We start from the raw sequence: 94,382 nt of genomic DNA, 5'->3' as shown, positions 1-94,382 counted from the left end.
TTCCCCATGTGAGAGTAGGTCATCGTCAAGATTAAATTCCGAAACCCCAATTGCGAAAGCAGTTGGGGTTTTGTTTTAGTAGAAACATCCGTTTTTGCTGGCCTGTTACCGTGTTGACAGGTCAGATACAGAATTTCTTGACGACCATAGAGCGTTGGAACCACCTGATCCCATCCCGAACTCAGTAGTGAAACGATGCATCGCCGATGGTAGTGTGGGGTTTCCCCATGTGAGAGTAGGTCATCGTCAAGATTAAATTCCGAAACCCCTGTCTGCTAACGCAGACAGGGGTTTTGTCATTTCAGTGCCTGCCAAAACCGAACGTCAAACTGCTTTGCGTGCCCTGCTCATGCGTCGTGCCAGCCATTTGCGCCACCAGATATAAACGCCAGTCCCCGACAACCCCGCAATCAAAAAACCTAGTACCGCGATCATCACCTGCCCGGTAACACCAATGATCCGACCTCCGTGTATGGGCAACTGCAACCGGTAAAACTGTTCCCCCAACGTTCCCTGTCCAGCGATCTCCTGCCCTAGCAATCGCCCATCCGTACCGTGAAAGAACAACCAGGATTTACCATGAGCGTCTGTGTCGTGTTGACCAAATCCTGCACCGTAAAAGTTGTATTCAAAGCTGTAGTACAACTCCCCGATCCCAGCTGTCAGTCCTAACCTTTTTCCCTCCTGTAATGCCCTCTCGTATGCCTGTTGATAACTCAACTGCGTTATCCCAAGCTCACCCACAGGCATCCGCCCTCGTGCCTCATAGACGCTCGGTTCGATCGATGAAAACAACGACACAGCAGGCTTGAACACCTGACTCGGCAAGTTCATCGCCACACTGCTGACAGCGATTGGCAGCAATAAAAGCCACAACCACAACCCACCGGCGCGATGCAGGTCGAAGTTCAGCCGATACGCATGCCCACCCTTGATCTTCCAGGCCGCCGACCACTTCTTCCAGAACGGCTTGCCACGCGGTAACGTCAGCCACAAAGCGATGAAACAATCGATCACCCAGGCGATGGCTACCAATCCCATCAGCCACAACCCCCAATTGCCTGGCAATGTCAGGTTGTAGTGGAACTCGAGGATAAACGGGACAAAGTTTTCCCGCTGAAAACAGCATTCCCCCCAGTAACGCTGCCCCTTCTGTTCAGCGTTCACCGGATCCAGATAGAACACCTGATTACGTTCATCAAACGGCTTGCCGGTCGTTGGGTCATTGCGCGGAACCGCCGCCAGCAATGCCGTATTCCCCGCCTCATGCGGATACTCCATATACCAGACCTGCAGCTTCGGATGTGCAGCTTGCAGCGCATCAACCAGCTCGCCCGGTGGCAATCGTAAGCCCTGCGCCGAGGCGCTATAAAACTCGGGATTCAACCACTCATCCAGCTCATGGTTGAACGCAAGAATGCTCCCGGTGATTCCCGCCAGCAGTAAAAATACCGCGATGGCCAAGCCGATATAGCGATGCAACAAAACCAGAAATGCGCGCATGAAAAATTTTCCTTCAAATACGACAAAGCCAGCCCCTGACATTCAGGGGCTGGCTTTTTTATGCACAGGACAAAAGGTTTAGAACTGGTAGCTGACGGTCGCCGCGACGTTGCGCTCTTCACCCAAATAGCAGAAGTTCAGACTGGCGCAGGACGCCACATAGGACTCATTGGTCAGATTGTTCGCGTTCAGCCGAACGTCGACGCCCTTCAACCCGACCTTGCCCAGGTCGTAGCCAATCGAGGCGTCGAACAGTGTGTAGGACGGCACCTTCAGGGTGTTCTCCGCATCCGCCCAGCTGTATCCGACATATCGCACGCCACCGCCGAGGCGCAGGCCATCAAGCGCCGCGCTGTCGAATTTGTAGTCAGCCCACAACGAGGCCATATGTCGCGGTGCCTGCGTCGGCGAGTTGCCCTTGTTCTCGATCACATCGGTCGGCGTGCTCAACGTGCTGACCATCGACTTCGAATACTCGATGTCGGTGAAGGTGTAGCTGCCGAGGACTTTGAGGTTGTCGGTCAACTGCATGTGCGCTTCCAGCTCCAGACCTTGCGAGCGGACAGCGCCGACAGCGCGATAGAAGTTTTCCTGCGGCAGCTTGGTCGCCAGGTTCTCCTGATCAATGCGAAACAGCGATGCAGTGAACAGATTGTCAGTGCCCAGTGGTTGATACTTCAGGCCGACTTCCCATTGCGTGCCATCGGTAGGTGCCAGCGGGTTCCCGGCGCTGTCGGCGTAGGAGTTAGGGTTGAACGACTCGGAATAACTGATGTACGGCGCCAGACCGTTATCGAACAGGTAGAGCGCGCCGGCACGGCCAGTGAGTTTGGTGCGGCGGTCGTTGATCTCTGTCCCCTCAGGGCGCCCTGCTTCGGCAATGCGGTTTTCATCGGATGTCTCGACCCAGTCCTGACGCAGGCCCAGCGAGAAGCGCCATTTGTCCATCTCGATCAGGTCTTGCAGGTAAACCCCGGTCTGCTCCAGGCGCCGCAGGTAACTGGTATCGCCATACATATCGATCGCTGAGTTGCCGTACACCGGGTTGAACGCATTGATCGGTGCGAGCCCGCCGCTGGTCCAGTCGACCACGGTTTTACGCCGCTGATAATCCGCGCCCATCAACACCGTGTGTTTGGTCGCACCCGTGAAAAATTCAGCCTGAAGCATATTGTCGACAATGAACGCATGCAGCCGCTCATCACCGCCGGTGTAGTAGCGATTCAACTCGTTGCTGGTTGGCGTGGTCCAGCCATAAGCGTAGACCTGATCCATGTTCACTTTGGAGTCGAGGTAGCGGAAGTTCTGCCGTGCAGTGAAGACATCGTTGAAGCGATGTTCGAACTGATAACCGAACGACTGCTGATCACGCGAGTAACCGTCAATCCCCGGCTCACCTTCGAAGAAATGCGGCGAGATACGGTTGCCATTTCGTTGATGAATGGTGCCGTCGGCCGGTACACCGCCGTGGTAACCGCCATCTGGATCGTGTTGCAGATAAGCCTGCAGCGTCAGCGATGTGTCTTCACTGAAATCGATACTCAACGTCGGTGCCAGGGCGAAGCGTTTTTCCTTGTTGTGGTCAAATTGGGTGTCGGACTGATCCGACAACCCGGTCAGACGATAGGCAATGCGCTTGTCGTCATCGATCGGGCCGCTGAAGTCAAAACCAACCCCGCGCTGACCCTGCGTGCCGACCGTGGCCTGCACTTGATGGTAAGCCTCATACAGCGGTTTTTTGCTGGTCAACGCCACCAGGCCGCCCGGCGAACTGCGACCGTACAGAACCGACGACGGGCCTTTGAGAATGTCCACGCGCTCAAGGAAATATGGATCGACCTGCATGGTGCTGTAAGTGCCGCTGTCGCCCATCGACTTGAGGCCGTCGAGGTAAATGTTGTCCACCGAGCCGTCGTTGAAGCCGCGCATAGCGACATAGTCATAACGGTGAGTTGCGCCATACGGATTGGTCAGCACACCGGGTGTGTAGCGCATCGCCTGCGAGACCGTCTGCGAGCCCTGGTCGTCCATTTGCTCGCGAGTAACCACGGACACACTTTGCGAAGTTTCCAGCAGCGCGGTACTGGTTTTGGTGGCGATCTGACTGTGGGTGGCGTTGTAGCCGTCCATGTTGCCCAGCGCGTTACCGAGGGCGAAGCCTTTGATGTCGGTGGTGGGCAGGGCCAGTGCATCGCTTTGCGCGACCGACCGCAAGGTGTAGCTGCTGCCATCCAGACTGATCGCTTCCAGTCCGGAGCCGCCGAGCAAATGACTCAATGCCTGATCAGTCGAATACTCACCTTGTACGCCTGGCGATTGCCGTCCCTGAGTTTGTTGCGGAGTCATCGCCAGGGTGATGCCAGCCTGACGCGCGAATTGATTCAGCGCTTCACCCAATGGACCCGCAGCGATGTTGTAACGTTGGCCGACTTCACTGTTAACAGTGCCGGCAGCCACGCTCAGGCTCGGCAACACCGCCACACCCAGCGCGGTAGAGAGCAGCGCTGCTCGAACGGCATGACGCAAAACACGCGATTCGCCGGTGAATTTCGGAGAGTTCTTACAGGTGGCGGGGACAGTCATTGTGGGTTTCCGTAGGAAGTCGCAAACGCTTGAGTTGAAGTGCTTACTGACTAAGCCGGACAGTCTGCGAAAACCCGCCAGAATAATTTCACACGACATGTTCCAGGGTCACCCACCAGCGGGTGCGATAGCGCAATTTCACCGGCAACGTCTGCGGCAGGATGGCCAACAGCTTGTCGGTGTCTTCGAGGCGGAACACGCCGGACAGACGCAAGTCGGAAACGTCCGAAGCGCAGGTCAGAAAGCCCTGACGATAACGTCCGACTTCGCTGAGGAAATCACCGAGGCGCATATTGCGTGTGACGATCAAGCCATCGACCCAAGCGCCAGCGTCCATGTCCGGCGTCGGGGCCGGGCGGACCTGATGATGGTCGATCAGATAACTCTGCCCGGCGAGTGCCTGTACCGAAGTGCTGCCGGAAAGGATCGCAACTTCACCATGGGTGACGCTGAGCCGAGTGCAGTCATGTTCCTGACGCAAAATGAAGCGGGCATCGACGGGCTCATAAGCCCCGTGACGATCTTGTACGCGCAGCGGCCGATCAGACGGCGCGCCCTCGTCGGAGCCACCACACGTGACAATGATCTCGCCGCGAGTCAGTTTGATCAGGCGCTGCTGCGCGGTGTAATCCAGATCCACGGCGCTGGCGGTGTTGAGTTCGATGCGCGTGCCGTCCGGCAGCTGGAAGCCGCGACGCTCGCCAGTCGCTGTGGCGTAATCGGCACGCCATTGCTGCCACGCAGCCGTGTCCTTGGCCAACCAAGCGGCGGAGCCCATCAGCAATGCGCCAGACAACAACTTCAAAGCCTGTCGCCGACCCAAACCCTGTGCGCCGTTTTCCAGGGTATTGAATGCCACTTGCGCACCGGGCACCGCGCGAAGGTTACTGCTCAACTCGGCTTGCAGCGACTGCACCCGTTGCCAGGCCAGTTCATGCTCGTGGTGTTCGGCACGCCACTGCTCACACTGGCGATTCAACCTCGAGTTGCCATGGTTATTGCGCAAGCGCAACAGCCAATGGATGGCTTGCTTGACCACTTGCTGCTGCGGCTCGCCGCGACGTCCGAGAGACACGTTATCCACAGGCATCAGCTTTCGTACCGCAGTACGTAGCAGTGATACAGCGCATCAGCGACATAGCGTTCCACTGAGCGCAGCGACAAACCCATCTGTTCGGCGATCTGCTTGTGGGTCAACCCTTCGCACTGCGCCAACAGAAAGGCCTGACGCACTTTCGGTTTCAGTCCTTCAAGCATGCGCGCGATGCTCTCCAGCAGTTCGATCACCAGTGCGCGGGCTTCGGCACTCGGCGTTTCGGCTTCGGGTAGATGTGCGATGGTTTCCAGATAGGCGCGTTCGATTTCCTCGCGGCGCCAGTGATCAATCACCAGGCCGCGAGCGACGGTACGCAGAAAGGCGCGGGGCGTTTTGAGTTCGAGGCGTTCGGTGCGTTGCAACAGGCGCACGAAGGTGTCCTGTGCCAGATCTGCTGCATCCGCTGCATTGCCCAACCGCACGCGCAGCCAAGCGTTGAGCCAGCCGTGATGACTACTGTAAAGCGCCTGTACTGCAAACTCAGGTGAGGACATGAACGCGAACGTCACAAATGATAATTACTCGCATTGTCATCAAGGGTTACAGAATTTGCAACTGCCGTTGATGCGACCGTCGTAAAAAACCGGTTATCAGCCGCTCTAGCGCGCCGTTCGGCGGGAATCCGCCAGAAATTCCATCCATTTCCCCCACGACCCTAAGATTTCTCCGAAACGTGCCGACAGACTGGTGAGACATGCGTGCACCAAAGTAGAGCGGCCAGAAGAACGCTGCCTGCGCTGTACATGGAATGTTGCATCCGGAACGCATCCCCACTTTTGGCATAAGAAGTCCCATGAAATGAATCTCAAGTTCAGCCATAAAATCCTGTTGGCCGCCTCGGGCGTCGTGGTCCTGGCGTTCGCGCTGTTCACCCTCTACAACGACTATCTGCAGCGAAACACCATTCGCCAGAACCTCCAGTCCTCTGTGCAGCAGGCCGGTGATCTGACCGCCAGCAGCGTGCAGAACTGGATGAGCGGGCGGATTCTGGTGCTGGAAAACCTCGCGCAGAACGTTGCCCATCAGGGCAAGGACGCCGACTTCCCGGGTCTGGTCGATCAACCGGCCTTCACCTCGAATTTCCAGTTCACCTACGTCGGTCAGGCCAACGGTGTGTTCACCCAGCGCCCTGACGCGAAGATGCCGGACGGCTACGATCCGCGTCAGCGCCCTTGGTACAAGCAAGCCGTTGTGGCTGACAAAACCATGCTGACGCCGCCGTACATGGCCGCTGTCGGTGGCCTGGTAGTGACCATCGCCATGCCGGTGAAAAAGAACGGCGAGCTGCTCGGCGTGGTTGGTGGTGACTTGAGCCTGGAAACCCTGGTGAAGATCATCAACTCGGTTGACTTCGGCGGCCTCGGCCACGCGTTCCTGGTCAGCGCCGACGGTCAAGTGATTGTCAGTCCGGACAAAGATCAGGTCATGAAAAACCTGAAAGACATCTACCCGAACACCAGCGTACGCATCGAGAAGGGCAACCAGAACGTCGTGCTCAACGGCCAGGAACGCATTCTGTCGTTCACCCCGGTCAGCGATCTGCCGAATGCGCAGTGGTACATCGGTCTGTCGATCGATCGCGACAAAGCCTACGCCGCACTCAGCCAATTCCGCACCTCGGCACTGATCGCGATGTTTGTCGCTGTCGGCGCGATTGCGCTGCTGCTCAGCCTGTTGATCAACGTGCTGATGCGTCCGCTGACCACCATGGGCCGCGCGATGCAGGACATCGCTCAGGGCGAGGGCGACCTGACCCGTCGTCTGGTGGTTGAGAGCAAAGATGAGTTCGGCGAGCTGGGCAGTGCGTTCAACCAGTTCGTCGAGCGAATTCATGCGTCGATTTCCGAAGTGTCTTCGGCGACTCGCCATGTACATGACCTGTCGCAACGGGTGATGGCGTCGTCCAACGCCTCGATCGTCGGTTCTGACGAACAAAGCGCGCGCACCAACAGCGTCGCTGCGGCGATCAACGAACTGGGCGCTGCTACTCAGGAAATCGCCCGCAACGCCGCCGATGCTTCGCAACACGCCAGCGGCGCCAGTGAGCAGGCCGATGATGGGCGTCAGGTGGTCGAGCAGACGATCCTGGCGATGACCGAGCTGTCGCAGAAGATCAGCCTGTCGTGCACGCAGATCGAAACCCTCAATGCCAGCACCGACAACATCGGCCACATCCTCGATGTGATCAAAGGCATCTCGCAACAGACCAACCTGCTGGCACTCAACGCCGCGATCGAAGCGGCGCGTGCCGGTGAAGCCGGACGTGGTTTTGCCGTGGTGGCGGACGAGGTGCGTAACCTTGCCCATCGCACCCAGGAGTCGGCGGAAGAGATCCACAAGATGATCACGTCGCTGCAAGTCGGTTCGCGTGAAGCGGTGAGCACGATGAACGCCAGCCAGGCGTCCAGCGAGCAAAGCGTTGAAGTGGCCAATCAGGCCGGTTTGCGCCTGGTCAGCGTGACCCAGCGTATCGGCGAAATCGACGGCATGAACCAGTCGGTCGCCGCCGCTACCGAAGAGCAGACCGCCGTAGTGGAAACTCTCAACGTCGACGTCAACCAGATCAACCTGCTGAACCAGCAGAGCGTGGCCAACCTCAATGAAACGTTGAAGGATTGTGATGCGTTGTCGCAGCAGGCCAACCGCCTGAAGCAACTGGTCGACAGCTTCAAGATCTGACCTCAAGTCAGACCGCGTTATCGTTCATCGCGAGCAGGCTCGCTCCTACAAATTAACCGGGTTCCATCTGAAGGAACCCGATCAACTGTAGGAGTGAGCCTGCTCGCGATAGCGGTCTACAACTCACCGCCAAACTCAAGCCTTAAACAAACAGCTTCAGCACATTCCCCATCGCATCATCGGCAAACCCCTGCACAAAATCCTTGAACCCGGGCAGCGCTTCCTCACCGCCCGAGGCCGGCTCGGCAATGATCGTCCACGTCGCCCGGGACTTGCCTGCGCCCAGCGCTTCCACATTCATCGCCGCCCACAGATTCGCCACCCCCAGCGTGTTGTAAATCGTTGTCCAGGTCATGCTGCGTGCCTGCTCATCGCGGGAGTTGAGTTGTTCGACCACCACGTTGCCGTCCTTGAAGCATTTCTTGCGTAGCGAGGACACACCCTCACCGGTCATTTCGATGTGCGACAGCGCCGGAATGAAGCGGTCGAAACCGCCGAAGTTACCGACCACTGCCCAGACCTGCACCGCGTCCGCCGGTACCTCCACCGACGACACAACGTGGCAGCCATGCGGATTTTTGATCAGGGTGTCCGGTTGCAAATTGCTCATGGTGTTGCTCCTTGTTGTTGAGTCAGATGAAGTTGATTTCTTTCAGGTAGTCGCAGCCACGACGCAGCAGCGCCGGGGATTTTTGCGGGTAGTGCGCCCCCATTTGCTGCACGCCGGCCTGGGCGTTGGCGTGGCCGATCAGCGAGATGTCACCGATGTCTTCCTCAAAGCCGTTGAGGTAGAAACCGAGTACGCCGAACAACGCGTTGTCGGCATCGACGCGCCCCAGTTGCTGCTGCCAGTCGGCGACGCTGACCAGCGCGAACTCGCTGCCGGTTTCGCGGAACGACGCGACGTAGGCATCCCAGCTCAGCGGCTCGGGGTTATGCAGGTTGAACACCGCGCGCTCGGGCGAATAACGGCTGGCGTGGAAGGCGATGAAGCGGGCGAGAAAGTCCACCGGCATCAGGTCGAAGTTCAGTGCGAAGGCCGGCACCTGACCGAGCTGGATCGAGCCTTTGAGCATCAACATCAAACGGTTTTTGTGCGGCTGACAGACGCCGCTCAAACTGTTGAAACTGATGTTGCCGGGGCGATACAAGTTGACCCGCACACCCCGTTCCCGCGCCCGTTCGAGAATGCGTTCGCCGACCCACTTCGACAGGTTGTAGCCGTTGCGAATGTAGATCGGCGGCGTTGACGCGGCAGGCAATTCCAGCACTCGCCCCGCGTCGTCGACCGTACTTGAAGCCGACAGCGTCGAGACGAAATTGAAAACCTTTTTGCTCTGCCCTTCGCACAAACGCAGCAGGGCAAAAATCGGCTCGACGTTGTCTGCCGCCAGCGACTCGTAATCGAGTACGTGGTTAACGTTGGCAGCGTTGTGCACCAGTGCGCCGAACTCACGATCGAGGCGCTGATAATCGTCGTCATCCAGGCCCAACTGCGGACGCGTTATATCCGCCGCGTAAACCCGCACACGACGCAGATCCAGATGCTCCAGGCGGTTTTCTCGCAGTGACTCGGCAAAGCGTTGCGCCGCTGTTTGCCCGCCGCCGTCGCGCACCAGACACGCCACTTCGCTGGCACCCCAACCGAGCAGCGCCTCGACGATGTGCACACCGACAAAGCTGTTGGCGCCAGTGACGATGACCTTGTGCACATCGCCCATGCGGCTGATCGGCAGCGGATCGATTTCCAGTGCACGCTCGGCGTCGGCCATGGCCTGAGCGCTAAGTACGGCGCTGTCATCGGTGCCGCGCACCAGCGTCGCAAGCTTGATGATGGTCGGCAGTTCGATGAAGCGATTGATCGAAATGCTGCGGCCGAACTCCTCACGCAAACGCAGCAACATCCGCGACAACAGAATCGAGTGGCCGCCGAGATTGAAGAAGCTTTCGTCGGTAGAGATGTCGCTGCCCGGCAGCTCCAGCAACTCGGCCCAGATCTCCAGCAGTAGCGCTTCGTCGGCATTTGCCGGCAGGCACTTCGGGCCGGTGTCCTGCACGCTCACCGGCAGTTCCAGCAGCGTTTTGCGGTCGACCTTGCCGTTGCTGGCGAACGGCATGCTCGACAGTTCGGTCCACGCCACCGGTTGCATGTAGTCCGGCAAAAACTGTCGGGCGTGGGCCTTGAGCGCTTCGCGTGCGGTGTCTGATTGCGCTTGCGCGAGGAACGCCAGAATCCGCCGCTGGCTGTCGATCACCACCGCCACTTGCCGGTACAGCCGGCTCTCGCGCAGGCAACGCTCGATCTCTTCCGGCTCGACCCGGAAACCCCGGATCTTCACCTGATTGTCGCGTCGCCCACACAGCTCGATCCCGTGCTCGCCCCACTTCGCCATGTCACCGCTGCGGTAGGCGCGCAACGTTTGGCCGTCCGGCAGATTCAAGGTCAGATAACGCTCGGCGGTCTGCTGTGGATTGTTCAGATAACCGAGGCAGACACCGGGGCCGACGATGAACAATTCGCCGACGGTTTGCTCCGGCACGGGCTGCAAATCGTCATCGAGAATCAACACCTGGCTGTTGGCGATGGGCGCGCCGAGACTGCGGTTGCTGTCGCCGGGTTGCAGTTGCCGCGCGGTGATCAGCACCGTGGCTTCGGTCGGGCCATAAAGGTTGTGCAGCGTGCCCTGGCGGGTCAGTTGCTCGATGACGAACGGCTCGCAGACATCGCCACCGGTCATCACTTGCACACCTTCCAGTTGTTCCAGCGGCAGGATGCTCAGCAGCGCCGGCGGCAGGAACGCGTGGCTCAGTTGCCGACGACGGATCAGCGCGATCAGTTGCAGCGGATCACGCCGCTGCGTGTCGTCGGGCACCACCAGTTCGGCGCCTGAAAGTAAGGTCGGGAAGATATCGATCAACGATGAATCGAAACTCAACGAAGAAAACTGCAGCACCCGACTCTTGGCGTGCAACTGCACGTACTCGGCGTACCAAGCGGTGAAGTGCGCAAGGTTGGCCTGACTGAGCAACACACCTTTGGGATGGCCGGTGGTACCCGAGGTGTAAAGCGCCATGCACGGCGCCTCAAGTTCAGGACGCTGGCGCATCAACGGTTGGCCGAGATCGGCTTCGGCGCTGTCGACGCCACTGACGTCGAGCCCAGCCATCGTTGCGCTCAGCGGATGCTCGCCATCGTGCAGCAGCAACAACGCGCCGGCGTTGTGCAGAATGTATTGCTGACGCTGCAGCGGATGGCTCGGCTCCAGCGGCAAGTACACCGCGCCGCTGCCGAGGATCGCCAGAATCGAGGCGAACAGCGCCGGACTTTTCGGCAGGCAGATACCGACCACCCATGGCTGCGGATGCTGCTCAAGTAACGGCAGCAAACGCTGTTGAATAGCCCGGCTATGGGCGTGCAATTGCTGGTAACTGAAGGAGCGTTCGCCGATGTGCAACGCCGGGCGTTTGGCGTGCTCGATCAGGCTCTGTTGCAGCCGCTCGATAACGGGAGCCTTCGCCTGTTCCAGCAACGCCGTATTCGCGGTGTCGTTGTGGTGATGGACGTACGCCAGGCTCTCGAGAAACAGCAGGTTTTCCATGCGCTCGAAATCCGGGGCTTTCAGCGATGTGGTCTGCTGAAAATAATCCGTATCGCGGGAGAAGCGGCTGACTAGCAAGGCTACTTCGTCGACGATATGCGTCAGTACCCGCTGACGCAGTGCCTGACCGTTGCCGGACGGTTCATCACCAATCGGCACACGACTGATCAGTGATGAGCCGAGAAAGCACAGCAGATCGAGTGTTGGTAAACCCGCTGCGCTGTGCGCGCAGACGCCCAGACGCAAATGCAGGTGCGGGATGGCGCAGTGATCGCCGGCGCCGAGGAAGCCATCGTCGATGATCAGATCCACCGTCGATGTACCCGCAACGCTGCGTTGCAAGGAGTGACCGTGTTGTTCAAGTTCCTGCGCCAGATCGGTCATGGCCTGACTGGTGCCAATCAGCAAAATGTCGAGACGTTTCATGTCGGCCTCCTCATCAAACCAGGTAGTCGCGCAGGGCGTGCTGCACGCACGGTGTGTCGAGCAGCGAGCTGTTGTGGAAGAACTTGACGATGTTGCCCACCAGCGGGTGATGGCGATTGATCGGGAACGCCAGTCCGGCCATTTCGTCTTTGAGCGAGCGCCGTGTGGCCTCGCTGACCGGCAGCGCATCGATCAGGCGCAGGTCGAAGGCTTTCTGGATGTCGTTGGTCAGGTAGTGGCCGATGAACACCGGCAGGATCTGCGCAATGGTTTCGCGATCCGCCGCGTTTGCGGTGTACCAATAGATGCGCACCATCCGCGCCCAGAAACTCGAATGGCGACCTTCATCAAGTAAGTGATCGGCCATCAGGCCTTTGATCGACGGTTTGACCGAGTCGTCGCGGGCGAACGCGGCGACATCGCCGGTCACGGTGTTTTCAGCAATAGCCACGCAAATCAATTCGACCGCGCTGCGCAGGTGCTCCGGTGCCAGCGCTACAGCCGCCGGAATCGCCCGGCTCAACTCGATTTCATCGGGCAACCGGATCGGCTCGATGCCGGTCATCGCCACCGTTTGTTGCATGAAATCCATCGCCACCAACGCGTGGTAATCCTCGTCGACCACCACGGTCATCGCGTCGTAACGACAGGCGAACGGGAAGGGCACGGCGAAGCGATCCTTGGCGATGCTGCGTGCGGTCTTGTCGACGATTTCCGTTTCGAAAATCACCACATCGTTGATGAACTTGTACAGCGTCTGCACCAGCGCGAAATCACGCTGTTGCGGGCATTCGCGCAGGAAGGTTTCACTGAGCACCAGGGGTTGCCGGCTGAGGGGATAGATCAGGCGCTCGTCGTCCTCCAGCACACGTCGAGGGCGGGTGCGAATGGTCGCGCGACTCTCCCAGACATCCGCGAAAGATTGATAGTCGGCGGCATTCATTGGGCCACCTCCGCCAATGGCTCACGCATGCTCAGGCGCAGGCCGTCCCACAGGGCGATGCGGCTTTCCACGGCGGCGATGGCGCTGGCGTAGACCTCGGCCTCACGCTGCGGGTCGCCATCGACCAGTCGGTCCAGCAATTGCTCCGCCGCCGGACCGTGATCCTCGGAATCGACCTCGATGTGCCGTTCCAGGTAATAACGAAAGGTCGGTGCCTGCTCGATGCCGATGCCCCAATCATCGAGGATGCGCTGGAACATGGTCGGGATCACGCTCTCGCGACCATGCAAGAACGCTGCGGCCACGCTATGTCCCGGCGCATGCAGGGCGATGCGCAAGGTGTCGCGGACGAATTGCGCGGCGGCCGGATCAACGTCGACGCTTTGCAACGCCACGTCATAACCCACGCCCTCCTGCTGCAGAGCAACAAAGCGCTCTACTGCTGTGGTGCTGGCGCCAATTTCGCGCATTGCATCCAGGTACAACTCGAAATGGCTGTAGTGCCCCTCTGCCAGACGATCGTCCGATTCTTCACCCAAGACGATCTCGTTGATCAGCCGGGCGGCATGCGGATCGCGTGGCGGTAGCCAGGGCAAGCGGGTGCAGGTCAATTCCTGTTGCAGACGCTTGGTCAGCGACATGAAGTCCCACACCGCAAATACGTGGGTCTCCATGAACCGACGTAATACCGATAACGAAGTAATCTCGGAAAAGATCGGGTGAATACTCAGTTCAGCTTTCTTCAGGGCGAGTTGGTTCTTAATGGGCATCATGATGTCCTTTATCATTGATATGAAATGGAACGGCTGTTTCAACTAAACAATCAATGCTGCCGTAACTTGCATGTGTCGTGGCTGCAGCTGATTGAAACTCTCTGCTATTGCCGAAAAGTCAGTAGTACCCGTCGGCGGCGCCATGGGTGTTTAGCCCTAAGTCCGCAGTCATTGCCGGTGATGCTTTGGGCGTGTGCCGAAATGTATGGCGAAGTTCAAACTCGGCGTGGAAAAAACTAATACAGACGGAAAGTGTTTAACAAGTATATTTTCAATTATTTCAAGTTTGCTGTTTTTCAAGTATGAAGAGTGCTGATAAAACTTTTTATTTAAGTTTTATTTGGGCGTAGTTGCTCCTTTCGGCTAATAACGGCCAAAATCGATCGACAAGAGTGAATGCCTCACTCGAAGCAACTTTCTACTGAAGAGAATTAAATGTTTTAAAGGGGCGAAAGTTGGCCGGGACCGGCGCCTGTACTTCCTTTTCCCGTGACAAGGCTCCTTCCGTAGGTTCCTGGTGCGGGGACTGCGCCGACGATGCGGTGCGTCGCCCGTTCTTTATTGGGTTGGCGGATCAAGAGTGCGGGTAAATTGCCGCCACGGCTATTACCGATTGGTGATCGCGAAGGGCGAAACCGGACTGCGCGGCGCGGGAAGGTTAGAGCAGGTGCGCCAGTCCGCCACTGGCGTTCGTGGCGGCGCGGGCGAGGGATTTGTAAGCGGGTGATTCGTCGGCAGCAACGGCCTCAGCGCGAGGTTTTGCGGCTCTGGCTGGCGGGGCTGGCAAGGTAGCGTGTGATGACATCGACACCACGATTGAGGTGATGCACCAGCAACCTCACCGAGCCTTCGACATCACGCGCGATTGCCGCTTGCAGCATCGCCCGGTGGTCGTCCTGTGACAGCTTGCCCAGGCCCATGGCTTCGAGATTGAAACGCAGGAAGCGTTCTTCTTCGTTGAGCCCGTCTTCGACCAGCCGCAGCAGGCGCCGGTTGGGTGCCATGCTGTACAGGGTCATGTGGAACAGACGATTGAGCCGGCCAATTTCACTGTAGTCGTGTTGGTGTTCGAGCTCTTCTATATAGCCGGCCGCGCGTTCGTGATCGGCGCTGGTCAGCAAAGGAATCGACTGCCGCAGGGCTTCGGTCTCGAGCAGAATCCGCAGTTGATAGGTTTCGGGGGCATCGCCCTGAATCAGGGGTGCGACCACCGCGCCTTTGTGCGCGGTGACGCTGAGCAGATCCTGCGCTTCGAGCTGGCGCAAGGCTTCGCGCACCGGCATGCGGCTGACCCCGAACAGATCGGCCAGATCCTGCTGGCGCAGCGCAGTACCGCAAGGCAGGCGCCCATCAAGGATGGCAGCGCGCAGGGTTTCCTCGATGACCGAACGGGCAAGATGCGCAGGGATCGGTCCATCGACTTTGATGCTGTGCAACGGTTTGGGCTTCTGTGTCACGACTACGCACCCTGTTTTCGGCTGAATTTGGATCCAAATGACACTAGTGATTGCTCTACAGGTTGTCAAACCGTGTAGAAGAACGCCGTTACATTTGCAGTTTAGCGCGGTCGCGATGATCTCATGGTGCCATTGTTTTTTAGCGGGCTAAGCTTCACCATCAAACGCTTTCTATCCTGCCCCCTTGGAAACCTGCTGTGGCGGTACGTTTCGCGATCCCCCGGACTCTGCGCTGGCTAGGCTGCGCACTGCTGCTGGCCGGCGTCATGCTGGGCGGTCTGCATGCCGATTGGGATTTTTCCGTGATCAGCCGCAAGGCCTCTGCGCTCTACGGGCCGCTGGGCGCCGGGCAGCAACGCATCGATGCCTGGCAGAATCTGCTGGCCACACAGAAGCAAGTCAGCGAGATGGAAAAACTCAAAGTGGTCAACCTGTTCTTCAACAAACAGGTGCGCTACGTCGAAGACATCGATCTGTGGCACGAGGTCGATTATTGGGAAACGCCCATCGAGGCGCTGTGGAAGGGCGCCGGTGACTGCGAAGACTATGCGATAGCCAAGTATTTCAGCCTGCGCCACCTCGGGGTTTCCAGTGACAAGCTGCGCATCACCTACGTCAAGGCACTGCGCCAGAACCGCGCGCACATGGTCCTGACTTACTATGCCACCCCCGATGCCATGCCGCTGGTGCTCGACAGCCTGATCGATCCGATCCAGCCGGCCTCGCAGCGAACCGATTTGCTGCCGGTCTACTCTTTCAATGCCGAAGGTCTGTATTTGCCCGGAGCCAAGGGCAACAAAAAGGTTGGTGACACCAAACGCCTGTCACGCTGGCAGGATGTCTTGAAGAAAATGCAGGCCGAAGGTTTTCCGGTCGAGACGACTAACTAGGAGCACGCGCTCAGATGTCTTTGTTCAAACAGCTGTTGATCGCTATCTGTCTGTTCCTGGTGGTCGCCTTCACCGGCAGCTTCATGGTCAGTCTGGAAAGCTCGCGTACCCAGTACGTCAACCAGTTGCGTTCCCATGCTCAGGACGCTGCAACAGCGCTGGCCCTGTCGTTGACGCCGAATATCGACGACCCGGCGATGGTCGAGTTGTTGGTCAGCTCGATTTTCGACAGCGGTTACTACGCGAGCATCCGTGTAGTCGATGTGAAGACCGATCAGACGATTGTCGAGCGCAGCGGCATTCCGGCCGTCAGCAATGTGCCGGACTGGTTCGTCAGACTGATCGGACTGGAGCCGGCCGGTGGCGATGCACTGGTCAGCCGCGGCTGGGAACAGGCGGCAAGGGTTGAGGTAGTCAGTCACCCGATGTTTGCTGTGGCCAAGCTGTGGCAGAGCGCGTTGGGCAGCCTTGGCTGGCTGCTGATCTGTGGTGCGATCAGTGCAGTGCTCGGCGCGTTGCTGCTGCGTCGGCAATTGAAGCCGCTGGATTACATGGTCAAGCAATCCCACGCCATCGCCCGGCGCGAATTCCTGAGTCTGCCGGATCTGCCGCGCACGCCTGAGTTGCGTCGCGTGGTGCAGGCGATGAACCAGATGGTCGAGAAGCTCAAGGCGCTGTTTCAGGAACAGGCCGAGCGCAGTGAAAAGCTGCGTGCCGAGTCGTATCAGGACAACCTGACCGGGTTGGCCAACCGCCGTTATTTCGAGATGCAGTTGAACAACCGCGTGAGCAACCCGGAGCAGGCCAGTTCCGGTTATCTGCTGCTGTTGCGGGTCAAGGATCTGGCCGGCCTCAACCAACGGCTCGGTGGCCAGCGCACCGATGAACTGTTGAAAGCGGTCGGCGAGCAACTGTCGCGTGAATGCGCCAAATACCCGGAAACCCAGAATCTCGTCACGCGAATTCGCGGCGGTGAATTTGCCGTGCTGGCGCCAGGCCTGGTGCGTGAAGAAGCGCTGCAACTGGCGCAGAACCTCGACAATGCCTTGAGCAGCCTGCACGCCACCGGCGCGACCGATGTGGCAGCGGTGGCGTCGATCGGCCTGGCGCCTTTCGCCCACGGCGATTCGCCGCAATCGGTGCTCAGTCTCGGTGATCAAGCACTGGCGCAAGCCGAAGGGCAGGGTGAGCAGAACTGGGCCTGCATTGATCAGAGCCTCACGGCGGACGTTGGCGACGATCATCACGCCTGGCATCGCCTGCTGGATCAGGCGTTGAGTCAGCAGCGGTTCGAGCTGTATTTCCAACCGGTGGTGGCGGCTCAGGACTCGCAACTGGTACTGCATTACAAAGTGCTCTCGCGTCTGCTCGACGAGCAGGGCCAGACCATTCCGGCCGGACGCTTCCTGCCGTGGCTGGAGCGCTTTGGCTGGACCGCCCGGCTCGATCGGCTGATGCTCGAACGTGTGCTGGAACAGATGAAAGGACACGAGGAGTCGCTGGCGCTGAACTTGTCCTCGGCGACGTTGGCCGATCCGCAGGCACTGAATAAAGTCTTCGAGATTCTGCGCGCGCATTCCAACCTCGGCGCGCGCCTGACCCTTGAGATCGGCGAGGAGCAGTTGCCGGAGCAAGCGGTGCTGGAGCAGTTGACCCGGCGCCTGCGTGAGCTGGGCTTCTCACTGAGTCTGCAGCGCTTTGGTGGGCGCTTCAGCATGATCGGCAACCTGGCGCGGTTGGGGCTGGCGTACTTGAAGATTGATGGCAGCTACATTCGCGCGATTGATCAGGAGGGCGACAAGCGCTTGTTCATCGAAGCGATCCAGCGCGCGGCGCACAGCATTGATCTGCCGCTGATTGCCGAGCGGGTCGAGACGGAAGGCGAGTTGGCGGTGATTCGCGAGATGGGCTTGTATGGGGTTCAGGGGCAGTTGTTGGGTGAACCGAAGCCTTGGCGGTAAGAGCAACCCTCACCCTAACCCTCTCCCAGAGGGAGAGGGGACTGACCGTGGGATATTGACGCAATACGCCGACGTGAGCGATTTGCGCTGAATCCATAATCGACTCGATTTTATAGCGTCAGACACTTCGGTCGGTCCCTCTCACGGAGGCAGGGGGGACTGATTGGGGGTTGTTCGGGAAGTACGCCGACATGAGCGATTTGTTTTAAATCCATAATCGACCCGGTTTCTCAGGTCGATGTATGACGCCAGACACCTCGGTCGGCGCCCTCTCCCTCAAGGGGACTGATTGGGGGATATTCGGGAAGTCCGCCGACGTGAGCGATTTGTTTTGAATCCATAATCGACCCGATCTCTCAGGTCGATGTATAGCGGCTGACACCTCGGTCGGCCCCCTCTCCTTCCGGGAAAGGGGACTGATTAGGGGATATTCGGGAGATACGCCGACGTGAACGATTTGTGCTGAATCCATAATCGACCCGGTTTTTCAGGTCGATGTATGACGCCAGACACCTCGGTCGGCTCCCTCTCCCTCCGGGAGAGGGCTGGGGTGAGGGGCTTTTGATTCTGAGCGGATCAGATCAACCCGCCCTCATCCTCATCGATCAACTGGCTCAACCCGCCCAATGCCTCACGCGCCTGAGTCCGGTCCATCAGTTTGGCCTGGGCCGCAGGTGGCAGGTCGGTGACGCGGATCACGCCTTTCTGGGTCAGCACCTGAATCAGGTCGTCGAGTACCCGAATCATTTCGAAGTCGCTCTGCTTGAGCTGTTTCAGGCTGGTTTCCACCACTTCATTGGCGAACCAGGCCTGGATTTCATGGCTGTCGGCCGGCAGCGTTTCCGTGGCCTCGGCGTAGGCCGCGGCTTCCACGCGAATCAACAGACCTTGCGCATCGCGTTGCACGTAAAACATTGAGCATCCCTCGGAAATGAACCAGCGTCATGCTGTCAGCAGCATAGCCAACTGTGCGCGAGTATGCGGGGCGGCGACGCAATCGTCACCGCTCCGGACCGCACAAACGTGACGGCCGCCCCAAATGGGGCGGCCGTTTGTTCACGTATCAGCTGTTGTTGTGGTCGACTTTGATGGTCGGGTCGCTGCCGGCAATCAGGTTATGAATGTTGGCGCTCGACCAGTTGTTGCCTTCCAGTTTGATCGTCACATCCGGAGTCGCGGCAGCGGCGTCGCCGGAGTTGAACTTGCCCGCCGAGCTGACTTGCAGCGACGACGTGCCATCGACCGTGGTGATCTTCAGGAAGTTATCGATGGTGCTGCCGGTCTCGCCCTGCAGCAGATCGCGCAGGTCAATACGGTCACCTTCGCTGGCCTTGAAGTCCTTGATCACGTCGTTGCCGGTGTCGCCCGCTTTCCAGACGAAGGTGTCGGCACCCGAACCACCGATGAGGATGTCGTTGCCCTGACCGCCGATCAGCGTGTCGTTGCCGGTGCCGCCGAGGAGGATGTCATTGCCTTTGCCGCCATCGAGCCAGTCGTTGCCGCCCGAGCCGAAGAGGATGTCATTGCCCGCGCCACCCAACAGCGTGTCGTTACCGTCATGCGCGCCGGAGACATCGAACGCCTGATAGTGCTCGGTGATGTATTGGTGCACATTGCTGGTGGTGACCTTGCTGACGTCGACCCCGGTTTCCTTGGCCACGAACGCCTGCATCGCCTGATAACCCTCGCCGGCAATGCCGTTGAAGCTGACCAGATCGCCGAACAGGATGTCGTTACCGTCGCCACCGCTGACGGTGTCGTTGCCTGGCATCGTCGCTTCGGTGTGGCCGATGATCGAGTTGGCCAGATCCTTCGGATCGATGTTGGTCTGCGGAGTTTTATCCGAATCGTAAGGTTTCAGATCGTTGAGGCTGACATCGTTGTTCAGTCCGATAGCCTCGACGTTCGACAGACCGTTGAGCAAGGCAAAACCACTGGTCGAGTTGCTGGTCGTTGCCGAGTTGGTGCTGTTACCGGTCCCCGCCAGACTAGACAACTCATACGTGCCGTCGCCCTGCGCGTGGATGGTGCCCAGATTAGAGCTGCTCCAGCCCCACCACGAATTGTAGGTTTGCAGGGTCACGGTGCCGGCGCTGTTGATCGTCAATGCGTGGGTATTGTCGATGTAGGTGCTGAAGGTGTCGCCCGGCTTGTAGTTGCTGGTTTTCACCACATCGTCGAGCTTCACGTTGCCGTACAGCGTCGGGTTGGTCTGCTCGCCGCTCTGGTAGTAGGTCGGCTGACCGTCGGTGATGAAGTACGTGAGGTTCTTCGCCCCGGTGTTGGCCACCGCGTCAGCGCTCTGGAACCAGTTGGCCGTGGTCTTGAACACATCCTCGTAGTTGGTGCCGCCGCCGGAGGCCATCGAGTCCAGTACCGCTTTGAGTTGCGTCAGTGCGTTCGGGTCGTTGAGGTTTACCGACACCGACTTGTTCACCTGGGTATCGAAGTCGACGAGGAAAATGTTCACCGTGCCCGAATTGCTGCCGCCCAGGCTCTGCTTGAGGCTGTTGAACACTGAGGTCAGCGAATCTTTGGCGGCGTTGAGCGACGACGCGCTCATGCTGCCGGAGCTGTCGACCATGAACGCGATGTTGTAATTGGTGCCCGGGACCACGGTCAGGCCACCGATGTCGGCGACGATGATGTCGTTGCCATCGGTGCCGGTGACGGTGTCGTCGCCCGAGGTCGCCACGACCGCGTTGTAGACGGCCGGCACCACGGTGACCGGAATGGTCGCGGTGCTGCTGGCCGAACCGCCGACCTGTTCGGTGGAGGTCGAGGTCACGGTCAGGTTGAACTGGCCGTTGTAGTACGGCGGTGGCGTTACGGTCAGGCTGCCGAGGTTCCAGCCGGTGACGTTGGCGTCGCCGCTGCTGGCGGTGACGGTGAAGGTATGACCCGCGCCATCGCTGAGCACCGAGCCGACCGGTGCGCCGCTGATCTTCACGCTCAGGGTTTCCGAGCCGTCGGTGTCGGTCAGGGCGGTGGTGACTGCCGACAGTTTCACCGTGGTGCCTTCGGCGCCGGTGTTGAGTTTGTAGCCGTCGTAATAGCCTTCACCGCCGCTGCCGTGCAGATCGGAGACGGTCACGCCCGAATTGATCAGATCCTGCACGCCGGTGTAAATCGGCACGCCGGCGCTGCTCAGGTCGATCGGCGTGCTGCCGTTGACCGACAGGTTGACGTCGTAGCTGCCCGGGCCGCTCTGGTTGTGGTGGTAGATGTCCAGGGTGTAGTAGCCGCTGGTGGTCGGGGTGAACGAGCCATTGATGGCGCCGCCCGCGCCCCAGGTACCCGAAGCCACACTCTTGCCGCCGATCGTGATCAACAAACTGTCATCGGCAATACCGCTGAAGGTGTAGGTCTTGCCGGCTTCCAGATAAATCAGGCCTGACGTCTTCGATGCCGTGCCCGCCGCAACGCTACCGTCGGACTGCACATTGGTGACCGAGCCACTGGAGTTCGGTTTCCCGGCGCCGTCGATGACGTTTTTCAGCGTGGTCGAATCCGCGCCATTACCGTTGGTGCCCAGGCCCGACAGACCGGTCCAGACTTCCTTGATCAGGCCGGTGGACTTCACGCTGTTGTCGGCCACGCTCACGGTCGGCGCATCCGCCACTGGCGTGATGTCGATTTTCACGGTGCCGGTGTTGCCCAGCAACTGGCCGTCGGTTGGCTGGAACTTGATCTGCGCGTAGTCCGCCTGGTTGTTGCCCAGACCGCTGCCACCGTAACCATTGACGCCCGACTCGTTGGCATCCGGCAGGAAACGCAGCTTGCCCGCGTCGATGTCAGCCTTGCTGAAGGTCTGGTTGTTGGCGACGTCTTTCCAGGTCGAGCCGTCCAGATACTGCAGTTTGCCTTCGCCGGGCAGCTGGGTGATTTTGATGCCGAGGCTGCTGGCCGGGCTGTCGACGTCGGTCACACCGAAGGTCGACCAGCCAAGTACCAGCGGGGTGTCTTCGGTGCCAGTGACATTGCTCGGTGCAGCAACCGGCGCATCGTTGATCGCCACCACATTGACCGTGGTGGTCGCGGTGTTGGAGTAGTTGCCGCCATCGGTCACCGTCACGGTGATGATCCGTGGCACGGTGCTCGGGTTCTCACTGCCGTTGGTGAAGCTGATGTTCTTGATGGCCTGCATGTAGTCGGCCAGCGTCGCGTTGCCCGACAAGGTCAGGGTCACGGTGCCGTTGGTGCTGTTGGCATTGATGGTAATGCCGTTGACGCTGTTGCCGAGGTTCAGCGCATCGCCGTCCTGCCGGTTGGTCAGGACCACGGTGGCGCCAGTCAGCATGGTGCTGTCCGGGTCAGTGATGCTGATGTCGGTGTCGGCAATCGATACGCCCGCGCCCGGGGTATTTTCGGTGAAGGTCACCTTGTAGTCGGCACCGCTGGCGCCGCTGGAGTTGTTGGCATCCAGGTCGAGCACCGGCGGCGCATCGTTGTCGATGATCGAAGTGCTGACGCTGCCGTTGGTGGCGCTGACCGCGAGGTTTTCGAAGTTGCCGCCCGTGGCCGAATCGATCTTGACCACGAAGTTCTCGGTGCCTTCGGTGATCTTGTCGTCGAGGGTGGCGACATTGAACTGCGCGCTGCTGGCACCGGCCGGGATCTTCACGGTGTACACGCCGGTGAAGTCCGAACCGTCGGCGGCGGTGCCGCTGTAGACGATTTTCAGGGTCACTTCGGTTTGCGCCGGGTGGTTCAGGCTGACGGTGTAGCTGGCGATCTGGCCTTCGGTCACCGAGCTGCTGCCGGTGATGCTGACGGTGGTCGTGTCGACGGTATCGGTGACGCTGGTCACGGCTGGTGTATTGCTGGTCACCAGGTTTTCGAAGCCGCCGCCGCTGGTGCCGGTGATGCTTGCCTGCACGTTGCCGGCGTCTTTGTAGACGTCATCAGCCGGAGCCGGGACGGTCACGGTGCCGGTGGTTTCGCCAGCCTTGATGGTGATCACCGAGCCGTTGCTCAGGGTCACGGTGACGGGCGAGCCAGCGGCGTTGGTCAGCGTCGCGGTGTAGGTGATCTGGCCACCTTCGGCCACGGTGCCGGTCGCGGACAGCGTCAGGTTGGTGGTGTCGACGGTGTCGGTCACGGTGGTGCTGACCGGGGTTTTGTCGGCCACCAGATTTTCGTAGTTACCGCCGCTCACGTTAGTGATTGAGTTGGTCAGTGGAGCATGACCAGTCAATGCGTCGTTTGGCGCAGTGGCGGTTGCGGTGCCGGTGGTCTGGCCAATACCAATGGTGATGGTCTGGCCGTTGGCCAGGGTTACGACCACTGGCGAGCCGGTCACTGGAGCGCCGACAGTCGCGGTGTAGACGACGTTGCCGCCTTCAGCTGCGGTGCCGGTTGCGGTCAGTTTCACCGTGGTGGTGTCGATGGTGTCGGTGACGCTGGTCACGGCTGGCGTTGTGCTGGTGACGAGGTTTTCGAAGCTGCCACCGGTGGCGGTCTTGATCGTTGCCTGAACGTTGCCGGCGTCTTTGTAAACGTCGTCCGCTGGCGCTGCCACGGTGACGGTGCCGGTAGTTTTGCCGGCTTCGATGGTAATCACGGCGCCGTTCGACAGCGTCACGGTGACTGGTGAGCCAGCGGCGTTGGTCAATGTCGCGGTGTAGACGATCGAGCCACCTTCTGCGACCGAGCCAGTAGCGCTCAGCGACAGATTGGTGGTGTCGACGGTGTCGGTGACCGTGGTCGAAACCGGGGTCTTGTCGGCTACGAGATTCTCGTAGTTGCCGCCGGTAACGTTGGTGATTGCGTTGGTCAGTGGAGCATGACCGGTCAGTGCGTCGTTTGGCGCAATGGCAGTTGCGGTGCCCGTGGTTTGGCCAACACCAATGGTGATGGTCTGACCGTTGGCCAGCGTTACAACCACCGGCGAACCTGTCACCGGAGCACCAACGGTCGCGGTGTAGACGACATTGCCGCCCTCTGCCGCTGTAGCTGTTGCCGTCAATTTCACGGTGGTGGTGTCGATGGTATCGGTGACGCTGGTGATTGCCGGCGTCGTACTCGGCACCAGATTTTCGAAGTTGCCACCGGTGGCGGTGCTGATGGTCGCCTGCACGGTACCCGCGTCTTTGTAGACGTCGTCGGCTGGCGCAGCGACGGTCACGGTGCCAGTGGTTTTGCCGGCTTCGATGGTAATCACGGCGCCGTTCGACAGGGTGACGGTCACTGGCGAGCCAGCAGCGTTGGTCAATGTCGCGGTGTAGGTGATCTGGCCACCTTCAGCCACGGTGCCGGTCGCGGACAGCGACAGATTGGTGGTGTCGACGGTGTCAGTGACGTTGGTCGAAACCGGCGTCTTGTCGGCCACGAGGTTTTCGTAGTTGCCGCCGCTGACGTTGGTGATCGAGTTGGTCAGTGGAGCATGGCCAGTCAACGCGTCGTTTGGTGCAGTAGTGGTCGCAGTCCCCGTAGTCTGGCCAACACCAATGGTGATGGTCTGACCGTTGGCCAGGGTCACGACAACCGGCGAGCCGGTGACTGGCGCGCCGACTGTCGCGGTGTAGACAACGTTGCCGCCCTCGGCTGCAGTTGTGGTTGCAGTGAGTTTTACGGTGGTGGTGTCGATCGTGTCGGTAACGCTTGTGATAGCCGGCGTTGTGCTCGGCACCAGGTTTTCGAAGTTGCCACCGGTGGCGTTGCTGATCGTCGCCTGCACGGTGCCGGCGTCTTTGTAAACGTCGTCAGCCGGTGCTGGAACGGTCACGGTGCCGGTGGTTTTACCGGCGTCGATGGTGATTACGGCGCCGTTTGACAAGGTTACGGTCACTGGCGAGCCAGCGGCGTTGGTCAATGTCGCGGTGTAAACGATTGAGCCGCCTTCAGCCACAGAACCGGTCGCACTGAGCGACAGGTTGGTGGTGTCGACAGTGTCGGTCACGGTAGTGCTGACCGGGGTTTTGTCAGCCACGAGATTCTCGTAGTTGCCACCGCTGACATTGGTGATCGCATTCGTCAGCGGTGCGTGACCGGCCAACACGTCGTTTGGCGCGGTAGTGGTCGCGGTGCCGGTGGTCTGGCCAACACCAATGGTGATGGTCTGACCGTTCGACAGGGTTACCACGACTGGCGAGCCAGTCACTGGCGCGCCGACGGTTGCGGTGTAGACGACATTACCGCCTTCAGCGGCAGTGGCGGTGGCAGTCAGCTTCACGATGGTGGTGTCGATGGTGTCGGTAACGCTTGTGATAGCCGGCGTTGTGCTCGGCACCAGGTTCTCGAAGTTGCCACCGGTGGCGGTGCTGATGGTCGCCTGCACGGTGCCGGCGTCTTTGTAGACGTCGTCAGCCGGTGCTGGAACGGTTACGGTGCCGGTGGTTTTGCCGGCTTCGATGGTGATCACGGCGCCGTTGGACAGGGTTACGGTGACTGGCGAGCCGGCTGCGTTGGTCAGCGTGGCGGTGTAGACGATTGAACCGCCCTCGGCCACAGAACCGGTGGCGCTCAGTGACAGGTTGGTGGTGTCGACGGTGTCGGTGACCGTGGTCGAAACCGGGGTCTTGTCGGCTACGAGACTCTCATAGTTGCCGCCAGTCACATTGGTGATGGAGTTGGTCAGCGGTGCATGACCGGTCAATGCATCGTTCGGCGCCGTGGTGGTCGCGGTGCCGGTGGTCTGGCCAACGCCAATGGTGATGGTCTGACCGTTGGCCAGCGTCACGACCACAGGCGAGCCGGTGACGGCTGCGCCAACCGTGGCGGTGTAGGTGACCGTGCCACCCTCAGTTGCCGACTCGGTCGCGCTGAGTTTGACGGTGGTGGTGTCGATGGTGTCAGTGACGCTGGTCACGGCCGGCACGGTGCTCGGTACCAGGTTCTCGAAGTTGCCACCGGTGGCGGTCGAAATGGTTGCTTCGACTTTGCCTGCATCTTTGTAAACGTCATCGGCCGGCGCTGCGACGGTGACGCTGCCCGTGGTTTTGCCAGCCTCGATGGTGATCACGGCGCCGTTCGACAGGGTCACGGTGACTGGCGAGCCAGCCGCGTTGGTCAAGGTCGCGGTGTAGATGATCGAGCCGCCTTCAGCCACGGTGCCGGTTGCAGTCAGCGACAGGTTAGTGGTGTCGACGGTATCAGTGACATTGGTCGAAACCGGCGTCTTATCCGCCACCAGATTTTCGAAGTTGCCGCCGCTTACCTCGGTGATCGCATTGGTGATCGGCGCGTGGCCGGTCACTGCATCGTTCGGCGCGGTGATGGTCGCGGTGCCGGTGGTCTGGCCAACACCAATGGTGATGGTCTGACCGTTAGCCAGGGTCACGACAACAGGCGAACCGGTCACTGGCGCGCCGACGGTTGCGGTGTAAGTCACGCTGCCACCCTCAGCCGCCGATTCGGTCGCGGTGAGTTTGACGGTGGTGGTGTCGATGGTGTCGGTGACGTTGGTCACGGCCGGCACGGTGCTCGGCACCAGATTCTCGAAGTTGCCACCCGTTGCATCCTTGATCGTCACTTCGACTTTGCCGGCGTCTTTGTAGACGTCATCCGCCGGAGCTGGAACAGACACGGTTCCAGTGGTTTTACCGGCCTCGATGGTGATCACGGCACCGTTGGACAGGGTCACGGTGACTGGCGAACCAGCGGCGTTGGTCAGGGTGGCGGTGTAAACAATCGAACCACCTTCGGCCACGGTGCCGGTTGCAGTCAACGACAGGTTAGTGGTGTCGACGGTATCAGTGACATTGGTCGAAACCGGCGTCTTATCCGCCACCAGATTTTCGAAGTTGCCGCCGCTTACCTCGGTGATCGCATTGGTGATCGGCGCGTGGCCGATCACTGCATCGTTCGGCGCGGTGGTGGTCGCGGTGCCGGTGGTCTGGCCAACACCAATGGTGATGGTTTGACCGTTTGACAGGGTCACGACCACAGGCGAACCGGCCACTGGCGCGCCGACGGTTGCGGTGTAAGTCACGCTGCCACCCTCAGCCGCCGATTCGGTCGCGGTGAGTTTGACGGTGGTGGTGTCGATGGTGTCGGTGACGTTGGTCACGGCCGGCACGGTGCTCGATACCAAGTTCTCGAAGTTGCCGCCCGTTGCATCCTTGATCGTCACTTCGACTTTGCCAGCGTCTTTGTAGACGTCATCGGCAGGTGCAGCAACGGTCACGGTGCCGGTAGTTTTGCCCGCTTCGATGGTGATCACCGAACCGTTCGACAGGGTCACGGTCACCGGGGTGCCGGCCGGGTTGGTCAGCGTCGCGGTGTAAACGATCGAACCGCCTTCAGCCACCGAGTCGGTCGCGGTCAGGTTCAGGTTGGTGGTGTCGTTGGTGTCCGAAACCGCGGTGTCGGCGGACTTGCCGTCAACCGCGAGTTTTTCGTAGTTGCCACCGGTAGCGCCGTCGATGGTCACGCTCAGCGAGCTGCCGCCGGCCAACGGGCTGTTCGGCGCAACGAAGTTTACGCTGCCGCTGGTTTCACCGACGGCGATGGTGATGGTCTGGCCGTTGGACAGAGTCACGACAACTGGCGAGCCCGTCACGGGTGCAGTCACGGTCGCGGTGTAGACCACGGTTTCGCCTTCGGCGACGTTGGCGGTGGCAGTCAGCGACACGGTTGAGGTGTCGATGGTGTCGTTGACGGTGGTGACCGCTGGTGCAGTGCTGGTGACCAGATTTTCGAAGTCGCCACCGGTTGCGCCCTTGATGGTCGCCTCAACGGTGCCGGCATCTTTGTAGACGTCATCTTTCGGTGCGTCGACGGTGACGGTGCCGGTGGTTTCGCCAGCCTTGATGGTAATCACCGAGCCGTTGCTCAGTGTCACGGTGACTGGCGAGCCAGCCGCGTTGGTCAACGTCGCGGTGTAGGTGATCTGGCCGCCTTCGTCCACGGTGCCAGTCGCGGTCAGCGACAGATTGGTGGTGTCGGTGGTGTCGGTCACGGTGGTGCTGACCGGGGTTTTATCGGCGACGAGGTTTTCGTAGTTGCCGCCGGAAACGCCGGTGATCGAGTTGGTCAGTGGTGCGTGGCCGGTCAATGCGTCGTTCGGCGCAGTGGTGGTGACGGTACCGGTGGTTTTACCGACTTCGATGGTGATGTTCTGACCGTTGGCCAGAGTCACCACGACAGGCGTGCCGGTGACTGGCGCGCCGACGGTGGCGGTGTAAGTGACGGTGCCGCCTTCAGCCACGGAGGTGTCGGCCGTCAGTTTCACGGTCGAGGTGTCGATGGTGTCGGTCACTTCGGTAACCGCAGGCGTGGCGCTCGGAACGAGGTTCTCGAAATTGCCGCCGGTGGCGTCCTTGATGGTCACTTCGACTTTGCCGGCGTCTTTGTAGACGTCATCGGCAGGCGCCGCAACGGTCACGGTGCCAGTGGTTTTGCCGGCTTCGATGGTAATCACCGAACCGTTCGACAGGGTCACGGTGACCGGGGTACCGGCCGGGTTGGTCAGGGTCGCGGTGTAAACAATCGAACCGCCTTCAGCCACGGTGCCGGTCGCGGTCAGCGTCAGATCGGTGGTGTCGACGGTGTCGGTCACGGTGGTGCTGACCGGAGTTTTATCGGCGACGAGGTTTTCGTAATTACCGCCGGAAACGCCAGTGATCGCATTGGTCAGCGGGGTGTGGCCGGTCAATGCGTCGTTCGGCGCAGTGGTGGTGACGGTACCGGTGGTTTTGCCGATTTCGATGGTGATGTTCTGACCGTTGGCCAGGGTGACGACAACTGGCGAGCCGGTGACTGGTGCGCCGACGGTGGCGGTGTAAGTGACGGTGCCACCTTCAGCCGCAGATTCGGTGGCGGTCAGTTTGACCGTCGAGGTATCGATGGTATCGGTGACGTCGGTTACGGCCGGCACGGTGCTCGGCACCAGATTTTCGAAGTTGCCGCCCGTAGCGTCCTTGATGGTTACTTCGACTTTACCGGCGTCTTTGTAGACGTCATCGGCAGGGGCCGCGACGGTCACGGTGCCAGTGGTTTTGCCGGCCTCGATGGTGATTACCGAGCCGTTGCTCAGGGTCACGGTCACCGGCGTACCGGCCGGGTTGGTCAGGGTCGCCGTGTAGATGATCGAACCGCCCTCGGCGACCGAATTGGTGGCGCTGAGCGACAGGTCAGTGGTGTCGACGGTGTCGGTGACGGTGGTGGAAACCGGGGTCTTGTCGGCTACCAGGTTTTCGAAGTTGCCGCCGCTGACACCAGTGATCGAATTACCCAGCGAAGCCTGACCGGTCAGCGCATCGTTCGGCGCAGTGAATGTCACGGTGCCAGTGGTTTTGCCGACTTCGATGGTGATGCTCTGGCCGTTGGCCAACGTCACGACGACTGGCGAACCGGTGACCGGCGCGCCAACCGTGGCGGTGTAAGTGACGGTGCCGCCTTCAGCCACAGTGGTGTCGGCCGTCAGTTTCACGGTCGAGGTGTCGATGGTGTCAGTGACGTCGGTCACGGCTGGCGTGGTGCTCGGAACGAGGTTCTCGAAGTTGCCGCCAGTGGCATCCTTGATGGTCACTTCGACTTTGCCGGCGTCCTTGTAGACGTCATCGGCAGGCGCTGCGACGGTCACGGTACCGGTAGTTTTACCAGCGTCGATGGTGATCACCGAGCCGTTGCTCAACGTCACGGTGACTGGCGTGCCAGCCGGATTGGTCAGCGTTGCGGTGTAAACAATCGAACCACCTTCCGCCACGGTGTCAGTCGCACTCAGCGACAGGTTGGTGGTGTCGACGGTGTCGGTCACCGAGGTCACGGCCGGGGTTTTATCGGCCACGAGATTTTCGTAGTTGCCGCCGCTGGTGCCGTCGATTTTCACGCTCAGCGTGTTGCCGCCGGCCAGTGCATCGTTCGGTGCGGTGAAGTTGACGCTGCCGCTGCTGGCGCCGACCGGGATGGTGATGGTCTGGCCGTTGGATAGGGTCACGACAACCGGCGCGCCGGTGACTGGAGCGGTCACGGCGGCGGTGTAAACCACCACGCCGCCTTCAGTGGTGCTGGCGGTGGCAGTAAGCGACACGGTGCTGTTGTCGATGGTATCGGTCACGTCGGTGACGGCCGGGGTCTTGTCGACCACCAGGTTCTCGAAGTTGCCGCCGGTGGTCTTGGTGATGCTCGCATCGACCTTGCCGGCGTCCTTGTAGACGTCATCGGCAGGCGCTGCGACGGTCGCGGTGCCGGTGGTCGCGCCTTTGGCGATGTTGATTACTGCACCGTTGCTCAGGGTCACGGTCATCGCCGTGCCTGCCGGGTTGGTCAGGCTCGCGGTGTAAATGATCGAGCCGCCCTCGGCGACCGAAGCGGTGGCGCTCAGGCTGATATTGGTGGTATCGACCGTATCGGTGACAGTTGTAACCACTGCCGAACGGTTGGCATCGACCTGTTCGAAGTTGCCGCCGCTATGGCTGGCAATCGCGGTTTGTACTTTGCCGCCATCGACGTACGGGGTATTGGCAGGTGCGGCGAAGTTCACCGAGCCGCTGGTGGCGCCGGCGGCGATGTTGATCACCGCGCCGTTGGCCAGGGTCACGGTCATGGCGGTGCCAGCCGGATTGCTCAGGGTCGCGGTGTAGGTGATCTGGCCACCTTCGCTGACGGTGTCGCTGGCGCTCAGGGTCAGCGTGGTTTTGTCGACGGTGTCGTTGACGGTGGTGCTGACCGGGGTCTTGCTGACGTCGAGTTTCTCGAAGTTGCCGCCAGTCGCATCGGTCATGGTCACGGTGAGCTTGCTGACATCTTTGTAGACGTCATCGCTCGGCGCGGCGATGGTCACCGAGCCGCTGGTTTTGCCAGCCTCGATGGTGATGGTCTGGCCGTTGCTCAGGTTGACGGTGACCGGCGTTTGCGCGGCGTTGGTCAGGGTCGCGGTGTAGGTGATCGACGTGCCTTCAAGCACATAGCTTTCGGCGCTGAGGGTCAGGTGCGTGGTGTTGATCGTGTCGGCAACGTTGGTCACCGCTGGCGTCGGATTGGCCACCAGGTTTTCGAAATTGCCGCCGTCGGTGCCCTTGATGGTCACTTCGACTTTGCCGGCGTCTTTGTAGACGTCATCGGCAGGCGCAGGAACGGTCACGGTGCCGGTGGTCTTGCCGGCGTCGATGGTGATGGTCGAGCCGTTGCTCAGGGTCACGGTCACTGGCGTGCCGGCCGGGTTGGTCAGCGTCGCGGTGTAGACGATCGAACCGCCTTCGTTGACGTTGCCAGTGGCGGTCAGCGAAACGGTGGTGGTGTCGACGGTGTCGGTCACGGTGGTGCTGACCGGGGTTTTGTCGGCGACCAGATTTTCGTAGTTGCCACCGGAAACGTTAGTGATCGAGTTGGTCAGCGGTGCGTGACCGGCCAGCACATCGTTCGGTGCAGTGGTGGTGACGGTGCCGGTGGTTTTACCCACTTCGATGGTGATGTTCTGGCCGTTGGCCAACGTCACGACGACAGGCGAACCGGTGACTGGCGCGCCGACGGTGGCGGTGTAAGTGACGGTGCCACCCTCAGCGGCGGTTTCGGTCGCGGTCAGTTTTACCGTCGAGGTGTCGAGGGTATCAGTGACGTCGGTCACGGCTGGAACGGTGCTTGGCACCAGGTTCTCGAAGTCGCCGCCGGTGGCGTTTTTGATAGTGACTTCGACTTTGCCGGCGTCCTTGTAGACGTCATCGGCAGGGGCAGCGACGGTCACGGTGCCGGTGGTTTTACCGGCTTCAATGGTGATTACCGAACCGTTCGACAGGGTCACGGTTACCGGGGTGCCAGCCGGGTTGGTCAGGGTTGCGGTGTAAACGATCGAGCCGCCTTCAGCCACGGTGCCGGTGGCGCTGAGCGTCAGGTTGGTGGTGTCGTTAGTGTCAGTCACGGTGGTGCTGACCGGTGTTTTGTCGGCGACGAGATTCTCGTAATTGCCGCCGGTCACATTGGTGATCGAGTTGGTCAGCGGCGCGTGGCCGTTCAGCGCGTCGTTTGGCGCGTTAGTGGTCACGGTGCCGGTGGTTTTACCCACTTCGATGGTGATGTTCTGGCCATTGGCCAAAGTCACGACAACTGGCGAACCGGTGACCGGCGCACCCACGGTAGCGGTGTAGGTGACGGTGCCACCTTCAGCGGCAGTCTCGGTGGCGGTCAGTTTGACCGTCGAGGTGTCGATGGTGTCAGTGACGTCGGTGACGGCGGGAACGGTGCTTGGCACCAGGTTCTCGAAGTTGCCGCCCGTGGCGTCCTTGATGGTGACTTCAACTTTGCCGGCGTCTTTGTAGACGTCATCGGCTGGAGCAGCGACGGTCACGGTGCCGGTGGTTTTACCGGCTTCAATGGTGATTACCGAACCGTTCGACAGGGTCACGGTAACAGGCGAGCCTGCGGCGTTGGTCAGGGTCGCGGTGTAGGTAATCTGGCCGCCTTCAGCCACGGTGCCGGTCGCACTCAGTGTCAGGTCGGTGGTGTCAGTGGTGTCAGTAACAGTGGTGCTGACCGGGGTTTTGTCGGCGACGAGATCTTCGTAATTGCCGCCGCTCACGCCCGTGATCGCGTTGGTGATCGGCGCGTGGCCGGTCAACGCATCATTCGGTGCAGTGGTGGTCACAGTGCCGGTGGTTTTACCCACTTCGATGGTGATGTTCTGACCATTGGCCAGGGTCACGACCACAGGCGAACCGGTCACCGGAGCGCCAACGGTGGCGGTGTAGGTGACGGTGCCACCTTCAGCCGCACTTTCGGTAGCCGTCAGTTTGACGGTAGTGGTGTCGACGGTATCGGTTACATCGGTGACGGCTGGAACGGTGCTCGGAACGAGGTTCTCGAAGTTACCGCCAGTGGCGTCCTTGATGGTCACTTCGACTTTGCCAGCGTCTTTGTAGACGTCATCGGCGGGTGCTGCGACGGTCACGGTGCCAGTGGTTTTGCCGGCTTCGATAGTGATCACCGAACCGTTCGACAGGGTTACGGTGACAGGCGAACCTGCGGCGTTGGTCAGGGTCGCGGTGTAAGTGATCTGGCCGCCTTCAGCCACAGAGCCGGTCGCGCTCAGCGACAGGTTGGTGGTGTCGGCGACATCGGTAACGCTGGTCGAAACCAGGGTCTTGTCGGCAACCAGATCTTCGTAATTGCCACCCGAAACGCCAGTGATCGAATTGGTCAGCGGCGCATTGCCGGTCAACGCATCGTTAGGGGCGGTAGTGGTCACGGTGCCGGTGGTTTTACCGACTTCAATGGTGATGCTCTGACCGTTGGCCAGGGTTACCACGACAGGCGAACCGGTGACCGGCGCACCGACGGTGGCGGTGTAAGTGACGGTGCCACCTTCAGCAACCGAGGTATCAGCCGTCAGTTTCACGGTCGATGTGTCGAGGGTGTCGGTCACTTCGGTCACGGCCGGGACAGTGCTCGGCAGCAGATTCTCGAAGTTGCCGCCGCTGGCGTCCTTGATCGTCACTTCAACTTTGCCGGCGTCTTTATAGACGTCATCGGCTGGCGCCGGAACGGTCACAGTGCCAGTGGTCTTGCCCGCCTCGATGGTGATCACCGAGCCATTGCTCAGGGTCACGGTCACCGGTGTACCGGCAGGATTGGTCAGGGTCGCGGTGTAAACGATCGAACCACCTTCGGCCACCGTCCCGGTTGCCGTCAGCGACAGGTTGGTATCGTCGATCGAATCGGTAATGGTGGTGGTCGCTGGCGTGGTGTTCGGCACCAGGTTTTCGAAGTTGCCGCCGGTAGCGCCGGTAATCGTGGTGCTGACCGTGCTGCCATTGTTGTAAACGTCGTTGGCCGCGGTCGGCACGTTGACGGAGCCAGTGGTTTTGCCGGCTTCAATGGTGATGGTCGAGCCGTTCGACAGGGTGATCGTCACCGGGGTCTGCGCGGCGTTGGTCAGCGTTGCGGTGTAAGTGATCTGGCCGCCTTCGACGACCGTACCGGTGGCGGTGAGGCTCACGTTAGTGGTGTCGATCGAATCGGTAACCGTGGTGGTCGCCGGCGTAGTGTTCGGCACCAGGCTTTCGAAGTTGCCGCCGGTAGCGCCGGTAATGGTGGTGCTGACGGTGCCGCCATTGTTGTAGACGTCATTGGCCGCCGTCGGCACGTTGACGGTGCCCGTGGTCTGGCCAGCCTCAATGGTGATGGTCGAACCGTTCGACAGGGTGACGGTCACCGGGGTTTGCGCCGGGTTGGTCAGGGTCGCGGTGTAAGTGATCTGGCCACCTTCGACCACTGTGCCCGTGGCAGTCAGGGTCAGGTTGGTGGTGTCGATCGAATCAGTGATGGTGGTCACCGCTGGCGTCGGGTTCGGCACCAGGTTTTCGAAGTTGCCGCCAGTCGCACCGGTAATCGTCGTGGTGACGGTGCTGCCATTGTTATAGACGTCGTTGGCCGGGGTCGGCACGTTGACGGTGCCGGTGGTTTGGCCCGCGCCGATGGTGATGGTCGAGCCGTTCGACAGGGTGACGGTGACCGGGGTTTGCGCCGGGTTGGTCAGCGTTGCGGTGTAAGTGATCTGGCCGCCTTCGGTGACACTCGACCCCGCCGTCAGGGTGACGGTGGTGGTGTCGATGGTGTCAGTGACCTGGGTCGTGGCAGGGGTGGTCGGCGGCGTCACGGTGATGCCGTTGCCGCCGGTGGTGCCGGTGACGGTCACGTCGATCTGGCTCGGGTCGTTATAAACCGTGTCGTTCGGTGCCAGCGGCACGTTGACGGTGCCGGTGGTGGAACCGGCAGGAATCACGATCACCGCGCCGTTGGACAGAGTGATGGTCAGGTCGGTCAGCGGCGCCTGGGTCAGGGTCGCGGTGTAGACCAGCACGCCACCGGCTTCAGTGATGCTCGGCGTAGCGCTAAGGCTCAGGGTCGAATCACGCAGCGCGTTGGTGGTGGTGTCGGTGGTCTGGCCGCCGGTGATGTTTTGCGCGGCTTGACCGGCAGCATTGATGCCTGCAGTCGGGAAGCCAATGGTCGGGTCAACGCGGCCAGCGGTGGCGTCTAGCATCACGAAACTGTGACCGCCACCAGCGGCCCCGCCAGTGCCTGCGGCGCTCGGGCCGGCAGCGGTGGACTCAAGCGCGGTAGTCGGGTCGACACCGGCAGCGATGGCTTGCTGCAGTTCTGCTACAGAAGGGGCGGCCTGCGCGGTGGCCTCAGCCAGGTCAGTGCTGGAGTCGGGGGCGTTGGCGCTCCACTGAGTTTCACGGCCCAGATCGAGGGTGCGGCCATCTGCCAATTCAAGCGACACGGCGCCGGAGAGGCCGGTGTCGATCTGGTCGCCGACAAACAGGCGATCGCCTTCAACGAGTACGCGACGCACGCCCTCTGGGGACACCACGAATACCTGACCGACAATGCTTTTGACGATGGCAACAACACTGCTCATTGAAGACTCTCCGGGGTGTCACGTTCAGTTGACTTCCATGGACCTGAGGGCATGGGCGCCGATTCAGTCTGGACGTACTTTAAAAATTTGCGAAACAAGTTTGACGCATGTTTTCGTCAATATTTTGGCTAGATTCTTTCGCTATTAACTTTATGCCAAACTATTGACCTTCTGGGTGCCATCCTAAACAATCGCCCCACTAATGTCACATTGATATTTCCGCGGCGACCTGTCCTTCAGCGTGTGATCCAGTTCCTGTTTTGAACTTTCCGACATACGGTCAATCTGGTTGCCATCATCCGACGCAGCGCCACGTTTTGCTGTGATTCAAGACAAGAAGTTCTGGGAAATTCCTATCATGCGTTCGCCCCTGTTTCTGGCTGTACCCTTCGCTCTCGCCGCCTCTTTTGTACAAGCACAATCCTTACCAGAAGCCATGCAGCAGGCATTGGATGTCCATCCGGAAATCCAGGCAGGGGTCAACAGTCGTTTGGCCGCGGATTATCAATTAAGAGCGGCGAAAGGTGGATACCTGCCCAAGGTCGATCTGCTGGGCGGTTATGGCCGTGAAGGCACCGACAGCGTCACCACCCGCGCCGCCGGTAACAGCAATCACTGGGAGACCCTGAACCGTAGCGAGTCAAGTTTACGTCTCTCGCAAATGGTCTTTGACGGTTTTGCGACGTCCAGCGAAGTCGGGCGTCAACAAGCCACCGTTAATTCCCGCGCTTATTCCTTGCTGGGTACGTCCGAGCGCACGGCGCTGACCGTCGCTCAGGTTTACCTGGACGTGCTGACCCGTCGCGAGTTCGTGCGTCTGGCCGAAGAAAATCTCAAGAGCCACCAGCGCATCTACGACCAGATCCAGCTGCGTACCCAACGCGGCGTCGGCAGCGGCGCCGACCTCGATCAGGCCGAAGCGCGGATGGCCCAGGCGCGCAACAACCTGATCACCGAGCAGACCAATCTGGCCGACTCGGAAACCAACTTTCTCAGCGCCGTCGGCCAGATGCCCGATCAACTCGAGCGTCCGGCGCCGTTCATGGCAATGATGCCGGCCAACCTCAATGAAGCGCGCCAGCAGATGCTGGAAAACAGCCCGATCCTGCGTTCGGCCGAGTCCGACATCGCCGCTGCCGAGAAGCAGTACGAAACCGCCAAGTCGACCTTCTACCCACGTTTCGACGCCGAACTGGGCCGTACCGCTGACAACGATCTCGATGGCCAGAACGGTCACAACAACGAATGGCAAGCCATGCTGCGCATGCGCTTCAACCTTTATTCCGGTGGCAGCAACAAGGCCGATCTGGAATCCAAGTCGTACCTGTCGAACCAGGCGCTGGACATCCGTAACAACGCCCTGCGTCAGTTGAACGAAGAACTCGGTCTGGCCTGGAACGCTTTGAACAATGCCAACGCGCAGGTGCCGATTGCACAGCAATACGTCGACCACAGCACCTCGGTGCGCACCGCCTACCAGCGTCAGTTCAGCCTCGGCGAACGCACCCTGCTCGATTTGCTCGACAGCGAAAACGAGTTGTTCACCGCCTCGCGGCGTCTGGCGGAAATCAAAAACATTCAGTTATTTACTCAGTATCGAATCAAGGCGACCATGGGCGAGTTGCTCAGAAGCCAGGGAGTGGTCGCACCGTTGGCATCCGTTGTGCAGAACGACGTGAAGCCCAAGGTCCAGCTGCCTGGGATGAATTGAGTTATCCCTTTTCAACTGTCAAAGAGTGTCGAGCGTGGAATCAGAAGTCAGTCGAGTTCAACTCAGTCATGATCCACGCGCGTTGCACGACGATCCGTTACTGGATGGCCTGCTCGCCCTTTGCATGCTCCATCAGAAACCAGCCAGCGCGGCGATGCTGACCACCGGCCTGCCGCTGCCCAAACAACGCCTGAGTGTCGAGTTGCTGCCCCGCGCGGCGGCTCGTGCCGGCCTGCAAGGTCGGGTGCTGCAGCGCAAACTGGAAGAAATTCCGGCGATCGCCATGCCGGCGTTGCTGCTGCTCAAGGATGGCCGCAGCGCTGTCCTGCTCGGCTGGCAGGGCGACAACGAAGCGCGGGTGCTGCTCAGCGAAAGCGATGGCGGCGAGTCGATTGTCAGCCGCGAACTGCTCGCCGACGATTACACCGGCAAAGTCTTCTTCGCTCAGCCGCAACACAAATTCGACGTTAACCACGGCACACTGATTCCGCGCGCACGCTCGTGGTTCCGCGACACCCTCAAGCGTTCGCGCTGGCTGTATGCCGATGCGATTGCCGCGAGTTTCCTGATCAACATCATCGCCATGGCCGCGCCACTGTTCGTGATGAACGTCTACGACCGCGTGGTGCCGAACCAGGCCGAGGCGACCCTGTGGGTGCTGGCCCTCGGTATTACCGGCGCTTACCTTTTCGACCTGATCCTCAAGAGCCTGCGCAGTTTGTGCCTGGATCTTGCCGGGAAGAAAACCGACCTGATCATCTCGGCGACGTTGTTCGAACGCATCGTCGGCATGTCGATGAAATACCGCCCGGCACGGGTCGGCAGTTTCGCGCAGAACATCCATGAGTTTCAGAGCCTGCGCGACTTCCTCGCCTCGCTGACCCTGACCAGCCTGATCGACCTGCCGTTCACTATCCTCATCTTTATAGTCATCGCCATTCTCGGCGGGCATCTGGTGTGGATTCCGGTGTTGGCGTTCCCGATTGCCCTGCTGATCGGCTATGCCTTGCAGAAGCCGCTGGTGGCCACCATGGAACGCACCATGGCCCTTGGTGCCGAGCGCCAGTCGAGCCTGATCGAAACCCTCGCCGGCCTCGACGCGGTGAAGGTCAACAACGCCGAAAGCGAACGCCAGTACCAGTGGGAACAGACCATCGGCACCCTCAGTCGCCTTGAACTGCGGGTGAAAATGCTCTCCGGCCTGGCGATGAACATCACCCTGCTGATCCAGCAACTGGCCGGGGTGATCATGATTGTCTTCGGCGTGTACCAGATCATCGCCGGCAACCTGAGTATGGGCGGTCTCATCGCTTGCTACATGCTCAGCGGCCGCGCACTCAGCCCGCTGGCGTCGCTGTCGGGTCTGCTGACGCGTTACCAGCAGGCACGGGTGACCATGACCTCGGTCGATCAGATGATGGAGCTGCCGCAAGAGCGCAATTTTGAAGAGCGCCCACTCAGCCGCAAGGTGTTGCAGGGTGCGATCGAATGCCGCCAGCTCAACTTCACCTACCCGGAACAACAGAACCCGGCGCTGAAGAACATCAATCTGGTGATCCGTCCCGGCGAGAAGATCGGCATCATCGGCCGCAGCGGCTCGGGCAAAAGCTCCCTCGCCAAACTGCTGGTCGGCCTGTATCAGCCGGACGACGGCGCGTTGCTGGTCGACGGTGTGGATATCCGCCAGATCGACGTCAGCGAGCTGCGCTACAACATCGGTTACGTGCCGCAAGACATTCAACTGCTGGCTGGCACCCTGCGTGACAACCTGGTCTCCGGCGCGCGCTATGTAGAAGACGAACTTGTTCTGCAAGCCGCCGAACTCGCGGGTGTCCACGAATTCGCCCGACTGCACCCGCAAGGCTATGAGCTGCAAGTCGGCGAGCGCGGGCAGAACCTCTCCGGCGGTCAACGACAGAACGTCGCGCTGGCCCGGGCGCTGTTGCTCAATCCGCCGATTCTGCTGATGGACGAGCCGACCAGTGCGATGGACAACACCGGCGAAGAACGCCTCAAACAACGCCTCGCGGCGGTGATTGAAAACAAGACCGTGATACTGGTCACGCACCGGGCTTCACTGTTGTCGCTGGTTGATCGCCTGTTGGTGATCGACCGTGGTCAGATTCTCGCCGATGGCCCGAAAGCCGCCGTGATGGAAGCGTTGAAGAAGGGGCAGATCAGTGTTGCTTAAGTCGGGTTTCAAGGATTCGATCCGTCGCTACTTCAAAGGCTCGGCATCGCTGCAGGGCCAGCCGCTGCCGGAAGTCAACAAGGCACTGATCGAAGACGCCCCGCGCGTCGTGCGCCTGACCATCTGGGCGATCATCGGCTTCTTCGTGTTCCTCATGCTCTGGGCCAACTTCGCCGTGATCGACGAAGTGACCAAGGGCGACGGCAAGGCGATTCCGTCGTCGAAGATTCAGAAAATCCAGAACCTTGAGGGCGGGATCATCTCCGAACTGTTCGTCAAGGAAGGCCAGATCGTTGAGGCTGGCGCACCGCTGATTCGCCTCGACGACACGCGATTTGCTTCCAACGTCGGCGAAACCGAGGCCGATCGTCTGTCGATGCTGCTGCGCGTTGAGCGTCTGAGCGCCGAAGTCGATGATCGTCCGCTGAATTTCCCCGAAGACGTGCTCAAAGCCGTGCCCGGTCAGGCGAAAAGTGAAGAATCGCTGTACATCAGCCGCCGTCAGCAATTGCACGACGAGATTGGCGGGTTGCAGGAGCAGTTGATCCAGCGTCAGCAAGAGCTGCGCGAATTCGCCTCCAAGCAAGCGCAGTATCGTCAGCAGCTCGGTTTGCAGCGCCAGGAAATCAACATGTCCGAGCCGCTGGTGGCCCAGGGCGCGGTGTCCCCGGTGGAAGTCTTGCGGTTGAAGCGTGCCGAAGTGGAAACACGCGGTCAGCTCGACGCTACTACGCTGGCCATCCCGCGTGCCGAATCGGCGATCAAGGAAGTGCAGCGCAAGATCGACGAGACACGCGGCAAATTCCGCAGCGAAGCGCTGACTCAGCTTAACGAAGCACGCACTGACCTGAACAAGGCCAGTGCTACTGGCAAGGCGCTGGAAGACCGCGTCAGCCGCACGCTGGTGACATCGCCGGTGCGCGGTATCGTCAACAAGTTGCTGGTCAACACCATCGGCGGCGTAATCCAGCCAGGCAGCGACATGGTCGAAATCGTACCGCTGGACGACACCTTGCTGGTCGAAGCGAAGATCCGCCCGCAGGACATTGCCTTCCTGCATCCGGGACAGGAAGCGATCGTGAAATTCACTGCCTACGACTACACCATCTACGGCGGGCTGAAGGCTCAGCTGGAGCAGATTGGCGCGGACACCATCACCGACGAAGACAAGAAAACCACGTATTACGTGATCAAGGTGCGCACTGAGCGCAGCCACTTGGGGACGGATGAAAAGCCGTTGCTGATCATTCCGGGGATGGTTGCGTCGGTGGACATCATTACCGGCAAGAAGTCGGTGTTGAGTTATCTGCTCAAGCCGATCATCCGCGCGCGGGCCGAGGCGTTGCACGAGCGCTAGATCTTCAGCGCTGCTAACGGCCTCTTCGCGAGCAGGCTCGCTCCTACAGTAACCGCATTTCTCCAGATGGAATGCGATCCCTGTAGGAGTGAGCCTGCTCGCGATGGCGGCAGCCGAAACACTACATCCCCGTCAGTAAGTGACAAAAACCGTCACTCACCACTCAGTCCATTCCTCACCATTCGCCATATCGTTATTCATTAACGGTATTTAATTTCCGATTCTTATAGCTATAAAGTCATCCCCCTGCGTACCTGCCGACCAATCGGCGCGCCGCACGAGCTGAACCAACACGCAATCCAGCGTGAGTGTCTGATCGACGAGCGCGCCCCTGAGCGTGCCGTGCGTGGGAGATGGAAAGATGTCCGCAGCTACTGCTTCCCCAAGCGCCGCGACCGCCGCGCCGCAATCCTTTGAAATCCGTCCTTTCAGTGGTGCCGTCGGCGCCGAGATCATTGGCCTCGACCTCACCCGGCCGATCAATGATCAAGACTTCGCGCGCATCCATCGCGCGCACCTGGATCACCACGTCGTGGTGTTCCGCGACCAGCAAATCACCCCGCAGCAACAGATCGACTTCAGCCGCCGCTTCGGCGTGTTGCAGATCCATGTGCTCAAGCAGTTCCTGCTGGCCAATCACCCGGAAATCCTCATCGTTTCCAACATCATCGAAAACGGCCAGAACATCGGCCTTGGCGACGCCGGCAAGTTCTGGCACTCCGATCTCTCCTATAAAGAGCTGCCAAGCCTCGGCTCGATGCTCCACGCACAGGAGTTGCCAGACGAGGGCGGCGACACGCTGTTCGCCGATATGCACAAAGCCTGGGAAAGCCTACCCGATGCATTGCGCAAAGCGGTTGAAGGTCGCAGTGCCGCGCATTCCTACACCGCCCGTTACAGCGAAACCAAATTCGAAGGCAACTGGCGCCCGACCCTGACCCCGGAGCAACTGGCCCAGGTCGCGGAAGTGGTGCACCCGGTGGTGCGCACGCACCCGGAAAACGGCCGCAAGGCGCTGTTCGTCAGCGAAGGTTTCACCACGCGCATCGTCGGCCTGCCGGATGACGAGAGCCAGCAATTGCTGACTGAGCTATACGCCCACAGCGTGCTGCCGCAAAACATCTACCGCCATCAGTGGCAGCCCCACGACTTGGTGTTCTGGGATAACCGTTCGCTGATCCATCTCGCCGCCGGCTGCCCGGCGCACCTGCGCCGCAAGCTGTATCGCACGACCATTCAGGGCGATGCGCCTTTCTGATTCGCCGGAGATTGACCAAATCATGAACGCTCCCTTGCCAGGCCACGCGGCCAGCAACCCGATCGCTCGCAGCGACGCGTTGCTGGCCGTCGATCACGTCAGCCTCGAATACCGCACGCCGCAACGCGTGGTGCGTGCCACCCATCAAGTCAGTTTTGAAATCGACCCGGCCGATCGCTACGTGCTGCTCGGCCCGTCCGGCTGCGGCAAATCCACCTTGCTCAAAGCGGTGGCCGGGTTCATTCAACCGTGCGAAGGCGAGATCCGTCTGCAAGGCCTGCGCGTCGATGCGCCGGGGCCGGACCGGATTGTGGTGTTTCAGGAATTCGACCAACTGCCACCGTGGAAAACCGTCAAACAGAACGTGATGTTTCCGCTGCTCGCGTCGCGCACCCTGAAGAAAAAAGAAGCCGAAGAACGTGCGCTGCACTATCTGGAAAAGGTCGGACTGGCGGCGTTCGCCGATGCCTATCCGCACACCTTGTCTGGTGGCATGAAAGCGCGCGTGGCGATTGCCCGAGCGTTGGCCATGCAGCCGAAAATCCTGCTGATGGACGAGCCATTCGCCGCCCTTGATGCACTGACCCGGCGCAAGATGCAGGAAGAATTGCTGCTGCTCTGGGAAGAGGTGCGTTTCACCCTGTTGTTCGTCACCCACTCGATTGAAGAGGCGCTGGTGGTCGGCAATCGCATCCTGCTGTTATCGCCACATCCGGGGCGGGTGCGCGCCGAAGTGCACAGCCATCAATACGATTTGCACAGCCTCGGTGGCGTGGCGTTTCAGGAATCGGCGCGGCGCATTCATCGTCTGCTGTTCGACGAAGGCCAGTCGCCGGAAACCGAGCGTGACCACGACTTCAACGACATTCGCATCGCCTATTGAGCGGCCAGGAGGATTACCCGATGAGCCATTCATCATCTGGGCGTGAAGAATTCGAAGTTGTGCTGGAGCCGCTGACTGAAGTGCCGGTCGAGCGCGAACTGTCGCTCGGCACGCGGCTGTGGCAACAGGGCTGGCTGCGTAAAGGCCTGATCCTGATTGTGCTAGCGGTGCTGTGGGAAGTGGTCGCGCGGATTCAGAACAATGATTTGATGCTGCCGAGTTTTCTGCAGACCAGCCATGCGCTGTTCGAAGGCTTGCTCAGCGGTGAACTGCTGGCCAAGGTGTGGATATCGCTGGTGGTGCTGATCAAGGGTTACCTGATCGGCATCGTGTTGGCGTTTGCCCTGACCACGCTCGCGGTGTCGACGCAGTTGGGCCGCGATCTGCTGAGCACGTTGACCTCGATGTTCAATCCGTTGCCGGCGATTGCCCTGCTGCCCTTGGCGCTGCTGTGGTTTGGCCTGGGGCAGAACAGCCTGATTTTTGTGCTGGTGCATTCGGTGTTGTGGGCCTTGGCACTGAACACTTACGCGGGGTTTCTCGGGGTCTCGGAAACCTTGCGCATGGCCGGGCGCAATTACGGTTTGAAGGGTTTGCGGCTGGTGCTGTTCATCCTGATCCCGGCGGCGCTGCCGTCGATTCTGGCCGGGCTGAAGATTGGCTGGGCGTTTGCCTGGCGCACGTTGATCGCGGCGGAACTGGTGTTTGGCGCGACCAGCGGCAAGGGTGGGCTGGGTTGGTACATCTTTCAGAATCGCAACGAGCTGTACACCGACAAGGTGTTTGCCGGGTTGGCGGTGGTGATTCTGATTGGCTTGCTGGTGGAGAATCTGGTGTTCGATACGCTGGAGCGGGTGACCGTGAAGCGGTGGGGGATGCAGCGGTAATTCTGTGGCGTTGCGACTGGCCTCATCGCGAGCAGGCTCACTCCTACACGGGATCTGTGTAGGACACAAAATCTGTAGGCACTGAAGATCTAATGTAGGAGTGAGCCTGCTCGCGATAGCGTCAGTCATGCCACCGCAATACTTGAAGGATGTTTGCTAGCATTGCGCCCAGATCAATCCTGATAAGCCAAGAGTGCTCAGCATGCAACTCCCGGACATGAATCTTCTGGTCGCCCTCGACGCCTTGCTCGACGAGGGCAGTGTGGTCGGCGCTGCGCGGCGGATGAACCTCAGTCCGGCAGCCATGAGCCGCACCCTGACGCGAATCCGCGAAGCCATCGGCGACCCGATCCTCGTGCGTGCCGGCCGAGGTCTGGTGCCAACGCCCAAAGCGCTGGAACTGCGCGAACAGGTGCGCGATGTGGTCGAGCAGGCCGCGCTGTTGTTCCGCTCCGCCGACACCGTGGAGCTGGGCACGCTGCGTCGGCGCTTCAGCATCCGCGCCAACGACTTTTTCATCGGGGTGTACGGCGGTAAGCTGTTCGACACCCTCGATCAACTCGCGCCGCACTGCGAATTGCGCTTTGTCCCGGAAGGCGATGGCGATGATGAAGCCCTGCGAGAAGGGCGCATCGATCTGAGCGTCAGCAACACCCGGCCCGTCACCCCGGAAGTCAAAGTGCAGAACCTGTTTTCTACACACTTCGTTGGCTTGGTGCGTGAAGACCATCCCTTGCTTGACGGCGAAATCACTGCCGAGCGCTACGCCGGGTTTTCCCATATCAGCATGTCGCGTCGTGGCATCGCCCGTGGCCCGATTGATACGGCGCTGAATGCCTTGGGGCTGGAGCGCCGCGTCGCGGTGATTGCGCCGAGTTTTCATGCGGCGATGTTTGCGCTGCCGGATTCCGACCTGATCCTGCCGGTGCCCAAGGAAGCGCTGCTGAGTGTGCGCCGGCTGGGTTTGAAACTGCGTTCGTTCGACCTGCCAATCCCTTTGCCGACGTTGATGCTGACCCAGGCCTGGCACCCGCGCTTCGACAAGGATCCGGCACACCGCTGGCTGCGCGAAACGCTTAAGGCCTGTTGCGACGAAACGTGGCTGGCGGCCCAGCCTTAATCCCCGAGAAAACACAAAACCCTGTGGGAGCGAGCCTGCTCGCGAAAGCGCTGGATCAGGCACAAATGATATTGACTGATCCGACGCATTCGCGAGCAGGCTCGCTCCCACAAGGGATGTTCATTGTTGTGTCTGGCGCACTTATAACCTGCCAATAAGTCAATTTTCGTCATTGCCAAGCCCGACTAAGATGCTCCGGTATTTTTCCCTCCGGAGTGAGTATTCATGACATCCCTGACGGCGGCAGCGCCCATCGCTGCGGCCAGCCCGGCGAAGGCGATCACGCCACCGGTGTTCGGGGCGCGGATCATCATCGGTCTGGTCGGCGTGTTGCTGGCAGTGCTGGTGTCGGGCCTCAACGAGATGGTCACCAAGGTGGCCCTGGCCGACATCCGTGGCGCGCTGAGCATCGGTTACGACGAAGGCACCTGGCTGGTCGCCAGTTACACCGCCACCTCGGTCGCGGCCATGGCCTTCGCGCCGTGGTGCTCGGTGACCTTCTCGCTGCGCCGCTTCACCCTCTGCGCGATCGGTCTGTTCACTCTGCTCGGCGTGCTGTGCCCGTTCGCCCCCAATTACGAAAGCCTGCTGCTGATGCGCATCCTGCAAGGCCTCGCCGGCGGTGCGTTGCCGCCGATGTTGATGACCGTGGCCCTGCGGTTTCTGCCCGCCAACATCAAGCTTTATGGTCTGGCTGGTTATGCGCTAACGGCGACATTCGGCCCGGGTCTGGGCACGCCGCTGGCCGGTTTATGGACCGAATACGTCGGCTGGCAATGGACGTTCTGGCAGATCATCGTGCCGTGTCTGATCGCCATGGCCGCTGTCGCTTACGGTTTGCCGCAGGATCCGCTGCGCCTGGAGCGCCTCAAGTCATTCAACTGGAAAGGCCTGCTGCTGGGCTTTCCGGCGATCTGCATGCTGGTGATCGGTTTGCTGCAAGGCAATCGACTGGACTGGTTCGAGTCGAGCCTGATCTGTGGATTGCTCGGCGCCGGCTCGTTGCTGCTGGTGGCGTTTTTGATCAACGAGTGGTCGCAGCCGATTCCGTTTTTCAAATTGCAGATGCTCGGTATCCGCAACCTTTCGTTCGCACTGATGACCCTGGCTGGCGTTTTGGTGGTGTTGTTGGCGGTGGTGCTGATTCCGTCGAGCTATCTGGCCCAGGTGCAAGGTTATCGCCCGGTGCAGACCGCGCCGATCATGCTCATCGCCGCATTGCCGCAACTGATTGCGCTGCCGTTGGTGGCCGCGCTGTGCAACCTGCGCTGGGTCGATTGCCGCTGGGTACTCGGCATCGGTTTGAGCATGTTGGCGCTGTCCTGCCTGGGCGGATCGCAGCTGACCTCGCAGTGGATTCGCGACGACTTCTATGTTCTGCAATGGCTGCAGATTTTTGGCCAGCCGATGGCGGTGCTGCCGCTGTTGATGCTCTCGACCGGCAGCATCACACCGCTGGACGGTCCCTTCGCATCGGCATGGTTCAACACCGTGAAAGGCCTGTCGGCCGTGGTCGCCACCGGGGTGATCGAGGCGCTTACCACGTCGCGCCTGCATTTCCACTCAAGCATGTTGGTCGACAGCCTCGGCAATTCGCCGCTGGCCGATCGTAGCGATCCGGGCCTCGCCCATCGCCTGCACGAACAGGCCGTGGTGCTGACTTCTTCCGATCTCTACGTGTGCATGGCTGGCGTCGCAGTGGCGTTGATCCTGCTGATTTTCTGGCTGCCGACGCGGATTTATCCGCCGCGCGCACCGACCTGATTGCTGCACTGAACAATGAAGGTTTTTATGACGACTCAAGCAAAGCAAAAACTCGCGGTGGCTGTAGCGGCCGCGCTGGCTGTAGGCGTGCTGGTATATCTGGCGCTGCCCGGCGTGTTTGGCAAACGTACCCAGCAAAATACCAACGACGCGTTTGTGTCCGCTGATTACACCCTGGTGGTGCCGCGCGTGGCCGGTTTCATCAAGGAGGTATTGGTAGAAGACAACCAGCAAGTGAAGACCGGGCAATTGCTGGCGTTGATCGATGATCGTGATTTGCGTGCTTCGGCAGAAGCCGCGGATGCACAAACTCTGGTGGCGCGGGCGCAACTGCAAAACGCCAAGGCAACGCTGGAGCGGCAGACCTCGGTGATCGCTCAGGCGCAAGCCTCGGTGGTGTCGGCCAAGGCTGAAATGGCCTTCGCCCAGCAAGAACTGAATCGCTACAACCATTTGGCCGGCGTCGGTGCCGGGACTGTGCAGAACGCGCAACAGGCGCGCACGCGCATCGATCAGGCCACGGCTCATCTCGACACGGCCACGGCGAAACTGGCGGCGGAGCGCAAGCAAGTCGATATCCTCAGCGCCCAGCGTGACGCTGCCGAAGGCAGTTTGAAGCACGCACAAGCGGCGCTGGAAATCGCCAGTTTCGAACTCTCCTACACCCGCATCACCGCGCCGCAGGACGGCATGATCGGCGAGCGGGCCGTGCGCGTCGGCGCCTATGTGACGCCGGGCAGCAAGCTGTTGGCCGTCGTGCCGCTGAAACAGGCTTACGTGGTGGCGAATTTTCAGGAGACGCAACTGACCGACGTGCAGCCAGGGCAAGAGGTGCAAGTACGCGTCGACAGCCTGGGTGGTGAAGCGCTGACCGGTCGTGTCGAGAGCATTGCGCCGGCCACGGGAGTGACCTTCGCAGCAGTCAAACCGGATAACGCCACCGGCAACTTCACCAAGGTGGTGCAGCGGATTCCGGTGAAGATCATGCTCGAACCGGGTCAGCCGTTGGCCGAGCGCTTGCGCGTGGGCATGTCGGTGGAGGCGAGTATTGATACCGCCAGTTCGGCGACGTCGGTGCGTGAGGTGACTCAGCGATGAGCCGTGTTGATCGAACCGACGCCTTCGCGAGCAGGCTCGCTCCCACAGGGAGAATGCATTCCAACAGGTGGGAGCGAGCCTGCTCGCGAAGAGGCCAGTGGCAGCAAATCACTCTGAGTGCCTTGCTCACAATGAGTCTCGCCGCCTGCACCGTCGGCCCGGACTTCCAGAAACCCGAAGCCACACAAATCACCGACTGGGCCAAACCCGCCAAGTCCGCCCCCAGCCAAGCGGTCAGCGAACCCCTCAACGAACGCTGGTGGGAGGTCTTCCACGACGCGCAACTCTCCGCGCTGACTCAGCGTGCGGTGCAGAGCAACCTCGACTTGCAACTGGCCAGCAGCCGTCTGCAACAAAGCCGCGCCGCCCGCCAGGTCATCACTGCTGAGCGCTATCCAAACACCGCGGCCACCGGCAGTTACTCGCGCGAACGCAACAGTGGCAAAGGCCTGAACGACCCATCCGGCCACAACGGTGATTCCGCCTTCAACCTGTGGGACGCCGGTTTCTCCGCCTCATGGGAACTGGATTTCTGGGGTCGCGTGCGCCGCGAAACCGAAGCCGCCGACGCCAACCTCGAAGTCGCTGAAAACGACCGTCGCGGTGTGTTGCTGGCGGTATTGGCAGACACCGCGCAGAACTACATCCAGTTGCGCGGCGTACAGAACACTCGCGCGGTCACCGAAGAAAACCTCGACGTCGCCCGGCACAGCCTGAAACTCTCGCAACTGCGCCTGGCCGATGGCGTTGCCACTGACCTGGACGTCGCCGAAGCCGCCGCGCAAGTCGCCGCCATCGAGTCGCGTCTGCCGGCGCTGGAACAACGCCAGTCGCAACTGATCAACGCGATCAGCCTGCTGATGGGCGAACCGCCACAGGCCCTCGCCAAAGAGTTATCCACAGACGCCGCCGTGCCGCAGTCGCCGCTGCAAGTCGCCATCGGCCTGCCGTCGCAACTGGCCGAACGCCGCCCGGACATCCGCCAGGCCGAAGCGCGCCTGCACGCCGCTACTGCCAATATCGGCGTGGCCAAAGGCGATTTCTATCCGCGCATTACCCTGTCCGGCAACCTTGGTTCGCAAGCCATGCAACTCAGCGATTTCGGTTCGTGGGGGTCGCGTGCCTTCGGCATCGGCCCGCAGTTCAGTTTGCCGCTGTTCGACGGTGGACGCCTGCGCGGCGTGCTGCAACTGCGCGAAGCCCAGCAGCAGGAAGCGGCCATCGCCTACCAGCAGACCGTGTTGCGCGCCTGGCACGAAATCGACGATCAGCTGACCGCCTACAACGCCAGCCAGCGCCGCCGCGACAGCCTCGCCGAAGCCGTCCGCCAGAACCAGATCGCCCTGCGCACCGCGCAACAGCAATACGTCGAAGGCGTGGTCGACTTCGTCAACGTTCTTACTGTGCAAGGCGCGTTGCTGGCGACGCAGGAACAGTGGGTCGAGAGTTCGACCGGGGTTTCGCTGGCGATGGTCGGTTTGTACAAGGCATTGGGCGGGGGGTGGGAGTCGGTGTATCCGCAAGAGAAAATCGTCGCCGGGTTGCCGGGTGTCGTGAAAGCGCCTGCCGCCATCGACGGTTCTGCTGTGGCTGACCTAAAGTGATTGGCAGGTTGGCGCGTCATACTCTCGTGGCGCTGCGGTGCGGCAAGAGGAAGCGATGGCGGTCAATCGAGTCACGCCGATGGGCGACACGCAAGACCCGTTTGCCGCGCCCGGCTCCTGGTTCGGTAGTCTGCGCTGGGTGCGCTGGGTAAAAAATCACTGGCTGTGGCCGATTCTCGCGCTGGCCGCGTTCGTGCGTTTTTATGACCTGACGGCGGCGGCGATCTGGGGCGATGAAGGCTCCAGCCTGCTGCTGGCGCGCTATTCGCTGAGTGAAATCTGGCGGCACGCCGCATTCGATGTGCATCCGCCGCTGTACTTCATGCTGCTGCATGGCTGGGTCGAACTGTTCGGGGACGGCATTCTCGCGGTGCGCACACTCAGTGCGCTGGCCGGCATTGCGGCGGTCGGGCTGGGTGTGTGGCTGGTGGATCGCCTGGCCACTCGACGCGCCGCGTTTATCGCCGGATTGTTGCTCGCACTGCTACCGACGGCGGTGCGCTACAGCCAGGAAGTGCGCATGTACGCGCTGCTCGGAGCGCTGCTGATTGCCGCAAGCCTGGCGCTGGTCTACTGGATCCGGCGCCCGCAACGCCATCGCTTTCTGTTGTACTACGCGCTGTTGATGAGCGCGGCGTTCTACACCCACTACTTCGCCGTGCTCGCGGCGCTGTGTCACTGGCTCTATCTGATTGCGATCCGCATACAGCGCGATTACCGCTTTCGGCATATCCAGCGCTGGAACTGGTGGCTGGCGAACGTGGCCATCGTCGTACTGTACCTGCCCTGGCTGCCCAATCTGCTCGACTTGATGCAGCACATGGAACAGCTCAAGGCCGGCGGCGATGTCGGTTGGGAACCTGCTGTTACATTGAGTTCGCTGCCGTCGATGATCTGGTCGTGGCTGATTCAGGACGATGGCGAGACGCTGCCGCTGCTGATTTTCGCCGCGTTGCCCTTGGCATTGCTGGCGCTGACGGTTGTCGCGGTGATGCGTGATCGCAGTGTGTCGCGCGGCAGTATTCTGTTGGCGTTGTACACCGGACTGCCGCTATTGCTGGTGTATCTGGTGTCTTTCATCACCCCGGTCTTCATCGAGCGCTACCTGACGGCGTACGCCCTCGGTTTGCCGATGCTGGCGGCGCTGGCCATTGATCGTTTGTACAGCCGCGCCCGACTGGTTGCACTGGCGCTGCTGGTGGCGCTGATCGGTGTGGAACTGGTGGGTGTGAACAACAATGCAACGGTCGACAGCAACGACCAACTCGACCGAGTGGTGAGTTACGTCAACCGGCATTTTCTGCCGGGTGATCGCATCGTCACCAGCGACATGCTCTGGTACTTGAGCTACGTCTACTACGACCGCAGCGGCGCGCAGGTGCGCCTTTACACGCCACCGACGACGGATGGCCAACCGACGCAGCCGAATGAGTACGGCTTCGGCACACTGGTAACGCGCGATGTCTATCTGGACAGCCTCGCTGAGTTGCCGGGAAATGGCCGGGTGTGGCTGGTCGGCAGCTTCGACGGCCCGGAAGAATTCTCACCCTTGCCCGCGACCTGGCAGGTCAGCGCCGAAGTCCATGCGGGCGGACTCAAGGCGCGCTTGTTCACCCCCACCCCTCCCGCAGGCTAACGCCAACCCCTGTAGGAGTTGCCGCAGGCTGCGATCTTTTGACCTTCAGGATTTCCCCGACAAATCCGCCATGCCCTTGAGCAATTCAATCGGCAACGGAAAGACAATCGTCGAACTCTTGTCGCCGGCGATCGAACTCAAGGTCTGCATATAGCGCAACTGCATCGCCCCGGGCTGACGTCCGAGCATTTCCGCGGCTTGCATGAGTTTTTCCGAGGCCTGCAACTCGCCCTCGGCGTGGATCACCTTGGCCCGCCGCTCGCGCTCGGCTTCAGCCTGTTTGGCGATGGCGCGCACCATCGACTCATTGAGGTCGACATGCTTGATCTCGACGTTGGCGACCTTGATGCCCCAGGCGTCTGTCTGCGCGTCGAGCACTTGCTGAATGTCGATGTTCAACTGCTCGCGTTCGGCCAGCAGTTCATCCAGTTCATGCTTGCCGAGCACCGCACGCAGGGTGGTCTGGGCTAACTGGCTGGTAGCGGAAAGATAGTCCTCGACCTGAATAATCGCCTTTTGCGGGTCGAGTACGCGGAAATACAGCACGGCATTGACCTTGACCGACACGTTGTCGCGGGTGATTACGTCCTGCGGCGGCACGTCGAGCACCACGGTGCGCAGGTCGACCCGAACCATTTGCTGCACCACTGGAATCAACAGGATCAGCCCGGGGCCTTTGACCTGCCAAAAGCGGCCGAGCTGGAACACCACGCCGCGCTCGTATTCACGCAGGATGCGAAACGTCGAGCCGGCGAGGGCAATGACCAGTAACAGCAGCGCAACAAAACCGATTTGCAGACCCATGATCACTCTCCGAGTGGCGCCGCGTCAGTCGCGGCCACTTGCAGCAACAATCCCTTGCGACCCACCACGCGCACCGATTGCCCGGTGTGCAGCGGAGTGGCGCTGAGCACTTGCCAGCGCTCACCTTGCAGTTGCACCCAGCCATTACGGGCATCGCCCGGTTGCACCGTGGTGATCGCGGTGACACTGCCGAGCAGGCCGGCATCGCCACTGACCGCGTGGCGGGGGCGGGTTTTCAGGGCGCGAATCAGCAGCGCAATCAACAACAGAGCGCTGATCAGGCCAAGGCCGATCATCATTGGCACCGGCAACTGGGCGTTGCTCAGAATCAGCGCACCGATGACGAACATGATGATGCCGCCCAGACCGATAACGCCGTAGTTGGGCAGCACGGCTTCGGCGATCAGGAAGACGATGCCCAACGTGATCAGCCACAAACCGGCCGGACTCATGGCCGGTAACGGGCTGTCGGCGGCGAGGGCTGAGCCGCTGATCAGCAGGAGCAAGGCAAACGCACAACATCGGCTGTTCACGTGACCCTCCGCGAGCGTCATGGGCTGGTTCTTTCAGTCTAGTTGAGGGTTGTCCTGTATGAATTTTGATCAATGTGCAGATATGTCCGGTGAGCGGATTTCCCTGCGCCAAACACCCGCCGAACTAGACTCAAAGACACGGCAATCACCGTTCAGCGCAACACCGAGGTGCATCATGCGTATGGCAAGAAAGGTGCAGAGCAGCCTGAACCGGGCGCACTGCGAATACGACATCGTCGCCCACCGGCACTCGTCCAGCAGCCTGGAAACCGCACGGGTCGCCGGGGTGCCCGCCGAGCGGGTAGCCAAATCGATCATCCTCGACGACCACCACGGGCACTACCTGATGGCCGTGCTGCCGGCCAGCCGTCACCTTGACCTGAGCAAAGTGCGCACCAGCGGCGAATGGCAACTGACCCGCGAAAGCAATCTGGCGCACATTTTCGATGATTGCGAACGCGGCGCGGTGCCGCCGCTGGGTGGCTCTTATGGCCTGGACATGGTCATCGACCCGTTGCTGACGCGGCAGAAGGATATTTATCTGGAGGCGGGCAACCACAATTATCTGCTGCACATGAGCATGCCCGAGTTTCTGAAAATGGTGCCGCATGCCGAGGTGCGGGAGTTGAGTGATTAGGTTTCGTGGCGCCGGCACTGACGCCTTCGCGAGCAGGCTCGCTCCCACAGGTTGATCGCATTCCCCTGTGGGAGCGAGCCTGCTCGCGAATAATCTTCCAAACACCCCATTCATCAAGGAATTGCTCAATGGAAAGCCCAACGCACAGCTTGCCATCCCTGTTCAAACAACTCGGCCTTCCGGATGATCCGGTCAACATCGACAAATTCCTCACCACCCATTCCCCGCTCAAACCAGAGCTGCACCTGGCTGATGCGTTTTTCTGGACGAAGAGCCAGTCGCAGTTCTTGCGTGACGAGATTCTGGATGACGCCGATTGGGCGGAGGTGGTGGACCAGTTGAATGTGTTGTTGCGCAAGGGGCGTGAGAGCTGACTGAAAGCCAACCTCTTGTCATTCAATTGAGTGAAACGGTTGTTGAGGATCAAAAAATAGACCAAAATCACGACCTCAATTGAGGTCTTTTATTATGCAAAACGTTCTGGCCGATATGGCTGTCAGTGTCTCAGAATTAAAGAAAAACCCTTCCGCTGTGCTGAGCGGTGCGCATGGCGGTGCCGTGGCTGTTCTTAACCACAATCGCGTTATGGGCTATATGGTGCCAGCGGATGTGTACGAAGCAATGATGGAGCGACTTGATGATTTGGAGCTTGCTGAAATCGTTCGCGCCCGCAGCCATGAGACGCCAATTTCGGTGAGCCTGGATGACCTATAAGCTCGAATTTTTGCCATCCGCTCACAAAGAGTGGAACAAGTTGGGTCATACACTACGAGAACAATTCAAAAAGAAGCTGGGTGAGAGATTGAAGCTGCCCAGAGTCTCCGCTGACGCACTTCATGGAATGCCTGATTGCTACAAAATCAAATTGAAGGCTTCAGGCTATCGTCTGGTTTATCAGGTCATTGACGAGAGGGTCGTCGTTTCAGTCGTAGCGGTCGGTAAACGTGAGCGCAGTAGCGTTTATGAGAATGCAAAAAAGCGCTGATTTATCTCTCAGCGGCGGCTCTCTTCGCCCCAGTAGGCAATTTGTTTCAAAACTTGACTGAAATTCCCCTCCAATGCGATATTGATAGTTAGCAAACTAACAGTGTGCATTTCCTCGTGCCGAACGAACTCGACGCTCTCCAGATGAACATCAGCAGTGCCATGGTGGTGGCCGCCAGGCATTGGCGGAAGATCTGCCAGACCACGCTGGTCAACTATGGAATCTCCGAAGCCTGCGCCGTGCCGTTGTTGATGATCGGCCGCTTGGGTGAGGGCGTGCGCCAGGTGCAGGTGGCGCAGGCGGCCGGGATGGAGAGTCCGTCGCTGGTGCGTCTGCTCGATCAGTTGTGTCATTCCGGCTACGTCTGCCGCACCGAAGATGTCCAGGATCGCCGCGCCAAGTGCCTGAGCCTGACTGACACCGGTCGTGAACTGGTGCAAGCGGTCGAGATCGAACTGGTGCGTCTGCGTCATGAAGTGCTTGAGGGCATCGACCAGAGCGATCTGGAGGCTACGCTTCGGGTACTCAGAGCTTTTGAGGCGGCCCATCCGCCTGTGGTGATCAATTCTTGAACGGTTTTTTCTCCGGCATTCCGCCGGCCCGCGACTGGTTCTACGGGGTCCGTACGTTTGCAGCGTCGATGATCGCGCTGTACATCGCTTTGCTTATGCAAATGCCGCGTCCGTATTGGGCGATGGCCACGGTGTATATCGTCTCCAGCCCGTTTCTCGGGCCGACCAGTTCCAAGGCCCTATACCGCGCCATCGGGACTTTTCTCGGTGCCGCGGCGGCGGTTTTTTTCGTGCCGATGTTCGTGCAGAGCCCGTATGTGCTGGTGGTGGTCATCGCGCTGTGGACGGGGATTTTGCTGTTCCTGTCCCTGCAACTGCGCACGGCCAACAACTACGCATTGATGCTCGCCGGTTACACCTTGCCGCTGATTGCCTTGCCGGTGGTGGATAACCCGCTGGCGGTGTGGGACGTGGCGGAAGCGCGGACCGAAGAGATTTTCCTCGGCATCGCCGTGGCTGCGGTGGTCGGCGCGATGTTCTGGCCACGCCGTCTGGCGCCGGTGTTCAACGACGCGGTGAGCAAGTGGTTCGCCGACGCAACGACCTACAGCCTGAAATTCCTCAGCCGCGACGTGCAGCCCGAAGAGGTCACCGCGCTGCGCATGGCCATGGTTGCCAACTTCAACAGCCTCGAATTGATGATCGGCCAGTTGCCCCACGAAGGCGCGCGACCGCAAACCGTGCGCAACACCAAAGAATTGCGCGGGCGCATGATTCATCTATTATCGGTGATCGATGCGCTGGAAGATTCGCTCTACGCCCTCGAACGACGCACGCCGGAACTGGTGGAAAAATTCGCACCGCTGCTTGCCGCGACCCGTGAATGGCTCGGTCACCCGGACGCCGACCTCGACCGCTGGCAAGCGCTGAAAGATCAGCTCGAAGCCCTGCAACCGAGCGTCGAGGCGCTTGAGGATCGCAAACAACTGCTGTTCTCCAACTCGATTTATCGCCTCGGCGAATTCATCGATTTATGGCAGGACTGCCGCAGTCTGCAGGACGCGATTCTCTGCGAGCGCCAGGACAGCTGGCGCGCGGTCTACCGTCACTGGCGCCTGGGTCGTCTGACGCCGTTCATTGATCGTGGGCTGATGCTCTATTCGGCGGCCTCGACCGTTCTGGCGATCATCACCGCCTCGGTGCTGTGGATTCTGCTCGGCTGGCCGGACGGCGGCAGTGCGGTGATTCTCGCCGCGGTGGCGTGCAGTTTCTTTGCCTCGATGGACGACCCGGCACCGCAGATTTACCGGTTCTTTTTCTGGACCGGCATGTCGGTGCTGTTCGCCAGCCTTTATCTGTTTCTGATTCTGCCCAACCTGCATGACTTCCCGATGCTGGTGCTGGCGTTCTCCATTCCGTTCATCTGCGTCGGCACGCTCACGGTGCAGCCGCGTTTTTTCCTCGGCATGCTGCTGACACTGGTCAACACTTCGTCGTTTATCAGCATTCAGGGCGCTTACGATGCGGATTTTTTCGCCTTCGTGAACTCCAACCTCGCTGGACCGATCGGCCTGCTGTTCGCTTTCATCTGGACGCTGGTGGCGCGTCCGTTCGGCGCCGAGCTGGCGGCCAAGCGCCTGACCCGTTTCAGCTGGAAAGACATTGTCCACATGACCGAACCGGCCAACCTTGCCGAACACCGCAAATTGGGCGTGCAGTTGCTCGATCGACTGATGCAGCACCTGCCGCGTCTGGCCCTGACCGGCCAGGACACCGGCATCGCCATGCGCGAAGTGCGCGTCGGCCTCAACCTGCTCGATTTGCTCGCCTACACCCCACGGGTGACCGGCGCGCCGAACGCGCTGTTGCAGCAAGTGGTCAGTGAGGTCGGCGAGTATTTCCGCGCCTGCCTTAAGGCTGGCGAACGCTTGCCGGCGCCAGCGCCGTTGCTGATGACCCTTGATCGCACCCGCCGTGCGCTCAATGGCCACGGCGATGACGAAACCCGTCTGAACCTGTTGCACGCCTTGAGCGGTTTGCGTCTGGCGTTGTTGCCCGGCGTCGAATTCGTCTCCAGTGCCGACGCCGAAGAACCGCTGCCCGATGGAGCGCCCCTATGATCGGTGATCTGGACATCAGCGGCATTTTCCTGCCGACCCTGCTGGTGTTGATGGGCATCACTTATGTGCTGTTTTTGTTGGTGCATGGCGTGCTCACGCGCGTGCACTTTTACCGTCTGGTCTGGCACCGGGCATTGTTCAACGTGGCCCTCTACGCGGTACTGCTGTACGGCGTGGACTCACTCAGTCGATACCTGATGACATGAAAAAACCGTTTTTGACCATCGGTCGCGTGGTACTGACCCTGCTGATCGTGACTTTTGCCGTTGTCCTCGTCTGGCGCATGGTGATGTATTACATGTTTGCGCCGTGGACCCGTGACGGCCACATTCGCGCCGACATCATCCAGATTGCTCCGGACGTGTCCGGACTGATCCAGCAGGTTGAAGTGAAAGACAACCAGTTGATCAAGCGCGGCCAGGTGCTGTTCAGCATCGACCAGGATCGCTTCAAACTGGCCCTGCGTCAGGCCAAAGCGGCTGTTGCCGACCGCGAAGAAACCCTCGCCCAGGCCCAGCGCGAAGCCAAGCGTAACCGTGGCCTCGGCAACCTGGTGCCGGCCGAACAGCTGGAAGAAAGCCAATCCAAGGTCGCGCGTGCGCAATCGGCACTGGCCGAAGCCATGGTCACCGTGGACAGCGCCCAGCTCAACCTCGACCGCTCGGTAATCCGTAGCCCGGTGGACGGTTACGTCAACGACCGTGCGCCGCGTCCGCAGGAGTTCGTCACCGCCGGGCGTCCGGTGTTGTCGGTGGTCGACAGCAATTCCTTCCACATCGACGGCTATTTCGAAGAGACCAAACTCGACGGCATTCATGTCGGTCAGTCGGTGGATATCCGTGTGATCGGCGACCGTGCGAAATTGCGCGGGCATGTCGAAAGCATCGTCGCCGGCATCGAAGACCGCGACCGCACCAGCGGCAGCAACCTGCTGCCGAACGTCAACCCGGCGTTCAGCTGGGTGCGGCTGGCGCAGCGGATCCCGGTGCGGATTGCCTTTGATGATGTGCCGGAAGATTTCCGCATGATCGCCGGGCGTACCGCTACGGTGTCGATCATTGAAGACTCAAAAGTCGACGATAAAAAGCAGGAGCCCGCGCAATGAGCAGGGCCCTGATGATCGCCGGGTTGGGCGTGATGTTGTCGGCGTGTCAGATGGTTGGCCCGGACTATTACGTGCCGGAAGACGCGGCAGTGCAACGCAAGGATTTTCAGGGCGAACTGGCCGTTGCCGGCAAACCTGTGGTGTCGGCGCCAGTACCGGCGGATTGGTGGCGGCTATATAAAGACCCGCGTCTGGATCAACTGGTGCAGCAAGCCATGGCTTCCAACACCGATCTGCGCGTCGCCGCTGCCAATTTGCAGCGCGCCCGTGCGCAGGTCGATGAGGCCGAAGCCGCCGGTGGCTGGAGCGGCGGGGTGAAAATGGGTGCCCAGCGTTTGCAGGAATCCGGTCAGGCATTCTTGCTGCCGGAAAAAGTCCCGGTGGCCAACATCGGTGACATCGGCATCAGCGCCTCGTATCAGTTCGACCTGTGGGGCACGTTGCAGCGCGGCATCGAAGGCGCGAAGGCCAACGCCGACGCGACCCAAGCCGCCGCCGATACCGCGCGCATCACCTTGGTCGCGGACGTGGTTCGCGCCTATACCCAAGTCTGCGCGGCCAACGAAGAACGCGAAATCGCCCAGCATTCCCTCGACCTGCAGTCCCAAGGCACTACGCTGATCCAGCGTTTGCGCGACGCCGGGCGTGGCGATGAAACCCAGGTCACCCGTTCGCAAACCCAATTCAAATCCCTGCGCGCCGAGATGCCGCGTTATGAAGCGGCGCGTCAGGCCGGGTTGTTCCGTCTGTCGATGTTGCTGGCGAAACCGGTCGACCAATTGCCGGCCGGCACCGCGACTTGCGCTGAACTGCCGAAAATCGCTCAATTGGTGCCGGTCGGTGATGGCGCCGCTTTGCTCAAACGTCGCCCGGACATTCGTCAGGCGGAACGACGTCTGGCCGCCGCGACCGCCGGCATCGGCGTGGCCACCGGCGAGTTGTACCCGGACATCAGCATCGGCGCGACCATCGGTACTGTCGGCATTCTCGATGACCTCGGTGATCCGTCGACCAACCGCTGGGGCTTCGGCCCGTCGCTGAGCTGGAAGGTGCCGACCAACGGCGCCCGCGCGCGCATTCGTGAAGCTGAGGCGACCACCCAAGGCGCCTTGGCGCACTTCGACGGCGTGGTGCTCAACGCCATTCGCGAAACCCAGACCGGCCTCGCCCAGTACAGCGCGCTGCTGCAACGCCGCGACGCACTGGCCGATGCCGAGCAGTCGGCGAAACTGGCTGCCGACCAGACCCACCGCTTCTTCCAGGCCGGTCGCGAGTCGTTTCTCGCTGACCTGCAAGCGACCCGTACCTACACCGATGTCACCGCGCAACTGGCCGCCGCCAACACCCAGGTTGCGATGAGCCAGATCGATTTGTTCCTCGCCTTGGGCGGCGGTTGGGAAAGCGGACGAACGAACGCTCCAAGCCCCGGCAAACCCTGAGGCCGTTGCTATGCTTTGAAGTGTTGAAGGGGCGCCCCGTGCAAAGCGCCCCTTCAGCGCACATTGCTAGCGCTGGTCTAGGGGAAACCAATAATGAAAAACCCTTACGCTCTCGGCTTCTGGTGCGCCCTGGTAGCACTGATGCTGCTCTCGGCCACCTATTTCTACGGCATCATGCTGGCCCATCAGATCGACAAGGCCATGGTCTTTCTCGACAGCGCTGTCGCGCTGATCGCGGTCATGGCCATCGTCGTCGTGGCGTGGGCATCGGTTCAGGTGCAGCGGGTCAAGAAACGCCAGCTTGAACAGGGCAAGACCCTGGTGTTGATCTGGGACACTAAAGTCGCCCTGCGCCGGGTCGAAACGGTCTTCGACCGGTATTTCTGGGGCAGCTACTGGCAACCGGGGCGCACCTTCGCCGAAGTCATGGGCGAACTCACCGGCACGCCGCTGGAAAAAAGCCTCGAAGCGCTGAAAAAACAGTGCCTGGAACTCGACAAGCAGATCGATAACGAGGGCTGGCATTGGTTGAATAACGCCCGCGAATTATCCGATGTCGCCACGGCCATGGCTCGTGAGCGTTATCAACTGGATTTCTGCGATCCGCGCGCTGACGGGCCGGGCGGGGCGGTGATCGATCGGGATTTTGAAGTGCTGGTCTACACCTGGACCGCGCGACTGAAAAGCTTTGATCATCAGCTGGATGAAATCGAGGTTCAGTATTCCTGATTCTCGGCTGAATCGACCGGCCTCATCGCGAGCAGGCTCACTCCTACATTTGGAATGCGTTCCCCTGTAGGAGTGAGCCTGCTCGCGATAGCGCCCTAAAAAACACCGAAACTCTTCCCGCCTGTCGACTGTCCACAATTCCCATAGACACTCTTTAACCTTTAAACATTGGGCCACCTTGCGCGCCCGGTGCTAATCTCCATCGCTAATTTCAGCGCAGTCGAGCCGCGACCCGGTCACGGGTTCAGGGAAGACGACCACACTCACAGCCACGGAAATCGATCAGGTCATCCATGAATAAATCAGCAGGCGTGCTCCTCGGAATTGTTGTTGCCATTGGCGCGATCAGCGCAGGCGGGGCCTGGTACACCGGGACCAAGATCGAAGGCGTGTTGAACAACGCCGTCAGCAATGCCAACAAAGAGCTGCAAACCGCGATGGCCGGTTCCAACGGCAGCGCGTCGCTGGAACTGGTGTCGCTCGACCGCCATACCTTCACCAGCACCGCGCACTACCGCCTCAAGGGTGAAGGCGAGATGTTTGGCGACAAGCCGGTCGAATTGCTGTTCGTCGACCACATCGAGCACGGCCCGCTACCGTTCTCGCGCCTGGTTTCGCTGAAATGGCTGCCGGTCATGGCCACCAGCAACTACGAGCTGGAAAAGAACCCGGCCACCGAGAAGTGGTTCGCCGCCACCAAGGGCGCCGCTCCGCTTAAAGGCGTGACCAGCATCGGCTACGACGAATCCACCACCAGCACCCTCGACCTGCTGCCTTTCGAAACCGCACTGGATGAGCAGTCGAGCCTGAAATTCTCCGGCCTGACCATGAATATCTCGGCCAACGCGCAGGCGCAGAAGGTCAAGGCTGACGGCTACATGGACAACCTGAAACTGGTCACGGTGGCTGAAGATCAGGCGCCGGTGCAGGTCGAACTCAACGGTCTGACCCTGGCCAGCAACCTCGCCAAAAGCAGCTACGGCTACTACACCGGCGAGAACACTCTGGAGCTGACCGACAGCAAAACCACCTTCGGGCCCAAGCAGTCGGTGCTGGGTGTGAAGAAGTTTGAAATGAAGAACCTCACCGAAGAAAACGGCAGCAATGCCTCCGGTCGCGCCGATTACAAGATTGGCGAAGTCAGCCTCAACGACAAGAAAATCGGTTCGGCCAACATGGCCATGAGCCTGAAAAACCTCGACATCCCGTCGACGATGTCGCTGATGCAGATTTACCAGACCAAACTGCAGCCTTACGAAAAAGCCGCCGCCGAGGCAGCAGCCCAAGGCCTGCCAGCGCCGGAGCTGAACCTGACCGAGGCTGAAAACGCCCAGGTCAAAGCTGACCTGCAGAAACTGCTGGCCGCCGGCCCACAGTTTGCGCTGGAAAACCTCTCCTTCAACACCGCCAACGGTGAGAGCAAGGCCAATCTGGTGATTGACCTGACCAAACCGCAATCGATGGATCTGCCGCCGGATCAACTGGGTAAACAACTGATTGCGCTGCTTGACCTGAATATCCAGGTGTCCAAGCCGATGCTGGTTGATCTGCTCAGCGTGCAAGCGCAACTCGACGGTCAGACCGATGCCAAAGCCATCGTCGATCAGTCCAAGGAAGCCGCCGACATGTTCGCCGGCATGGCGGTCGGTTCGCAGTTGGCCGTTGTCGATGGCACCAACGTCGTGACCAAGCTGCATTACGCCGCCAATCAGGTCGAATTCAACGGCCAGAAGATGACCGTCGAGCAGTTCGTCGGCTTCCTGATGAGCAAGTTCGCAGGCGTCACGCAAGTGCAGTAATTCTGCGTTCTTAATAGCAACGCCCGGCCTCTGGATGCTACAGACGCCGGGCGTTTTGCTGTCTGGCGTTCGGGTTTTGGCTGTCCCGGCGTAACCGTCGGGACGATTCTGAACAATTATTGTGTTCTGGATTCTGGTCTACGCTTGCGTGCAAGACTGCCTGACTAAGCTTGGCCGTTGCATGTGCATGGGCGGCCACCGTTACGAAAGGGCAAGGAGGGCATTGCGACCCGGCTGGCCATGTAAGGATGCTGACGAATGCCGCGTATTGATGTTCCTGTATTGCATCGTGGTTTACGCCCTTTGTTTCGAGTCGCGCTGTGCAGCCAATTGCTCTGGCCGGCGCTGGCGTTTGCCGACACACCCTACGATCAGATGGTCCGTGATGCCCGTGCCGGGCAAACCACGCCGGCGCTGACGGTGTTGCGTCAGGTACCACCCGGCCAATCGACCACCGGGCAGATCAGCGATCACCTGCAAATCGCCAGTTGGGCGGGACTAGATGGCGAAGTGGTGCAGGTCTATGAAACCCAGGGCCGTGACCGTGTCCTGCCGGTGCAGGCACTGACCGCCACCGCCCGCGCGTATCGCAACCTCAAGCGTTGGGATCAAGCCACGCAGGTCTACAACAAGGCTTTGGCGCTGGAGCCGGATAACGCCGACCTGCAACTCGGGCTAGCCCTGACCCAGGCTGATGCCGGTAAACCCGATGAAGCGGTGACCCGCGCCAAAGCGCTGGTCGTAGCCAAACCTGATGATCCTTCCCGCCGTCTGGCGCTGGGCTATGCGCTGTCCCGCGCGGGCAAGCAATACGACGCGTTGTTCGAATACGATCAAGCCTTCAAGCGCGCCGGCAGCAAGCCGGAAGTCGCCCGTGAATACGTGGTCGCGTTGCAAAAGGCGCGTCTGCCAGAGCCGGCGCTGCGTCTGGCCAATCAACGTCCGGGTCTGATCGATCCGGTGACCCTGCGCCGCCTCGAAGGCGATCTTGCTGCCGAGCGCGTACGCCTTGCCGAACTCGCCACTCGCAGTGAGAAAGAGCGCTACGTGATCGCTGACCGCGCGTTGGCCGACTACGACAAACTGCTCGCCACCTGGACGCCGGACACCAGCGCTAAGGACGACGTGACCCGTTGGCGTATCGACCGCATGGGCGCGCTCAAGGCCCGGGCGCGCACCGCCGACGTCATTACTGAGTACCAGAAGTTGCAAGCCGAAGGCGTGAAGATTCCGACCTACGCCCAGCGTTGGGTGGCAGCGTCGTATCTGGACCAGCGTGAGCCGGAAATCGCGACTGACTTGTATCGCCAGGTACTGTCCGCGCCGGACGCCGATGTCGGCGACCGCCTCGAAGACACCACCGCGCTGTATTACGCGTTGCTGGAAAGTGACCGCGCCGATGAGGCACGTAAAGTGGCCGAAGACGCCGCCAAGTCGCAGCGCCCGCGCATCGAACTCAAGGGCTTGCCGATCGGCAACCCCAACGATGAATGGATGGACGCCCAGCAACTGGCGGCGCAGGCCGGCACCTATGGTTCTGATCTGCCCCATGGCGAAGAACGTTTGCAGACACTGGTCGATCAGGCACCGGGCAATACCGGTCTGCGTCTGGCTCAGGCCGATTTGTACCTGGCCCGCAACTGGCCGCGCCGCGCAGAAATGCAGCTCAAGGAAACCGAGAGCATGGTGCCGCGCGACATGGGCCTGGAAATTGGCCAGGCGCACACTGCGATGGAATTGCAGGAATGGCGGCAAATGGATGCGCTGACCGACGACGTCGTCGCGCGTTATCCGGATAACCGCCAAGTGCAGCGTCTGGCGCACGAGCGTGAAGTCCACGACATGTCCGAACTGCGCGTCGAAGCCTATGGCGGCAAAGCCAACGGTGGCGGTGACAGCGATGCAGGCGCCGTCAGCGGCAGCCGCGATTTCGGCATTCAGACCACGCTGTACAGCCCGCCGATCGCTGAAGACTGGCGGGTGTTTGCCGGGGCCGGTTATGCCACCGGCGACTTCACCGAAGGCACCGGTCACCACCGCTTCCAGCGGGTTGGCCTGGAACGGCGCACTCGTGACATGACCCTCGAAGCAGAAGTGTCCAATCACGATTACGGTTTTGGCGACAAGCAGGGCGCGCGTCTGGCAATCGCCCGCGACATCAACGACCACTGGCAGTACGGCGGCAGCCTCGAATATCTGTCGGCCGAGACGCCGCTGCGCGCGCTCAACAGCGATATCAAGGCCAATGGCGGCAGCGGGTTCATCCGCTGGCGCGCCAACGAAAGCCGCGAGTGGCGTCTGTCGGTCAGCCCGTCGCATTTCAGCGACGGCAACAATCGCGTCGAAGCCTTGCTCACCGGTCGCGAGGGCGTTTACAGCGCGCCGAACGTGCAGGTCGATGCAGGGCTGGAAGTCGGCAGCAGTCACAACTCCAAGTCCGATGACGTGCCGTACTTCAACCCCAAATCCGACTTCAGCGTGATGCCGCTGGTCAACGTCAATCACGTGCTCTACCACCGCTACGAAACTTCCTGGAGTCAGCAATTCCAGGCCGGCGCGGGGACGTACAGCCAGCGTGATCACGGCACCGGCGGCATGGCCCTGCTCGGTTATGGGCAACGCTATGCCTGGAACGATGTGTTCGAGGTGGGCGGCTTGTTCAGTGTGATCAACCGGCCCTACGACGGTGATCGGGAGACCGATCTGCGTCTGCTCGTCGACCTCACTTTCCGCTTCTAGAAGAGTTTGAAGATGCCTTTGATTTCGCGTTTCATCCTTCTGCTGGGAGTGCTGCTGATCAGCGCCTGCGCCCAGCAAGCCCCGGCCTTTGCGCCGCCGTCCGAACGCCCGCTGGCGGCCAGTGAAAAACCCTGGCCGAAAAACCACGTGCTCGGTATTGCCTATCACGACGTTGAAGACCGCGATCCCGATCAGGCGGTGGTGGCGGTACGCACCGAGCGCATGATCGAACAGCTCGCGTGGCTGCGTGAAAATGGCTACAAACCGGTGACGGTTGACCAGATCATGGCCGCGCGCAAGGGTGGTCCGGAGTTGCCGGCGAAAGCGATTCTGCTCAGCTTCGACGACGGTTATTCGAGCTTCTACACCCGCGTACTGCCGGTGCTGCGCGCCTATAACTGGCACGCGCTATTGGCGCCGGTCGGCAGCTGGATCGATACGCCGCTCAATCAGCCAGTGGATTTCGCCGGTGCCCCGCGCGCACGTTCAGACTTCCTGACCTGGGATCAGGTGCGCGAGATCTCGCAATCCGGTCTGGTGGAAATCGCTGCCCACACCGACGCCAACCACAAAGGTATTCTGGCCAACCCGCAAGGCAACCTGCAGCCTGCTGCCGCAACCCGGCGCTACGATCCGCTGACCAAGCGCTATGAATCCGAGGCCGAATTCCAGGCGCGGATCCGCACCGACGTGAACAACATCTCGGAAAAAATCCGTAAGGTTACCGGCAAGAAGCCGCGAGTCTGGGTCTGGCCGTACGGCACCGCCGACGGTACTTCGCTGACCGTGGTGGGCGAGCAGGGCTATGAAATGGCCCTGACCCTGGACGACGGTCTCGATGCCCTCGATAACCTGATGAGCAGCCCGCGCTTCCTTGTCGCCTCCGACCCTGACGGCGAGCATTTCGCCAACAGCGTCGTCGGCGTGCAGTCGGATTTTGCCATGCGCGTGGTGCATGTCGATCTGGACAACGTCTACGACCCGGATCCGGCGCAACAGGACATCAATCTCGGCAAACTGGTGCAGCGCATGGCTGACATGGGCGCCAACACGGTGTTCCTGCAAGCTTTCGCCGATCCGAAAGGCGACGGTCTGGTGCACTCGCTGTACTTCCCCAACCGCCATTTGCCGGTACGTGCCGACCTCTTCGACCGTGTCGCCTGGCAGCTGCGCACTCGTGCCCACGTGAAAGTTTTTGCCTGGATGCCTGTACTGAGTTTCGGCCTTGATTCGAAACTGCCACGCGTCACTCGCTGGGACCCGAAAACCGGCACCACTTCTGTCGATCCTGACCAGTACAAGCGCCTGTCGCCGTTTGATCCGGAAGTACGGCGGATCATCGGCGAAATCTACGAAGACGTCGCGCGACTGACCTCGGTCGACGGCATTCTTTACCACGACGACGCGGTGCTGTCGGATTTCGAAGATGCTGGTCTTGAGGCCTTGAAAGCCTACGCTGCCCACGGTTTGCCGGGTTCGATTGCCGCCCTGCGCGACGATCCTGCCGCGATGCAACGCTGGACGCGCTTCAAGAGCAAATACCTCATCGATTTCACTAACGAGCTGACTGCCAAAGTCCGCGCCATTCGTGGCCCGCAGGTGCAGACCGCGCGCAATATTTTCGCCGAGCCGATGATCAACCCGCAGAGCGAAGCGTGGTTCGCGCAGAACCTCGACGACTTCTTCGCGACCTACGACTGGACGGCGCCAATGGCCATGCCATTGATGGAAAAACAGACGCAGGCGCAGTCCGGCCCGTGGCTGGAAGCACTCGTCGAAATCGTCAAACAGCGTCCCGGTGCACTGGATCGCACGGTGTTCGAATTGCAGGCGCGGGACTGGACCAAAAAGGATCAGGCCGACATTGACGCGGCAGTGATGGCGGACTGGATGGGTCGCCTCAAACGTCAGGGCGCGACCAGTTTCGGTTACTACCCGGACAACTTCCTCGACAACCTGCCGGACCTGAAAACCGTAAGGCCTGCGCTCTCCAACAAATGGAATCCATAACATGCTGGATAGACTGTTAGCCCTGCTTGTTCTGGCGCTCGTCCTCGGCGTGCCGCTGGGCCTGATCTTCCTGGTCACCGGGCAGTTCCTGATGGACTTCGTGTTCTTCTACCCGTTGTTCATGTCTGGCTTGTGGATCGCCGGTGGCCTGTATTTCTGGCTGCACTGGGAGCGCCATTGGCCATGGAAAGACGACACGCTGCCGCCACCGCTGGAAGGTGAGCCGCTGATCTCGATCCTGATCCCTTGCTACAACGAAGGTGACAACGCCGCCGACACCATCCACGCGGCGCTGGCCCAGCATTACCCGAACATCGAAGTCATCGCGATCAACGACGGCTCCAAGGACAACACCGCGCAAGTGCTCGATGCGCTGGCCAAGGAAGATCCGCGCCTGCGCGTGCTGCACCTGGCGGAAAACCAGGGCAAGGCTGTTGCTCTGCGCATGGGCGCCATCGCGGCGCGCAGTGAGTATCTGGTGTGCATCGACGGTGACGCACTGCTGGCGCCCAATACCGCGGCGTATCTGGTTGCGCCGATGCTGGATAACGCGCGTCTCGGCGCGGTGACCGGTAACCCGCGCATTCGTACGCGTTCGACGCTGGTCGGGCGGGTGCAGGTCGGTGAGTTCTCGTCGATCATCGGTTTGATCAAGCGCACGCAACGGGTGTTCGGACGGATCTTTACCGTGTCCGGAGTGATCGTCGCGTTCCGCCGTACTGCGCTGAACCGCGTCGGTTACTGGAGCCCGGACATGATCACCGAAGACATCGACATCAGCTGGAAGCTGCAACTCGATCACTGGAGCATCTTCTACGAGCCGCGCGCGCTGTGCTGGATTCTGATGCCGGAAACCCTCGGCGGCCTGTGGAAGCAGCGTTTGCGCTGGGCTCAGGGTGGCGCCGAAGTGCTGTTCAAGAATATTCGTGGCATCTGGCAGTACCGCCATCGTTACCTGTGGCCGTTGCTGTTCGAATACTGCCTGTCGACCGGTTGGGCGTTTACCTTCCTGTTGTCGGTGATTTTCTGGGGCGTGGGCAAATTTGTGGTCATGCCGGAGGCCATCGCGGTGGATCACCTGATGCCGCCGGCATTTACCGGGTTGCTGCTGGCGTTTGTCTGTCTGGTGCAGTTCGCCGTCAGCATCATCATCGACCGGCGCTATGAGCCGGGATTGGGTCGCACGATGTTCTGGGTGGTCTGGTATCCGTTGGTGTTCTGGCTTATCAGCCTGCTGACCACGTTGGTCAGCTTCCCCAAAGTGCTGTTCGGCCAACATCAGAAACGTGCGCGTTGGGTCAGTCCTGATCGGGGCATCAAACCGATCGGCGACGACGAAGAGGAGGTCATCAAATGAAAATCATCCGGACTCGCCAGCGGCCCTTTCTGGTAGTGATCGATGTGATCCTCACCGTGGTGGCCTGGGTTGGCCTGCTGTTTCTGCTGATCCGCGGCTTATGGCCGCTGATCGAAACTCACGCGGGCGGGCCGCTGATCGATAAATCGGCGTTCGACGCGCTGGGTACCCTGCAGATTTATCTGTGGATTGCCTTGGTCAACGCGGTGATTCTGATTTCCTGGGCGCGTTATCAGCAGCGCAAGAGTCGCAGTTTCGCCCAACGCCGGCTGCCGTCGCCGGTGATCGACGATGAAGGCCTGAGCAGGAGTTTCAAACTCTGCGATGACCGCTTTCAAAAGCTGCGCACGCCCGGGGTGATGACCATTCACAACGATCAGGAAGGCGATATCAGCCATGTGGTGATGCATTTCTGGCCGGTACAGCAGGAGGAATTGCCGCCGCCACTGGCACCGTTGGAGCATCCGCGAGTGATCTTTCTGCATGCTGAAGATGATGGCAATCGCGAGCCCCTGACCCGGCTTTGATCGTTCCCACGCTCTGCGTGGGAATGCCTCTTGGGACGCTCCGCGTCCAGTGACGCGGAGCGTCACGGGCTGCATTCCCACGCAGGAGCGTGGGAACGATCAATCGGCCGCTAATCGCGGATCAGTTCCCAGGCATCTTCCATCGGCAGTGGTTGCTTCATGCGCTCGGTGAGTAACGCCATCGCTCTTTCTTTCTCGCAAGCCACGGCGGCAACTACCACACCGTTTCTACCGAACAGACCGATAAAGGGCGGATTTTCGGGTTCGCCAAGAAACTCCACTTCATCCCAATGTTCGGCATGCCCGAGGTAGTCGTAGTTCTTGCCAAAATGCCAGGTCCAGAAGAACGGCACATCGAGGTAATGCTCGTCGCCACCGAGCATGTTGGCGGCAGCGATTCGCGCGTGTTGCTGAGCCAGGCGCCAGTGTTCGATGCGTTGCGGCTGGCCGTTCAGCGGGAACGTGGCGATGTCGCCGATCGCCCACAGCCCTTCGATGACACGCATGCCGCCATCGACGCGCAACGATTGATCCTTTTCCTTGGGCAGTGACGCGAACGCTTCTGTCGCTGGATGAACGCCGATCCCTGCCAGCACCAGATCCGCAGAAAGCCGCAGGCCGTTGTCCAGCAGTACCGCCTCAACCTTGCCGTCGCCGATGATCTCTGTCGCCTCGTGCTCGGTGATGAACTTCACGCCGTTTTCCTCGTGCAGCGCGCGGATCGCTTTACCCACCGCTTCGCCGAATTGCGCGGCGAATGGAATGGCGTGGCGCGCGAGTACCGTGACGTCGAGACCATGCTGGCGCAGCGCGGAGGCGCATTCGAGGGCGATGAAGCTGTCGCCGATGATGACCGCGCGCTGATCGGGGCTGGCTGTTTTCATGATCTGCTCGGCCTGGGCTTTTGAGCGCAGTAAAAACACCTGCGGCAGTTCGGCACCGGGTAATTCCAAGGGATTGGGTTCGCCACCAGTGGCGAGTACTGCAGCGTGGTAACTCAACGTTTGGCCGTCGCTGAGATGGAGGGCTTTGGTCTGGGCATCGATGGACGTGATTTGGTTTTGCAGACGTTCGATGCGCTGTTCTGTATAGAAACTTTCATCACGCAACGGCGGTGCATCTTCCGGTGGCATTTCCCCGGCGAGGACAAATTTGCTCAGCACCGTGCGGTCATAACCGGCATCGGCCTCGCGGTCGATCATCACGATGCGGCCACCAAAACCCTTTTCCCGCAACGCAGCGGCACACGCGGTGCCTGCTGCGCCCGCGCCGACAATCACGAACGTGCGCGCATCGTCTGCCGGCGGCGTATGCGGATCTTCCAGCGGCAGGTCATCGACCCAGACTTCCTCGCCACGCAGTTCCAGCGGATAACGCTTGAGGCTGTCGAGCGCGGGCGGCTCGCACAACGCGCCATCCTCCGCGCGAAATTCAGCCTTGTGCCACGGGCAGATCAAGCGTCCGTGACACAACGCACCGTCAGCCAAAGGCGCACCGGCATGCGGGCATTCGCCCTGAAAGGCCCGCAACTGCTCGCCTGCGCGCAGCAGCACAATCTTGCAGTCGCCGATTTCAACGGCCAGGCCACGGTCGTGGGGGACATCGGCGTAACGGGCGACGCGGTGCAGGGACATGTGCGGCTTCCTCGCGGGCATTTCTCTTGTGAGTTTGTGTATCGCTGCGAGGTTCAGCCATTTGCCACTGCCATGGCACGAACGGTACAGCTATAGTTTGCAGGCCTACGACGGCCCCACTGCACAAGGTGCTCCCGGAATGACCCGATTGACCTCTCTCAACCCCTGGCTGGCAGCACTCGCTGTCACCCTTTGCGTGCAGTTTCCGGCGCAGGCCCAGGAGCGTTTCACCCTGAGCATCCCGGGTGTTTCCGATAACCGCCTGTTCACTTCGGCAGCGGCCAGCGACGCGGCCGGTTGTGGCGGCAAGAACCAGTCGCCAGCACTGAGCTGGAACGCAGGTCCCGCCGGGACCCAGAGTTACGCAATCGTCATGCATGACCCGGACGGCCAGAAAGGTTTGGGCGTCGATCACTGGATTCACTACGGCATCAAATCCACCACGCACCAGATTGCGGCAGGCGTCGGCGCCAAATCCGCGTTCGAAGGTGTCGGCGGCACCAACAGCAAGGGCAACACCCATTACATGGGGCCGTGTCCGCCAGTGGGCGACAGTGCGCACCACTACATCATCCAGATCTACGCACTGGATCTGGCGCCGGATGCCTTGCCGGCCGGTCTGACTCGCGCCGAGCTGATGGAAAAAATCAAAGGTCATGTGCTGCGTAACAGCAGTGCGGTGCGGCGTTATCACCGCTGAAAAAATTTTTAGCGGCGTTTAACCCGAACTGAAAGGGCTGCCCGTCTCAGTGGATGAATGATCAATTTCATCCCGAGGTCAGCCCCCATGTCTCTTCCTCTCTTACGCCCTGCTGCGGTTGCTGTGCTGCTGGCGCTCGCCGGTTGCGGTGTGTCTTCCAAACCCGAGTCCGCTGCTGTGCCAGCGCCGGCGCAGCCCGAAGTGCTGGTTCAACAGGAAGCGATGCCGGTCGCTGGCGCGATGGCCAAGCGCATGGCACACCCCGCCCCGCTAGCCAGTTTTACAGTGACGCCGTCTGCGGACAGTTATCCACAGGGCTATCGTGATGAGCAGCGCGAGCAATATCAGGCGCTGGCCGACAACCCGATCCACAGCGTCGCCGAAACCCCGGTTTCAACTTTCAGCGCTGACGTCGATACCGGCGCCTACGCCAATGTGCGCCGCTTGCTCAATCAGGGACGACTGCCGCCGGAAGGCGCGGTGCGGCTGGAGGAATTGGTCAATTATTTCCCCTACGACTACGCGTTACCCAGCGATGGCTCGCCCTTCGGTGTGACCACCGAACTGGCCGCCTCACCGTGGAATCCGCACACCCGCTTGCTGCGCGTCGGCATCAAGGCTTCCGACCGCACGGTAGCGGAACTGGCCCCGGCCAATCTGGTGTTTCTGGTCGATGTGTCCGGCTCGATGGATCGCCGCGAAGGCCTGCCGATGGTCAAAAGCACGCTGAAATTGTTGGTCGATCAATTGCGCGATCAGGATCGTGTGTCGCTGGTCGTGTATGCCGGCGAATCGAGAGTGGTGCTGGAGCCGACTTCCGGACGTGAGAAGGCGAAAATTCGTACAGCCATCGAGCAATTGACTGCGGGTGGTTCGACCGCTGGCGCTTCAGGTATCGAACTGGCCTACCAAATGGCGCAGCAGGCCTTTATCCCCAAAGGCATCAACCGCATCCTCTTGGCCACCGATGGCGATTTCAATGTCGGCATCAGCGACTTCGACAGCCTCAAGCAAATGGCTGTGGATAAACGCAAAAGTGGCATCTCGCTGACCACATTGGGATTTGGTGTGGATAACTACAATGAACACTTGATGGAGCAACTGGCCGATGCGGGCGACGGCAACTATGCCTATATCGATAACCTGCGCGAGGCGCGCAAAGTACTGGTCGATCAACTGGGTTCGACCCTCGCTGTGGTGGCGAAAAACGTCAAACTGCAGGTGGAATTCAACCCGGCGCAGGTCAGCGAATATCGCCTGCTCGGCTACGAGAATCGTGCTTTGAAGCGTGAGGATTTCAGCAATGACAAAGTCGATGCCGGCGAAATCGGCGCAGGACACACGGTGACCGCGCTGTACGAAATTGTTCCGGCGGGCGAGAGGGGCTGGCTGGAGCCACTGCGTTACGGCAAGTCGGAGCCGGTTGTTTCCGGGAAAAGCGGGGAATTGGCGATGCTGCGTGTGCGTTATCAACGTCCTGACGGTGGGAAAAGTCTGCTGATCGAGCGGCCGATAACCAATCAGGTCGCATCTGCCAGCGAAGACCTGCGTTTTGCTGCTGCGGTCGCCGCATTTTCCCAGCAACTCAAGGACGGCCGCTACACCGGCGATTTCAGTCTGAAAGATACGGAAACACTGGCCCGTGGCGCGCGCGGCGATGACCGCTTTGGCCTGCGCAACGAGTTCGTGCAACTGGTGCAACTGGCGCAGAGTCTGCGCACTTCTACCGCATCGAATGCGCAGGCCACTGAACGACGGATTGAATAAGTGAATCGTCTGAAGGGGTTTATCAGTCAGCTGTTTGCCTCCGCAGACAGCTCAGCCGCCAGCAGCGATGAATCGTTGCTGGCGCGTTATCGCGAGGGCGACGGCGCGGCGTTCGAGATCTTGTACGCCCGCCATCGCCAAGGTTTGTACCGGTTTCTACTCGGATTGAGCGGCAAGCCGGAACTGGCCGACGAAGTATTTCAGGAGACTTGGCTGAGCCTGATCCGCAGCGCCAGTCAGCCACAAGGCCGGGCGACTTTTCGTACGTGGTTGTTTCAGATTGCCCGCAATCGTTTGATCGATCACTGGCGCAAACACGGGGTTCACCAACCGTTGCACGACAGCTATGACGAACAAAGCCACGCCGTCAGCGATGAGACGAATGATCCCGAACAGCTGCTGAGCCTCAGCCGTGACAGCCAGCGCCTGGAAAACGCCCTGCAAACCTTGCCCGCCGACCAGCGCGAAGTGTTCCTGCTGCGTGCCCACGGCGATCTCGATCTGGCGCAAATCGCCAGCCTCACCGAAGCACCGCTGGAAACCGTCAAAAGCCGCTTGCGCTACGCCCAGCAAAAACTGCGTCGGCTGCTGGCCGAGGAGGTACTGACATGACTGACGCCCGCCAGACACCCGAAGATCTGCTGATCAAACATGTGCGTGAACAACACAACGCTGAACCACCGGCGCACCTCGATGCATTTATCCTCAACGCTGCCCGCCGCGAGGTCCCGGCGCCCAAGCCAAGCCTGTTGCAACGCTGGCTCGATGCGTGCCGAAAACCACGCTGGCAAGTCGCATTCGCCAGTCTCATTGGCGTCGCCCTGATGTTGTCACTGGTGCAACGTGCTCCCGAACCGCAAGGGCAATTCGACTTCGCCCCGGCAGCGAAACCCGCCGCACCGCTGGCGCGCAAGCAGGCGCCGCAAGCATTGTCGGCGCCCGCAGGTGCCATGCCCGCGCCGGCACCGATGGCAGAAATGGCCGCACCGATGCAAAGCGAAGCCATCAGCGCTGACCAAGCCAAACTCAGCAAACGCACCGCCACCCCGGTCAATGGCCTCGACGCGCAACTGCGCGAAGTCCTGCGCCTGCGCGAATCCGGCCAACTGCAGGCCGCCGACAGCCTGTTCAACAACCTGCACAAACGCTACCCGAACGCCGATCTCGACGCCCGACTCGAACAGTTGCAGAAAAAATGACCGCCTGATCCTCCAGCCATTTGGCATTACCCCGCAAAAACGCGCACTATCGGGGCATTGCCAATACGCTGGAGGACAACGTGGCATCGAAAATTGACCGCATTGCCCAACTGCTCAACTGCCCGGAAAAGGGCGAAGAGATGCGGCGAGCGATTACTGAAGCGCGTAAAGAGTTTCTGCTGAACCAGCCGGAAGAAGATGTCGTTGATGAAGACGAGGTTTTTGAGGAGGAGGTTGGGGAGGAAGAGGACGACGATGATTACGATGAGTTTGACTGGACGACGGAGTGACGTCGCTCCAGTCCTTTTGGACCGCCCACAAAAAAGCCCCGGACCATCACAGTCCGGGGCTTTCTCGTTTAAATCAATGGCGCACCAGGCGGGATTCGAACCCACGACCCCTGCCTTCGGAGGGCAGTACTCTATCCAGCTGAGCTACTGGTGCAGCGGGCGACATCATACCTAGGTCGGCTCGGGGCGTCCATGCTGGGTTTTGGCGCGGATTGTCAGTGCGCGTGTCGGCGCAAATCGCTGCATTCCATAAAGCTGTAACGTCCTGCAAAACCCTCGCTTGGCGCTTTGGCGTGGTTGATCTAAGGTTTTCCTGCGGCGGGGGCTTTTGGCTCGTTGATCTGAAAAATTCCACAAACACGCCGTTTTTGTTCTTTTTTTCGAACGACCTATTGTCCTTTAACCCCTTTGATCCTACGATCCGTTTGAGATTTCAAACGCTCGTTGACGGGGTGTTGAAGCGCCGGTGGTTCGAATCGTCCACGGTTTGATGCGCCACACCCGGTCACTGATTTCCCTGACGGCAGCCTTGCGAGGCGCCTTTCTACAATCATAATTTGCTCCGCGCAGGCCGCGGTGCTGTTAAGGAAAGCCGACATGCAGCTTAAAGACACCCTGTTGTTCCGCCAGCAAGCCTTCATTGATGGCGCTTGGGTCGATGCGGACAGCGGTCAGACGATCAAGGTCAACAACCCGGCCACCGGCGAAATTCTCGGTACCGTGCCGAAGATGGGCGCTGCCGAAACCCGTCGTGCCATCGAGGCCGCTGACAAAGCGCTGCCGGCGTGGCGTGCCCTGACCGCCAAAGAGCGTGCCGGCAAGCTGCGTCGCTGGTTCGAACTGATGATCGAGAACCAGGACGACCTTGCGCGCCTGATGACCCTCGAGCAGGGCAAGCCGCTGGCCGAAGCCAAGGGCGAAATCGTTTACGCCGCTTCGTTCATCGAGTGGTTCGCCGAAGAAGCCAAGCGCATCTACGGTGACGTGATTCCGGGTCACCAGCCAGACAAGCGTCTGATCGTGATCAAGCAGCCAATCGGCGTGACCGCTGCGATCACTCCATGGAACTTCCCGGCGGCGATGATCACCCGCAAGGCCGGCCCGGCCCTGGCCGCCGGTTGCACCATGGTGCTCAAGCCTGCTTCGCAAACTCCATTCTCCGCTTTCGCCCTGGCCGAACTGGCTCAGCGCGCGGGCATCCCTGCAGGCGTGTTCAGCGTCGTGTCCGGCAGCGCCGGCGACATTGGCAGCGAGCTGACCAGCAACCCGATCGTGCGCAAACTGTCGTTCACCGGTTCGACCGAAATCGGTCGTCAACTGATGTCGGAATGCGCCAAGGACATCAAGAAAGTCTCGCTGGAACTGGGCGGCAACGCACCGTTCATCGTGTTCGACGACGCGGACCTGGATAAGGCCGTCGAGGGCGCGATCATTTCCAAGTACCGCAACAACGGCCAGACCTGTGTCTGCGCCAACCGTCTGTACATTCAGGATTCGGTCTACGACGCGTTTGCCGAGAAGCTCAAAGTGGCTGTGGCCAAACTGAAGATCGGCAACGGTCTGGAAGACGGCACCACCACTGGCCCGCTGATTGACGAAAAAGCCGTGGCCAAGGTGCAAGAGCACATTGCTGACGCCGTATCCAAAGGCGCCACCGTGCTGGCCGGTGGCAAGGCGATGGAAGGCAACTTCTTCGAGCCGACCATCCTGACCAACGTGCCGAAGAACGCCGCTGTGGCCAAGGAAGAAACCTTCGGTCCACTGGCGCCGCTGTTCCGTTTCAAAGACGAAGCCGAAGTGATCGCGATGTCCAACGACACCGAGTTCGGTCTGGCTTCGTACTTCTATGCTCGCGACCTGGGTCGTGTGTTCCGTGTCGCGGAAGCGCTGGAATACGGCATGGTCGGCGTCAACACCGGGCTGATCTCCAACGAAGTCGCGCCGTTCGGTGGCATCAAGGCCTCGGGCCTGGGCCGTGAAGGCTCCAAGTACGGCATCGAAGATTACCTGGAAATCAAATACCTCTGCCTGGGCATCTAAGCCCGGACAAGGATTGCTGCAAACGCAAAGGGCACGAGAGCGCTGTCCCTTTGCGTCGTTTCAAACCGGAATTTTCTCTGCGGCCAGGAACGCCGTGGCAGTCGATCATCGCATGCTGCCACCGTCGATTTCTCCCGCTTAATCCTTGAACCACGCCGCCCGATGAGCGGCGAATGAGGACTGTAATGAGCAAGACTAACGCTGAACTGATGGCCCGTCGTACCGCAGCTGTTCCACGTGGTGTTGGCCAGATTCACCCGATCTTCGCTGAGTCGGCAAAGAACGCTACCGTGACTGACGTTGAAGGTCGTGAGTTCATCGACTTCGCCGGCGGTATCGCTGTACTGAACACCGGCCACGTGCACCCGAAAATCATCGCTGCCGTGACCGAACAGCTGAACAAGCTGACCCACACTTGCTTCCAGGTTCTGGCTTACGAGCCGTACGTAGAAGTGTGCGAGAAAATCAACGCCAAGATCCCGGGTGATTTCGCCAAGAAAACCCTGCTGGTCACCACCGGTTCCGAAGCCGTCGAAAACGCCGTGAAAATCGCCCGTGCCGCCACTGGCCGTGCCGGCGTGATCGCGTTCACCGGCGCCTACCACGGTCGCACCATGATGACTTTGGGCCTGACCGGTAAAGTCGTGCCTTACTCGGCCGGCATGGGCCTGATGCCAGGCGGCATCTTCCGCGCGCTGTATCCGAACGAACTGCACGGCGTGAGCATCGACGACTCGATCGCTTCCATCGAACGCATCTTCAAGAACGACGCCGAGCCGAAAGACATCGCCGCGATCATCATCGAACCTGTTCAGGGTGAAGGTGGTTTCTACGTTGCGCCGAAGGAATTCATGAAGCGTCTGCGCGCGCTGTGCGACCAGCACGGCATCCTGCTGATCGCTGACGAAGTACAGACCGGCGCTGGCCGTACCGGCACGTTCTTCGCCATGGAACAGATGGGCGTTGCTGCCGACCTGACCACCTTCGCCAAATCCATCGCTGGCGGCTTCCCGCTGGCTGGCGTGTGCGGCAAGGCTGAATACATGGACGCCATCGCTCCAGGTGGCCTGGGCGGTACTTACGCCGGTAGCCCGATCGCTTGCGCCGCTGCCCTGGCGGTGATGGAAGTGTTCGAAGAAGAAAACCTGCTGGATCGCTGCAAGGCAGTCGGCGAGCGTCTGGTCACTGGCCTCAAGGCTATCCAGGCCAAGTACCCGGTGATCGGCGAAGTCCGTGCCCTGGGCGCAATGATCGCGGTCGAACTGTTCGAAAACGGCGACAGCCACAAGCCAAACGCTGCGGCAGTAGCGTCCGTTGTGGCCAAGGCGCGCGACAAGGGTCTGATCCTGCTGTCCTGCGGCACCTACGGCAACGTTCTGCGCGTACTGGTACCGCTGACCTCGCCGGACGAGCAACTGGACAAAGGTCTGGCGATCATCGAAGAGTGCTTTTCCGAGCTCTGATCACCCAGTGTGACCTGATCGACAAAAAACCCGCTTCGGCGGGTTTTTTTACGCCCCTTGAAACACATCGACGCATTAGCACTGTATCGAATGGCCAGCATTGGCTAAGGTTCAGGCATTGCAAGGGAGAGCGCGCATGACTGCCGTTGATTTACCCGCCGTACCGCGAGTGCTGATTGCCGAGGCTGATCCGTGGTCTCGCGATCTGCTCAAACAAGTGTTGCTGAACGTGCGTTGCGATGCGCGATTGGATCTGTGTGCCGATGGCCAGCAAGCCATGTCGATGCTCAGCGAAATTCCGTATGACCTCGCCATCGTCGATTGGGAACTGCCCGGCGTCGATGGTTTGAATGTGCTGCGCAGTGTGCGTCAGCGCAAACGCAATCCGCCGCTGCCGTTCATTCTGATGAGCAGCCGCAACGACAGCGCCAGTGTGCGCGAAGCGATTCCGCTGGCACCGACGGCGTATCTGACCAAGCCGCTGAACATGGAAAACCTGACCGAGCGTTTGCAGGGTTTGCTGCTCAATGCCGGGGAAGAAGTGTTCTGTGAAGTGCCGGCGCTGGCGCCGGGCATGACCTTGGCGGTGTTTCTTGAGCGTCGCCGCGAACAGGCTGACGGCGCGCCGTTGATGACCGATGTGCAGGTAGCCGTCAAACGCAGCCTCAATCCCGGTGGCCTCGATCTGAAGCTGCTGGAAGATGAGATCAAAACCGATCCGCAGATCACTGCCGTGTTGATCGCTGCGGCCAACAGCGCGGCGCAGCACCATGGCGCGCCGGTGCAGACACTGGCTCAAGCCCTGCAGCGTCTGGGCACCGGGCAGAGCATGAATCTGATCCTGGGGTTGGCGCTCAAACGCAGTGCCAGGCTCAGTGATCCGTGTCTGGCCGACTATGCCGAGCGCTATTGGGGGCTGTCGCTGCACACTGCTGAATACGCGCGCACGTTGGCGCGCTTGCTCGATCTGGATCAGGAGCGCTGCTACTGCGCGGGCATGCTCCATCGGTTGGGTGATCTGGCGTTGCTGCGGTGTTTACAGGAGTGGCAGCAGGCCGGCGGTGAGCTGGATGAGCTGGAGGAAGTCGGCGAGGCGCTGGCGGAATTTGGCGCGGCTTACGGCTCGGCGCTACGCACCCGCTGGCGATTGCCGTTGGAGTTGCGTGAGCTGATTGCATCGGTCTACCAGCTCGGTGGCGGGGTCTATTCCCGTGAGGCGCTGGTGATGAACATGGCGGCGCAAATGGCGCGCCTGACCGAACATGAAGGCATTGAAGAACTGGCGAAGAGCCGTACGGCGCGGTTGCTCAAGATCGGCTTGCCGGAGTTGATGCGGATGCGTAAATGACCCGGATTCACTCACATTCCAAATGTGGGAGCGAGCCTGCTCGCGAAGAAGGAGTGTCATTCAGCACATCATTGTCTGATACGACGCTTTCGCGAGCAGGCTCGCTCCCACAGTGGGTCTGTGTTGAGGCGGGAGGGCGGTTTCAGGCAGAGATAATGCGATTCTTGCCCTGCCGTTTGGCCTCATACATCGCCGCATCCGCACGGGCGAACAGGCTGTCGAGGTTCTCGTCATCTTCGGTGAGGCTGGTCAGGCCTTGGCTCACGGTGATAGCGAAGCTCTGGCCGTCGTGGTTGAAACTCAACCGCTGAATCTCCTGCCGCAACCGTTCAGCCACCTGCATGGCCATGTCCGGCGCACAACCTGGAAACACCGCGGCAAATTCTTCCCCGCCAATGCGTCCGAACAGGTCGCCGCGGCGCAACGATCCACGACCGCACTCGGCAATCCGTTGCAGCACGTTGTCGCCTTCAGGGTGGCCGTAGGTGTCGTTGATCACTTTGAAATCATCGATATCCAGCAGCAGAAATGCCAAGGGCGAGCCTTGCAGGCGGGCCTCGTCGAACTCGCGGTGGGCACACTCGAAGAAGTGCCGGCGATTGCTGCTTTGGGTCAGCACGTCGGTGGTCGCCAAACGATGCAGCTCGGTTTCCATCTGCTTCTTGTCGGTGATGTCCTCGGCGATGCCGACGATGATCACCGGTTGTCCGGGTTCGTCCTGACGATTGATGAAGCACTTGTCGCTGAGCCAGCGCACCTGACCATCGGCGGCGATGATCCGGTACTCGCGATCTTCTACCGCGCCCTTGTGCAGCACTTCGGCGAGGCTGCGTTCGGCGTACTCAAGGTCGTCGGGATAGATGCTATCGCGCCACTGGTTGTAGTCGGCCAGCAGCAGCGCTGCGGAGTGACCGAAAATCCGTTCATAGGCGGGGCTGACGTACAGCACCTGCCGGGTTTCCCAGTTGAAGGCCCAGAGCACGGCGTTGACGCTGACCAGCAGCGAGCTGAACAGCTGCTCGCGCTCGCTCAGGCGGGCGACTTCGCCTTGAGCGTGCATCAAGGCCATAAGGGTTTGCGCGGCTTCTGGCCACTGCGGCAAGGATGAGTCTTTTTGGTTGTTATTGACCATCGGCACCAATCTCATAAGGCGTGCCGGAAGTCGACAACGGCCACGGTACAACCCGCCGGAGGTGGCGAAGTGTCATTGAGATAGGGGATTGGAAGGGAAGTTCCAAAGGGTGCGCCCGGGTTGCGGGCGCACCGATCAATGGCTTCAGACCGCTGCTGGACGCAGCGAGTAGGTTTTCAACTGGTCGGCGAATTCACGCAGGGACTGGATGCCGCTGGCTTCCGCTTCGTGAATCCATTCCTTGATGGCGGCAAGCATGTCGTGGCCATTCGAGCTGGTCTTGACCCAGATCTGCTGCAGGGCCAGGCGTTTTTCGTAAATTACCTTCAGGGCCTGGCTGTGCTCGAGCATGTTCTGGATCCGCAAGTGGTGACGGTCTTCCAGCAGGCTGGTTTCCCGCGACAGCAGACGTTTGGCGCGGTGAAACTGGTGGCGCACCGAATGATCGACCTTGGCCAGTTCTTGCTTGACCAGTGGACCGATCACCAACTTGCGGTACTGGGCCATGATCTGAAAGCGGTTGTTGAGGATCGCCATGGCGGTGTCCATGTCCAGACTGCCCTTGCCTTCGACACGGTGGGCGATCGGCGCGACACGCTGAACCTTGGCCAGGCGCAGGAAACTGAAGACTTTGATCCACGCCCAACCGAGGTCGAACTCCCACTTCTTCACCGACAGCTTGGCCGAGTTAGGGTAGGTGTGGTGGTTGTTGTGCAGTTCTTCGCCGCCGATCAGGATGCCCCATGGCACCAGATTGGTTGCCGCATCGCGGCATTCGAAGTTGCGGTAGCCGACGGCATGACCGAGACCGTTGATGACGCCGGCGGCCCACACCGGGATCCACATCATCTGGATCGCCCAGATGGTGATGCCGATGGTGCCGAACAGCAGCAGGTCGATCACGCCCATGATCGCTACACCCAGCAGCGGGTAGCGGCTGTAGACGTTGCGTTCGATCCAGTCTTCGGGGCAGTTCTTGCCGTAGATGCGCAGGGTTTCCGGGTTCTGCGCTTCGGCGCGGTAAAGTTCGGCGCCGGTACGCAGCACCGTCGACAAACCCTTGATGACCGGGCTGTGCGGGTCATCTTCGGTTTCGCATTTGGCGTGGTGTTTACGGTGGATGGCGGTCCACTCGCGGGTGTTCTGCGCCGTGGTCAGCCACAGCCAGAAACGGAAAAAGTGCTTCAGGCCGGCATTCAGCTCAAGCGAGCGATGGGCTGAGTAGCGGTGCAGATAGACCGTGACGGCGACAATCGTCACGTGGGTCATCAGCAGGGTGACTGCGACCAGAGACCAGGCCGACAAGCCAAGAAAACCTTCGTACCACATAGGCTATAGGGCCCTCGATAAAGATAAAAACAGCCGTTGCATTATCACTAAGCACACAGATAAAACCAGTCGCCCTTTCAGATAAGAGTCGCTGGATGTTTCTTGACCTATAATTCCAACCTTTTTGTAGGGACATGGACAGCCGAATGTCTGCCACATATCGCGATGCCTTGCGTGCAGCGCTGCTCTATCTCGTGCTTGCCGTCGTCTGGCTGCAAGGTGCTGATCATTTATTAAACAATTTCTTCGATAGCTCCGTCGATCTGGCGCGATGGCAACTGATCAACGGTTACCTGTTTGCGGCGGTCAGCGCCGGTCTGATCTTTCTCGCTCGGGCACGCCTTTGCGAATTTCTCGGAATCGGAGCGCACCTGCGTGAACGGCATGCCGATCGCGAGCGCCTGCGCCAGGCTGCTGCGGTGTTCGATTGCACTCGCGAGGGGGTATTGGTCACCAACCATCAGGGGCTGATCGTCCACGTCAATCGCGCCTTTATGGAGATCACCGGTTATCAACGCGAAGAAGTGCTCGGGCAGCAGCCGAGCCTGTTCAAGTCGGGTCATCATCCGCCGGGGTTCTATCAGGCGATGTTTGCCACTCTGGAGGCGCAGGGCGAGTGGAGCGGGGAAATCTGGAACCGGCGCAAAAGCGGTGAAATTTATCCACAATGGCAAACCATCCGCATCATTCACGATGATCAAGGCCGGCTCAGTCATTACGTCGCAGTGTTCTCCGACATCAGCGCGATCAAGGACTCCGAGCACGAGCTCAAGCATCTCGCCCATCACGATCCGCTGACCGACCTGCCCAATCGCCTGTTGTTCAGCGACCGCGCCGAGCAGGCGCTGGCGTCTGCGCAGATCCACAAGCGTGGCTGTGCCTTGCTGATGCTCGATCTCGATCACTTCAAAATGATCAATGACAGTCTCGGCCATAACGTCGGTGATCGCTTGCTCAAGGCTGTGGCGATTCGTTTGCAGGCGTTGTTCGGCCCCGGCATTACCCTGGCTCGCCTCGGTGGCGACGAGTTCGCGGTGCTGGCGGAAAGTTGTCCACAACCGGGCCAGGCAGCGGCGCTGGCGCAACGCATTCTCGATGCGCTCAAGGAACCGTTCTGCTTCGATGCTCACCCATTATTCATTAACGCCAGCATCGGCATCAGCCTGTTTCCCAGCGACGCACTGAGCGCCGAGCAATTGTTGCGCAATGCCGATGCGGCGCTGTTCAAGGCCAAGAGCAGCGGTCGTAACGGTTACGCCTTGTACACCGAAGAACTCACCGTCCACGCCCAGCAACGGGTTGAAACAGCTTTTGAACTGCGCCGCGCGCTGGAGCAGCAGGAACTGCGGGTCTATTACCAACCGGTGCATGACTTGAAAAGCAGTCGCCTGATCGGGGTAGAGGCACTGGTGCGCTGGCAGCATCCGCAGCGCGGCCTGGTGTCGCCGGCGGAATTCATCCCGATTGCCGAGCGCACCGGGCTGATCGCCGAGATCGATGCCTGGGTGATGCAGCAGGCGTGTCGGCAGATGTGTCAGTGGCAACAGGCCGGGATCGTGTTGTCGTTTGTTGCGGTGAATGTGTCGTCGCGCTTGTTCGCCCGACGTGAGCTGTATCAGCAGGTCGCTCAAGTACTGCATGAAACCGGGCTGAACCCGGCTTGTCTGGAGCTGGAAGTCACCGAAAGTGCGGTGATGGATGACCCTGAAGTGGCGCTGGAACAGATGCATCGTCTACGCGAGCTGGGCATTCGTCTGGCCATCGATGATTTTGGCACCGGCTATTCGTCGCTGCTGCGGCTCAAGCGCTTGCCGGTGCAGAAGCTGAAGATCGATCAGGGTTTCGTCGCCGGGCTGCCGTGGGACGAGGATGACGCAGCGATTGTCCGGGTGATCATCGCGCTGGCGCGGAGCATGGGCATGCAGGTGCATGCGGAAGGGATCGAGCAGGCGGAACAGGCGGTGTTTTTGCTGGAGCAGGCATGTGAGTTGGGGCAGGGGTATTGGTTTGGGCGGCCGGTTCCAGCGTTGGAGATTGATTGGGATCGCGCGCCATTGATTGGTTAAAAATCAAAAGATCGCAGCCTTCGGCAGCTCCTACGGTAATTGTGTAGGAGCTGCCGAAGGCTGCGATCTTTTGCTTCAACAGGCTGCAAACCCTTGCCCCGCCACATAATGTTTTCTAGTTATATAAACATTCTTAAATAGTCTTTTTAAGAATATCCGCGCCTCTCTTATATTGCTCCCACGCCGAACGCAGTGCCGCCCACTGCCAGGCAAATCCCATTCAAAGGAGCAGCACCATGAGCGCATCCCTTCGCAGCGTTGACGGTCAGGACGAAAGCACCATCTTGCGTGAAATCCAGAGCGCCCTGCGCGATCTGCGTTTCGGCGCGGTGGAGATCACTGTGCACAACGCGCAAGTCGTGCAGATCGAACGCAAAGAGAAATTCCGTTTGCAGCAACCCGGTAAACAACCGGGCTGAGTTGAAGATCAAAAGATCGCAGCCTGCGGCAGCTCCTACAGGGGGCTGTGTGTAGGAGCTGCCGCAGGCGGCGATCTTTGAACCGGCAACACGATTTCCGAAATACATAAGAAAAAGCCACCACCAAGAATTCCAGGAGCTTTCACCATGTCGTCGATTCGCCGTTACGCTTTGGCCGCCCTGGCCAGCGCTGTGTTTGCCGGTTCCGCGGTTGCCAAGGATTACGAACTGCTCAACGTGTCGTATGACCCGACGCGCGAGCTGTATCAGGACTACAACGCTGAATTCATCAAGTTCTGGCAGAAAGACCACGCCGGCGACACCGTGAAAATCCAGCAATCCCACGGCGGTTCGGGCAAGCAGGGCCGTGCGGTGATCGACGGTCTGCGCGCTGACGTGGTGACTCTGGCCCTGGCCGGTGATATCGACGAAATCGCCAAACTCGGCAAGACCCTGCCCGCCGATTGGCAGAAGCGTCTGCCGGAAGCGAGCACGCCGTACACCTCGACCATCGTCTTCCTGGTGCGCAAGGGCAACCCGAAAGGCATCAAGGACTGGGGCGATCTGGTCAAGAACGATGTCTCGGTGATCACCCCGAACCCGAAAACCTCCGGCGGTGCGCGCTGGAACTTCCTCGCCGCGTGGGCCTACGGCCTGAAAGCCAACGGCGGTGACGAAGCCAAAGCCAAAGAATACGTCCAGACCCTGTTCAAGCACGTGCCGATTCTTGACACCGGTGCTCGCGGTTCGACCATCACCTTCGTCAACAACGGTCAGGGTGACGTGTTGCTGGCCTGGGAAAACGAAGCGTTCCTGGCGCTGAAAGAAGATGGCGGCGCCGACAAGTTCGACATCGTCGTGCCTTCGCTGTCGATCCTCGCCGAACCGCCAGTGGCCGTGGTCGACAAGAACGCCGAGAAGAAGGGCAACGAGCAAATTGCCGAAGCCTATCTGAAACACCTGTACAGCCCGGCCGGTCAGGAAATCGCCGCGAAAAACTTCTACCGTCCGCGTGACAAGGACGTGGCGGCCAAGTACGCCCAGCAGTTCCCGAAACTGGACCTGGTGACCATCGACAAGGACTTCGGCGGCTGGAAAACCGCGCAGCCGAAATTCTTCAACGACGGTGGCGTGTTCGACCAGATTTATCAGGCGCAGTAATCTGACTTCAGCCACACATCAAGCCTGAAGCCAGGCGCGGAAAATGTGGGAGCGAGCTTGCTCGCGAAAGCGCAGTGTCAGACGACGTAGAGTTGACTGATACTCCCTCTTCGCGAGCAAGCTCGCTCCCACATTGGTGCGTTCAGCGGAATGCTTTTTAACCAAGGACTTTTATGTCGCGTCGTATCTCCCCCGTCATACCCGGCTTCGGGCTGACGCTGGGCTACACCTTGGTGTACCTCAGCCTGATTGTGCTTATCCCGCTGGCGGCGATGTTCGTCCACGCCGCGCAACTCACCTGGGATCAGTTCTGGACGATCATTTCCGCGCCGCGGGTGCTGGCTGCGTTGAAGCTGAGCTTCGGCACCGCGCTGTGTGCCGCGATCATCAACGGCATCATCGGCACGCTGCTCGCTTGGGTGCTGGTGCGCTACACCTTCCCGGGGCGCAAGGTGATCGACGCGATGATCGATCTGCCGTTCGCCCTGCCGACAGCGGTGGCCGGTATCGCGCTGACCGCGCTGTACGCGCCGGCCGGTCTGGTCGGGCAATTCGCTGCTGACCTCGGTTTCAAAATCGCCTACACCCCACTCGGTATCACCTTGGCGCTGACTTTTGTCACACTGCCGTTCGTGGTGCGCACGGTGCAGCCGGTGCTGGCCGACATTCCCCGCGAAGTCGAAGAAGCTGCCGCGTGCCTCGGCGCGAAACCGTTGCAGGTGTTCCGCCACATCCTCGTCCCCGCACTGCTGCCCGCCTGGCTCACCGGTTTTGCCCTGGCGTTCGCGCGTGGCGTCGGCGAGTACGGTTCGGTGATTTTCATTGCCGGCAACATGCCGATGAAAACCGAGATCCTGCCGCTGCTGATCATGGTCAAACTCGATCAATACGATTACACCGGCGCTACCGCCATCGGCGTGCTGATGCTGGTGGTTTCCTTCGTCCTGTTGCTGCTGATCAACTTGCTGCAGCGGCGCATCGAAACCCCATAAGGAGGCGCGAACAATGTCCCAATCGTCTATTGCGGCCGCCTCTTCGGCCAACGCTGCACGCCGTGGCAGTGCCACTTCGCGCAGAATCCTGATCGGCCTTGGCTGGCTGGTTTTTTTCCTGTTTCTGCTGCTGCCGTTGTTCATCGTCGTATCGCAGGGTTTGAAGAATGGCCTCGGTGCATTCTTCACCGCGATCTTTGAACCGGATGCGCTGTCGGCGCTGAAACTCACCGTGTTCGCCGTGCTGATTTCGGTGCCGTTGAACCTGGTGTTCGGCGTCAGTGCCGCGTGGTGCGTAAGCAAATACTCGTTCCGTGGCAAGAGCATGCTGGTGACACTGATTGACCTGCCGTTCTCGGTGTCGCCGGTGATTGCCGGTCTGGTCTACGTGCTGATGTTTGGTGCGCAGGGCCTGTTCGGACCGTGGCTGCAGGATCACGACATCCAGATCGTCTTCGCTCTGCCGGGCATCGTGCTGGCGACGATTTTCGTCACCGTGCCGTTCGTGGCCCGTGAGCTGATCCCGCTGATGCAGGAACAGGGCACGCAGGAAGAAGAAGCCGCGCGCCTGCTCGGTGCCAACGGCTGGCAAATGTTCTGGCATGTCACCGTGCCGAACATCAAGTGGGGCCTGATCTATGGCGTGGTGCTGTGTACCGCGCGGGCCATGGGTGAATTCGGTGCGGTGTCGGTGGTCTCCGGGCACATTCGCGGGGTGACCAACACCTTGCCGCTGCACGTCGAGATCCTCTACAACGAATACAACCACGTGGCCGCGTTCGCCGTGGCGAGCCTGTTGCTGATCCTGGCGCTCTTCATCCTGCTGCTCAAGCAGTGGAGCGAAAACCGTATCAACCGCCTGCGCGCCAGCGCCGCGGAGGAATAATTCATGTCGATCGAAGTGCGTAACGTCAGCAAGAATTTCAATGCCTTCAAGGCGCTGGACAACATCAGCCTGGATATCCACAGCGGTGAACTGGTCGCGCTGCTCGGCCCCTCGGGCTGCGGCAAGACCACGCTGCTGCGGATCATCGCCGGTCTGGAAACCCCGGATAACGGCAATATCGTTTTCCACGGTGAAGACGTTTCCGGCCACGACGTGCGTGATCGCAACGTCGGTTTCGTGTTCCAGCACTACGCCTTGTTCCGGCACATGACCGTGTTCGACAACGTCGCATTCGGCCTGCGCATGAAACCGAAAAACCAGCGCCCGAGCGAAAGCCAGATCGCGGTCAAGGTGCACGAACTGCTGAACATGGTGCAGTTGGATTGGCTGTCGGATCGTTATCCGGAGCAGTTGTCCGGTGGGCAACGTCAGCGGATTGCGTTGGCCCGCGCCTTGGCAGTGGAGCCTAAAGTGCTGCTGCTCGACGAACCCTTCGGCGCCCTCGATGCCAAGGTACGTAAAGAGCTGCGCCGTTGGCTGGCGCGTTTGCACGAAGACATCAACCTGACCTCGGTATTCGTGACCCACGACCAGGAAGAGGCGATGGAGGTTGCTGACCGCATCGTGGTGATGAACAAGGGTGTGATCGAACAGATCGGCTCACCGGGCGACGTTTACGAAAACCCGGCCAGCGATTTCGTTTATCACTTCCTCGGCGATTCGAACCGCTTGCTGTTGAGCGACGACAATCACGTGCTGTTCCGCCCGCATGAGGTGTCGTTGTCCAGGCATGAACTGGAGGATCACCATGCGGCTGAAGTGCGTGATATTCGGCCGTTGGGTGCGACCACGCGGGTGACGTTGAAGGTTGAAGGGCAGACTGATTTGATCGAGGCCGAAGTGGTGAAAGACCATGACAGCCTGATCGGCCTGGCCAAGGGTGAAACCCTGTTCTTCAAACCCAAGGTCTGGCAGAAAGTCGCCAGCCTTTAAGATCAAAAGATCGCAGCCTGCGGCAGCTCCTACAGGGGTTTCGGTTGGTCACACATTTTGTGATCGACCAAACCCACTGTAGGAGCTGTCGCAGGCTGCGATCTTTTAAAGCGGCCTAAGCCGCCGCTTTTTTGTTCGGATTAACCCGCACCACCCCCGCCCGCGCCTCGATCTGCTCTTTCAATTCATGCCGCATCCCGAGCATGAACGCCAACTCGGCCACCACAAACAACGGCCCGACAATCAGCCCCGATACATCATCGACAAACGCCGGTTTGCGCCCTTCGTAGTGATGCCCGACAAACTGGATCACCCAGCCGACCACAAACATCGCCAGGCCGCTACTCAACCAGACCATGGTGCTTTGCTGCGCCAGCACATGCCCGGCCCACACGGATAAACCCATCAGCACCGTCATCAATACCCCGAGCTTCACTTCCAGCCGCAGATAAAACCACGCCGAAGCCAGCGCCACGACAACGGCTGGAGATATCCACAAGCCGCCCAGCGACCATTCCGGACGCGACAACAACACCGCCACCGCCACCACAATCAGCGGAATGCCGATAAAGTGGCTGGCGATGTTGCGCGGATCGCGGTGGTAGGCGGCGTATTGACTGAGGTGGTCGACGAGGCTTTTCATTGTTGTTCCTCCGGTAGGGTTGATCGCATCATCCCTCGGGATCAGGGTTCGCTCTGTCAGGCAGGCGACAATCCAGGAGTGTTTATGCAAATTCGTTCACGGTTGATGAGCGGCCAGTGGTTCAGTCATCTGCCGGCGTCCTTTCAGGATAGCTTGCTGGCGGCGGCCCGGGAGCGGCGGCTGACGGCGGGGCAGCGCTTGTTCCAGCGCGGCGATGCGCCGTGCGGCTTGTACGCGGTGCTCGATGGCGTCGTGCGGATCGGCGCGGTGAGTGAGCAGGGCAAGGAAGCTTTGTTGAGTCTGGTAGAAGCGCCGCACTGGTTCGGCGAAATCTGCCTGTTCGATGGTCAGCCACGTACCCATGACGCCTACGCTGTGGGGCCGTGCACGTTGCTGAATATTCCGCAGGCGACGCTGCTGAAACTGCTCGATGAGAACCCCGTGTACTGGCGGCATCTGGCACTGCTGATGAGCCACAAACTGCGCCTGGCCTTCATCAACCTCGAACAACTGAGCCTGCTGCCGGCCCCGGCACGTCTGGCTCATCGCTTGCTGATGATTGCCGAAGGCTACGGCGAACTCGACTCGCCGCGTCGTGTACTGCAACTGCCGCAGGAGCAGTTGGCGTCGATGCTGTCGCTGTCGCGGCAGACCACTAACCAGATCCTCAAGGATTTGCAGGGGCAGGGGATTATCGGGCTCGGGTATGGCGAGATCGAAATCCTCGACGCCGCGCGATTGCGCGCCCTGGCCACGATCTAGGATCTAACACCGAACCATTGTAGGAGTGAGCCTGCTCGCGATAGCGGTCTGTCAGTCACAGATTGATCAACTGACAGATTGCTATCGCGAGCAGGCTCACTCCTACAGGGGATTTGTGCGGGATCAGGAGCCGCGATAGGTCGAGAAACCGTAAGGGCTGAGCAGCAGCGGGATGTGGTAGTGCTGATCGGTCTGCTTCACTTCAAAAATCACCGGGATTTCCGGGAAGAACGTGTCGTGCTTGACCTTCTTGTAGTACTCACCGGTCTTGAACACCACCCGGTATTCACCCGCTTCAAAAGGCTGTTTGGCCGGGAACAGCTCGGCAATTCGCCCCTGTTCATTGGTGGTGCCTTGGGCCAGCGGCTGCCAGTTCTGACCGACGTGTTTTTCCAGGGTCACGTTGATGCCCGGCGACGGCAGGCCGTTTTCCAGGTTGAGGACGTGCACGCTCAGCGGATTGCCGGCAGCCAGAGCCAGGCTGGAAAAAGCGCTCAGGCCAAGCGCGGCGAAAGACATGCGCAAAGTGCTCATGGATGAATCTCCTTATTGGGAACGGGTAGTGGCCAGACCGGTTTTCTCGGCAGCCTTGATCGCACAGTTTTCGTCTTGCTCGCCGCCGCCGGAACCGGCCACGCCCATCGCACCGACCAGTTCATCAGCGGCGAACAAAGGGATGCCGCCGCCGAGCAAAAGCAGCTCGTCGAGGGTGTTTAGGTTGGAGGTTTCCGGGTTGCTGCGAGCGCGTTCGGCGAACAATCGGGTCGCGGTTTTCGTCGACAGCGCGGTGTAAGCCTTGCGCTGGCTGGCGGCGGTGTTGTGCGGGCCGACACCGTCGCCGCGCAGGGTCACCAACAGATTGCCGCCCCGGTCGAGCACCGACACTGTGCCGGTGCAATTGCTCATCGCTGTGTCGGCGAGCAGGCGTGCGGTTTTCAGGTCGAGATCAGCGTGGCGCGGTAGCTCAGGACTGGCGGCAGCGACGCCACTGAGGCCGATCATCAGGCTTGCAACGAGGAATTTGACGGTCATGGACAGGCTCCAAAAGCGAAGGTCCTCACCTTAATCGCCGGTCCTCGTCAGAACCTCGTCAGTCTGATTACAAGTTTGTAATGGGCAACGCCGCCGAAGACGCCTAGCCTGTGTGTCTGAATAATCGAGGTGTGCCATGCGCTTGCTGGTCGTAGAAGATGAAGCCAAAACCGCGAATTTCCTCGCCAAGGGCCTGGGCGAGTCGGGTTTTGCCGTGGACGTGGCGCTCAATGGTCTCGATGGTCGTTACTTTATCGAGCAGCAGGAATATGACCTGATCATCCTCGACGTGATGCTCCCCGGCCTCAACGGCTGGCAATTGCTGCAGCTGATTCGCCAGCGTGGCGCTACGCCGGTGTTGTTCCTCACCGCCAAGGACGCCATCGAAGACCGCGTGCGCGGCCTCGAACTGGGCGCCGACGATTACTTGCTCAAGCCCTTCGCCTTCGCCGAACTGCTCGCGCGGGTGCGCACCTTGCTGCGGCGCGGGCCGATGCGCGAAGCCGAGTCGTACAGCATCGCCGATCTGGAAATCGATGTGCTGCGCCGCCGCGTCAGTCGCGGCGGCCAGCGCATCGCCCTGACCAACAAGGAATTCGCCCTGCTGCAATTGCTCGCCAGTCGCCAGGGCGAAGTGCTGTCGCGCACGCTGATTGCCTCGCAGGTATGGAACCTGAATTTCGACAGCGACACCAACATGGTTGAAGTCGCGGTGCGGCGCCTGCGCTCGAAAGTCGATGATCCGTACATGCCGAAACTGATTCACACCGTGCGCGGCGTCGGTTATCAACTGGAAGCCCCTGACGATGCGCTCTAGGTCGATCGCCTGGCGCCTGGCGCTGGCGTTCGCATTGGTCTGCGCTTTGGTGTTGAGTGCGATTGGTGTGTTTCTCTATCGGTCGCTGGCCGCAGAAATCGCCTACCGCGACGACCTCGCGTTGCTCGGTCGACTGGAGCAGGTACGCGCCTTGCTTGCCGACAGCGACAGCCTCGACGCTTTGCAGGCGCGGCCGCGGTTGTATCAGAACATGCTCGGTAACCTCGACAGCCTGTTGCTGGTGCGCCGCGCCGACGGTTCCAGCGTGATCGCCATCAACCCGCGTCAGCGCGATCTGCCAACCCTCAACGCGATCCCCCGCGAGCAAACGCCGCAGCGCCGCGACGTGCTGACCTGGCAAGCGCCGGACGGTGCCGAGCTGGCGCTGTTGTCCGGTGAAGCCCAAGGGCCAAACGGTGAACCGCTGACGATCATCGCCGGCAAGGTGCTGAGCGAGCGCGAGTCAATGCTCGGCAGTTATCGCATGCGCTTGTACTTGTCCGTTGGGATCGGTGCGTTACTGGCTTTTGCCTTGGGTCTACTGCTACTGCGAAGGGGCCTGCAACCGCTACGTCAGTTGAGCGAAGCGGTGCGCGGCATCGATCTGCGCAGCCTCGATCAACGGTTGCCCGCCCATGGCACGCCCGCTGAACTGCTTGAACCGGTACAGGCGCTCAACGGCATGCTCGCGCGGCTGGACGACAGCGTGCAGCGGCTGTCGCAGTTCTCCGCCGACCTCGCCCATGAAATTCGCACGCCGTTGCACACCTTGCTCGCCAGCAACGGGCAAGCGCTGAATCATCCGCGCAGCACGGCGGAATATCAGGAGGTGCTGGCCTCGAACATGGAAGAGTTCGAACGGCTCAAACGCATGGCGGAGAACCTGATGTTCCTCGCCCGCGCCGAGCAGGCTGAGCGCGCGCTCAATCTGCAAACACTGGTTTTGCACAGCGTTGGTAGTGAACTGTGTGATTACTTTGAAGCCTTGGCGGATGACCGAGATCTGCGGCTGGACAACCAACTGCATGGCGAACTGCTTGCCGATCAGCAACTGCTGCAACGGGCGCTTGGCAATTTACTGGCTAATGCTGTGCGTCATGCTGACTCCGGAACCGTGATCAGCCTGCGTCGCCGTGACGAGTCGGGCTGGTGCTGGTTACAAGTGCACAACCATGGCCAGGCGATTGCGCCGGAGCATCTGGGCAAACTGTTCGACCGCTTTTACCGCGTTGATCCATCACGGGCAGAGCCGGGAGATTCGGGCGGGTTGGGGTTGGCGATTGTGCAGTCGATCATGCAGTTGCATGGGGGGCAGGTGCGGGTCGGCAGTGATGCTGACGGCACCGTTTTTGAGCTAGGGTTTGTGGTGAGCAAGTGGTGCTTAAATAGAGAGGCTAATCAGATTTAAATTGGCTTGCAAAAAATATGCATTAAATAGAATGCATATTTGCTGATTTTTCTAAAATGCATCGTAAGTAATGCAGGCATCCACAATGGAAAAAATAGGTAAGTTGATTAGAGAGCTCCGTAAGGCTAAGGGACTTTCTCAGCAAATGTTAGCCCAACAGTACGGCATGAGCCGCGCGACAATTTCTGGTATCGAAAACAACACCGTTTCTGAGATTGGCTTGCGAAAGGTGGAGGCAATACTGAATGGTTTGGGCTATGAACTCGCTGCGGTTTCTCGACCGTCCCGTCCGACGCTCGATACGCTGAAAAAGGAAAACTTCCATCGCTAAGCCAATCTATCAGCTGAACAGTTCTCGTTAGCTGAGCATCAGCGCAAGCCATCCCGAAACTGCCCCGGCGTCAGCCCCGTCCAGCGCTTGAACGCACGGCTGAAGCTGCTGGTATCCGCAAACCCCAGCAGGTAACTCACCTCGCTCAACGAACACTGCGGATCGCGAAGGTGCAGCAGCGCGAGGTTCTCGCGGCTCTCGTTGAGCAACGTATCAAAGCGATAACCCTCATCCGCCAGATGCCGTTGCAAACTGCGCAAGCTCAGGTGCAACGCCTGGGCAATCCGTTCAGCACTCGGCTCGCCTTCCGGCAATTGTTCTTCAATAGCATCGCGCACCTTGCGCTCCCAAGTCAGCGGCTTGAGCTGGGCCATCGTACGTTTCAGCACTGCCTCATTATGTTCAGCGAGCTCCGGGTTGGCGTCGTCGAGGTGGCTGTCGAAATCGGCGAGGGCGAATTCCAGGCGATCCTCGGCACAGCCGAAATGCACCGGGGCGCGGAAGACTTTGTGCCATTGGTGCGCATCGCTCGGCTCCGGACGGCGTAGATACACGGCGAGTGGCGCGTAATCGCGGCCGAGGCGATTGCGGCAGGTGCGCACGTAGATCGCGGTGAACGCATCGATGGCTTCGAAGGCTGGCGCCGGATTGCCTGACGGAATTTTCAGACGGAATTGATAGCGGTCTTCGCTGCGGCTCAGTTCCAGCTCCAGCGCATCGCTGACCACCGGGTGATAACGCACGATGCGTTCGAACACCTCACGCAAGCTACCGCTGGCGACCAGCGCGTAACCGAGGGCATGGAAGGTGGTCGGGCTGACAAAGCGTGACACGCGCAGCCCGATCGCCGGGTCGCCGCTGACCTGCACGGCGATTTCCCACAGGCGTGTAGTGCCGGACAGCGGGTAGCGCGCGTTAGGGTCGTCCATCAAGTCTGGATCGAGCCCGGCCTGTTGGCACAGGGCGATGCTGTCCAGCCCCAGCGCATCGAGTTGCTTGCGCAAGGCACGGGTCCAACTGGCGAGGGAGGTCGGTTCCTTCATGCTGATTGGCGCTTCCGGTCAACAGGTTGGCGTTCTCGGCTACCGCAATTGAAGCCTTGGCGAGGCACGATGCGAACATCATAAACCCGAGGATGGAAGCATGGACGGTACTTCTGCAAGTCCCCAGCGACACAATGCGGCCCAGCGATCAGCGCATATTCGCCAAGTGGTGCTGGCCAAAGGCGTCGAATTGCGTGAGCGTTACCCGATTCTCAAGCATCAGGATACGTTGGGCGCGGGGATTCTGGCCTTTGCCCTGATCGGGATGATCGGCTCGGCGACGCTGTACATCACCGGCCATATGGCGTGGTGGGCGTGCCTGTTGCTCAATGCTTTTTTTGCTTCGCTGACCCATGAGCTGGAACACGACCTGATCCACAGTATGTATTTCCGCAAGCAGCGCGTGCCGCACAATTTGATGATGGGCCTGGTGTGGCTAGCGCGGCCGAGCACGATCAATCCGTGGATTCGCCGCCATCTGCACCTCAATCACCATAAGGTCTCCGGCACTGAAACCGACATGGAAGAGCGCGCGATCACCAACGGCGAGCCGTGGGGCTTCGCGCGTTTGCTGATGGTCGGCGACAACGTGATGTCGGCGTTCATCCGCATGCTGCGAGCCAAGACCTGGGCACACAAGTTCAGCATCATCAAACGCACGTTGAAGGTCTACGCGCCGCTGGCGCTGGTGCATTGGGGCGCGTGGTATGTGTTTCTCGGTTTTCATGCGGCCAATGGCATCGCCTATCTGCTGGGCGCGCCGATCGAGTGGTCGGCGACCACGTTATCGGTGATGCAGGTGATCGATATCGCTGCTGTGGTGATTATCGGCCCGAACGTGTTGCGCACCTTTTGCCTGCACTTCATCAGCTCGAACATGCATTACTACGGCGATGTCGAGTTGGGTAAT

General features: G+C 60.2%; 68 protein-coding genes, 1 tRNA gene, 1 rRNA gene and 1 pseudogene (1 of these 71 only partly in view). 50 read left to right on the top strand and 21 right to left on the bottom strand.

Features of this window, described 5'->3' with window-relative positions; translation table 11 throughout:
- Positions 1-136: 136 nt before the first annotated feature.
- A 5S ribosomal RNA gene (gene rrf / locus CQ009_RS21585) occupies positions 137-252 on the top strand.
- A 72-nt stretch (positions 253-324) separates the two neighbouring features.
- Here the strand turns inward: rrf and CQ009_RS21580 are convergent.
- The 4 genes from CQ009_RS21580 to CQ009_RS21565 all read right to left on the bottom strand — a co-directional run bounded on the left by CQ009_RS21580 (position 325) and on the right by CQ009_RS21565 (position 5,676).
- Positions 325-1,503, bottom strand: coding sequence for a PepSY domain-containing protein (locus tag CQ009_RS21580; RefSeq protein ID WP_105708658.1), 1,179 nt, complete (start codon positions 1,501-1,503; stop codon positions 325-327).
- Between the two features lie 78 nt (positions 1,504-1,581).
- The gene (locus CQ009_RS21575; RefSeq protein WP_105708655.1) at positions 1,582-4,086 is read right to left on the bottom strand and encodes a TonB-dependent siderophore receptor; all 2,505 of its coding nucleotides are present in this window, start codon (positions 4,084-4,086) and stop codon (positions 1,582-1,584) included.
- Positions 4,087-4,174: 88 nt separating this feature from the next.
- Positions 4,175-5,176 carry a FecR domain-containing protein gene (locus CQ009_RS21570; protein ID WP_105708653.1) on the bottom strand — a complete coding sequence of 334 codons (1,002 nt, stop codon included), beginning with the start codon at positions 5,174-5,176 and terminating at the stop codon, positions 4,175-4,177.
- A complete protein-coding gene (locus CQ009_RS21565; RefSeq protein WP_105708651.1) occupies positions 5,176-5,676 on the bottom strand; it encodes a sigma-70 family RNA polymerase sigma factor in 501 nt (166 codons plus the stop codon). Before CQ009_RS21565 ends, CQ009_RS21570 begins: the two co-directional genes overlap by 1 nt.
- Before the next feature lie 304 nt (positions 5,677-5,980).
- On the opposite strand from CQ009_RS21565, the pseudogene CQ009_RS30500 reads away from it, so the two are divergent.
- Positions 5,981-7,006 (top strand): annotated as a pseudogene (locus CQ009_RS30500) (cache domain-containing protein); the annotation flags it as partial.
- Between the two features lie 69 nt (positions 7,007-7,075).
- Positions 7,076-7,861, top strand: coding sequence for a methyl-accepting chemotaxis protein (locus CQ009_RS30495; protein WP_371857642.1), 786 nt, complete (start codon positions 7,076-7,078; stop codon positions 7,859-7,861).
- A 142-nt stretch (positions 7,862-8,003) separates the two neighbouring features.
- On the opposite strand, the gene CQ009_RS21555 is transcribed toward CQ009_RS30495, so the two are convergent.
- The 5 genes from CQ009_RS21555 to CQ009_RS21535 form a co-directional block, all read right to left on the bottom strand.
- Positions 8,004-8,471, bottom strand: coding sequence for an SRPBCC family protein (locus CQ009_RS21555; protein ID WP_064389078.1), 468 nt, complete (start codon positions 8,469-8,471; stop codon positions 8,004-8,006).
- 22 nt (positions 8,472-8,493) lie between these two features.
- Positions 8,494-11,886, bottom strand: coding sequence for a non-ribosomal peptide synthetase (locus tag CQ009_RS21550; protein ID WP_105708649.1), 3,393 nt, complete (start codon positions 11,884-11,886; stop codon positions 8,494-8,496).
- A 13-nt stretch (positions 11,887-11,899) separates the two neighbouring features.
- The gene (locus tag CQ009_RS21545; RefSeq protein ID WP_105708647.1) at positions 11,900-12,829 is read right to left on the bottom strand and encodes a diiron oxygenase; all 930 of its coding nucleotides are present in this window, start codon (positions 12,827-12,829) and stop codon (positions 11,900-11,902) included.
- Positions 12,826-13,599: a DUF3050 domain-containing protein gene (locus tag CQ009_RS21540; RefSeq protein ID WP_371920180.1), complete on the bottom strand. Its 774-nt coding sequence runs from the start codon at positions 13,597-13,599 to the stop codon at positions 12,826-12,828. The genes CQ009_RS21545 and CQ009_RS21540 overlap by 4 nt, the downstream gene beginning before the upstream one ends.
- Before the next feature lie 749 nt (positions 13,600-14,348).
- Complete coding sequence (locus tag CQ009_RS21535; protein WP_064389074.1) at positions 14,349-15,059, bottom strand: GntR family transcriptional regulator; 711 nt, start codon at positions 15,057-15,059, stop codon at positions 14,349-14,351.
- Positions 15,060-15,256: 197 nt separating this feature from the next.
- Here CQ009_RS21535 and lapG point away from each other — a divergent pair, with 197 nt between their 5' ends.
- A complete protein-coding gene (gene lapG, locus CQ009_RS21530; protein WP_064389073.1) occupies positions 15,257-15,949 on the top strand; it encodes a cysteine protease LapG in 693 nt (230 codons plus the stop codon).
- Positions 15,950-15,963: 14 nt separating this feature from the next.
- Positions 15,964-17,910 (top strand): cyclic di-GMP receptor LapD, encoded by a 1,947-nt coding sequence (gene lapD / locus CQ009_RS21525; RefSeq protein WP_064389072.1) that lies wholly within the window; start codon positions 15,964-15,966, stop codon positions 17,908-17,910.
- A 576-nt stretch (positions 17,911-18,486) separates the two neighbouring features.
- Here lapD and CQ009_RS21520 read toward each other — a convergent pair.
- The gene (locus CQ009_RS21520; protein ID WP_007918987.1) at positions 18,487-18,825 is read right to left on the bottom strand and encodes a hypothetical protein; all 339 of its coding nucleotides are present in this window, start codon (positions 18,823-18,825) and stop codon (positions 18,487-18,489) included.
- Positions 18,826-18,973: 148 nt separating this feature from the next.
- A complete protein-coding gene (locus CQ009_RS21515; protein ID WP_105708643.1) occupies positions 18,974-35,212 on the bottom strand; it encodes a LapA family giant adhesin in 16,239 nt (5,412 codons plus the stop codon).
- Between the two features lie 358 nt (positions 35,213-35,570).
- Here CQ009_RS21515 and CQ009_RS21510 point away from each other — a divergent pair, with 358 nt between their 5' ends.
- The 11 genes from CQ009_RS21510 (at position 35,571) to CQ009_RS21455 (ending at position 50,721) form a co-directional block, all read left to right on the top strand.
- A complete protein-coding gene (locus tag CQ009_RS21510; RefSeq protein WP_064389070.1) occupies positions 35,571-36,923 on the top strand; it encodes a TolC family outer membrane protein in 1,353 nt (450 codons plus the stop codon).
- Between the two features lie 34 nt (positions 36,924-36,957).
- Positions 36,958-39,114, top strand: coding sequence for a type I secretion system permease/ATPase (locus CQ009_RS21505; protein WP_064389069.1), 2,157 nt, complete (start codon positions 36,958-36,960; stop codon positions 39,112-39,114).
- Positions 39,104-40,471, top strand: a complete 1,368-nt coding sequence (locus tag CQ009_RS21500; protein WP_105708641.1) for an HlyD family type I secretion periplasmic adaptor subunit — start codon at positions 39,104-39,106, stop codon at positions 40,469-40,471. The genes CQ009_RS21505 and CQ009_RS21500 overlap by 11 nt, the downstream gene beginning before the upstream one ends.
- 361 nt (positions 40,472-40,832) lie before the next feature.
- Positions 40,833-41,729, top strand: coding sequence for a TauD/TfdA family dioxygenase (locus CQ009_RS21495; protein ID WP_105708639.1), 897 nt, complete (start codon positions 40,833-40,835; stop codon positions 41,727-41,729).
- A gap of 22 nt (positions 41,730-41,751) precedes the next feature.
- Entirely contained in the window at positions 41,752-42,612 is an 861-nt protein-coding gene (locus tag CQ009_RS21490) for an ABC transporter ATP-binding protein (protein ID WP_105708664.1), read from the top strand.
- Between the two features lie 20 nt (positions 42,613-42,632).
- Entirely contained in the window at positions 42,633-43,499 is an 867-nt protein-coding gene (locus tag CQ009_RS21485; protein ID WP_105708637.1) for an ABC transporter permease, read from the top strand.
- 202 nt (positions 43,500-43,701) lie between these two features.
- On the top strand, positions 43,702-44,619 hold the full coding sequence (locus CQ009_RS21480) for a LysR family transcriptional regulator (RefSeq protein WP_025113444.1): 918 nt from the start codon (positions 43,702-43,704) through the stop codon (positions 44,617-44,619).
- 225 nt (positions 44,620-44,844) lie between these two features.
- Positions 44,845-46,383, top strand: coding sequence for an MFS transporter (locus CQ009_RS21470; RefSeq protein ID WP_105708632.1), 1,539 nt, complete (start codon positions 44,845-44,847; stop codon positions 46,381-46,383).
- 27 nt (positions 46,384-46,410) lie between these two features.
- On the top strand, positions 46,411-47,481 hold the full coding sequence (locus CQ009_RS21465; RefSeq protein ID WP_105708630.1) for an HlyD family secretion protein: 1,071 nt from the start codon (positions 46,411-46,413) through the stop codon (positions 47,479-47,481).
- Entirely contained in the window at positions 47,478-49,085 is a 1,608-nt protein-coding gene (locus tag CQ009_RS21460; RefSeq protein WP_256585467.1) for an efflux transporter outer membrane subunit, read from the top strand. Before CQ009_RS21465 ends, CQ009_RS21460 begins: the two co-directional genes overlap by 4 nt.
- 55 nt (positions 49,086-49,140) lie before the next feature.
- Positions 49,141-50,721: a glycosyltransferase family 39 protein gene (locus CQ009_RS21455; protein WP_105708627.1), complete on the top strand. Its 1,581-nt coding sequence runs from the start codon at positions 49,141-49,143 to the stop codon at positions 50,719-50,721.
- 45 nt (positions 50,722-50,766) lie between these two features.
- Here CQ009_RS21455 and CQ009_RS21450 read toward each other — a convergent pair whose 3' ends face one another.
- Positions 50,767-51,525, bottom strand: a complete 759-nt coding sequence (locus tag CQ009_RS21450; RefSeq protein WP_007917711.1) for a slipin family protein — start codon at positions 51,523-51,525, stop codon at positions 50,767-50,769.
- Between the two features lie 2 nt (positions 51,526-51,527).
- Positions 51,528-52,058 (bottom strand): NfeD family protein, encoded by a 531-nt coding sequence (locus CQ009_RS21445; RefSeq protein WP_177431014.1) that lies wholly within the window; start codon positions 52,056-52,058, stop codon positions 51,528-51,530.
- A gap of 175 nt (positions 52,059-52,233) precedes the next feature.
- Here CQ009_RS21445 and CQ009_RS21440 point away from each other — a divergent pair, with 175 nt between their 5' ends.
- From CQ009_RS21440 to pgaD, 15 genes are all read left to right on the top strand, one after another.
- Positions 52,234-52,695 carry an aminoacyl-tRNA deacylase gene (locus tag CQ009_RS21440; RefSeq protein WP_007917709.1) on the top strand — a complete coding sequence of 154 codons (462 nt, stop codon included), beginning with the start codon at positions 52,234-52,236 and terminating at the stop codon, positions 52,693-52,695.
- A 128-nt stretch (positions 52,696-52,823) separates the two neighbouring features.
- The gene (locus tag CQ009_RS21435) at positions 52,824-53,069 is read left to right on the top strand and encodes a DUF2789 domain-containing protein (RefSeq protein WP_105708622.1); all 246 of its coding nucleotides are present in this window, start codon (positions 52,824-52,826) and stop codon (positions 53,067-53,069) included.
- A 94-nt stretch (positions 53,070-53,163) separates the two neighbouring features.
- A complete protein-coding gene (locus tag CQ009_RS21430; RefSeq protein WP_064389060.1) occupies positions 53,164-53,409 on the top strand; it encodes a type II toxin-antitoxin system Phd/YefM family antitoxin in 246 nt (81 codons plus the stop codon).
- The gene (locus CQ009_RS21425; protein WP_064389059.1) at positions 53,399-53,680 is read left to right on the top strand and encodes a type II toxin-antitoxin system RelE/ParE family toxin; all 282 of its coding nucleotides are present in this window, start codon (positions 53,399-53,401) and stop codon (positions 53,678-53,680) included. The genes CQ009_RS21430 and CQ009_RS21425 overlap by 11 nt, the downstream gene beginning before the upstream one ends.
- 143 nt (positions 53,681-53,823) lie before the next feature.
- On the top strand, positions 53,824-54,252 hold the full coding sequence (locus CQ009_RS21420; RefSeq protein ID WP_177330940.1) for a MarR family winged helix-turn-helix transcriptional regulator: 429 nt from the start codon (positions 53,824-53,826) through the stop codon (positions 54,250-54,252).
- Positions 54,249-56,312 (top strand): FUSC family protein, encoded by a 2,064-nt coding sequence (locus CQ009_RS21415; RefSeq protein ID WP_105708620.1) that lies wholly within the window; start codon positions 54,249-54,251, stop codon positions 56,310-56,312. The genes CQ009_RS21420 and CQ009_RS21415 overlap by 4 nt, the downstream gene beginning before the upstream one ends.
- Positions 56,309-56,518: a DUF1656 domain-containing protein gene (locus CQ009_RS21410; protein WP_047601052.1), complete on the top strand. Its 210-nt coding sequence runs from the start codon at positions 56,309-56,311 to the stop codon at positions 56,516-56,518. The genes CQ009_RS21415 and CQ009_RS21410 overlap by 4 nt, the downstream gene beginning before the upstream one ends.
- A complete protein-coding gene (locus tag CQ009_RS21405; RefSeq protein WP_064389057.1) occupies positions 56,515-57,417 on the top strand; it encodes an HlyD family secretion protein in 903 nt (300 codons plus the stop codon). Before CQ009_RS21410 ends, CQ009_RS21405 begins: the two co-directional genes overlap by 4 nt.
- Positions 57,414-58,856 (top strand): efflux transporter outer membrane subunit, encoded by a 1,443-nt coding sequence (locus CQ009_RS21400; RefSeq protein ID WP_064389056.1) that lies wholly within the window; start codon positions 57,414-57,416, stop codon positions 58,854-58,856. The genes CQ009_RS21405 and CQ009_RS21400 overlap by 4 nt, the downstream gene beginning before the upstream one ends.
- A gap of 93 nt (positions 58,857-58,949) precedes the next feature.
- A complete protein-coding gene (locus tag CQ009_RS21395) occupies positions 58,950-59,585 on the top strand; it encodes a hypothetical protein (protein WP_064389055.1) in 636 nt (211 codons plus the stop codon).
- A gap of 293 nt (positions 59,586-59,878) precedes the next feature.
- Positions 59,879-61,384 (top strand): YdgA family protein, encoded by a 1,506-nt coding sequence (locus tag CQ009_RS21390; protein WP_064389054.1) that lies wholly within the window; start codon positions 59,879-59,881, stop codon positions 61,382-61,384.
- A gap of 258 nt (positions 61,385-61,642) precedes the next feature.
- Positions 61,643-64,123: a poly-beta-1,6 N-acetyl-D-glucosamine export porin PgaA gene (gene pgaA / locus CQ009_RS21385; protein ID WP_105708618.1), complete on the top strand. Its 2,481-nt coding sequence runs from the start codon at positions 61,643-61,645 to the stop codon at positions 64,121-64,123.
- 12 nt (positions 64,124-64,135) lie between these two features.
- Positions 64,136-66,133, top strand: a complete 1,998-nt coding sequence (pgaB, locus tag CQ009_RS21380) for a poly-beta-1,6-N-acetyl-D-glucosamine N-deacetylase PgaB (protein WP_105708616.1) — start codon at positions 64,136-64,138, stop codon at positions 66,131-66,133.
- Position 66,134: 1 nt separating this feature from the next.
- Positions 66,135-67,490: a poly-beta-1,6-N-acetyl-D-glucosamine synthase gene (pgaC, locus tag CQ009_RS21375; protein ID WP_105708614.1), complete on the top strand. Its 1,356-nt coding sequence runs from the start codon at positions 66,135-66,137 to the stop codon at positions 67,488-67,490.
- Positions 67,487-68,017, top strand: a complete 531-nt coding sequence (gene pgaD, locus CQ009_RS21370) for a poly-beta-1,6-N-acetyl-D-glucosamine biosynthesis protein PgaD (protein ID WP_105708612.1) — start codon at positions 67,487-67,489, stop codon at positions 68,015-68,017. The genes pgaC and pgaD overlap by 4 nt, the downstream gene beginning before the upstream one ends.
- 110 nt (positions 68,018-68,127) lie before the next feature.
- Here pgaD and CQ009_RS21365 read toward each other — a convergent pair whose 3' ends face one another.
- On the bottom strand, positions 68,128-69,651 hold the full coding sequence (locus CQ009_RS21365) for an apoptosis inducing factor family protein (protein WP_105708610.1): 1,524 nt from the start codon (positions 69,649-69,651) through the stop codon (positions 68,128-68,130).
- Positions 69,652-69,790: 139 nt separating this feature from the next.
- On the opposite strand from CQ009_RS21365, the gene CQ009_RS21360 reads away from it, so the two are divergent.
- The 5 genes from CQ009_RS21360 (at position 69,791) to CQ009_RS21340 (ending at position 73,607) form a co-directional block, all read left to right on the top strand.
- Positions 69,791-70,351: a YbhB/YbcL family Raf kinase inhibitor-like protein gene (locus CQ009_RS21360; protein WP_064389048.1), complete on the top strand. Its 561-nt coding sequence runs from the start codon at positions 69,791-69,793 to the stop codon at positions 70,349-70,351.
- An 87-nt stretch (positions 70,352-70,438) separates the two neighbouring features.
- Positions 70,439-72,118 carry a VWA domain-containing protein gene (locus CQ009_RS21355; RefSeq protein ID WP_105708607.1) on the top strand — a complete coding sequence of 560 codons (1,680 nt, stop codon included), beginning with the start codon at positions 70,439-70,441 and terminating at the stop codon, positions 72,116-72,118.
- A gap of 30 nt (positions 72,119-72,148) precedes the next feature.
- Positions 72,149-72,730: an RNA polymerase sigma factor gene (locus CQ009_RS21350; protein ID WP_236708298.1), complete on the top strand. Its 582-nt coding sequence runs from the start codon at positions 72,149-72,151 to the stop codon at positions 72,728-72,730.
- Positions 72,727-73,317 carry a hypothetical protein gene (locus CQ009_RS21345; protein ID WP_064389045.1) on the top strand — a complete coding sequence of 197 codons (591 nt, stop codon included), beginning with the start codon at positions 72,727-72,729 and terminating at the stop codon, positions 73,315-73,317. Before CQ009_RS21350 ends, CQ009_RS21345 begins: the two co-directional genes overlap by 4 nt.
- A 20-nt stretch (positions 73,318-73,337) precedes the next feature.
- The gene (locus CQ009_RS21340; protein WP_224790812.1) at positions 73,338-73,607 is read left to right on the top strand and encodes a hypothetical protein; all 270 of its coding nucleotides are present in this window, start codon (positions 73,338-73,340) and stop codon (positions 73,605-73,607) included.
- Positions 73,608-73,684: 77 nt separating this feature from the next.
- Here the strand turns inward: CQ009_RS21340 and CQ009_RS21335 are convergent.
- Positions 73,685-73,761, bottom strand: a tRNA-Arg gene (locus CQ009_RS21335).
- 443 nt (positions 73,762-74,204) lie between these two features.
- Here CQ009_RS21335 and gabD point away from each other — a divergent pair.
- The 3 genes from gabD to CQ009_RS21320 all read left to right on the top strand — a co-directional run bounded on the left by gabD (position 74,205) and on the right by CQ009_RS21320 (position 78,458).
- Complete coding sequence (gabD, locus tag CQ009_RS21330; RefSeq protein WP_064389043.1) at positions 74,205-75,647, top strand: NADP-dependent succinate-semialdehyde dehydrogenase; 1,443 nt, start codon at positions 74,205-74,207, stop codon at positions 75,645-75,647.
- 185 nt (positions 75,648-75,832) lie between these two features.
- Positions 75,833-77,110 (top strand): 4-aminobutyrate--2-oxoglutarate transaminase, encoded by a 1,278-nt coding sequence (gabT, locus tag CQ009_RS21325; RefSeq protein ID WP_008080000.1) that lies wholly within the window; start codon positions 75,833-75,835, stop codon positions 77,108-77,110.
- A 136-nt stretch (positions 77,111-77,246) separates the two neighbouring features.
- Positions 77,247-78,458: a response regulator gene (locus tag CQ009_RS21320; RefSeq protein WP_105708605.1), complete on the top strand. Its 1,212-nt coding sequence runs from the start codon at positions 77,247-77,249 to the stop codon at positions 78,456-78,458.
- Positions 78,459-78,600: 142 nt separating this feature from the next.
- On the opposite strand, the gene CQ009_RS21315 is transcribed toward CQ009_RS21320, so the two are convergent.
- Both CQ009_RS21315 and desA read right to left on the bottom strand, forming a co-directional pair.
- The gene (locus tag CQ009_RS21315; RefSeq protein ID WP_064389041.1) at positions 78,601-79,590 is read right to left on the bottom strand and encodes a sensor domain-containing diguanylate cyclase; all 990 of its coding nucleotides are present in this window, start codon (positions 79,588-79,590) and stop codon (positions 78,601-78,603) included.
- A 144-nt stretch (positions 79,591-79,734) separates the two neighbouring features.
- The gene (desA, locus tag CQ009_RS21310) at positions 79,735-80,919 is read right to left on the bottom strand and encodes a delta-9 fatty acid desaturase DesA (protein WP_064389040.1); all 1,185 of its coding nucleotides are present in this window, start codon (positions 80,917-80,919) and stop codon (positions 79,735-79,737) included.
- A gap of 146 nt (positions 80,920-81,065) precedes the next feature.
- Here desA and dibA point away from each other — a divergent pair, with 146 nt between their 5' ends.
- The 6 genes from dibA (at position 81,066) to CQ009_RS21280 (ending at position 87,436) form a co-directional block, all read left to right on the top strand.
- Complete coding sequence (dibA, locus tag CQ009_RS21305) at positions 81,066-82,985, top strand: phosphodiesterase DibA (RefSeq protein ID WP_064389039.1); 1,920 nt, start codon at positions 81,066-81,068, stop codon at positions 82,983-82,985.
- 236 nt (positions 82,986-83,221) lie between these two features.
- Positions 83,222-83,404 (top strand): sulfur starvation response protein OscA, encoded by a 183-nt coding sequence (gene oscA / locus CQ009_RS21300; RefSeq protein WP_007917682.1) that lies wholly within the window; start codon positions 83,222-83,224, stop codon positions 83,402-83,404.
- A 147-nt stretch (positions 83,405-83,551) separates the two neighbouring features.
- Complete coding sequence (locus tag CQ009_RS21295; RefSeq protein ID WP_038367242.1) at positions 83,552-84,565, top strand: sulfate ABC transporter substrate-binding protein; 1,014 nt, start codon at positions 83,552-83,554, stop codon at positions 84,563-84,565.
- A gap of 173 nt (positions 84,566-84,738) precedes the next feature.
- Entirely contained in the window at positions 84,739-85,557 is an 819-nt protein-coding gene (cysT, locus tag CQ009_RS21290; protein WP_038367238.1) for a sulfate ABC transporter permease subunit CysT, read from the top strand.
- Between the two features lie 13 nt (positions 85,558-85,570).
- Positions 85,571-86,443 carry a sulfate ABC transporter permease subunit CysW gene (gene cysW, locus CQ009_RS21285; protein WP_038367233.1) on the top strand — a complete coding sequence of 291 codons (873 nt, stop codon included), beginning with the start codon at positions 85,571-85,573 and terminating at the stop codon, positions 86,441-86,443.
- Positions 86,444-86,446: 3 nt separating this feature from the next.
- A complete protein-coding gene (locus tag CQ009_RS21280; RefSeq protein WP_053116472.1) occupies positions 86,447-87,436 on the top strand; it encodes a sulfate/molybdate ABC transporter ATP-binding protein in 990 nt (329 codons plus the stop codon).
- A 115-nt stretch (positions 87,437-87,551) separates the two neighbouring features.
- On the opposite strand, the gene CQ009_RS21275 is transcribed toward CQ009_RS21280, so the two are convergent.
- On the bottom strand, positions 87,552-88,079 hold the full coding sequence (locus CQ009_RS21275) for a DUF962 domain-containing protein (protein WP_105708603.1): 528 nt from the start codon (positions 88,077-88,079) through the stop codon (positions 87,552-87,554).
- An 84-nt stretch (positions 88,080-88,163) separates the two neighbouring features.
- Here CQ009_RS21275 and CQ009_RS21270 point away from each other — a divergent pair, with 84 nt between their 5' ends.
- A complete protein-coding gene (locus tag CQ009_RS21270; protein ID WP_105708600.1) occupies positions 88,164-88,841 on the top strand; it encodes a Crp/Fnr family transcriptional regulator in 678 nt (225 codons plus the stop codon).
- Between the two features lie 123 nt (positions 88,842-88,964).
- Here CQ009_RS21270 and uraH read toward each other — a convergent pair whose 3' ends face one another.
- Together uraH and CQ009_RS21260 are read right to left on the bottom strand one after the other, a co-directional pair.
- The gene (gene uraH, locus CQ009_RS21265; RefSeq protein ID WP_105708598.1) at positions 88,965-89,375 is read right to left on the bottom strand and encodes a hydroxyisourate hydrolase; all 411 of its coding nucleotides are present in this window, start codon (positions 89,373-89,375) and stop codon (positions 88,965-88,967) included.
- Positions 89,376-89,387: 12 nt separating this feature from the next.
- Positions 89,388-89,873 (bottom strand): heme-binding protein, encoded by a 486-nt coding sequence (locus CQ009_RS21260; protein ID WP_105708596.1) that lies wholly within the window; start codon positions 89,871-89,873, stop codon positions 89,388-89,390.
- A gap of 136 nt (positions 89,874-90,009) precedes the next feature.
- On the opposite strand from CQ009_RS21260, the gene CQ009_RS21255 reads away from it, so the two are divergent.
- The 3 genes from CQ009_RS21255 to CQ009_RS21245 all read left to right on the top strand — a co-directional run bounded on the left by CQ009_RS21255 (position 90,010) and on the right by CQ009_RS21245 (position 92,429).
- A complete protein-coding gene (locus tag CQ009_RS21255; RefSeq protein WP_007917671.1) occupies positions 90,010-90,690 on the top strand; it encodes a heavy metal response regulator transcription factor in 681 nt (226 codons plus the stop codon).
- The gene (locus CQ009_RS21250) at positions 90,680-92,098 is read left to right on the top strand and encodes a heavy metal sensor histidine kinase (protein WP_105708594.1); all 1,419 of its coding nucleotides are present in this window, start codon (positions 90,680-90,682) and stop codon (positions 92,096-92,098) included. Before CQ009_RS21255 ends, CQ009_RS21250 begins: the two co-directional genes overlap by 11 nt.
- A gap of 85 nt (positions 92,099-92,183) precedes the next feature.
- Positions 92,184-92,429: a helix-turn-helix domain-containing protein gene (locus CQ009_RS21245; RefSeq protein ID WP_064389032.1), complete on the top strand. Its 246-nt coding sequence runs from the start codon at positions 92,184-92,186 to the stop codon at positions 92,427-92,429.
- A 38-nt stretch (positions 92,430-92,467) separates the two neighbouring features.
- Here the strand turns inward: CQ009_RS21245 and CQ009_RS21240 are convergent, their stop codons facing one another.
- Positions 92,468-93,472, bottom strand: a complete 1,005-nt coding sequence (locus CQ009_RS21240) for an AraC family transcriptional regulator (protein WP_064389031.1) — start codon at positions 93,470-93,472, stop codon at positions 92,468-92,470.
- A gap of 100 nt (positions 93,473-93,572) precedes the next feature.
- Between CQ009_RS21240 and CQ009_RS21235 the strand changes: the two genes are divergently transcribed.
- Positions 93,573-94,382, top strand: the 5' portion of a protein-coding gene (locus CQ009_RS21235) for a fatty acid desaturase (RefSeq protein ID WP_105708591.1). It continues 261 nt past the right edge of the window; 810 of the gene's 1,071 nt are visible here — the first part of the coding sequence; the start codon lies at positions 93,573-93,575; its stop codon lies beyond the right edge, outside the window.

Origin of the sequence: Pseudomonas sp. MYb2, assembly GCF_002979955.1 — a bacterium.
Classification (GTDB): Bacteria; Pseudomonadota; Gammaproteobacteria; order Pseudomonadales; family Pseudomonadaceae; genus Aquipseudomonas.
Note: the sequence above shows the minus strand (reverse complement) of the source record. Positions and strands in the feature narration are given on the sequence as shown.

What these genes read in the sequence shown, in the direction of transcription:
- CQ009_RS21580 (WP_105708658.1), bottom strand. Translation starts at nt 1,503, where the DNA reads ATGCGCGCATTTCTGGTTTTGTTGCATCGCTATATCGGCTTGGCCATC.
- CQ009_RS21575 (WP_105708655.1), bottom strand. Translation starts at nt 4,086, where the DNA reads ATGACTGTCCCCGCCACCTGTAAGAACTCTCCGAAATTCACCGGCGAA.
- CQ009_RS21570 (WP_105708653.1), bottom strand. Translation starts at nt 5,176, where the DNA reads ATGCCTGTGGATAACGTGTCTCTCGGACGTCGCGGCGAGCCGCAGCAG.
- CQ009_RS21565 (WP_105708651.1), bottom strand. Translation starts at nt 5,676, where the DNA reads ATGTCCTCACCTGAGTTTGCAGTACAGGCGCTTTACAGTAGTCATCAC.
- CQ009_RS30495 (WP_371857642.1), top strand. Translation starts at nt 7,076, where the DNA reads ATGGCGTCGTCCAACGCCTCGATCGTCGGTTCTGACGAACAAAGCGCG.
- CQ009_RS21555 (WP_064389078.1), bottom strand. Translation starts at nt 8,471, where the DNA reads ATGAGCAATTTGCAACCGGACACCCTGATCAAAAATCCGCATGGCTGC.
- CQ009_RS21550 (WP_105708649.1), bottom strand. Translation starts at nt 11,886, where the DNA reads ATGAAACGTCTCGACATTTTGCTGATTGGCACCAGTCAGGCCATGACC.
- CQ009_RS21545 (WP_105708647.1), bottom strand. Translation starts at nt 12,829, where the DNA reads ATGAATGCCGCCGACTATCAATCTTTCGCGGATGTCTGGGAGAGTCGC.
- CQ009_RS21540 (WP_371920180.1), bottom strand. Translation starts at nt 13,599, where the DNA reads ATGCCCATTAAGAACCAACTCGCCCTGAAGAAAGCTGAACTGAGTATT.
- lapD (WP_064389072.1), top strand. Translation starts at nt 15,964, where the DNA reads ATGTCTTTGTTCAAACAGCTGTTGATCGCTATCTGTCTGTTCCTGGTG.
- CQ009_RS21520 (WP_007918987.1), bottom strand. Translation starts at nt 18,825, where the DNA reads ATGTTTTACGTGCAACGCGATGCGCAAGGTCTGTTGATTCGCGTGGAA.
- CQ009_RS21515 (WP_105708643.1), bottom strand. Translation starts at nt 35,212, where the DNA reads ATGAGCAGTGTTGTTGCCATCGTCAAAAGCATTGTCGGTCAGGTATTC.
- CQ009_RS21510 (WP_064389070.1), top strand. Translation starts at nt 35,571, where the DNA reads ATGCGTTCGCCCCTGTTTCTGGCTGTACCCTTCGCTCTCGCCGCCTCT.
- CQ009_RS21495 (WP_105708639.1), top strand. Translation starts at nt 40,833, where the DNA reads ATGTCCGCAGCTACTGCTTCCCCAAGCGCCGCGACCGCCGCGCCGCAA.
- CQ009_RS21490 (WP_105708664.1), top strand. Translation starts at nt 41,752, where the DNA reads ATGAACGCTCCCTTGCCAGGCCACGCGGCCAGCAACCCGATCGCTCGC.
- CQ009_RS21485 (WP_105708637.1), top strand. Translation starts at nt 42,633, where the DNA reads ATGAGCCATTCATCATCTGGGCGTGAAGAATTCGAAGTTGTGCTGGAG.
- CQ009_RS21480 (WP_025113444.1), top strand. Translation starts at nt 43,702, where the DNA reads ATGCAACTCCCGGACATGAATCTTCTGGTCGCCCTCGACGCCTTGCTC.
- CQ009_RS21470 (WP_105708632.1), top strand. Translation starts at nt 44,845, where the DNA reads ATGACATCCCTGACGGCGGCAGCGCCCATCGCTGCGGCCAGCCCGGCG.
- CQ009_RS21465 (WP_105708630.1), top strand. Translation starts at nt 46,411, where the DNA reads ATGACGACTCAAGCAAAGCAAAAACTCGCGGTGGCTGTAGCGGCCGCG.
- CQ009_RS21460 (WP_256585467.1), top strand. Translation starts at nt 47,478, where the DNA reads ATGAGCCGTGTTGATCGAACCGACGCCTTCGCGAGCAGGCTCGCTCCC.
- CQ009_RS21455 (WP_105708627.1), top strand. Translation starts at nt 49,141, where the DNA reads ATGGCGGTCAATCGAGTCACGCCGATGGGCGACACGCAAGACCCGTTT.
- CQ009_RS21450 (WP_007917711.1), bottom strand. Translation starts at nt 51,525, where the DNA reads ATGGGTCTGCAAATCGGTTTTGTTGCGCTGCTGTTACTGGTCATTGCC.
- CQ009_RS21440 (WP_007917709.1), top strand. Translation starts at nt 52,234, where the DNA reads ATGCGTATGGCAAGAAAGGTGCAGAGCAGCCTGAACCGGGCGCACTGC.
- CQ009_RS21435 (WP_105708622.1), top strand. Translation starts at nt 52,824, where the DNA reads ATGGAAAGCCCAACGCACAGCTTGCCATCCCTGTTCAAACAACTCGGC.
- CQ009_RS21430 (WP_064389060.1), top strand. Translation starts at nt 53,164, where the DNA reads ATGCAAAACGTTCTGGCCGATATGGCTGTCAGTGTCTCAGAATTAAAG.
- CQ009_RS21425 (WP_064389059.1), top strand. Translation starts at nt 53,399, where the DNA reads ATGACCTATAAGCTCGAATTTTTGCCATCCGCTCACAAAGAGTGGAAC.
- CQ009_RS21420 (WP_177330940.1), top strand. Translation starts at nt 53,824, where the DNA reads ATGAACATCAGCAGTGCCATGGTGGTGGCCGCCAGGCATTGGCGGAAG.
- CQ009_RS21410 (WP_047601052.1), top strand. Translation starts at nt 56,309, where the DNA reads ATGATCGGTGATCTGGACATCAGCGGCATTTTCCTGCCGACCCTGCTG.
- CQ009_RS21405 (WP_064389057.1), top strand. Translation starts at nt 56,515, where the DNA reads ATGAAAAAACCGTTTTTGACCATCGGTCGCGTGGTACTGACCCTGCTG.
- CQ009_RS21400 (WP_064389056.1), top strand. Translation starts at nt 57,414, where the DNA reads ATGAGCAGGGCCCTGATGATCGCCGGGTTGGGCGTGATGTTGTCGGCG.
- CQ009_RS21395 (WP_064389055.1), top strand. Translation starts at nt 58,950, where the DNA reads ATGAAAAACCCTTACGCTCTCGGCTTCTGGTGCGCCCTGGTAGCACTG.
- CQ009_RS21390 (WP_064389054.1), top strand. Translation starts at nt 59,879, where the DNA reads ATGAATAAATCAGCAGGCGTGCTCCTCGGAATTGTTGTTGCCATTGGC.
- pgaA (WP_105708618.1), top strand. Translation starts at nt 61,643, where the DNA reads ATGCCGCGTATTGATGTTCCTGTATTGCATCGTGGTTTACGCCCTTTG.
- pgaB (WP_105708616.1), top strand. Translation starts at nt 64,136, where the DNA reads ATGCCTTTGATTTCGCGTTTCATCCTTCTGCTGGGAGTGCTGCTGATC.
- pgaC (WP_105708614.1), top strand. Translation starts at nt 66,135, where the DNA reads ATGCTGGATAGACTGTTAGCCCTGCTTGTTCTGGCGCTCGTCCTCGGC.
- pgaD (WP_105708612.1), top strand. Translation starts at nt 67,487, where the DNA reads ATGAAAATCATCCGGACTCGCCAGCGGCCCTTTCTGGTAGTGATCGAT.
- CQ009_RS21365 (WP_105708610.1), bottom strand. Translation starts at nt 69,651, where the DNA reads ATGTCCCTGCACCGCGTCGCCCGTTACGCCGATGTCCCCCACGACCGT.
- CQ009_RS21360 (WP_064389048.1), top strand. Translation starts at nt 69,791, where the DNA reads ATGACCCGATTGACCTCTCTCAACCCCTGGCTGGCAGCACTCGCTGTC.
- CQ009_RS21355 (WP_105708607.1), top strand. Translation starts at nt 70,439, where the DNA reads ATGTCTCTTCCTCTCTTACGCCCTGCTGCGGTTGCTGTGCTGCTGGCG.
- CQ009_RS21345 (WP_064389045.1), top strand. Translation starts at nt 72,727, where the DNA reads ATGACTGACGCCCGCCAGACACCCGAAGATCTGCTGATCAAACATGTG.
- gabD (WP_064389043.1), top strand. Translation starts at nt 74,205, where the DNA reads ATGCAGCTTAAAGACACCCTGTTGTTCCGCCAGCAAGCCTTCATTGAT.
- gabT (WP_008080000.1), top strand. Translation starts at nt 75,833, where the DNA reads ATGAGCAAGACTAACGCTGAACTGATGGCCCGTCGTACCGCAGCTGTT.
- CQ009_RS21320 (WP_105708605.1), top strand. Translation starts at nt 77,247, where the DNA reads ATGACTGCCGTTGATTTACCCGCCGTACCGCGAGTGCTGATTGCCGAG.
- CQ009_RS21315 (WP_064389041.1), bottom strand. Translation starts at nt 79,590, where the DNA reads ATGGTCAATAACAACCAAAAAGACTCATCCTTGCCGCAGTGGCCAGAA.
- desA (WP_064389040.1), bottom strand. Translation starts at nt 80,919, where the DNA reads ATGTGGTACGAAGGTTTTCTTGGCTTGTCGGCCTGGTCTCTGGTCGCA.
- dibA (WP_064389039.1), top strand. Translation starts at nt 81,066, where the DNA reads ATGTCTGCCACATATCGCGATGCCTTGCGTGCAGCGCTGCTCTATCTC.
- oscA (WP_007917682.1), top strand. Translation starts at nt 83,222, where the DNA reads ATGAGCGCATCCCTTCGCAGCGTTGACGGTCAGGACGAAAGCACCATC.
- CQ009_RS21295 (WP_038367242.1), top strand. Translation starts at nt 83,552, where the DNA reads ATGTCGTCGATTCGCCGTTACGCTTTGGCCGCCCTGGCCAGCGCTGTG.
- cysT (WP_038367238.1), top strand. Translation starts at nt 84,739, where the DNA reads ATGTCGCGTCGTATCTCCCCCGTCATACCCGGCTTCGGGCTGACGCTG.
- cysW (WP_038367233.1), top strand. Translation starts at nt 85,571, where the DNA reads ATGTCCCAATCGTCTATTGCGGCCGCCTCTTCGGCCAACGCTGCACGC.
- CQ009_RS21280 (WP_053116472.1), top strand. Translation starts at nt 86,447, where the DNA reads ATGTCGATCGAAGTGCGTAACGTCAGCAAGAATTTCAATGCCTTCAAG.
- CQ009_RS21275 (WP_105708603.1), bottom strand. Translation starts at nt 88,079, where the DNA reads ATGAAAAGCCTCGTCGACCACCTCAGTCAATACGCCGCCTACCACCGC.
- CQ009_RS21270 (WP_105708600.1), top strand. Translation starts at nt 88,164, where the DNA reads ATGCAAATTCGTTCACGGTTGATGAGCGGCCAGTGGTTCAGTCATCTG.
- uraH (WP_105708598.1), bottom strand. Translation starts at nt 89,375, where the DNA reads ATGAGCACTTTGCGCATGTCTTTCGCCGCGCTTGGCCTGAGCGCTTTT.
- CQ009_RS21260 (WP_105708596.1), bottom strand. Translation starts at nt 89,873, where the DNA reads ATGACCGTCAAATTCCTCGTTGCAAGCCTGATGATCGGCCTCAGTGGC.
- CQ009_RS21255 (WP_007917671.1), top strand. Translation starts at nt 90,010, where the DNA reads ATGCGCTTGCTGGTCGTAGAAGATGAAGCCAAAACCGCGAATTTCCTC.
- CQ009_RS21250 (WP_105708594.1), top strand. Translation starts at nt 90,680, where the DNA reads ATGCGCTCTAGGTCGATCGCCTGGCGCCTGGCGCTGGCGTTCGCATTG.
- CQ009_RS21245 (WP_064389032.1), top strand. Translation starts at nt 92,184, where the DNA reads ATGGAAAAAATAGGTAAGTTGATTAGAGAGCTCCGTAAGGCTAAGGGA.
- CQ009_RS21240 (WP_064389031.1), bottom strand. Translation starts at nt 93,472, where the DNA reads ATGAAGGAACCGACCTCCCTCGCCAGTTGGACCCGTGCCTTGCGCAAG.